Below are 111169 nucleotides of genomic sequence, written 5' to 3' on the forward strand. Positions count from 1 at the left end.
GTGATGGCGCTCGCGCGGCGTAACCTACATCGGCTCAGGCCGCGCCTTAACGTGTCAGCTCCCATGTATTGGCCTCCCTGACCGTGCGTATTTGGGCGTCGTTCACGCTAGTGCTCCGGCGGTGCTCCTGCTGTGTAACGGCGACACCAGATATCGACGAATGCGTCAATATGTGTCCGCGGCTGGGATTCTGCTGGCGTTACGGTGCCACGTGGGTCACCCTGGACCGGCAGGACCACCAGGAGGAGTGCCATGAGTGTCCGAGTGATCGTCGCGGTCGCCGCCGCTGTGCTGGCTGCGTCGGCGCCACTGTCCACCGCCGGCGCCACCCCGCCCGAGGGCGACACCACCCGAACCGATCTGGCCACGGGCACCACCGACGCTCCGGTGGCGATCAACACCGACGGCCCGGCCACCCTGGTGGTCCAGGAACTGGCCATCAGTCCCGGCGCCAGCAGCGGATGGCACACCCACCCCGGACCGGAGTACTCGGTCATCACCGACGGTGCGGTGGCACTGCAGACCGCCACCGCGTGCTCGGCGGTGACTTACGGTGCGGGACAGGCGGTTCTGATCCCGGCCGGTGTCCCGCACCGGGTGGCCAACGAGACCGGGGAGGTGGCCGAGGTGGTGATCACCTACACGCTGCCGGTCGACGCCCCGGTGCGCGGTGACGCCCCCGACGCCTGCGCGAAATAGGCCATGACGGGGAAGGCTGACTACCAGCGACTGCGAGCCGCCCACCTGAATGCGGTGGCGGCCGCCCTCGATGACCATGTGGGCCGGCTGGACTGGCCGCGGGAGCGTATCGAACACCATCGGGACCGGCGGCTGCGGCTGCTCCTCGGCTACGCCCGGGAGCGTTCACCGTTCCACGCCCGCCGGCTGCGCGATATCGACCCCGACACGGCCACCGTCGCCGATCTGGCCGCGGTGCCCGCGATGACCAAACAGCAGGCCCAGGAGCACTGGGACCAGGTCATCACCGTCGGCGACCTGGACCGTGCCGGTGCCGAACGGATCCTGGCCGAACAGTCCTGGTTCTCCTACACCGCCCACGATCAGCAGGTGTTCAGCTCCGGCGGGTCCACCGGTGTGCGCGGTGTATACGTCTGGGACTGGCCGTTTTTCGCCAGCGCGGCCGCGCTGGCCTGGCGGATGCAGGCCCGCGACGAGCGCCGGGCCGCGCAGCCGGGTCCCACCCGGCTGGCGGTCATCAGCGCCGCCCTCCCACCGCATGCCAGCACGCCGCTGTTCGACGTGCCGACTGTCGACGGGATGCAGACGGTGGTGATCGAGGCGGGCGCGCCGTTCGACGAGGTGCTGGCCAATGTGGCCGCCGCGGCACCCACCCATCTGGTCGGCTACGCCAGCGTGATCGGGCGGCTGGCCCGTGCTGCACTGGCCGGCGACCTGTCGATCGCCCCCCGGCGGGTGAGCACCAACTCCGAGCCGCTGCTGCCCGAGGACCGCGATGCCATCAGCCGGGCCTGGGACCCGGTGATCCACAACCTTTGGGGCTCAACGGAAATCGGTGTCCAGGCCGTGGGCTGCGGATACGGCGAGGGCCTGCACATCTGTGAGGATGAGGTGATCCTGGAGCGGGTGGACGGCCGGACCCTGGCCACCGGACTGGCCAACCGGACCTTTCCGTTCATCCGCTATGACCTCGGTGACGAGATCACCCTGCTGTCCGAACCGTGTCCGTGCGGCAGCGCCTTCGCCCGGGTGGCCGAGGTCGCGGGCCGCCGCGACGACGATTTCGTCTACGGCTCGGTCACCGTGCCCGCCAGTGCTTTTCGGCACGTCCTGGGCACCGACCCGCGCATCACCGAGTACCAGGTGACCCAGACCGCCACCGGTGCCGATATCGCCGTCGTCGGCTCCCCGGACGAGTCGGTGGCGCACACACTGGTGGCTGCGGTGGGGCGCTACGGGCTGGCGTCTGCCGAGATCACCGTACGGACGGTGCCGCGACTGGATCGCAACCCGAACACCGGCAAGCTCAGCCGATTCGTGCCGCTGCGCTGAGTTATCCGCCCTGCTCGACGATGTTGTCGAAGCCGGACTTGTCGATCGTCGGTGAACCCGAGCGGTAGGTCACCTTGTTCTCGATCCCGGATGCGCTGATCACGTCAACGGAGTCGACGGTGACGGTGTTGTTCATGCCGGAGACTTCCAGCCGGGTGCAGTGTCCGGTGATGACGACCGTGTTTTCCACCCCGCTGACGGTGACCGGGTTGTCGTTGCACGCGATCGTCTTGCGCTCCTCGATCCCCGAGACGCTGACGCTCTGCCCGGGGGCCGAGGTCTCCACGGTGGCCGCTGTCGTCGGCGGCTCCTCGGGTGCGGCGGTGGGTATCGGGCTCTCCGGCTCGGCGGTCGGGCTGAACGGTCCGCCGCCCCCGGAGATCTTCGGGGTGGTGGGCGTCGAGGTGACCGTCTTGGTGGCGAACAGGGTGGTGAAGGCAATCGCACCGCCACCGATGAGTAGGCCGACGACCAACAGCGCCAACACAATCCAGCCGACCTTCATGCCGGGTGAGGACGGCGGCTGCCCACCCGGTGGCATGGGCGGGCCGTAGTACCCCGGTGGCGGGGGTGACGCTTCATTCTGAGCCATCAGCGGATGATTCGGCGGCAAAGCCGCGAGCCGGATGTCACCGCCGTAGTGCGCGATCACCCGGTGGTCCATCACCCGGCGCCACAGTGGCGGGATCAGCGTCAGCGGGAGCAGCGCCGCGTATCCGGCGGGCAACTCCGGTGCCTCGTCGAAATGCCGCAGTGCCTGATAGGGCCGAAGCGGGTTGGCGTGGTGGTCGGAGTGCCGCGGCAGGTGGAACAGGAAGATGTTGGACAGCACGCTGTTGCTGTTCCAACTGTGTGCCGGGCGCACCCGCTCGTAGCGCCCGTTGGGGAGCTTCTGGCGGCGCAACCCGTAGTGCTCCATGTAGTTGACCATCTCGAGCAGGCAGATCCCCACCACTGCCTGGCCGGCCAACCACGGCAACACCACCGGGCCGAACCAGACCGCCAGGCCGGCATAGAGCGCCAGGCTCATCGGCCACGCGGTCAGTACCTCGTTCTGCAGCGACCACGGCGAGCGGCCGCGGCGGGCCAGCCGGCGAGCCTCCAGCCGCCACGCGGTCGTCACCCGGCCGGCCACCGAGCGGGGCAGGAACGCGTAGAAGCTCTCGCCCAGCCACGAACTCGTCGGATCCTCGGGGGTGGCCACCCGCACGTGATGGCCGTGGTTGTGCTCCACCGGGAAGTGGCCGTACCAGCATTGCGCCAGAGCGATCTTGCTCAGCCGCTTCTCGGTGCGCTGACTGGTGTGGCCGATCTCGTGGGCGACGTTGATGGCGCAGCCGCCGACGATGCCGACGGCGACCATCAGCCCCAGCTTGTCGACGACGCTCATCGAAACCCAGCCGCCACCGGCCCACAGCCAGCAGGCGAACATCAGCGACAGGTATTGGCAGGGCAGGTACAGGTAGGTCGCCCAGCGATAGAACGGATCCTTCTCCAGCGACAGCAGCGCCCCGTCCGAGGGACCTGCGCTGTCGGCGCCGGCGAGGTAGTCGAGCACCGGGCCGATCGCGAATACCAGGACGAGCCCCAGCCACCAGAACGCCCGGTCCCCGAGGAAGAACACGCACAGCCAGGACAGGCCGACCATCCCGGGCATGATCGTGCTCAACAACCAGAAGTATCGCTTGCGGTCGCGCCATCCAGGAGACACGGAGGCGGCGGCGGACGCCGGTGAGGGCATGCTCAGTGTTTACCGTTTCGAGACCAAGACCGCAAACGTTATCCCCATTGCCACGCCGACGTGTCGGGGTACCGGAAGCCACGCCCTGCGCCTGTAGAAGGCTGCTCACAGGTTTTGCCTTGTTTGCTCGGAGCAACCGCCCAGTATTTGCCAATGAGGGTCAGTGTTCACCTCGCCCGGTGCGGGTATGCGGCCATCATGTGGCGCACACCGGTCCGGCTCTACGACCACGGCCTCGGCTGGCTGCTGGGCCGGCGGTTCCTCTGCCTGACACATCGGGGCCGGACCTCGGGCAAGCAGTACCGCGCGGTGCTCGAGGTCCTCGCCATCGACGGCGACGAGATCGTGGTGATCGCCGGACTCGGACCCACCACGGACTGGTTCCGCAACCTGCACGCCGGTTCGCCCGCCCGCATCGAGATCGGGCGAGCGGCGTTCGCCGCCGAGCATCGGGTGCTGGGCCCGGACGAGGCCGCCGCCGTCATCGCCGACTACGAGCGGCGGCACCGATGGGTGCGGCCGGTGGTACGCCGGGTGCTGACGGCATTGGTCGGCTGGCACTACGACGGGAGCCCGGCCGCCCGTGACCGGCTGGTGCGCCAGCTTCCCCTGGTGGCGTTTCGGCCCACGATTTCCGACGTTTGGCGGGGTTCGCGGCGCGGGTAGGCTGCGAAGATGTTGACACCTGTGCGCGCCGGCGTCGCCGCGCTGATCCTCCCCGTTGCCTTCGTCACCGCCTGCTCCAACAGTTCCACGCAGAGCCAGTCCTCGTCGGCGAGCTCCTCGACCGCGGCATCCGGCGCGGAAAGCATTGTGACGCAACTGAAGACACCGGATGGCAAGCCGGTGGCCAATGCCACGTTCGACTTCTCGGGCGGCTACGCCACCATCACGGTGGAGACCGTCGAGGGTGGCATCCTCACACCCGGCTTCCACGGTCTGCACATCCACTCGGTGGGCAAGTGCGAGGCCGACTCGGTGGCCCCCAGTGGCGGTGCGCCGGGCAACTTCAACTCCGCGGGCGGGCACTTCCAGGTCAGCGGGCACACCAGCCACCCGGCCAGTGGGGACCTGACCTCACTTCAGGTCCGGCCCGACGGGTCGGCCAAGCTGGTCACCACCACTGAGGCGTTCACCAAGGCCGATCTCACCGGGCCGCAGGGCACCGCGCTGATCATCCACGAGGGCGCCGATAACTTCGCCAACATTCCGCAGCGCTACACCGTCGACGGCAAGCCCGGTCCGGACGAACAGACCATGGCCACCGGTGATGCCGGCAAGCGGGTGGCGTGCGCGGTGATCAGCCCGCCCAGCTGACGTCAACAGGCACTGTGATCTGGGCCACTGGCGAAGTGTTGAGACGCCCTCACTAACCATCGCGAGCAGCGAACTTCGCGTTGCGCACCGGGAGGGGCCGACGGAATTGTGGCCTGGCCCACGTTCGCTGGAGGCCCTTTACTAAGGACTTTCCTTAATAATTTAGACACCACTGGGGCATTGTGATGTTGGCAACTTTCGGCCGCGGACCGGTGAGAATTTCTTAGCCACGGGCATTGTCAACGTCCGGTCACGATCAATTTTCGGCCGATGATTCTGCAGCTCAAGGTGTATTTTTGAAAATCCTCCGCGAATTACAACAAATCGATAACGGTCCCTGTCTTAACGTCACCTGAGACGCCCGCGACGCGTGTGAATTGGTCCCGAAAGAATGGAAATTCTGGGTTAACTGTCTCGGTACACTGAATGTCACGCGACGCCACCTGGCGTCACATGAACGCTCAACACGAAACTCGGCCTGATGAAGGCTGTCGGAGGAACGAGATCATGGCAAACACGTCAGCGGTGGCCGAACGGGTTGCTGCAGCACACTCCCTGTGGCTGTCGACGCTGCCCACGATCAAGCGCGCACCGACCGGTGATCTGCTTCCGGCGCTGCTCGACGAGGTCGGGCTCGAGCCCATGACCGCCCCCATCGTCAGCGCCGCGGGCACTGTCGCCGCCACGCACGGCCCGATCAGCGATATGGCGGTCAGCCCGGATGGCCGGCGCCTGGTCGTCGCGCACTACGGTGCCGACGCCGTGTCGATCATCGACACCGCCACGATGACGGTGACCGCGACGGTCGCCGGTATCGCCGAGCCCTACTCGGTGGTGGTCGCCGACCGTGCCTACGTCACCTCGGCCTCGACCGAAGAGGTGCCTACGTCACCTCGGCCTCGACCGAAGAGGACGCGATCGTCGCGGTCGACACCGCCACCGCCGTTCCCTTCGCCGCCAAGAACATGGAACTGGCCGCTCGCGGCCTGGCCGTGAGCCCTGCCGGTGACACCCTCTACGTCGCGCGCATCGGTGACGACCGCGCCGACGTCGCCGTCGTCGACGTCGAATCCGGTGCCCTTCGCGCCGTCGCGGTCTCGGCGGTGTCCGGTGCCTCGGTCGAAGCGCTGCGCCTCAGCGCCGACGGCACCCGGCTGTTCGTCGCGCTGACCACCGCCTCGGGCGGCAGCCTCGTCGTCATCGACACCACCCGCTGCGTGGTGCTGCGCACCGTCGCCCTGGCCGGGTCGATCGGCGAGATCGCCGCACATCCCAACGGCCGCAAGGTGTTCGCCACCGGCTGGGACGTGGAGCTGGGCAGCGTCATCACGGTGATCGACGTGGCCAGTGCCCGGGTGATCGACACCATCGGCGTGCGGGGGATCCCGACCTCGCTGGTGCTCGGCCATGACGGCGACCTGGCGTACTTCGTCGACCGCGACGAGATCGCCGTGATGTGCACCGCCACCCACGAGATCGTCGACCACATCACCGTCGGCGGTGCGCTGGCCTGCCTGGCTGCCGGACCGCGCGGCCGGCTCTACGCCGCCGACTACAGCGGCGCGATCACCGCGCTGCAGGTCGGCGCCGCCAGCGATCTGGCGCTGCTGGCTTCCTAGCCCCGGCCGCTGCAGTCCAGCGAGACCGAGATGGTCTGGCTGGTCACGACCGGCACGAGCACATTGCCGTTGTTTCGGCCAAGGGTCGGCCCGACGTACGGCACCCACTGGGTGACCGTTTGCGGGTTGCGGACGCTGGTCACGACGCACTGCGACAACGGAGCGGTACCGATCCGGTCGATGTTGACGGTGTAGCCCTGCTGCTGCAACTGATTGATCGTCTGCTGTGCCGAGGTGTCGTCCGCCCATGCGGTGGCGGCGGGTCCGGCGACGATTGCGCCCGCTGCCGCGGCCGCGGCGAGCATCCATGTAGTGCGCATTCGCGCATCCTCCTTCTGACGACCCCCAATGATCCTCTTCTTGTATCGCCGCTGCCGACCGAAATGTTGCAGCGCGTTTAGCGGCCTCGAGGCGGGGAAGCCAGGCGATGGTGGCCGCGGTCGACGAGGACCGCGGCAACCGCCACAGCAAGCAGAGGACCGCGGCAACCGCCACAGCAAGCACATCCGTCACAACGGGAGGGCCCCATGGCAGACAACAACAGTGGACCGCAAGAGGGCATCAAGGGTGTCGTCGAAGACGTCAAAGGCAAGGCCAAGGAAGCCGTGGGAACGGTGACCGGCCGCGACGACCTCACCGAGGAGGGCAAGGCCCAGCAGGACAAGGCCGAGGCCCAGCGTGACGCCGCAGCCAAGGAAGCCGAGGCCGAGAAGGCCCGTGGTGAGGCGAAAGCTGAAGAACAGCGCCAGAAGTCTCACCAGTAGAAACGCGATGACGGGCCCGGCCGTGTTCGGCCGGGCCCGTCGTCATCCGCTCATCATCGCCGTGGGGCGTACATGATCAGCCCGACACCGACCAGACACACCGCCGAACCGATCACGTCCCAGCGGTCCGGCCGGAAGCCGTCGGCAGCCATCCCCCACAGCAGCGAGCCCGCGACGAACACGCCGCCGTAGGCGGCCAGGATCCGGCCGAAGTTCGCCTCCGGCTGCAACGTGGCCACGAAGCCGTAGGCACCCAGGGCGATGACGCCGAAGCCAGCCCACAACCAGCCGCGGTGCTCCCGCACGCCCTGCCAGACCAGCCACGCCCCGCCGATCTCGAGCAGTGCCGCGGCGACGAACAGGACGATCGACTTGGTGACGGTCATGACTCAGGATCGCACCGTCGGCGGCCGACATCTCGGGGGAACCGAGGATGGTCAGGTCTGCGCGACGATAGGTTAGGCGTCATGCACAGCACCATGCAGCAGTTCTCATTGACCGTCGGCGCCATCCTCCGCTACGCCGTCACCGTGCACGGCGATCGGACCGTGACGACCGCGACCGGTGACGGCGGCTACCGGCACGCGACCTACCGGGAAGTCGGTGCCCAGGCCGCCCGGCTGGCCAATGCGCTGCGCCGTCTCGGTGTCGAGGGTGACGACCGGGTGGCCACTTTCATGTGGAACAACCAGGAGCATCTGGAGGCCTACGTCGCGGTGCCCTCGATGGGTGCGGTGTTGCACACGCTGAACATCCGGTTGTTCCCCGAGCAGATCGAGTTCGTGGCCTACGAGGCCGAGGACAAGGTCGTGATCGCCGACCTGTCCCTGGCGCCCATCCTGGCCCCGGTGCTGCCGAGGATGGAGACCGTGCACACCGTGATCGCGGTCGGGGAGGGCGATCTGGAACCCTTCGAGCGGTCCGGCAAGAAGGTGGTGCGCTACGAAGACGTGACAGCCGCCGAATCCGACGAGTTCGACTGGCCTGATGTCGACGAGAACTCAGCTGCTGCAATGTGTTACACCAGCGGCACCACCGGCCATCCCAAGGGTGTGGTCTACGGCCACCGGTCGAGCTACCTGCATTCGATGGCGGTGTGCAGCGGCAACGGAATGGGACTGAGCTTCTCGGACAAGGCATTCCCGATCGTGCCGATGTTCCACGCCAACGCCTGGGGCCTGCCGTACGCGGCGCTGATGGCCGGCGCCGACATCGTGCTGCCGGACCGGTTCATGGACGCCAAGTCCTTGGTGAACCTCATCGAGACGCAGCGGCCCACCGTCGCCGGCGCGGTGCCCACGATCTGGAATGACGTGATGAACTACCTGGATCGCGAAGCCGGGCATGACATTTCGTCGCTGCGACTGGTCGCCTGCGGCGGTTCAGCGGTGCCGGTTTCGCTGATGAAGACCTTCGAGAGTAACTACGGTGTGCAGATCCGCCAGCTGTGGGGGATGACCGAGACTTCGCCGATGGCCACCCTGGCCTGGCCGGCGCCCAACACCCCGGCCGACAAGCACTGGGAGGTCCGCGGAACCCAGGGCCGGCCGATGTGCGGTGTCGAGGCCCGCATCGTCGACGACGAAGGTAACGCCCTGCCCCACGACGGCGAGGCCGTCGGCGAACTCGAGGTCCGAGGGCCGTGGATTACCGGCTCGTACTACCGCAACACCGACGAGTCGAAGTTCCAGTCCGGCTGGCTGCGCACTGGTGACGTCGGCCGCATCGACGAGCAGGGCTACATCACGCTGACCGACCGCGCCAAGGACGTCATCAAGTCCGGCGGTGAATGGATCTCCTCAGTGGAATTGGAGAACCATCTGATCGGCCACCCCGCGGTGCGCGAAGCCGCGGTGGTCGGCGTGCCCGACGACCGCTGGCAGGAACGCCCACTGGCCGCCGTGGTGCTCCAAGAGGACGCCGAGGCCACCCCGGAGGAACTGCGGGAATACCTGGCGGACAAGGTGGTTCGGTGGTGGCTGCCCGAGCGGTGGACCTTCGTCGACGAGATCCCGCGCACCAGCGTGGGCAAGTACGACAAGAAGACCATCCGCTCCCGGCACGCTGACGGTGCCTACAAGGTCGTCACGCTCTAACGCGGGCCATAGCGCTTGCGGAACTTCTCCACCTGGCCCGCGGCGTCCATGATGCGTTGCTTGCCGGTCCAGAACGGGTGCGAGGCGGCGCTGACCTCAACCGGCACCAAGGGGTAGGTGCGCACCCCGTCGGGGGTCTCGATATCGATGGTTCGGGTGCTGGTGACCGTCGAGCGGGTCAGGAACGTCGCACCGGTGGTGGTGTCCTGGAAGACCACCGGGTGGTAGTCGGGATGGATATCAGGCTTCATGATTCGCTTCCGTGTTGGGTACCGGGGGTGGACAGTTCGCTGTGTTCGGCGGGCTCGCCGCACGGGTCTTCATGCCAGTCGCCGAACGGATCCGCAAGGCCGGCCCAGCTGCCGGGGTCAGCCAGCTCCGCGTCGGTGAGCAGTGCACCCTGCAGTGCCGCGGTGATCTCCGCCGGGTCGGCTCCGCAGGCCAGGATCGCCAGGCTTGAGTGGCGATCGCCGTGCTGGTGATCCCAGATCATTCCGGCTAACGCCCGGCGCTCCTTCTCGACGTAGGCGAGCTCTGAGTCATCCATCGCTGCAAGCCATTTCCCGCCCGAGCTGACCCGAAGGCCGCCGCCCGCGGATTCCAGATACATCATCTGCTCAGGCTGGCCGGCCAACCACAGCCGACCCCGGGTGCGTACGACGCCGCCGAGCACCACGTCGAGCGCGTCGTGCAGGCGGCCCGGGTGGAATGGCCGGGCCGCGCTGAACTCGATGATGCGGACCTCGTCGTCGGCCTCCAGCGGTGGTTGTCCGGCCAGCAGCGGGCCCCAGGGGTCGTCGCTGCGTCCGCGGCGTGCGGTCGGTTCGAGATTGGCCACCGCGTCTTCGAGGTGGTCCTCGCAGCGGACGATCCAGGCGCGCGGTGCCAGCCGGCGCAGCACCGCGAGGCCGGTCGGGTCAAGTTCGGGGGCCACCACGATGTCGGCGAACTCGGCCTGGCCGACCACCACCTGGGCGACCGTGCGGCCGTCGTCCAGTTCGTCGTCCCCCAACGCGTGCTGCAGCCACTCGGGACCGTCGAGACCTGTGATGACACCGCCGATCTCGACATCGCGAGCGGCAGGTCCGTCGGTGTAGCCGGGACCGACGTGCACCCGGACGTGGTGGATGGCCCAGCAGATCGGTTCGGGCTCCAGCCAGGGCGCGAGGTGGACGACAATCCGGTCGACGTCATCGCGGCGATGCAGCCGGCGCAGTAGGACCAGCAGGTCGTCGCGGATGGTGCAGGAGACGCAGCCGTGGGACAACTCCAGGGCAGAGTCCGAGGTGGTCAGGATCTCGTGGTGGCGCACGGTGAGCAGCCGGTGCACGACGTGGCCGTCGAATCGGTGCCGTACCACCAGGGTTCGCTCGTGTCTCAACAGGATTCTGGCGATGGCATCGGTGTCTCCCTGCCCGGCGACCAGCAGTACCGGTGTCCGCACTACACCCTCCCTGTTGAAAACAGTTTTCATTAAGGTTGTTCTCACGGTACAGTGCGGACAGGCGCTTGTCGAAAATGATTTCCACTAGCAGGAGGGCTCGGCATGCCGGTTGGCCACGCATTCACTCTTGTCGTGTGTTCCGAATGCGGAGCAGAGCAACGAAATTCGGTGATCGACCGGCTCAGCGAAGTTGTTCGGAGGTGTCCGCACGGCATGCTTGTGGCGGCCGACTGTCTCCTGCGCTCGGGCTGGTGCGCGAACCGGCAGGGCGATGGCGTCATGCTGCTGCTGCAGCCGTGCGCCCTCGACCGGTCCGCGATCGGCCCGGGCCGATGGGTGGGCCCGGTCGTCGACGACGTCGACCTGGACCGGGTATGTGACTGGATCGCCGAGGGCCGGTGGGAGGCCGGCCCCTTGCTAGCCGATCAGCGGTCGGCGCGCTGGTAGGCGGTGACCACGGCGGCCCCGCCCAGGCCGATGTTGTGCTGCAGGGCGGCGGTGACGTTGTCCACCTGTCGCTTGTCGGCGGTGCCGCGCAGCTGCCAGGTGAGCTCGCTGCACTGGGCTAGGCCAGTGGCACCCAGCGGATGGCCCTTGGAGATCAGGCCGCCGGACGGGTTGACCACCCAGCGACCGCCGTAGGTGGTGTCGTTGTCGTCGATCAGCTTGGGTGCCTCACCGGTGCCGCACAGCCCCAAGGCTTCATACAGCAGCAGTTCGTTGGCCGAGAAGCAGTCATGCAATTCGATGACCTGGAAGTCCTCCGGGCCCAGCCCGCTCTGCTCGTAGACCTGCCGCGCCGCTTGGACATTCATGTCGTAGCCGATGATGTTCTTGGCCGAGCCGTCGAAAGTCGAGGCGAAGTCGGTGGTCATGGCCTGGCCAACGATCTCCACGGCCTGGCCGGCCAGGTTGTGGTCGTCGACGAACTGCTCCGAGGCCAGCACCACCGCACCCGAGCCGTCCGAGGTCGGCGAGCACTGCAGCTTGGTCAGCGGATCGGAGATCATCTTCGCCGCCAGGATGTCGTCCAGGCTGTACTCGTCCTGGAACTGGGCGTACGGGTTGTTCACCGAATGCTTGTGGTTCTTGTAGCCGATCTTGGCGAAATGCTCTGCGGTGGCGCCGTATTCACGTATGTACTCGCGGCCGGCCGCGCCGAACATCCACGGCGCGACGGGGAAGGCGAACTCGTCGATCTCGGCCAGTGCCTTGACGTGGCGGCCCAGTGGGGTCTCGCGGTCGGTGGCGCCGCCGCCCAGTGAACCCGGCTGCATCTTCTCGAACCCGAGGGCGAGCACGCAGTCCGAGAGCCCGCCGCGGATCGCCTGCGCGCCGAGGAACAGTGCAGTGGATCCCGTCGAGCAGTTGTTGTTGACGTTGACGATCGGGATGCCCGTCATACCCAGTTCGTAGAGGGCGCGCTGGCCGGAGGTGGAGTCACCCGAGCAGTAGCCGACGAAGCCCTGCTCGATCAGGCTGTAGTCCACGCCGGCGTCCTCGAGTGCCTTGGTTCCCGACTCGCGCGCCATGTCCGGGTAGTCCCAGCCTTCACGACTTCCGGGCTTCTCGAACTTCGTCATCCCGACTCCGACGACGAACACCTTGTTTCCGGCTTTGCCCATGGTGTCAAACCTTTCCGTCCACGCTGACTTACCTGCAACCTACTCCCCGGCGAGCAGACGCGAATTCGCACTCCGGGACGCGGAGTTGTGCGAGTTTGCGTCTGCTCGCGGGCAGGTCGTGTAGATGTAGTTGTAACACGTTCTAGTTTTCGGAGGTGGCGCTCATGGCGTTGCGAGTCGTCCAATGGGCAACCGGGTCGGTCGGGGTCGCGGCGATCAAGGGTGTGCTCGAACACCCCGAACTGGAACTCGTCGGCTGCTGGGTGCACTCGGCGGACAAGGCAGGCAAGGACGTCGGGGAGATCATCGGCACCGACCCCCTCGGGGTGACCGCCACCGGCAGCATCGACGACATCCTGGCGCTGGACGCCGACGCGGTGATCTACGCACCGCTGCTGCCCAATGTCGACGAGGTGACCGCGCTGCTGCGCTCGGGCAAGAACGTCGTCAGCCCGCTGGGCTGGTTCTATCCCACCGAGTCCGAGGCCGCGCCGCTGGAGGCCGCCGCGCGCGAGGGCAACGTCACCTTGCACGGCGCCGGGATCGGGCCGGGTGCGGCCACCGAACTGTTTCCGCTGCTGCTGTCGGTGATGTCCACCGGCGTGACGTTCGTGCGTGCCGAGGAGTACTCCGATCTGCGCACCTACGGCGCCCCCGACGTGCTGCGACACGTGATGGGATTCGGCGGCACTCCCGAGAGCGCGTTGAGCGGGCCGATGCAGAAGCTGCTCAACGGCGGGTTCTTCCAGTCGGTCCGGTTGATCGTCGACCGGCTGGGATTCGCCGCCGAACCGATGATCCGTACCCAGCAGGAGATCGCCGTGGCGACCGCACCGATCGACAGCCCGCTGGGCGTCATCGAACCGGGGCAGGTAGCGGGCCGCCGGTTCCACTGGGACGCGGTGGTGACCAACACCGTCGTCGTGCGGATCACCGTCAACTGGCTCATGGGAGAGGAAAACCTCGATCCGGCATGGTCTTTCGGCCCGGCCGGTGAGCGCTACGAGATGGAGGTGCGGGGCAACCCCAACACCTTCGTCACCGTGAAGGGCTGGCAGCCCGAGTCGGTCGAGGAAGGCCTGCAGAGCAACCCGGGTGTGGTGGCCACGGCGGCGCACTGCGTCAACTCCATCCCGGCGACCTGCGCGGCCGAACCGGGCATCGCCGGGTTCTTCGACCTGCCGCCGATCACCGGCCGGGCGGCCCCGTACCTGAGCCGCTGAGTCGGCCTACCATCGGGCTCATGGCCCAACCTGTCGTCGTCGAACAATCCCGGGCGATCCCCGTCGCGCCGGCCGACGCCTTCGCCAAAACCCTGCCGATCCCGCTGCCGGTGCTGTTCTCGCACTGGTACGGGCCCATTCCGCCGATCAAGGCCGTGTACGGCCAGGACGGCGACTGGGCCACCGTCGGCCAGACCCGCGACGTCGCCCTGGTGGGCGGGGGCGGGATGCGGGAAACCCTGACCAGCGTCGACCCGCCGCAGTCATTCGGCTACACGCTCGCCGATGTTCGCGGCGCGATGGCGCCGTTGATCGACCACGTCGAGGGCGTATGGATCTTCACCCCGCACGGCACCGGCACCAACGTGACGTGGCGCTGGACGTTGCATCCGCGCTCGGCCCTGAGCGCGCGGGCACTGCCGGTGTTCGCCCGGATCTGGCGCGGGTACGCCAAGCAGGCGCTGGAGACCCTGTCCGATCAGCTGCTGCGCTGAGCGTCCGCGGTCAGTGCGGTTCGAGCACCGCCTGCGGCCCACGCAGCATCAGTTGCCGGCCGATGATGATGCGCTGGATCTCGCTGGCGCCTTCCCAGATCCGCTCCACGCGTAGCTCCCGGAACATCCGCTCGGCGACGTTCTCGCGCATGTAGCCGCGACCGCCGAAGATCTGCACCGCGCGGTCGGCGACCCGCCCGGCCATCTCCGAGCAGTACAGCTTGGCCATCGAGGCCTGACCGTGCAGGGCCTTGCGGTCCAGGCCGGCGTCGATACCGCGGGCCACCTCGTAGAGCAGGCTGCGCGCGGCGAACAATTCGGTGGCGCTGTCGGCCAGCATGCCGGCCACCAGCTGATGCTCACCGAGCGGTTTGCCGTCGACGATCCGGTCCTTCGCGAACGCGGTGACCTCGTCGACCAGCCGCTGGGCCGCACCCACGCAGCGCGACGCCACCATGATCCGCTCGAAGCGGAACCAGTCCTGGGTGAACAGCATGCCCTCGCCCTCGGCGCCGACCAGATGGCTGACCGGCACCCGCACGTCGGTGAACGACACGATGGGGTGCTCGTCCGGGATGTTGTGCGAATAGTGCGGTGTGCGAACGACTTCCACGCCGGGCCAGGGTATGTCCACCACCAGCAGCACATGGTCGCCCTGGTGCGGGCCGTCGGTGAGCACGGCCTGCACGAAGCAGTAGTCGGCCAGGTTGTAGGACGTGACGTGCCACTTGACGCCGTTGATCACGTACTCGTCGCCCTCGCGCCGGGCTGTGGTCTCCAGCGCGGAGACGTCCGAGCCGGCGAACTCCTCGGTGATGGCGTAGGCCTCGTGCTTCTCGCCGCGCACCGCCGGATACAGCCAGCGCTCCTTCTGATAGTCGGTGGCCACCTCGGCCCACCACTGCGGGGGAGTGTGCGCCACCCAGGCGATCGCATTGGTCACCTTGCCCACCTGCTCCTGCACCAGAACCTGTTGCAGCGCGGTGAATCCCGGGCCGCCGACCGATGTCGGCATGTTGGTGGCGTAGAGCCCGAGCTCGATCGCGCGGGCGTGGTGGGCGGCGGTGATCTCCTTGGGCAACTGGCCGCCGGCCGCCTCGGCTTCGGCCTCGTAGGGGATCAGGGATTCGACGAACTCGCGGGCGGTATCCCGGATCCGTAGGTCTTCGGCTGACAACCCGTACATTCGGTCTGCTCTCCGCTCGTTCCACCTATTGACTGAGCGTTCAGTCTATGTCACGGTCTTGAGGTATGACCAGCAGTCAAAGTGCGGACGTCGTTGTGGTCGGTGGCGGCACCGTCGGCGCGTGGACGGCGGTTCAGCTCGCCGAACGCGGCGCCGGCCGGGTCGTCCTGCTCGAGATGCAGACCCTCGGTGACGGCGCGAGCAGCCGTGCCTCCGGCATGGTGCGCGCCCAGGGCGGTACCGAAACCGCCATCAAACTGGGGCTTCGCAGCCAGTCGTTCTACGCCACCAGCGGTGAGCGGTTCCCGCTGGACTGCGGGTTCGTCCGGCAGGGCTACCTGATGCCGTGCTTCACCGAAGCTGAAGTGGCCCAGGCCCACGAGCGGATCGCCCTGCAGCGTCAGCTCGGTCTGGACGTCGAATGGCTCTCGTCGGCCGACATCGACAGCCGGGATACCGGGATGGCGCCGGGATCGAGCCTGGGTGGCTCGTATGCACCGGGCGACGGGTACATCAACGCACCCCGCAACGTGCTGGCCTACACCGCAGCGCTGACCGCCCACAACGTCGTCGTGCGAGAACACACCACCTTCACCGGGTTGCGCGTGAGCGGCGGACGGGTGACCGGTGTCGACACCTCGGCCGGTCTGATCGACACGCCGCGGGTGGTGCTGACCGGCGGGCCGCACCTCGGCGAGGTCGGGGTGCGCGCGGGCGGCCGGATCCCGGCCGGTGGTACCCGCCACCAGGTGGTGGTCACCGAACCGCTGCGTGACGCCAACATCGACGACCTCCCGATGGTGTTCGACGTCAGCGAGGGAATCTATTGGCGGCCGGGCGAATTCGGTGGCGTGCTGTGGGGGATGAGCAACCCCGAGGAGGCGCCGGGTGTGGCCCTCGAGTTCGACTGGGCCTACTACGAGAAGGCCAAGGCCCGCATCGAGGAATTGTTCCCGCCGGTGCGCGGGCTGGGTCTGCGCCGCACCTGGGCCGCGACCATCGACTACACCAATGACCACCTGCCGATCGTCGGTCCGCTGCTCACCGACGACGGCCCGGTGGACGGCACCGTGGTGGCCAGCCCGGCCGGCCACGGAATGATGTGGGGCCCAGCGGTTGCCGAGGTGGCAGCTGATCTGACGCTCACCGGTGAATGCACGTGGCTCGACCTCACCGACCTGGGCCTGGACCGGTTCGACGCCGACGGGAACAGCCGGGTGGCGCCCGAACCGATCTCCCTGCCCTTCCCCGAACACGCCTGACAACGAAAGGTTTTCCTTCTCATGACCGCTGCTGTGCTCACCGCTGTCCTCGCCAACGCCGCCGACGCCGAACTGGAGGACTGGGGTCCGCTGGACGAGGCCACCGACCATCCGATGGCCACCCACGGCCTGGAGGTCTGGGCCGACGGCGACAAGTCCGGTGGCATCTGGCAGTGCGAGCCGGGTCCGTCGCACTGGACGCTGGAGACCAACGAGGTGATCTACGTGGTGTCGGGCCGGATGACCGTGACCCCGGACGGCGGCGAGCCCAGCGAGGTCAACGCCGGTGATCTGGCCGTCTTCCCGCTGGGCTGGACCGGCACCTGGGTGATCCACGAGACCCTGCGCAAGGCCTACGCGATCTTCTGATCAGGCTCCTCGGCCGCCGAGCGTCACGTCAGCGTGACGGTCGGCGGCCTTTGTCACTCTGGGGTGACGCTCGGCGAGGGGATGACGAGCGCGTCGACGGCGACCGCGCCGGACGGTGAGGCGATCACCGGGTTGGCCTCCACGGCGTCGAGATGATCACCCAATTCGATTGCCAATTGCGAGAATCCGACCACCGCGTCGGCCAGCGCGTCGATGTCGACCGGCGGGGCACCCCGCCAGCCGGCCAGCAGCGGCGCGGTGCGCAGCGAGCGCAGCAGGGCGGTGGCCGACTCCCGGGTAACCGGCGGCAGGGCCACCGCCCGGTCGGCCAGTAGTTCGACCAGCGTGCCGCCGGCCGCCACGATCACCAGCGGACCGAAATTGGCATCGCGGACGACACCCACCGAGATCTCCACCCCGGCCGGCGCCATCGCGTCGACGCTGACGGCCGGGGTGGAGATCTCGGTGGGTGTCGTCCGCGATGCCAATTTCCGCCTGATGCAGGGCCTCCGGGGTGCCCAGATTCAGCACCACGCCGCCGACATCGCTCTTGTGCGCGGCGCCAAGGGTTTTCAGCGCCACCGGGTAGCCGACGGCCTCGGCGGCAGCCAGCACGGAGTCCACGTCGTCGGCCGCGCGGGACCGGGCCACCGGGATGCCGTAGTCGGCGAGCAGGTCGAAGGCCGTCGGCGCGTCCCAGCCGGGTTGTGCCAGCCGCGCCAGCCACCGGTCGCGCCGCTGCGCGTCGACGGGAGCCTCGGCCGGCAGCAGGGTGGGCGGCCAGGACGCCAGGTGACCGAGTGCGGCGATGCCGCTGCGGGCGTTCTCCAGCACCGGAATACGGTTGCTGCGCAACCGCTCCGCGGTGGGTCGGTCGATCGCCGAGCCGACCGAGGCCAGCACTGCCAGCGGTGCATCGTTGGTCGTGGCAATGTCGAGCATCGCATCGGCGTAGGCGGTGTCGCCGTCGTACTCGGTGACCAGGTCGATGGCCAACGCGGTGACCGCGACACCCGGATCGTCGACCATGGCCCTCAAACAGCCGCCGAACAGTTCGAAGGTGTCGGCACCGGTGCCCCACACGTCGAGCGGGTTGGTGGCCTCCAGGCCCTCGTCGAGCAGGCCTTCGATGGCGGCCAGCGTCGGTGCGGCCAGGTCGGTGAACTCCACGCCGACGTCGTGGGCCACGTCCACGCACAGCGCCCGCTCGGCACCCGAATCGTGCACCGTCGCGATCCCGCGGGCCCCGGCGCGGGGCCGGCGGCCAGCCTCGAAAAGTTCGATGGTGTCGGTGAATTCGGCGATATCGTTGACCCGGATCGCGCCGGTATCGTCGCAGAACGCCTGCCAGCCCGCGGCATCCCCGGCCAGCGCCCCGGAATGCGCGGCCACCATGGCGCGGCCGCGCGGCGAGTGCCCGACCGGCAGGATGACCACCGGGATGTTGCGTTCGGCGGCGCGGCGAAGATTCGTCCGCAGCCGGCCCACCGCGCGCGGCGTCTCCAGCAGCAGGGCGATCAGCGAGGTCTGCGGATCATCGAGGATGTACTCGACATAGTCGGCGGTGGTGGTCACCAGCTCCTGACCGGAGGACACCGCCAGCCGGAAGCCGAACCCGCGCCGGGCCCGCAGGATGGTCGAGAAGGCCGACCCGGAATGGGTGACCAGGGAAACCCCACCCGCCGGAAGCGGATCGGGCTCCAGATAACCCAGCGCCCGCAGCCCGGTCGCGTTGTTCACGAATCCCATGCACCCGCCGCCGCAGACCGCCATCCCGGCCTCGGTGGCCGTGGCGGCGACCTCCCGGCGCAGCTGCGCGCCATGGGCGGAGCCGAAGATAACCGCCGAGCGCGCGCCGGCGGCCGCAGCCGCTTTCACCTGATCGAGCAGCGCCGCATCCGGCACCCCCAGAAGCACCAGGTCCACCGGCTCGTCGAGCGCGGCCAGCGAAGGGACACAGGGGATCCCGTCGATACTGTCGTAACGCGGGTTGACCAGATGCATGCGCGCCGAACTACGCCGCGCCTCGATGATCATCCGTTCGCCGAAGCTGCCCGGGCGGGGACTGGCACCCACCAGCGCCACCGACCGGGCATCGAGCATGGCGGCAACGGACATGGTCTGACTCAGGAGGCCCGGCCGATCTTCGGGAAGACCCGGCGCTCGGCGCGCTTCTTGTCAGCCAGCGCCGCCCGCACCGCCTGCCAGCCCGGGATACCGCATACGCCGCCACCGGCGTGGGTGGCCGAGCTGCCGTTGTACAGACCGGCGATCGGGGTGCGGTAGTCGGCGAAGCCAGGGGAGGGGCGCATGTGGAACAGCTGCTCCAGCGACAGCTCGCCGTGGAAGATGTTGCCGCCGATCAACCCGTACTCGACCTCCATCTCGTGCGGGCCGACGATGTCGCGGTACATGATCGAACCCTTGAAGCCGGGGGCCACCTGGTCGTAGAGGTCGATCAGCCGGTCGGTGTAGGCCTCGAGTTCCTCGGTGTGCGGCTCGTTAGCCCACTCCGCGGGCACCCACTGGGTGAACAGCGACATGATGTGCGTGCCATCGGGATTCAGGGTCTTGTCCAGCGTCGTCGGGATGACGCCGTCGCTGAACGGGGCCAGCGCCGGGCGGCCCGCGCGGGCATCCTGGAAGGCCGCCTCGATGTAGTCGATGGTCGGGGCCATCTCCACCGAACCGGTGTGGTGCTCGGCCAGACCGCTGCTCGGGTCGGCGGTGAAGTTCGGCAACTCGGCCAGCGCCAGGTTGATCTTCACCACGCCGCTGCGGGTCTTCCAGTGCTCGATGTCGTGGACGAAGTCGGTGGGCAGTTCGCCGCGCGGGGTCTGGTCCAGGAACGCCGTCTTGGGATGCAGGGTGGTGACCACCAGCGGGGCACGCAGCTCCTCACCGTTCTCCAGCGCCACACCTTCGATACGGCCGTTGCGCACCAGCATCTTCGACACGCGCGCGTTGGTGCGGATCTCGGCGCCGAAGCTGCGCGCCGAGCGGGCGATGGCCTCCGAGACGCCACCCATGCCGCCTTCGGGGTAGCCCCAGCTGCCCAGCTGGCCGTCGCCGACGTCACCGATCGAGTGGTGCGCCATCACGTAGGCGGTGCCCGGCTCACACGGGCCGGCCCACGTTCCGATCACACCGTTGACCGCCAACGCGCCTTTGATTTGGGGAGATTCAAACCAGTCGTCGAGCAGATCGGAGATGCTCATCGTCAGCAGGCGGGTGATGTCACCGGTCTTGCGGACGGTCAGCCCGCGCTGGCTCCACGCCAGCTTGGCCAGCTCCAGCAGATCCGACGGCTTGCGCGACCCGATGCTCGGCGGCACCTGGGTCAGCAGCGGGCCCATCACGTCGGCGATGCCCTCGAGCCAGGCGTTCCACTTCGGCCAGGCGTCGGCGTCCTTCTTCGACCACTTGGCGATCTGCTCGTAGGTGCGGGCCGGGTCGTCCTCGTAGATGGTCAGCGAGCCGCCCTCGGGAAATGCCTGGTAGTAGGGCCCCATCGGGTGCACCTTGTAGCCGTGGCGCTCCAGCGAGAGGTCCCGCACGATCGTCGGCGGCATCAGGCTCATGACGTAGGACAGCCGGGTCACCCGCAGGTGCGGGGCGTCCTCCCACGGCGCCTCGGTGGTGGCCGCGCCGCCCAGGGCGCTGCGGGCCTCCAGCACGACGGTCTTGGCGCCCGAGCGCGCAAGGTAGGCGGCCGAAACCAGCCCGTTGTGTCCGCCGCCGATGACGATGGCGTCGTAGGTGTTCGACATGGCGCCCCACTTTCATTCGCCCGATGGGCATCTTTGACTGACTGTTCAATCTAACCAAGTGTTAAGCTTTGGACAAGTGCCAATGCCGGTACTGCCGATGGGAGTTGATAGATGGCCGAACCCGCGCCCGCGACCGAGAACAACGAGGGTCGCCGGATCCAGATGCTGCGCGCCGCAGCGGAGCTCATTTGTGAACGCGGGTTCGCCGAAACCCGGATCTCCGACGTCGCCAAGCGCGCCGGGGTGAGTTCGGCATTGGTGATCTACTACTTCGGCACCCGCGACCGGCTCCTGGTGGATGCGCTGCGCTACTCGGAGGAGTCGTTCTACGAGGCGGCCGAGCAGATGCTCGCCGAGATTCCGTCGCTGCGTGAGCGGTTGTCGCTGCTGACCCAGTGGACGTGTGTCCCCAACGCCGACAACGAGATTCCGGGCGCCTGGGGCCTGTGGTTCGACCTGTGGGCGCAGGCCTTCCGGCACGACGAGGTCAAAGCCGGCCGGGTGGAACTCGATGCCCGGTGGCGCCGGATGATCGTCGACGCCGTGGAATCCGACGAACTGGGCGCCGAGGTCGACGCGCGGATGTTCGCCCTGGAGTTCTCGGCCCTGCTCGACGGGCTGTCCATCCAGGTGGCCCTGGAGGATCCCGAAGTGGACTCGAAGGTGGCCTACGACATCGCCATGCGCTTCGCCGAGCGCGAGCTGAACCTGCCCGCCGAGACCAAGCGTCCGGTGGCGGCGGGCAAGCGCCGCCGCTGAGCTACACGCTCAGCGACTCCACCGGATCGGACACCAGCTCCGCTGCCGGGTCCACCACCAGGGTGGCCGCGCTACGGGTCAGCACCCGCACCGCATCGGACGTGCACACGCAGCTCACCGGCATACCCGGCGCATAGCCCACCGACTGCGGCCCGAACTGGTTGGGCACATCGACGATCAGCGCCGAGGGCGCCCCGACATGGACATGCACCTGAGTGGTGGCGCCGTGGTAGACCACCTCGGCGACGGTGCCGCTGATGGCATTGTGCCCGGTGGGTACCGGCGCGCCCGGATCGGCCAGCGTGATGCGCTCGGGGCGGATGACGATGGCCGCCGGCCCCGGCGAACAGGCATCGTCGACGGCCGCACCCAGGCGGGTGCCCAGCGCTGAGCACACCGCGGTGCCGCCGCCGCACTCCAGCACGTCGGCGTCGAAAATGTTTGCCGCACCGAGGAATCCGGCCACATAGGTGGTGGCGGGGGCAGAATAGATCTCCTGCGGCGGACCGACCTGTTCGACCCGGCCCTCGGCCAGCACGGCGATCTGATCGCTCATCGTCAGCGCCTCGTCCTGGTCGTGCGTGACGTAGACGAAGGTGATCTCGACCTCGCGCTGTACCGAGCGCAGCTCGAGCTGAAGTTGCTTGCGCAACTTGGCATCCAGGGCGCCCAGCGGTTCGTCGAGCAAGAGCACCCGCGGCTGCAGCACCAGCGCCCTGGCCAGTGCGACGCGCTGCTGCTGGCCACCGGAGAGTTGGGTGGGCTTGCGCTTGGCGAACTGGTTCATCCGGACCATCTCCAGCGCCTCACCCACCCGGCGCCGCGTCTCGTCCTTGGACACCTTCTGGTAGCGCAGCCCGAACGCCACGTTCTCGGCGACCGTCATGAACGGGAACAACGCGTAGGTCTGGAACACGGTGTTGACCGGTCGTTTGTGCGGGGGATCGGCCACCACGTCACGGCCGTCGAGTTCGATGCGCCCCGAATCGGGTTTCTCGAAGCCGGCGATCATCCGCAGCGTGGTGGTCTTGCCGCAGCCGGATGCGCCCAGCAGCGAATAGAACTGGCCGGCCGGGATGTCCAGGTCGATACCGGTGACGGCGGGCACGCCGTCGAAAGCCTTGGCCAGCTGGTGCAGCCGGATCGCGCCGCCGGTCATCGGTGGCCGCCCGGACAGCAGCCGCTCAGCCCGCCACCGCCTTGGCCAGCCGGGCGAAGTTTGCGGCGAAGCGGTCGACATCGGCCTCGTCGTGCTGGACAGACAGCAACCATTGCTCCACCTTGCCCCAGGGCGGCAGGAAGACGCCGCCGTTGTGTTGCATGAGCCAGTGCAGATGGCCCAGGCGGTCGTCGATCTGCAGGAAATCCCGGAACTCGCGCACCGGTTCGCGCTTGAACGTCACACAGCCCTTGGCCCCGACGCTGACCACATGCCAACCGTAGCCGTAATCGGCGATCGTCGCGTCCAAAGCGTCGCGCAATCGGGTCGCCAGGCCGTTCATCCGCCGGTAGGCGTCGGCCGTGAGGACCTCCGAGAGGGTGGCCCGGGTGGCCGCCATCGACAGCGGGTTGCCGTTGAAGGTGCCGACCTGCTCGTAGCGTCCTTCGGCGATCGCCGACATCACTCCGGTGGTGCCGCCGATCGCGGCGACCGAGATGCCACCGCCCAAAGCCTTTGCCAGACAGACCATGTCAGGCACCACGCCGGAGATCGCGGTGACTCCGCCGGGTCCGGTGGTGAAGCCGGTCTTGACCTCGTCGTAGATCAGCAGCGCGCCCTCGGCATGGAGCAGGTCGCGGATGGCGGCCAGATAGCCCTCGGCGGGCGGAATGATGCCGGCATTCATCATCACCGGCTCGACGATCATCGCCGCGATCTGACCGCGGTGCTCGGCCAGTGCGCGGGCCACCGCTTCGGGATCGTTGAACGGCACCACGACCACCAGGTCGCGGATCGCCGCGGGGATACCGCTGTTGCCCGGCACCCCGGTCGGGTGATCGCGCGGGCCGACCTCGTCGGCCTCGGGCAGCACCGACACCTCGACCGAGTCGTGGTGGCCGTGATAGCAGCCCTCGACCTTGATGATCAGGTCGCGCCCGGTCACCGACCGTGCCAGGTGCACCGCGTCCATGGTGGCCTCGGTGCCGGAGTTGGCGAAGCGCCACAGCGGCAGGTCGAACCGGCGCGCCAGCTCACCGGCGATCCAGATGGCGTCCTCGGTGGGCTGGGCGAAGTGTGTGCCGCGCCGGACCTGCCTGCTCACCGCCTCGACGATGGCGGGATGGGCGTGACCGGCGATCGACGCGCCGTAGCCGCCATGCATATCGACGTACTCGGTGCCGTCGACGTCGTAGACCTTGGAGCCCGCGCCGTGGCTCATCCACACCGCCTGCGGCTGGGCGATCTGCCAGTTGGATGTGGCGCCCCCAGCGAGATGTTCGCGCGCTCTTGCGATCATCTCGGTGCTGCGCGGCTGGCGCGCCAGGAACACCCTCTCCTCATCGGCGATCAGATGGTCCACCGAGTCTGCCACCGGGCTCTCGATGATCGACGAAGCCACGGGATAACCTCCGCTCGATTGCTGCGCGGACCTGCGAAAAAGCGCCGCGCCAGCTATTGACTGAGCGTTCAGTCTATGTCAGAGTCCAAGGTGCGACAAGACTCAAAAACTCACGGAGGTGCGGATGACTGTTCCCAATCGACCCGGTCCGAACCGCCGTCAATTCTTGACCAGGGCCGCGCTACTGGCCGCGGGCACTCCAGCGCTGGTGGCTTTCCTTGACGCGTGTTCCAAAGGCGGACAAACGAGTTCGGCTCCGAGCCTGAAGATCGCCTCACCGTCCAACCCGGTCACCTGGGACATCCCCGCCGACAACAAGGCCATCGCCGATGGGCTGGGCCCGGAGAAGGGTGGCACCCTCCAGCTCTACAGCTACGCCGACTACATGGCGCCCGAAGCGGTGAAATCCTTCGAGGATAAGTACGGCGTCAAAGTGCAGATCTCGACGTTCAACGACACCGACGAGGCGCTGACCAAGATCCGTGGCGGCAACGTCGACTACGACATCTTCTTCCCGAGCTACGACCAGATCGGCCGGCTGGTCACCGGTGGGCTGGTGCGCCCGCTCAACCACAGCTACATCCCGAACATCAAGAACGTCTGGCCGTTCTTCGCCAACCCCTGGTACGACGGGGAGTGGCGCTACAGCGTGCCCTACACCGTGTACACCACCGGCCTGGGCTGGCGCACCGACCAGGTGCCCGCCGATATCGGCGCGCTGAAGAATCCCTATGAGTCGCTGTGGGATCCGGCCTACAAGAACAAGACCGCCGTGATCGACGACTGGCATACCGCGATGGCGATGGTGCTGCTCAAACTCGGCATCACCGACGTCAACACGTCCTCGGCCGACGACCTCAAGAAGGTCGGCGACGCGCTGACCGAACTCGTGTCGGCCACCTCGCCCAAGGTCACCATCACCATGTACAACGATCTGCCCGCCGGGCAGATCAGCCTGTCCCAGATGTGGTCCGGCGACATCATCAACGCCCAGAGCTACCTGCCCGAGGGCGTCAGCGCCGACATCCTGCGCTACTGGTTCCCTGCGGACGGCAAGGGTCTGGTGGACAATGACCTCATGGTGTCGCTGCGCGCGGGAAAGAACCCTGTGCTGGCGCACCTGTTCATCAACCACATGCTCGAGCCCGACGTGGCCAAGCAGAACTTCTCGGCGATCGGTTATCAGCCGCCGCAGGTGTCGATCAACCCCGACAGCCTGGTGGCCGACGGCTTCATCCCGGAGAATCTGCGCAGCGCCATCGTCAAGCCCGAGTACTTCGACGTCGGCTACCGGATCCTCGAGCTCGATCCGGCCAATGACGCTGCGTGGCACAATGTTTGGCGCACCTTCAAGGCCGGGGGATCCTGACCCCGGTGACGGTGACCGAGGCGCCGCCGCAGCCGGCGAAGACCTCTGGGCGCACCCGGACCAACCCGCTGTGGCCTGCCCTGGCCATGCCGGGCGTGCTGTGGCTGCTGCTGTTCTTCCTGGCACCGATGTACGTGGTGCTGGCGATCGTCTTCGGCCAGGTCGATCCGATCTTCCGCACGCCGGTTCCGGTGTGGAACCCGCTGCAGTGGGACCCGACGCAGTTCACCTACGTCCTGTCCCGGATCGGACCGAGCGGGGCGTACGGTCCCGCTCTGATCCGCACCGCGATCTACGTCGTCATCGCCAGCGTGCTGTGCCTGCTGATCGCCTTCCCGGTGGCCTACTACGTGGCCCGGCTGTCCGGGCGGTGGGCCGGCATCCTGCTGGCCGCGCTGATCGCACCGTTCTGGATCAGTTACATGATGCGAATGTTGGCCTGGGTCAACCTGCTTCAGGATGACGGCCTGGTGAACCGGATCGCCAGTATGGGCGGTTTGTTCGACGTACACGTGCACTGGCTGACCGGCCAGCCGGTAGTGGTGGTGCTGGGATTGGTGTACGGCTATGTGCCGTACATGATCCTGCCGCTGTACGCCGGGCTGGACCGGCTGCCGCAGGCCACGCTGGAGGCCGCCCGCGATCTGGGGGCCAACCGGGTGGGATCGTTCTGGCGGGTGACGCTGCCGATGTGCCGGACCACCATCGTGGCTGCCGTGCTGCTGACCTGCCTGCCGATGCTGGGTGATTACTTCACCTCCGACATGCTGTCGGCATCGCCGAAAACCGCGATGGTGGGCAACCTGATCAACGACAGTGTGCAATCGCCGGGGCAGACCGGGCAGGCCGGTGCGTTCGTGATGCTGGTGCTGCTGGCCACCGTGCTGCCGATGTTCTACTACGTGCGGGTCACCGCGCGCGGAGACGAGGTGTCCACATGAGAGGCCCGGTGGCGTGGTGGAACGACCCGTGGCGCCCGCCGCGGATCCTGGTGGCCGTCACCGTCGGCTATCTGCTGTGGTCGCTGCTACCCGTGCTGATCGCGGTGATCTTCTCGTTCAACGACGGCAAGTCGCGAACGAACTGGCAGGGCTTCTCTTTTCGGTGGTACTGGGGTGACCAGACGCGGTCGGTCTGGCATGACGCCACGCTACACCAGGCGCTGCTGCAGACGCTGAAACTGGGCGTGATCGCCACGCTGATCACCGTGCCGCTCGGGGTGCTGTTCGCGATCGGGATCGACCGCTGGCGGGGCCGGCTGCCTGCCGGCGCCAACATGCTGATGCTGGTGTCGTTCGTGATCCCCGAGGTGCTGCTGGCGGTGGCGCTGCTGTTCGCCATCACCTCGCTGGCGCTACCGATCACGCTGGGCACCTCGGCGCAGGTGGTCGGTCTGATCACCTTCCAGATCGCCTACCCGGCGGTGCTGGTGCGCGCGCGGCTGGCCACTATCGGCAACCAATATGAGGAAGCCGCAATGGATTTGGGGGCATCGCCGATGCAGGCGCTGCGCCGGGTCACCGTACCCATGCTGTTCCCGGCGATCTTCGCCAGCACAGTGCTGGTGTTCGCCGACGTGATCGACAACTTCGTCCTGGTGCGTTACCTGTCCGGGAACTCCTCGACCGAGCCGGTATCGGTGAAGATCTACAACACCGCCCGCGCCGCCCCGACGCCCGCGCTGAACGCCCTGGCCACCCTGCTGCTGGTGTTCGCGCTGCTGGCCGTCACCGTCGGATACCTGCTGTACCGGAGGATGACTCGCGGCGATGCCACCACCGGCAAGGGCATTGCGGCCTTCGCCGGCGAGGCCTGAGTCTTCGCGCATCTCTGGACCGGAACCGCTCGACCGACTAGTCTGACTGTATGTTCAAACAGTTCCAGCCCGCCCCGGTTCCCGCCGATGATCTGGCCGCCGCCCTCGCCCCGTTCGGGCAGTCGCGGATGCTGCCGCGGGAGGCCTACGTGGATCCGGCCGTCTTCGAGTGGGAGAAGGAGCACATCTTCTCGGGCTGGCACTGTGTGGGCCACGCCAGCGACCTCGAGGGCGTCGGCGCGCAGAAGGCCGTGGGCTCCGGCAAGAACAGCATCCTGCTGGTGCGCGGCGAGGACGGCGCCGTGCGCGCGTTCGCCAATGTGTGCCGGCATCGCGGCCACGAGATGCTGGCTTGCGGGACCACCGCCAAGCGGCGCGGCATCGTCTGCCCGTACCACTCGTGGTCCTACAAGCTCTCCGGTGAACTGCGCAATGCGCCCGGCTTCGACGATGCCGACGGATTCGCTTTCGACGCAAACCAATTCGGGCTCACCGAACTGCGGCTGGTGAACTGGCACGGCTACCTGTTCGTCGACCCCAGCGGGCAGGACATCGCCTTCGAGGAGCATGTCGCCGGCCTGGAGGACATCATCGGCCCCTACCGGCCCGAGGACCTGACCGTGGTGGACCGGCACTCCTACGTGCTGGAGACCAACTGGAAGGTGATCGTCGAGAACTACCAGGAGTGCTACCACTGCTCGACGATCCACCCGGAACTGTCCCGGATCTCACCGCCCACCAGTGGGGAGAACATCGACTTGCCCGGTGACTGGATGGGTGGCTGGATGTCGATCATCGACGGCGCCCAAACCATGTCGCTGAGCGGGGCCAGCGGTGGGGTGGCGATCAAGGGTCTGTCCGAGCAGGAACTGCGCAGCGTCATGTACCTGGTGGGCTTTCCGAACCTGCTCGTCAGCCTGCACCCCGACTACGTCATGACCCACGTGATGACGCCGCTGGGCGTGGACCGCACCCACGTCGAGTGCGCCTGGGCGTTTCCGAGGGAGGCGCTGGAGGCGCCGGACTTCGACCCGTCCTACGCCGTGGACTTCTGGGACCTGACCAACCGTCAGGACTGGGGCGCCTGCGAATCGGTGCAGCGCGGCCTGAGCTCGCCGCACTCCCGGCCCGGCCCGCTGGCCCCCGACGAGGACGGCGTCTACCAGTTCGTCACCCGCGTCGCGCGGGCCTACTCGGGCCAGCGCTGACAGCGGCCTGGCACACTGCCAGGCTGTGACCAGAAGAGCCCTGATCCTGGCCGGCGGCGGCCTGGCCGGTATTGCCTGGGAAACCGGGATCCTGCGCGGTATCGCCGACGAGTCGCCCGAGACCGCCCGCGCCCTGCTGGACTCCGATGTGCTCGTCGGCACTTCCGCCGGGTCCACCGTGGCCGCCCAGATCAGCAGTCCGATGCCGTTGGACGAACTCTACGAGCGTCAAATCGCCTCGACCTCAAGCGAATTGGACCCCGGCGTCGATATCGACAGCATCGCCGCGTTATTCCTGACCGCGATGGCCGAACCCGGTCCGCTGCAGGACAAACTGCGTCGCATCGGGGCCGTGGCGGCCGACACCCCGACCGTCGCCGAACCCGTGCGGCGGCAGGTGATCGAGGCACGACTGCCCAGCCACGACTGGCCGGCACGCGACCTGCGCATCACCGCGATCGACATCGCCACGGGCGAGCTGGAGGTGTTCGACCGCTCATCGGGGGTGTCGCTGGTCGACGCCGTCGCCGCCAGCTGCGCCGTCCCGGGGACCTGGCCACCGGTCACGATCGGCGAGCGTCGCTATATGGACGGCGGGGTCAGCAGCTCGGTGCACACCGCGGTGGCCGCCGACTGCGAGACCGCGATCGTGCTGGTGCCGTCGGGACAGTTCGCGCCGTCACCGTTCGGGGACGGCACCGCCGCCGAGATCGCCGCGTTCGGCGCCCGGACCTTCGCGGTGTTCGCCGACGAGGCCGCGCTGGCTGCGTTCGGACCCAACCCGCTGGACCCGGTATGCCGGGTGCCGTCGGCCAAGGCCGGTCGGGAACAGGGCCGCCGGGTGGCGGCCGCCGTCACGGAGTTCCTTGGTCCAGCGCCCGGGCGGTGAGGTCGCGGCCGAGGTCGATCAGCTCGGCGGCGCGGTGGAAGTCCAGGCTGCGGCACGCCGTGCGGGGCACCTCGATCAACAGGTCGGGCGGGTAGGTGGCCAGCTGATGGCGGGCCAGGGCGGACTGGGCGATGTCGATGGTGCGGTTCATCACCGAGAAACTGCCGAGTTTGGGCAGCTCCGGGTCGGGCTCGGCGGATTCGGCCGGCTCCTCGCCGGTCTCCTCGGTGCTGGCGAATCGGTTGCGCACCGATTTGGCCGGCGCAGTGTCCAGCAGCGCCGACGTGCTGCGCAGCAGCTTGTTCAGCCACTCCGGGGTGCGGGTCTCCGGGCTCTCGCTGGACTCGGTCGGCGCGTCGGACTCGCCGCCGCCGAGGCTGACGGCGATGGTCAGGTCGGCGTTGACCGCGGCGATCGGTGCCATCGGCAGCGGGTCGAGGATGCCGCCGTCGGCCAGCAACCGGCCGTCGAGCACATGCGGGGCGATCACGCCCGGAATGGCGATCGACGCCCGGATCGCGGCGTCGACCGGGCCGCGCTGCAGCCAGACCGACTTGCCGGTGATCAGGTCGGTGGCCACCGCGGTGTAGGGGATCGGCAGGTTCTCGATGCAGGCCTCGCCGAGGATGTCGCGCACCGCGTCGAGGATCTTCTCCGCGCGCAGCACGCCGGCGGCGGTGATGGACGGGTCGAGCAGGCGCAGTACCGCACGCTGGGTCAAAGTCTTTGCCCAGTCGGCGAATTCGTCCAGCGAGCCGGCGGCGTGTAAGCCGCCGACCAGGGCACCCATCGACGAACCCGCGACACCGACGACCTCATAGCCGCGGTCCTGTAGTTCGTCGATCACCCCGATGTGCGCGTACCCCCGCGCACCTCCGCTGCCCAGCGCCAGCGCAACCCGTCCAGTCGCCATCACACCATTCTGCTTGCCGCGATCAGTCGCGCTGGACCGCGTCGATGGTTCCGCTCTCGCTACCCACGGTGTAACCCAGCGAGTCGACCGTCACGGTGTGCTGGTCGCCGCTCGGTGCGGCGACCGCCGGGGCGGCCAGACCGATCATCGCAGCGCCGAGAGCGCTGCCGACCAGTGCCGCCAATCCGAACTTCCTCATCTTTCCTGCCCTCCTTGTACGAAGGGCTAAACCGCCAGGTCAGACGAATAATTCCGATGGCAGGAACTGATCGGCGGTTGGCAGGAATCAGGTGCCCACAGCGACTTTTGCTACCCGTGAATCTATTCGGGGTGTGACGGTCAGCACCCACCCTGGGTGGCCGCTCGCACCGCGATGATCACCGCGGCCTGCTGAGGCGCGGACAGTTCGGCCCACGTCTTGTTGAACGTCTGCGGGCTGGGCTGGTCACTGGACTGCAGCTCCTTGAGCATCGTCTCCACCAGCGTGGTCGGATCGCCGCCGCGGGATTCCATCCACGTCTTGGTGGCCATGCAGGCCTGCGCGTACTGCTCCTCGGTGGATTCGGCGGGCACGTCGACCCGGGTGGTCACGCCGTCCGGGGACACCCCGATCGGATCGGCGGAGGCACCTTCGGAGGCGGTCTGCTCGGCCGGGCTGGCCGGTGCCGGGGCCTTCGAGGTGGCGTTGCCGCCGCCGCCCGAGGAGCAGGCCATCAGGGCCGCGGTGAGGCCCGTCACGACCATCGTGGCAGCGGTCAGCGAACGACATCGGTCACGGCGCATGCCATCAATCTATGCAACACTGGCGGCCATGTCGGAGCGTGCCGGTTCTCGGGAGTGTTGTCGGGTCTAGACCCGCCCCCAATCCGTCCCTGCCATTCCGGAGTTTCACCTCATGCCGTTCTCGAGCAACGCTCGTGCCGTCACCAACTTCCCGCCCGTTCTGCCCGCCGTGTCCGCCCCCACCCGGCTGCGGCTACCCGATCTGCTGCACACCACCGACCTGTTCGCCGACGGCGTGCTGCGCGGCGAGTTCGACACCCTGCTGCCGGCCGGTGGGCCGCCGTCGGACCGGCGCTGGTACACCCGGCTGCACGCCGACGACGAACTCGACGTCTGGCTGATCAGCTGGGTGCCCGGGCACACCACCGAACTGCACGACCACGGCGGCTCGCTGGGGGCGCTGACGGTGATCTCCGGTGCGCTGCACGAATACCGTTGGGACGGGCAGGATCTGCGCCGCCGCCGGCTCGATGCGGGGGACCAGGCGGCCTTCCCGCTGGGCTGGGTGCACGACGTGGTCGGGGCGCCCGCTCTGGCCGACCCGGATTCAGCCACGTTGAGCGTGCACGCCTACTCGCCGCCGCTGACCGCGATGTCGTATTACGAAGTGACCGAACGCAATACGCTGCGCCGCACCCGCACCGAGCTGACCGACGGGCCGGAAGGGACGTGAGCCGGATCGATGACCTGCTGGCCGCGGCCAGGGCCCGGCTGCGCCGGCTCGAGGCGGACGAGGTGCCCGCCGCGCTGGACCGCGGGGCGATCCTCGTCGACATCCGGCCGGCCGCCCAGCGCGCGGCTGAAGGCGAGTTCCCCGGCGCCCTGGTAATCGAACGCAACGTGCTGGAGTGGCGGCTGGACCCGACCAGCGACGCCCGGCTGCCCGAGGCCGTCGACGACGACGTCGAATGGGTGGTGTTGTGCCAGCAGGGTTATACGTCCAGCCTTGCCGCGGCGGCACTGCAGGATCTCGGACTGCACCGGGCCACCGACGTCGTCGGCGGATACGAGGCGCTGGCCGATCTGGGGCTGGTTACTCCGGCGCGTTGACGATCCCGCGCAACTTCTCGGTTTTCTCCGGTGACCAGCCCGGCGGCTGCAGGATCGCCGCCCAGGCGTTGACCACGTCGCGCACATAGCGGTGACCGTGCCCGTCGGGCACGTCGATGGCCACCGCCATGTCGGCGGACACCTGCAGGAACGTCACCACCGGAATCCAGTTCATATCGGGGGAGACGTCGTAGCCGCGCGGCTCGCGCAGCCAATCCGGTTCGGCGAACAGCAGATCCGGGTTCCACCAGGTGATCGGATCCGAGGCGTGCTGCAGATAGACGATGCGTGGATTACCCCACGGCTTGTCCGGGCGGCCCAGGTTCTCCGGGCGCGCGGCGAACCGGATGTTGGCGCCGTCGTCGAAGGTCGGCAGCCACATCGGGGTGCCCTCGTCACGGTTCTCGGTGACGAACTCCCACATCGTGTTGTTGAAGGTAGGACCGCTGAACAGGGCGCCGTCGGTCCGGGCAATGATGTTGTTGGGGCTCAGGAACGGCGCCTCACCGCCGAAGGAGCCCAGGCTCTCGCCGAACACCACGATCTTGGGTCGCTGCGCTTCGGGGATGGCGCGCAGCCGCTCGTCGACCGCCTCGAACAGGGCTTGGCCGGCCTGGCGGGCGTTCTCCTTGTCCACCAGGAAGGACAGCCAGCTCGGCAGGAACGAGTACTGCATCGACACGATCGCGGTGTCGCCGTTGTACATGTATTCCAGTGCCGAGGCCTCGGCCTCGTTGATCCAGCCGGTGCCCGTCGTCGTCGCGACCGCGATGACCTTGCGCTTGAACCCGCCGGCCCGCTCCAGTTCCCGGGCCGCCAGGTCGGCGGTGGCGCGGATGTCGGGGGCGGAGTTCTTGCCGGCATAGGCCCGGATCGGCTCGACGGCGGGCTTGCCGTTGAACTCGGTGAGGTCCTCGACGGTGGGGCCGCCGGCGACGAAGATGCGGCCCTGATGCCCCAGGGTGTCCCAGGTGACCAGCGAGCCGGGCCCGCCCGAGCGCAGCGGGGTGTCCGGTGCCGGGTTGTCCGGATCCATCTCGTCGTTGACCGACGCGAAGGTCCTGTTGAGGAAGGCCATGCCTTGCTTGATCACCACGCCGTTGAGCAGCGAGATGCTCAGGCTGAGCAGCAGGGCCACCACGACGACGAACGAAACCCGCGGCGGGGCAAAGCGATTGAGTCGGCCGACCAGGAAGCGGATGAGTCTGCCGATGAGCTGGCCGATTTCGACGAAGGCGAACAGCACGATCACCGCGATGATCGCGGCCTGCGGGTAGTTGTACCACTTCAGCCGTGGCACACCCATCAGGTCGCGGACCTCGTCCTGCCACACGTGGAACCAGTACACCGCGAACACCAGGCCGATCACGGCGGCCACCACCAGGATCGGCCAGGCCCAGCGGGGTGCCCGCGGGCTCGATGGCCGCGACAGCATGAACCGCCCCAGCCAGACCGCGAACACGCCCAGCGCGTAGCCGATGGCGCCGGCGGCGCCGCTGACCAATCCCTGGAACAGCGGACCGCGCGGCAGCAGCGACGGGGTCAGCGACAGCCACAGGAACACCATGCCGACGGCGGTACCGGTGAAGGTGTAGCGGCGCTGCCACCAGTCGGGCTTGGGTTCTTCTCGGGTGGGCGGGGCAGGTTCTTCGACGGCCACCTCGGCTTCGCTCACCCGGAGAACTTTATCGGTGCGTGAAGTTCGCAGGGCGCTTCTCGGTGAACGCGGCCATGCCCTCGGTCTGGTCCTCGGTGGCGAAAGCGGAGTGGAACAGCCGGCGCTCGTAGAGCAGACCCTCGGTGAGGGTGGACTCGAAGGAGCGGTTCACCGCCTCCTTGGCCATCCGGGCGGCCGAGCGCGACATCTGCGAGATCGTCGTCGCCACCGCCTTGGCCTCGGTGAGCAGGTCAGCGGCCGGGACCACCCGCGACACCAGCCCGCTGCGCTCGGCCTCGGCGGCGTCGATGGTGCGGCCGGTCAGGATCAGGTCCATGGCCTTGGCCTTGCCGATCGCGCGGGTCAGCCGCTGCGAACCGCCCATCCCGGGCAGCACACCCAGCTTGATCTCGGGCTGGCCGAACTTGGCGGAGTCGGCGGCGATCAGCAGGTCGCACATCATGGCCAGCTCGCAGCCACCGCCGAGCGCGTAACCGGCGACCGCGGCGATGGTGGGGGTGCGGACGGCGGCCAGCTTGCCCCAGGCGGCGAAGAAGTCGGCGTCGAACACCTCGGAGAACGACAGCGTGGCCATCTCCTTGATGTCGGCACCGGCGGCGAAGGCCTTCTCGTTGCCGGTGATGATGATGGCGCCGATACCCTGGTCGGCGTCGAATTCAGCTGCCGCCGTGGTCACTTCGTTCATGACCTGGGTGTTGAGGGCGTTGAGCGCTTGCGGGCGGTTCAGGGTGATGGTGCCGACGCGCTCGTCGCGGTCCACCAGGATGGTCTCGTAGTTCACTGCGGGGCTCACTTGTCCTCCTCGAAGGTCAGATCCGGATCGGCCGGCGCGAAGTAGCCCTGCACATCCTCCTCGGTCACCTTGGCGAGTGATGAGGGGGACCACGTCGGGTTGCGATCCTTGTCGATGATCTGAGCGCGGATGCCCTCGACCAGGTCGTGCGAGCGGCTGGCCGCACACGACACCCGGTACTCCTGCACCAGCACGTCCTCCAAAGTCGGCAGGTGCGCGGCGCGGCGGATGGCCTCCAGGGCGACCGACGCGGCGATGGGGGAGCGGCCCGCGATCAGGTCGGCCGCCTCGTGGGCGGCGGGGTCGGCGTGGTCGCGCAGGGCGGCGAGGATCTCGGTGAGGGTGGGTGCCGCGTAGCATTCGTCGACCCAATGTTGTTGGGCCAGAAGCTGACTCGGCGGCGGTTCGATGGCGAACGCCTCGATGGCGGCCTCCACGCCCTCGCCGACGACAGCGGCGGTGAACGCCTCGAGCTTCTCGTGCGGGACGTAGTGGTCGGCGAAGCCCAGGGCAATCGCGTCGGCTCCGGTGAACGGGGCACCGCTGAGCTCGGCGTGCAGGCCGAGCAGGCCCGGCGCGCGGGACAGGATGTAGGTGCCGCCGACGTCGGGGATCAGGCCGATGCCCACCTCGGGCATCCCGATCTTGGAGCGGTCGGTGACCACGCGGACGTTGCCGTGCGCCGAGATGCCCACGCCGCCGCCCATCACGATGCCGTCCATGATCGCGACATAGGGCTTGGGGTAGCGGCCGATCTTCGCGTTGAGCCGGTACTCGTCCCACCAGAAGCGGCGGACGTCCTCGCCGCCGGCCTTGGCGCTCTCGTAGACGGCGACGACGTCACCGCCGGCGCACAGCCCCCGTTCGCCGGCGCCGTCGAGGATCACGGCGGTGATCGCGGGGTCGTCGGCCCACTCGGTGATCACCTGGTCCAGCACAGTGGCCATGTGATGGGTCAGCGAGTTGATGGCCTTTGGCCGATTGAGCGTCACGCGGCCGACGTGGCCGTCGACCCGGGTGAGGATGTCCTCGGAATCAGCCGTCACGGCGGGGAGTTCCTTCGTCGTCGAAAAGGTTGGACGTCCTAGTTTTACCACCCGGCGGTTCCGGATCGAGACCCCACCACAGCGGTCTCACAGGTAAGGTCGGGCTTTGTAGGTCGGGGACACGCGAAAATGTGTGACTTTTCTGGGAACCCGGCCGGAGCGCCGTTCGTTAGCGGTGTGTCGATTGACTTCCACGAGAGGATTCAACGGTGCGGGAGACCAGCAACCCGATTTTCCGTTCGCTGCCGAACCAGCAGGGCGGATATGCACAGTTCGGTACCGGCGTAGGCGGTGCCCAGCAGGTGGCATACCAGGCCGACCCCTACACCGCGCAGTACCAGCCGCAGGCCGGCGTCTCGCGGCCGATGACCATCGACGATGTCGTCACTAAGACCGGCATCACCCTCGGTGTGCTGTCGATCGTCGCGATCATCTCCTACTTCCTGGTCTCCTCGAACCTGGCGCTGGCGATGCCGTTCACCCTGGTGGGTGCGCTCGGCGGCCTCGCGCTCGTGCTGGTGGCGACCTTCGGCCGTAAGCAGGACAACCCCGCCATCGTGCTGAGCTACGCCGCACTCGAGGGCCTGTTCCTCGGTGCGTTCTCGTTCGTGCTCGCCAATGTCGTGGTCTCCGGTGCCAACGCCGGTGCGCTGATCGGCCAGGCGGTGCTCGGCACCATCGGCGTCTTCTTCGGCATGCTGGTGGTCTACAAGACCGGCGCCATCCGCGTGACCCCGAAGTTCACCCGCATGCTGGTGGCCGGCATGTTCGGTGTGCTCGCGCTGATGCTGGGCAACCTTGTGCTCTCGATGTTCGGTGTCAACGACGGCGCGGGCATGGGCCTGCGTTCCGGCGGCACGCTGGCGATCGTCTTCTCGCTGGTCTGCATCGCGCTCGCGGCGTTCAGCTTCCTGCTGGACTTCGACGCCGCTGACCAGATGATCCGCGCCGGTGCGCCGGAGAAGGCCGCCTGGGGCGTTGCCCTCGGCCTGACCGTCACGCTGGTCTGGCTCTACATCGAGATCCTGCGCCTGCTCAGCTACTTCCAGCAGCGCTAGCTTCTTCACGCAAAGCCCCGGCCCCTCCTCGAGAGGCCGGGGCTTTGTTTTGTCCACAGGGTGAAGTGCCGCGGGTCGCCGCCGATGCGAGCCTTCCGGCGTGCACGGTCCCTTCATCGGCAGCGAGGCGCTGGCAAGCGGAGTCGTCAACCGTCACCAACTGCGGACGAAGTTCTCCGCGCTATTCCCCGGGGTCTACTTCTCGATCGAGCGGCAGCCGACGCTGTTCGACCGTAGCCACGCTGCATGGCTCTGGTCGGGACGAACCGGGGTGCTCGCGGGACTCGCAGCAGCGGCGCTGCACGGATCGAAGTGGATTGGCGCCGATATCCCGATCGACGTGGTGTGTCAGAGACAACGGGCACCCGACGGTGTCCGTGTGCGGCGAGACGGTCTTCACGACAACGAAGTTCAGGTGCTGCGTGGGCTGCCGCTGACGACTCCGGCCAGAACGGCGTTCGATATCGCGCGTCGCGGTCGGGTGCGATCCGCGGTCGCCGGTGTGGACGCTCTTCTCAACGCCACCGACGTTCCGGTGGCTGAGGTGTCCGCAATCGCTGCCGCCCACCCGCATACGCGGGGTTTGCGTCAGCTCGAAGCGGTTCTAGGCCTGGCCGATCCGGGGGCGCAGTCGCCGAAAGAATCGTGGCTGCGTCTCGTCATCGTCGAGGCGGGATTGCCGAAACCACGCACCCAAGTTCCGGTGCGCAGCGGTGATGGATGGTCCACCTATTACCTCGACATGGGGTGGGAGGACCTCAAGATCGCTGTCGAATACGACGGCGACCATCACCGCACGGACCGTCTGCAGTACGGCCGCGACATCCGGAGGATGGAGGCCTTGAGCGCGCTCGGCTGGATCGTCATCCGGGTGGTGGCGGGCGACACCCCGGACGATGTCGTGCGACGTGTCCGAGCGGCGTTCAATCAGCGATTGAGTGTGCGCTGAGGGCGGGAATTCCGCTCAAATCCCGCCCTGGGCGCACACTCAACGCGCGTTAGGACAGGCGCTCGACGACCATGGCCATACCCTGGCCGCCGCCGACGCACATCGTCTCGATGCCGAACGTCTTGTCGTAGGTCTGCAGGTTGTTCAGCAGGGTCGCGGTGATCCGCGCGCCCGTCATACCGAACGGATGCCCCAGCGCGATCGCGCCGCCGGAGACGTTCAGCTTCTCCTCGTCCATCCCCAGCGCCCGTGCCGAGCCCAGCACCTGGACCGCGAAGGCCTCGTTGATCTCATACAGGTCGATGTCGGAGATCGACAGGTTCGCGTTCGCCAGCGCCTTCTTGACGGCCTCGATCGGGCCCAGGCCCATGATCTCCGGCGACAGGCCCGACACCCCGGTCGAGACGATCCGTGCCAGTGGGGTCAGCCCCAGCTCCTTGGCCTTGGTGTCGGACATGATGACCACCGCGGCCGCGCCGTCGTTCAGCGGGCAGGCATTACCCGCGGTGACCGTGCCGTTGGGACGGAACACCGGCTTGAGCTGGCTGAGCGCCTCGTAGGTGGTGCCGGCGCGGGGGCCGTCGTCCTTCGAGACAACGGTGCCGTCGGGCAGGGTGACCGGCACGATCTCGCGCTCGAAGAACCCGCTCTTGATGGCCTCCTCGGCCCGGTTCTGTGACCGCACACCCCAGTGGTCCTGGTCCTCGCGGCTCACCCCGGTGTGCAGCGCCACGTTCTCGGCGGTCTGACCCATCGCGATGTATACGTCGGGAAGCAGGCCGTCCTCGCGCGGGTCGTGCCACTCGTCGGCGCCCGCGGCAGCTGCGGCACTGCGCTCGCCGGCCTCGTTGTACAGCGGGTTCTTGGTGTCCGGCCAGCCGTCGGCGCTGCCCTTGCCGAACTGCGACACCGTCTCCACCCCGGCGGAGATGAACGCGTGGCCCTCACCGGCCTTGATCGCGTGGAACGCCATCCGGGTGGTCTGCAGCGACGACGAGCAGTACCGGTTCACCGTGGTGCCGGGCAGGAAGTCGTAGCCCAGCTGCACCGCGACCGTGCGGCCGATGTTGAAACCGGACTCACCACCGGGCTGGCCGCAGCCCATGATCAAGTCGTCGATCTCGCGCGGGTCCAGCCCGGGCGCCTTGTCGAGGGCGGCGCGCACCATCTGCGCGGCCAGGTCGTCGGGGCGGATACCGACCAGCGACCCCTTGTAGGCGCGGCCGATCGGGGAGCGGGCAGTGGAGACGATGACAGCTTCGGGCATGAGAGGGCTCCTGGAGAAGATGTGCGGCAACTGCACACGAACCTAGCCCGCGGTCACCACGATCGGTGCGGGCACCCCGGTGGTTCTGCGGCGCAACAGCCTGGTGATCGGCGCGAGCCGGGCCGAGACGTTCCAGCTCTGCGAGGGCGTCAGCCACGGCAGGTCGGGCACGGTGGCCCCGGTCCACTCGCCGAGCGCATGGCATAGCGCAGGCAGCAACTGGTTGGCGGCCAGGGCATAACCCGCCGCCGACGGGTGGAACTTGTCCTCGGAGAACATCAGCTCCGGCGTCTGCAGGAAGTTCGGTGTCAGCAGATCGGCCAGCGGCACCGGCACTCCGCCGGCGGCCCGCACCGCCGCGGCCTGTACGCGGGCCAGATGCAATCCGCGCGACCGCGCCGCATAGCGCAGCGGCTGGGGGATGGCGGTGATGACGCCGAAGTCCGGGCAGGTGCCGACCACCACCACCGCACCGCTGGCCCGCAGCCGCTGCACCGCCGCGCCCAGCCGGTTGGCCGACGGACCGATGCCGTTGAGTGCGGTGATGTCGTTGGCGCCGATCATGATCACCGCGGCATCCGGCGGGGGGCCGGCGACGAACATCGCGTCGACCTGACCGGAGAGCCCCTTGGACGTCGCGCCCACGATGGCCTTCGTCGACAGGCGGATCAGCTTGCCGGACTCCTCAGCCAGCCCGCGGGCGATCAGCACCCCGGGAACCTCGTCGGCGTCGCGGCAGCCGTACCCGGTGGCCGTCGAGTCGCCGAAGATCATCAGGTGCAGGTCATAGGGGACGTCGCGCTCCCAGCGCTGCACCGGCCCGCCACCGGGGGCGTAGACGCCGTCGGCGCGGGGTGGCACATCCCAGGACTTCGGAATGACGGTACGGGCCTGGGCGGCCTGTTCGGAGAGCAGGCTGCGCGCACCGAGTACGGCCGTGCCGGTGGAGGCGAGTACACCCGCAACCCCCAGCACCACCGTCGAACGACGCGACGCGCGCTTGTCCACCTGGCCAGTTTAGGTCGCCGAACCCCGTGAAACGGGTCGCGACAGTGGCCCCGCGATTACGGACAGGTATCACTTCCGGTAAGAAATCAGATCGTTAGTTGTTGTATCTATTGCAGCTGTCAAGCTAAGTTACCGGGGTTCGCTGGCGGGTCCCGGGGACACGTATCTACATCGGCGTAGGGAGTGTTTGACGATGACCGCACCCAGTAAGGTCCGGGCTTCTTCGCCCCATCGACATCACGCAGGCAGCGGTCAGCACCCGCGCCGGTATCCGGTTTCCGACGGCGCTCCCGTCGAGGTCGTCGAGGACGGCCCGAGCCTGGCCGCCCGGCTGGTCTCCGTCGGCACCCGCGTCACCATGTGGCCCACCCTGGCCGTGCTGAGCCACGTGCCGCACTGGCCGTGGCCGTTCGGCCTCGTCGACTTCGTCGCCCGCGCGATCCTGCCCACCCCGGGCACTGTGCGCGCCACCGTCGGCCTGCCGAATGCCTCGGCGCAACTGGTCCGCGCCCCCGGCGTGCTGCCCGCCGACGGCCGGCGCCGCATCGTGCTCTACATGCACGGCGGGGCGTTCCTGACATGCGGCGTCAATTCGCACAGCCGGATTTCAACTGCGCTGTCGAAGTTCGCTGATTCGCCGGTGCTGGTGGTCGACTACCGGCTGATCCCCAAGCACTCCATCGGCCAGGCCCTCGACGACTGCTACGACGCCTACAAGTGGCTGCGGCTGCGCGGCTACGAGCCCGACCAGATCGTGCTGGCCGGTGACTCGGCCGGCGGCTACCTGTCGCTGGCGCTGGCGCAGCGACTGCAGGCTGAAGGTGAGGAGCCCGCCGCGCTGGTGGCCATCTCGCCGCTGCTGCAACTCGACCACGGGCCCAAGCTCAACCACCCGAACATCCACACCGATGCGATGTTCCCGCCCAAGGCATTTGACGCTCTCGTCGCCCTGGTGGCCCGGGCGGCGGCCAAGAACATCGTCGACGGCGAACCCGAGGGTGCCTACGAGCCGCTGGACCACATCGAGCCGGGCCTGCCGCGCACGCTGATCCACGTCTCCGGCTCGGAGGTGCTGCTGCACGACGCCCGGCTGGCCGCGCGCCGGCTGGCCGCCGCGGGGGTGCCCACCGAGGTGCGGGTGTGGCCGGGTCAGATCCACGACTTCCAGCTCGCCGCGCCGCTGATCCCGGAGGCGACGCGCTCGCTGCGCCAGATCGGCGAGTACATCCGCGAGGCCACCGGCTGAGCAGACCTCGGCGGCGGCCTGAGAGCATGTAGGCATGCGAATCGCGCCGCACATCAGCGAGCTGATCGGGAACACTCCGCTGGTTCGACTCAACTCCGTGGTGCCGGAGGGGTCGGGATTGGTGGCGGCCAAGATCGAGTACCTCAACCCGGGGGCCAGTTCGAAGGACCGCATCGCGGTCAAGATGATCGACGCCGCCGAAGCCAGCGGTCAGCTCAAGCCCGGCGGCACGATCGTCGAACCCACCTCCGGCAACACCGGTGTGGGTCTGGCCCTGGTGGCCCAGCGCCGCGGATACAAGTGTGTGTTTGTTTGCCCGGACAAGGTCAGCGAGGACAAGCGCAACGTGTTGCGGGCCTACGGCGCCGAGGTGGTGGTCTGCCCGACCGCGGTGCCGCCGGAGCATCCGGACAGCTACTACAGCGTCTCCGACCGGCTGGTCCGCGAGATCGACGGCGCCTGGAAGCCCGACCAGTACTCCAACCCCAACGGGCCGGCCAGCCACTACGAGACCACCGGCCCGGAGATCTGGGCCGACACCGAGGGCAAGATCACCCACTTCGTCGCGGGGGTGGGCACCGGCGGCACCATCACCGGGACTGGCCGCTACCTCAAGGAGGTCTCCGGCGGGAAGGTGAAGGTGATCGGCGCCGACCCCGAGGGCTCGGTGTACTCCGGTGGCACCGGACGGCCGTACCTGGTCGAGGGCGTGGGTGAGGATTTCTGGCCGTCGGCCTACGACCCGACGGTGCCCGACGAGATCATCGCCGTCTCCGACGCCGACTCGTTCGACATGACCCGGCGGCTGGCCCGCGAGGAGGCGCTGCTGGTCGGCGGCTCGTGCGGGATGGCGGCGGTGGCCGCACTCAAGGTGGCCAAGGAGGCCGGGCCGGACGCGGTGGTGGTGGTGTTGCTGCCCGACGGCGGTCGCGGCTACCTGTCAAAGATCTTCAACGACGCCTGGATGTCGTCCTACGGGTTCCTGCGCACGCCGCTGGACGAGACGGTGCCCGAGCCCGTCGTCGCTGACGTGCTGCGCGGAAAGTCCGGTGAACTGCCGGACCTGGTGCACACCCATCCGTCCGAGACCGTGCGCGACGCCATCGGCATCCTGCGCGAATACGGGGTGTCGCAGATGCCCGTCGTCGGCGCCGAACCGCCGGTGATGGCCGGCGAGGTGGCCGGCAGTGTGTCCGAACGTGACCTGCTGTCCGCGGTGTTCGAGGGCCGGGCCAAGCTGGCCGACGCGGTGGCCCTGCACATGGGTCCGCCGCTGCCGCTGATCGGCGGTGGTGAGCTGGTCAGCTCTGCCGCCGAGTCGCTGCGCGAGTGGGATGCGCTGATGGTCGTCGAAGAGGGCAAGCCCGTCGGCGTCATCACCCGCCACGACCTTCTCGGCTTCCTCTCGGAGGGCCCGCGCCGCCGCTGACACGGCCCGTGTATCGGGCAGGTGAACATTGCACTTTGACCCGATATCCAGCAGGTTCTCAGGTAAGTTATGTGCCGCTTTACCTCAGCTAACTTCTCTGCTGGAAGGCGCCATGACCGAACAACCGCCTGGGCCCCCGCCCGGCAACTACCCCCCGCCGCCGCCCGGCGCCGGATTCGGTGAGCCGCCCGCACCGGGACAGCCGATCCCGCAGCTGGCGCAGGCCGCCTACACGTCGTGGTTCACCCGCGTGGTCGCGTGGATCATCGACTACATCCCGTACTTCATCATCGTGGGCATCGGGTACGGCATCGAGGCTGCCACCCAGGAGACCGCCTGCGTGACCGACACCTCCGAGTACAACCTCGGCGAGTTCTGCGCCACCGGTAACTCCACCCTCGGGGTGGCCGCCGTGAGCTTGAGCGTACTCATCGGCTTGGCCTACCTGGTGTGGAACTACGGCTACAAGCAGGGCACCACGGGCTCGAGCATCGGCAAGTCGATCATGAAGTTCAAGGTGGTCAGCGAGAAGACCGGACAGCCGATCGGGTTCGGTCTGTCGATCGTGCGGCAGCTGGCGCACATCGTCGACGGCATCATCTGCTACATCGGGTACCTGTTCCCGTTGTGGGATGCCAAGCGGCAGACGCTCGCCGACAAGATCATGACCACGGTCTGCCTACCCCTGTAAGCAAAGGATTCAATCGATGACGGTTCCACCTCCGGGCGACTACCCCCCGCCCCCGCCGGGTAACTACCCACCAACTACCCGCCGCCGGGCAGCTATCCGCCGCCGGGTGCGGGTCCGCTGGGTGCACTGCCCAAGGAGGCCTACACCTCGTGGTTCACCCGCGTGCTGGCCTACATCATCGACGCACTGCCGGTGGCGATCCTGTCCGGTGTCGGGCAGGGCCTGATGTATGCGACGGGCGAGAACAACTGTGTGTCCACCAGCGGTGACAACAGCTACGGCGTGGCGTGCACGTCGGAGCCGTCGGCGCTGGGGCTCATCCTGTCGTTCGTGTTCGCTCTGGCCGCGCTGGCGTTCGTGATCTGGAACTACGGCTACCGCCAGGGCACCACGGGCTCGAGCATTGGCAAGTCGGTGCTGAAGTTCAAGGTGGTCAGCGAGAAGACCGGGCAGCCGATCGGGTTCGGTCTGTCGATCGTGCGGCAGCTGGCGCACATCGTCGACGCGATCATCTGCTACATCGGCTACCTTTTCCCGCTCTGGGATGCAAAACGGCAGACACTGGCCGACAAGATCATGACCACGGTCTGCTTGCCGATCTGAGGTACGTCTAGGAAGAGGCGCTCACTGCCCGCAGTGAGCGCCTCTTTTCGTGCCGATAGGCTCGACGTCGATGAGTGAGCAGCGCAGTCAAGCCGACCGCCACCGGGCGCAGGGGTTTGCAACCAAGGCCATCCACGCCGGCTACCGGCCCGACCCCGCCACTGGTGCCGTCAACGCACCGATCTACGCCAGCAGCACCTTCGCCCAGGACGGCGTGGGCGGACTGCGCGGCGGGTTCGAGTACGCGCGCACCGGTAATCCCACCCGCGCCGCCCTGGAGGCGGTGCTTGCCGCCGTCGAGGACGGCACCTTCGGGCGGGCGTTCAGCTCCGGAATGGCCGCCAGCGACTGTGCGCTGCGCGCGGTGCTGCGTCCCGGCGATCACCTGGTGATTCCCGACGACGCCTACGGCGGCACCTTCCGCCTGATCGACAAGGTGTTCAGCCAGTGGGGTGTGGAGCACACCCCGGTCGCACTGTCGGACCTCGACGCGGTGCGCGCGGCGATCACCAGCCGGACCAAGCTGATCTGGGTGGAGACCCCGACCAACCCGCTGCTGTCGATCGCCGATATCGCCGGCATCGTCGAGATCGCGTCGGTGGCTGGGACGAAAGTGTTGGTGGACAACACCTTTGCCTCACCGGCATTGCAGCAGCCGCTGACCCTGGGTGCCGACGTGGTGCTGCATTCGACCACGAAGTACATCGGCGGCCACTCCGATGTGGTCGGTGGTGCGCTGGTGACCAACGACGAGGAACTCGACGCCAAGTTCGCGTTCCTGCAGAACGGGGCCGGCGGCGTACCCGGCCCGTTCGACGCTTACCTGACGATGCGCGGCCTGAAGACGTTGGAACTGCGGATGCAGCGGCACAGTTCGAACGCCGCGCAGGTGGCCGAGTTCCTGGATGGCCACGACGCCGTCAGTCAGGTGCTCTACCCGGGGCTGCCGAGCCATCCCGGCCACGAGGTGGCCGCCCGCCAGATGCGCGGCTTCGGTGGCATGGTGTCGGTGCGGATGCGCGGCGGTATCGAGGCGGCACGCCGGTTGTGCTCGCGTACAGAGGTTTTCATTCTTGCCGAGTCGCTCGGCGGGGTGGAGTCGCTGATCGAGCACCCGGGTGCGATGACGCACGCGTCGACGGCCGGCTCGCAACTGGAGGTGCCTGACGACCTGGTGCGCCTGTCCGTCGGTATCGAGGACCCGTCCGACCTGCTCGGGGACCTCGAGCAGGCCCTAGGCTAGCGCGGACCGGATCGCCGCCGTCGTCACCGCGAGGTTGACGTCGGCCATCTGCGCGTCATCCACCCAGGTTCCGCTGGCGATCTCACTGGCCCGGCCCGAAACCCATTGCCAGCCGCGCTCATTGAGTGACAACAGCACACCGAGCGCGTTCACGGTGTGCAACAGCGACACGATGGTGGCGGTCTGGGGGTCCGGCCGCTGACCGTCGAACAGCGCGGCCAGCAGAGCCGCCCGGGCCCGGTCCACCCGGGCGCGGTTGGCCATCGGCCACGCATACTCATTGCGGCGGAACCGATGTGAGGACAGCTGAATCTGGTGCAGCTGACCGGTCCGCAGCAGCTGATCGAGCACATCGTCCTCGGCGTGCTTGCGCAGCTTCGCGATCGCCGCGGCCGGCGTGATGGGCGCCTGCAACAGCAGAGCCAGCGCCGGGCGCAGCACCGGGTCCAGTGGGGGCGGCCCGGCCAGCGCGACCAGCCGGTCCGGGGGCACCGGTTCCTGCGGCAGCGCGGGCCGAACCCGGCACTCGTAGGCCAGGTCCAGAAGAACGGCGGCGGCCATCAGGCGCGCCACGGTGCCGCGTTCGACGGCAGGCTGGGCCGCTGCGTTGTCCAGCAGCAGGAGCAGGAGATCTTCGGCGATGCGGGCCACGCGTCGGCGGGCTAGCCCTGGTAGGGCTCCGCGCTGACCAGCGACACCTTGACGGTGTTGCCGTTGGGCACGGTGTAGGTCCGCGTCTCGCCGACCTTGGCGTTGAGCAGGGCGGCGCCCAGCGGAGAGTTGGGGGAGTAGACCTCGAGCTTGTCGTGGTCGATGCCCTCCTGGCGGGTGGCGATCAGGAAGCTCTCGGTATCCGACTCGTCGCCGTCGTAGTAGACGGTGACGACCGAGCCGGGCAGCGCCACGCCGGAGACCTTGGGGGCCTCACCGACCTTGGCGGTGGTCAGCAGTTCCTGCAGCTGACGGATCCGCGCCTCTTCCTGGCCCTGCTGCTCGCGGGCGGCGTGGTAACCGCCGTTCTCCCGCAGGTCGCCTTCCTCGCGCCGGTCGTTGATCTCGGCGGCGATGACCGGACGATTGGCGATCAGCTGATCGAGCTCGCCCTTGAGCCGGTCATAAGACTCCTGGGTCAGCCAGGTCACCTGGGTATCGGTCATCTCGTCGTGCTCCTCATTCGTTGGTTCCGCGGCGTCCGCGGTGCAGTCTGTCTGTCGCTGCCGGGAACATGCGGACGTTTCCGCGTGTATTGCCATCGAAGAGCTGCGTATAAACGCGCTAATGAAGCAATACACGGCTCCCAGCAGGAACCGTGTATCCGCCGAGTCTACCACCGACGCCGCTTCCGACTTTCATGATTTGGCAGTTCGGCGTTCGTTCGCAGGCCACCGCAGCGACGCCCGCGCCGTAGGTGAACTTACGGCGTGACCAGGTACGACGGCACATCCATGCCGCAGCCGTAGATGTCTCCGACGTAGGGCTGCTTGTAGGACTTGACGGTGGCGGTGATCTGCACGGTCTTCTGGGTCGACGGCGGCACCAGGATTTCCCGCCGGCCCGTCTCGGCGCCGTCGCGCGACCGGACCCGCACGATGCAGTGCGCGGGCCGCGACGGGTCCTTTCGCGTCACGCTGATCGTGACCGATACCGTCTGGCTGTCCAGGACCTCGTAGGCGGCCATCGAGCCCTCGACGTCATTGCCCTCGAAGCGCTGGTAGCCCAGGATTGCGACCACAACGCCCAGCACCAGGGCCAGCGCACCCAGGGCGATGGCCAGCCGGCGCCGGGTCACCGGCGACATGCCCTGCCGGCCGTACCTGGACTCGAGCTGGGTCGGGCTCTCGGTCATCGTGTGGAGTGCATCTCTCGTCAGCGGGCTTGATTACGGGTATGCAAGCCGCGGATGGAACTATTGGACTATAGGACGTGCTGTGAGCGTTGCAGCACTACGCAGGGTGCAGCACGAACAAGAGCAGATCGAGGGAGACGTGACCGAACTGCGGTTGATGGCCGTTCACGCCCACCCGGACGACGAGTCCAGCAAGGGTGCGGCTACCTTGGCGCGCTATGCCGCCGAAGGACACCGGGTCCTGGTCGTCACGCTGACCGGAGGTGAGCGCGGGGACATCCTGAACCCGGCGATGGACCTGCCCGAGGTGCGCGGCCGCATCGCCGACGTCCGGCGTGACGAGATGGCCAGGGCAGCGGAGATCCTCGGCGTCGAACATCGCTGGCTGGGATTCGTCGACTCCGGGCTGCCCGAGGGTGACCCGCTGCCGCCGCTGCCGGAGGGCTGCTTCGCCGAGGTGCCACTGGAGCAGCCGGTGGCCGAACTGGTCAAGGTGATCCGCGACTTCCGTCCGCACGTGATGACCACCTACGACGAGAACGGTGGCTATCCGCACCCCGATCACATTCGCTGCCACCAGGTTTCGGTCGCGGCCTACGAAGCGGCTGCCGACGCCGGTCTGCATCCCGACGCCGGGGATCCGTGGAGCGTCAGCAAGCTCTACTACAACCATGGCTTCCTGCGGGCCCGACTGCAGATGCTGCAGGACGAGTTCGCCAAGAACGGCCAGGAGGGTCCGTTCGCCAAGTGGCTGGAGAACTGGGACCCGGAGATCGACGTGCATGCGGGCCGGGTGACCACCCGGGTGCCGTGCTCGGAGTACTTCGCCGTCCGCGACGAGGCGCTCAAGGCACATGCCACCCAGATCGACCCCACCGGTTTCTTCTTCGCGACACCCATAGAGTGGCAGCAGCGGTTGTGGCCCACCGAGGAGTTCGAACTGGCTCGCTCGCGGGTTCCCGCCGACCTGCCCGAAGATGACCTGTTCGCCGGAATCGAGATATTCGAGTGATTGACCTGTTGACCACCGCGGTGTCGGTGCTCGCCGACCCCCCGAAGAACTCTGGGCCGGACTTCGGCAAGGCCAGCCCGGTCGGTCTGCTGGTGATCGTGCTGCTGCTCATCGGCGTGTTCATCCTCGGCTGGTCGATGAACCGGCACCTCAAGAAGCTGCCGAAGAGTTTCGACGCCGAACCCGAGACGGTGACCGAGATCGAGGACGCCGCCGGGGAGAGCCAGGCTGACGCCGAGAGCGGGAAGCCGACCCGTGAGTCCAGCGGGTAACGCCCTGGCCGGGGCCACCAGCCCCTACCTGCGCCAGCACGCCGACAACCCGGTGCACTGGCAACAGTGGACCCAGGCCGCCCTGGACGAAGCCGCCCGCCGCGACGTCCCGATCCTGCTGTCCATCGGCTACGCCGCCTGTCACTGGTGCCATGTGATGGCCCATGAGTCCTTCGAGGATGAGCAGGTGGCGGCGGCGATGAATGCCGACTTCGTCTGCATCAAGGTCGACCGCGAAGAGCGTCCCGATATCGACGCGATCTACATGAACGCCACCGTCGCCATGACCGGTCAGGGCGGCTGGCCGATGACCTGTTTCCTGACCCCGGACGGCCGGCCGTTCTTCTGCGGCACCTACTACCCGAAGCCGCAGTTCCTGCAGCTGCTGGCCGCGGTCGCCGAAACCTGGCGCCTTCAGCGTGACGACGTCGAGCAGGCCTCCGACCAGGTGGCAGGGGAGCTGCGCCGGATGGCCTCGGGCCTGCCCGGCGGTGGTCCGGAGATTCAGCCCGCGCTGTGCGATCACGCCGTCGAGGCCATCCTGCGCGACGAGGACGTTGAGCGGGGCGGCTTTGGTCAAGCGCCGAAGTTCCCGCCGTCGGCCCTGCTGGAGGCGCTGCTGCGCAGTCACGAACGCACCGGCTCGCCGGTGCCGCTGGCCGCGGTGGCCCGCACGGCGGTGGCCATGGCGCGCGGCGGGATCTACGACCAGCTGGCCGGTGGGTTCGCGCGCTACAGCGTGGACACGGACTGGGTGGTGCCGCATTTCGAGAAGATGCTCTACGACAACGCGCTACTGCTGCGGGCATACGCGCACCTGGCGCGGCGAACCGGCGATCCGCTGGCTCGCCGGGTGGCGGCTGAGACCGCCGCGTTCCTGATCAACGACCTCGCCGAGGGTGGCATGTTCACCTCGTCGCTGGACGCCGACGCCGCCGGCTCGGAGGGCTCGACGTACGTGTGGACGCCCGCGCAGCTGCGCGAGGTGCTCGGCGATGACGACGGAGCTTGGGCGGCAACGGTTTTCACTGTCACCGCGGACGGCACCTTCGAGCACGGCAGCTCGGTCCTGCAGCTGCTGTCCGACCCTGACGATGCCGACCGCTTCGAGCGGGTGCGCGCCGCGTTGCTGGCGGCCCGGGCGCAGCGGGTGCAGCCCCCGCGGGACGACAAGGTCGTGACGGCGTGGAACGGGCTGGCGATCACCGCGCTGGCCGAAGCGTCTGTGGCCCTTGATGATTCGACCTTGCTCGATGCGGCGGTGCAGTGCGCGGAGCTGATCGTGGACCTGCATATCGTCGACGGGCGGCTGCGCCGGGCCAGCCTGGGCGGTGTGGTCGGCGACAGCGCCGCCATTCTGGAGGACCATGCCGCGCTGGCCACCGGTCTGCTCAGTCTGTACCAGCTCACGGGCGACCGGTCCTGGCTGTCGACGGCTGCCGAGCTGATCAGCGTGGCGCTGCAGCACTTCGCCGATCCGGACCGGCCCGGCCGCTGGTTCGACAGTGCCGATGACGCCGAGGCTCTGATGGTGCGGCCCGCCGATCCACTTGACGGTGCCACCCCGTCGGGGGCGTCGCTGATCGCCGAGGCGCTGCTGACCATCGGGCACATCGTCGACGGCGACTGGGCGGCCCGCTACGGCGAAGCCGCCGCCGAAACCCTGCTGGCGCATTCGCCGCTGCTGGCTCGGGCGCCACGCTCGGCGGGGCACTGGCTGGCCGTGGCCGAGGCCGCGGTGCGCGGTCCGCTGCAGGTGGCCGTCTCCTCGCCGGACGCTGGTTCGGACCTGCTGGCCGTGGCGCGCCGGATCGCGCCGGGCGGCACGATCGTCGTCGGCGGACCGGTGGATTCCTCGCCCCTGCTGGCCGGGCGGGACCGGGTACGCGGTCTGGATGCGGCCTACGTGTGCCGTGGCCGAACCTGCGATCTTCCGGTGACCACTGAGAGGGATCTCGCCGACGCGCTCGGTGTGTCCGTGTAGCGTTCCGGCCATGCCGAGTGCCGAGCAGATCACCCAGACCGTCACCCAGTATCTCGACTTCGTCGCCAAGGGCGACGCCGACAGCATTGCGACGCTGTATGCCGCCGACGCGACCGTCGAGGATCCGGTCGGTGGCGAGGTCCACATCGGCCGGCAGGCCATCCGCGCCTTCTACACCGCGGTCGAAAACGCCAATGGCCAAGCGGATGTCGAGACGTTGCGGGTGCTCGGCCACGAGGCGGCGTTCTACTGGACGCTGGCCATCCACGGCATGAAGATCAGCATCATCAGCGTGATGACGTTCGACGACGAGGCCAAGATCGCCTCGATGAAGGCCTACTGGGGCCCGGAGAACATCAGCACGGGCTAGCTCAGAAGACCGCGAACCACATCGCGATGTAGTGGCAGATCGCCGCGACCGCGGTGCAGGCGTGGAAGAACTCGTGATGGCCGAACGTCGTCGGCCACGGGTTGGGCCACTTCAGTCCGTAGAGCACGCCGCCGATGCTGTACAGCGCGCCGCCGACGATCAGCAGCACCATGGCCGCGACGCCGGCGCCGTTCATGATCGGCACGATGAACCAGACGGCCACCCAGCCGAGCAGCAGGTAGAGCGGAACGCCGACCCAGCGCGGCGCGGACGGCCAGAAGCACTTCAACAGCACTCCGGCCGCCGCGCCACTCCAGACGATGGTGAGCAGAATGGCGCCGCTGCGTTCGGGCAACGCCAGCATGGCGAACGGGGTGTAGCTGCCGGCGATGAAGATGAAGATCATCGAATGATCGAGGCGCTTCATCCACTTGCGCGCCGACGGCGAGGTCCAGTTGACCCGGTGGTAGGTGCCGCTGACAGTGAACATCGCCACGATCGTCAGCGTGTAGATCAGGGTGGAGATACCGGCCCGGGTGCCCTGCAAGGACCACGACACCGAGACCAGCGCGGCGCCGGCGATGGCCGCGATCACGGCGGCGTAGACGTGAATCCAGCCCCGCAGGCGCGGTTTTCCGAGGAATTCGACGGCGGCGTCGACGACGGCTTCGGGGAAGTCCTCGGCGTCTGACGACTGGGAGCGACGGGGGTCGGCGGTGTCGACTCCTGAGGTCATGTCACCTCCATTGCGCACGGGGGTACGTGATGCTCACAGTAGTCTTACTTGTCGTGGAGATCATTCCGCCTCGCCTCAAAGAACCGGCTTACCGGCTCTACGAGATGCGGCTGCGCCAGGAGCTCGCGCGCTCGAAGTCCGAGCTACCGCGGCACATCGCAGTTCTGTGCGACGGCAACCGGCGCTGGGCTCGTGACGCTGGTCACGACGATGTCAGCTACGGCTACCGGATGGGCGCCAAGAAGATCGCCGAGATGCTGCGCTGGTGCGCCGACGCCGGCATCGAGATGGCCACCGTGTATCTGCTGTCCACCGAGAATTTGCAGCGCGACCCCGACGAGCTGGCCGCCCTGATTGAGATCATCACCGACGTCGTCGAGGAGATCTGCGCGCCGACGAACCGGTGGAGCGCACGCACGGTCGGTGATCTGGAGCTCCTGGGGGAGGAGCCGGCCCGCCGCGTCCGCGAGGCCGTCGACAGCACCGCCGGGCTGCCGCCGGCGTCCTTTCACGTCAACGTCGCCGTCGGATACGGCGGACGCCAGGAGATCGTCGACGCGGTGCGGGCGCTGCTGAGCAAGGAACTGGCCAACGGCGCCACCGCCGAACAGCTCGTCGAAGCCGTGACCATCGACGGCATCTCGGAGAACCTGTACACCTCCGGCCAGCCTGACCCCGACCTGGTGATCCGCACCTCCGGCGAGCAGCGGCTCTCCGGATTCCTGTTGTGGCAGAGCGCCTATTCGGAGATGTGGTTCACCGAGGCGCACTGGCCGGCCTTCCGCCGGGTCGACTTCCTGCGCGCGTTGCGCGACTACAGCCGCCGTCACCGCCGCTTCGGTCAGTAGCGCGTGACACACTGAGATCATGGCTGCGCTCTCGGCAGTGGTCTTCACGCTGAGCTGGTGGCTGGGCCTGTATCTGCTGGCACGCGACCCGCGTAAGCCGGTCCTGGCTCTCGCCGCCATCGGGCTGTGCGGTTTCGCCGCCGTGGTGGCGCTGGACGCCGTGCGGCTGGTCAGCGTCGCGCACGCCGACCTGCTGGGCCAGATCGAGATCTATCTGGTGGCCGTGCCCGGAGTGGCGTGGTTCGCCGTGGTGCTGGAGCTGGCGCGTCCCTCGGACACCTGGCGCAGCCGGGCCACCGAGCTGACCCTGATCGCGGTGGTGGCCACGCTGGCCATCGTCGGTGCCGCGATGGCCGGCAGTGTGGAGGGTCCGTTGCGAGCCGGGCACTGGGTGATGTTCGCGGTGATCTCGGCCTCGACGCTCGGGGCGATGGTGGCCGCGGTGCGCCGGCCGTCGCAGCCGGCGCGGGTCGCAGGCGTGGTGGTCATTGCGACCTTGTTCTTCGCGCTGGGCAACGCGATCCTGGTGATTCCGCTGGGCTTGCTGCCGAGCTGGCTTGCCTTGGCCTCCACCGGTTTTGACGTCCTGCTGCTGGGTGTGGCCGTCGCGTTGTGGGATGCCTTCGATGAAGGTCAGGCCTTGCGGGCCGACATGCTGCGGTCTTTCGCCGGGACCGTGGTGGTGGCCGTGCTGTTCGGCGGGCAGGCGCTGATCGGGATGGCCGTGGTCGACGGTGGGGGACCGGGCCGCACCGCGCTGACGGTTCTGCTGTTCACCAGCCTGGCGATCTCGATCGCCATCACGGTGCTGGCCGATCCGTTGGCCGGTCTGCTGGACCGGCTGGCCTTCTCTCGCTCGCCCCGGCTGTCCGCCGAGCGCGCGGCACTGCGCAGCACCGAGGCGGCGCTGCCGTTGGTGGCGCCGAATCCGTTGGACGGGGTGGACGAGGAGACGTTCGTTCGGCTGACCCGCCGGGCTCTCGGGCATTACAGCGATCTGTCCAAACTCGTGGCCAGCCCGCTAACGCAACTTCCGCTGATCGGCGAGCGGCTGGCCGCCCGCGGCGCTCCCGACCAGCCGCTGGAACGGGCCAACGAACTGCGGGCCCTGCTGGCCGATCACATCGTGCGGCTCAAGCCGCGTGACGGCGGTGAGTTCGGCACCACCGAACACTGGCGCTACTACAACTCGCTGTACTTCCCGTATGTGGTCGGCGTCCGGGCCTACGCCCAGAACGCGACGGCAGCCGGCCTCGATCCGGTGGCCCGGCAGGCCTGGCAGTGGTTCGTCACCGAGGTACCGCAGCGCTCGCTTCACAATTGGCAGAACGCGGCCGCCCGATTGATCGCCGCGGACCTGCGGGCTCAGGTGGCAGTCGCCGGCTCCTGAAGGTCGCTGACCTGCAGTTGGCAGTAGCTGGCAGTGCCGGGCGTCGATCTGGCAGTGACTTACGAGCAGCCTCGAAGGTGTCCGAACCACCGCTCAACGAGGAGCAGTTGTCATGACCGCCATCGCCACCCGACCCTTGTCGGATTCCACGGATTCACTGCTGCGGTTCGCGCTGCGGCTCGACGCCACCCTGACCGGCTTCCTCGGGTTGGGCATCGCGATGATGGCTGACCCGATGGCCCGGCTCACCGGGCTTACTCCGCTTCAGGAGTACGTCATCGGTGCGGCCTTCGTGCTCTACGGCGTCGGCGTCTACGCGCTGGCCGCGATGCCCGACATCCGTAGGGTCGGCATCGCTCTGGTGGCGGCCAACACGGTCGGCACGGCCGGCTTCATCGCGGTCGCCGCAGCGGTGCCGCTGGCCACCGGGGGCGTGGCCGTGGCCCTCGCGTGCTCGGCATACACCGCTTCGTTCGCCGTTCTGCAGTACCTCGGAGTGCGCCGTCTGGCGTGACTCCCGCCCCGCCGGTGTGGGGCACCGCCGTAGAGGTTTCGGCGCGGGCCCCGCACCGGCTTTCCCTGACCCACCGAGAAAGGACCATTCATGACCACTCTGACCACTGGAACTGACTCGCTGCTGCGGCTGGCGTTGCGCATCGACGCGGTGTTCTCCGGATTGTGCGGCCTCGCCCTGATCGTCGCGGCCGACCCGCTCTCCGAGCTAACTGGGCTGCCGACGGCGGCCGAGTACGCCATCGGCGCCACCTTCCTGATCTACGCCACGGCCATCTTTCTGGCATCCCGGCTCGAGCGGGTCCGCACGGCCGGTATCGCGTTCGCCATCGCCAACGTGTTGTTCACCGTGACGACGGTCGCCGTGGTGCTGGCCCGGCCGCTGGAGTTGACCACTGCGGGTGTGGTGGCCGTGCTCGCAGCGGGCGTGGCCACCCTGGTGTTCGCCGACCTGCAGTACCTGGGCGTGCGACGGATCAAGGCCTAGGGCGAGCCGTTCGCCCCGGTGGATCCTGTTGTCCCCGGGAACGATCCACTGCCGCCCGGTCCGCCGGTGCCACCGAAGGCCGCGCCGCCGGCGGACGTCGCGTTGCCTCCTGGCCCGCCGTCGCCGCCATTGGCACCACCGGAGGTGCCGGCGCCCCCCTGGCCGCCGTCTCCGCCGTTCGCGTCTCCCGATCCCGAGGTGTTGGCCACACCGCCCCCGCCGCCGGTACCGCCTTGGGTGCTCCCTGCGCCGCCAGTACCGCCATCGCCGCCGTAGACGTTTCCGGTCGACGAGGGATTGAAGTTGAACGCGCTGCCGCCCAATCCGCCGTTGGCGCCAGTGGCGTTGTTGGAGTCACCGCCCCGGCCGCCAACGCCGCCCAAGGTGTCACCGTTACCGGCGCCGACCGCCGACCCGCCCGAGCCGCCGATGCCGCCGGTGCTTCCGTAGCCGCCCTGGCCGCCGTTGCCGCCGACGCTGTTGCTGGAACCCGCTCATCACTCTTCCCCCTGATCTACGTGGTTGTGCCCGGCGCGCCATCGGCGCCGTTGGTGCCTGGGAAGGTTCCCGTGCCACCTGTTCCTGGTTCACCGCCGGTCGGTTCGCCGCCGGTGGCATTGCCGCCATTGCCGCCGTTACCGCCGTTGCCGCCAGTCTCGGTGCCGTCGCCGCCATCGCCGCCCTGGCCGCCGGTCGATTCGCCGATACCCGCGGTGTTCGACGTTCCGCCCGTGCCACCGGCGCCGCCGAACGAAGGCCCGCTACCGCCGTCGCCCCCGGCGCCGCCGGTCACGCTGGCCTCCGAAGTGATCGAATAGATGACGCCACTTCCGCCATCACCGCCGTTGCCGCCCTTGAGCGTTTCGCTTTCGCCGCCATTCCCGCCGGCACCTCCGGTGACAACACCGGTGCCATTGGTTGAGGCTGCGCCGCCGGTCCCGCCTTTCCCGCCCGTGACGCCGGTCCCACCGATACCGCCTGCGCCGCCGATCGCCGCGCCCGAGCCGAGGTTGGTGACGAACGACGAACCACCGGCGCCGCCGACACCGCCCTTGGTGGTGGCGCCAGAGCCGCCTGCGCCGCCGGCGCCACCTTGGCCGCCGGTCGACGTGCCGCTGCCTTCGCCATAGGCCTTTCCGCCTGCGCCGCCTTGGCCGCCGTTGTTGCCTCCGGCGCCGCCGATGCCGCCCTGACCGCCGTTGGCGTCTCCAGAGCCGAGGGCATTGGCATTGCCGCCAGCGCCCGCGTTGCCGCCGTTACCGGCGCTGTTGCTCGTGGCGTCGCCGGCATTGCCACCCGCCCCGCCGGTGGCGTCACCGCTGCCGTTGGTGGTCGCATCGCCACCGTTACCGCCGGAACCACCACTGGTGAAGCCGGTGGCTCCGGTGCCGCCCACGCCGCCGACGACGTTCTGTGTCGAGGATGCGTTGTCGACGGTCGCGCTGCCGCCGGTGCCGCCGCTACCCCCCTGGTTGATCGTGCCGACACCGCCGTCGCCACCATCGCCGGCATTGACAACACCGGTGCCGAGGGTGCTCGCAGCGCCCCCGAAGCCGCCACTTCCACCGGCCGTGCCAACGCCGCCCTTGCCGCCGGTGCCACCGGTCGCGGTGGCGGTTGACGCTGCGTTGTTGGTGAACCCAGCGCCGGCGGATCCGCCATTCCCGCCCACCCCGGTGGGTCCGCCGTTGCCACCGTTGCCGCCATTACCGCCGGTGGCCGCGCCGAGCCCGCTGTTGTACGCCGTTCCGCCCTGGCCGCCTTGGCCGCCGAGAATCGCGCCGTCACCGCCGGTTCCGCCGGCCCCGCCGGTCGAGTCACCGCTCGACGAGCTGTTCTGGGCCGTGGCGACGCCACCTTCGCCGGCGGCGCCACCATTTCCGCTGAGCCCGAGGCCGCCGTCGCCGCCCGCACCGCCGATCGCGTCCCCGGTCCCGTTGGCGAATGCCAGACCTCCGCTGCCGCCCCGTCCGCCGTTGGTGCCGCCCTGACCGCCGTCACCGCCGGCGCCGCCGACGGCGTCGACCGAACCGCCGCCATTGCCCCAGCCGCCGTTGCCGCCCTTGCCGCCGTTGGTTCCCGCCGCGACGGCCCCGCCGTTGCCACCCGCCCCGCCGTTGCCGCCCTTGCCACCCGTTCCGCCGTTGCCGCCGTTGCCGCCGCGCTCACCCGGATCGGTTCCGTCGGCACCGTTTGTGCCCGCACCTCCGTCGCCGCCGTTGCCGCCCTCGCCGCCCCTGCCACCGGCACCGCCGTTGCCGACGACCGAGCCGCCGGTTCCACCGCTACCGCCGGCGCCGCCCTTGCCGCCGGCCTGACCGGTCTGACCCGAGTCGCCCGGGTTGGTCCCGGGGGCGCCGGTGTCGCCGTCGGATCCGTTGCCGCCGTTACCGCCCTTGCCGCCGTTGCCGTTGGTGCCGCCGTTACCGCCGTTGCCGCCCTTACCGCCATCGGTTCCGGATGTGGTGGGGCTGAAGCCGTCGCCGCCGTCGCCGCCGGAGCCGAACAGTCCGCTGATGCCGGTGCCTGCCGCGCCCGCGGTTCCTGCTGTGCCGCCGTTTCCGACACTGCTGCCGGCCGCGCCGCCCGTACCCGCGAGACCCAGTGCGCCCGCGTTGCCGCCGGCGCCGCCGCTACCGCCGTCGAGTGATGCCGCCGTGCCGTCGCCGCCGTCGCCGCCATCACCCGGGGTTCCGGCGTTGCCGCCATCGCCACCGTTGCCACCACTACCGTTGGAACCGGTGCGGCCCAACAGAAGTGCGCCGCGACCGGCGGTGCCGCCGATGCCACCGGACCCGCCGACGCCACCGGCTCCGCCGTCGCCACCGTCCTGGCCGGATTGCCCGGGGCCGCCGTCCGTGCCGTTGGTGCCGGAGCTGCCGTTGCCGCCCTTGGCGCCATTGCCTCCGGTGCCGCCATTGCCCCCGATGCTGAAGAACGCCAGAAGTCCTGCTGCGCCGCCGTTTCCGCCTGCGCCGCCGGCTCCGCCGTCGTTGCCGTCGTTGCCATCGGTCCCGGGTGCGGTGACCGCGGCCCCGGCTGTTCCGATCGCACCGTCGCCGCCCTTGCCGCCGTTACCTGCGGTGCTGGCGATCGCGAAAAACCCTGTGCCGCCACCATTTCCGCCAGCTGCACCGGCGCCGTTGTTGACCCCGGTCACACCGTCGATCCCGTCGCCACCATCCCCTCCGGTACCGGAGAGGGTTCCGCCCGACCCGCCGTCGCCGCCGCGGCCGTTGTTGACGCCGCTGACGCCATCGCCACCGTCACCGCCGTCGCCGATCAACCCCGCCGAGCCACCCTTGCCGCCGTTGGCCCCGTTGCCGCCGTTGCCGTAGAGCAGGCCGCCGCGCCCGCCGGCGCAGGACAGGCTGGTGCACGTGGTCGAGGTGAAGCTGTAGCCGTCGCCGACCAGCAACCCGGCGTCGGGATGGTCTGCGGTGCCGTCACTGATGAAGACGGCCACGAAGTCGGCGATCGGGTTGCCGGTCGCGGAGGCTCGTACCGAGGCCGACGTGACGGTCGGGCTGTGGCTCACCGTGGCAACCGGGGCACTCAGGGCCACGGATGGACGCACCGTTCGCTTGCCGGCCTTCGACGATGACGCCGAAGCCGAGGAGTCATGGCGCGCCGACGATCCCGTCGACCCGGTATCGGCTTGTGCGCTACCCGCAGCCCACGCGATTCCGACGCCGACGCCCAGCGCGACGGCCAGACCTCCGACACGACCCACCCAGCATCCAGCCGACGACGTCATCACTCTTCCCCCTGATCTACGTGGTTGTGCCCGGCGCGCCATCGGCGCCGTTGGTGCCTGGGAAGGTTCCCGTGCCACCTGTTCCTGGTCGTTCTGCCCGTTGACGCCGGGCGTGGTGGACGACGCGCCGTTGACACCGCTACCACCGGCACCGCCGTCGGCGCCCTTGCCGCCCTTGCCGCCGGCCCCGCCGTTGCCCGAGATCGATCCGCCGGCCCCGCCGTTACCGCCCTTACCGCCGTCACCGCCCTTGGTGCCGTTGCCGCCGTTGGCGCCCGGAGTCGAGCCGGCGGTTCCGCCGCTACCGGCGACCCCGTCTGCGCCGTTACCGCCTGCGCCGCCGTTGCCGACCGATCCGCCGTTTCCGCCGTCACCACCTGCTCCGCCTGCACCGCCGGGAGTTGTTGCCGCCGAGCCGTTTCCGCCCTTACCGCCGTTGCCGCCGCTGGTGACGGCCGCGCCCGTCAGACCGTTGTCGCCGGGGCCGCCGCCGCTCCCGCCGGTGCCACTGGCTCCGCCGGTTCCGCCGGCGCCCGCCTGCCCGGGATTGCCGCCGTCGCCGCCCCTGCCACCGTTGTAGCCGGGGCTTCCGGCGGAGAAGGAGATGCCGACACCGCCGTCGCCGCCATTCCCGCCTTGCCCGGCGGCCCCGCCGTTGCCGCCCGTGCCTCCGATGCCGTTACCGCCTGCGCTGCCGAACAGGATCGAACCTCGGCCCGCGTTCCCGCCCGCGCCGCCGTCGCCGCCCTTACCGCCGTTTCCGCCGTCGCCGCCATCCTGGCCGGGTCCCGCGGGTTCGCCGTCGAAGCCGAGGGCGCCGCTACGGCCGTCACCGGCCCGGGTCCCGTTTCCGCCGTCGCCGCCGGCACCACCGGTTCCGCCGGATCCGCCGCGGCTGAACAGGGAGAGCAACCCTGCGCTGCCGCCGGCGCCACCGGCGCCACCAGCGCCGCCGGCTTCCCCGGGGTTGCCATTCGCCCCGTAGTCGCTGGCGGACGAACCGTCGTGGCCGTCGCCGCCCTTGCCGCCTGCGCCACCGTCGCCGCCCCGGGCGCCGATCGCGAATAGTCCAGTGCCGCCGCCGTTTCCGCCGGCCGCACCCGCGCCGTTGTTGATTCCGGCGAGACCGTCGATGCCTGTGCCACCAGCCCCGCCGTTACCCGAGAACAGTCCGCCGGAGCCGCCGTCGCCGCCGCGGCCGTCGTTGACCCCATCGACGCCGTCGCCGCCGTTGCCGCCGTTGCCGAACAGGCCGGCCGAGCCGCCGTCCCCGCCACCGCTGCCGTTGCCGCCGTTGCCGGAGATCAGTCCGGCGCGGCCACCGGCGCAGGACAGCTGGGCGCAGGTCGCGACCGTGTAGCTGTAGCCGTTGCCGACGAGCAGTCCGGCGTCGGGGTGATCGGCGGTGCCGTCGCTGACGAAGATCGCCACGAAGTCGGCGATCGGGTTCCCGCTGGCCGAGGCGCTGACCGAGGCGACTGGACCACTCGGGGTGGTGACCGCAGTTCTTGCCGTCGAGGCCGCCGCCCGGGAGGTGACGGTGGGGGTGTGGGTGACCGTGACAGCCGGGGTGCTCAGCGCCGTGGCGGGACGCACGGCCGTGGTGCGCTTGCCGGCCTTGGACGTCGATGCCGAGGCCGAGGATTCGTGCCGCGCCGACGATCCCGTCGACCCGGTATCGGCCAGTGCGCTGCCGGCCGCCCACGCGATTCCGATTCCGACGCCCAGTGCGACGGCCAGACCGCCGACCCGGCCCACCCACAGGGCGGCAGACGGCGACACAACGGGTGCTGAAGCCATGGCGGGTTCCTCGGAGTCGTGCGGCCCTGACGGGTGGACACACGGAGGAAAGAGCCCGCGGACTGACCCGACCTCAGCGCAGTTGAACCATATCTATGTGTGCGCTGTGAAATAGTCTTTTGCGCTCAGAAAGACCTGAAAGTTCACCCGCGTAACCCGCCCCGGCTAGGGTGTGCCGTCATGCAGGTCGACGTATTCGCGGCGTCTCGTCGGGCAGTCCTGGAAGAGGCGGGCGGCGTGACCGCCGAGGGCTTCCCGATGACCAGCTGTCTGGTCGAGAGCTTCCCCACCCAGATCACCATCCCGCTGGTGCTGGCAGTGCACACCTCAGGCGGTGCCGATTACGAGATGCGGCGGTTCATCATCGCCAAGTCGCCTGAGGGAGAGCGGATGGGCCTGCTCGACTTCGCCTGGCAGTGGCCCGACAATCCGGGCAGCCCGGTGAAGTTCCGGGTGTTCGCGCATTACCTGTCGATCTCGGTGTACTTCGCCGGGGTATACACCATCGGCCTGTACGAGGATCCCGACGGTGAGCCCGAGGTGGCCTTCCCGCTGCCCGTGCTGCGGCTCAACCCGTTGACCGGCGCCGCCAACTAGAGCTGATTGTCGGACTCCTCAACGCGGCTCGTGCCTCGCCGCTTGATCGTCGTCCGACTAGAGCTGATTGTCGGACTCCTCAACGCGGCTCGTGCCTCGCCGCTTGATCGTCGTCCGACTAGAGCTTGCGCAGTCGCAGCCGGTTGATCGAATGGTCGGCGTCCTTGCGCAGCACCAGCGTTGCGCGCGGGCGGGTCGGCAGGATGTTCTCGATCAGGTTGGGCCGGTTGATCGAACTCCAGATGTCGCGCGCGGCCGCCACGGCCTGGCTGTCCGACAGTCCGGCGTAGTGGTGGAAGTGCGACGCCGGGTTGGCGAACGCACCGCTGCGCAGCGCCAGGAACCGCTCGATGTACCACTGCTCGATGTCCTCGATCCGGGCATCGACGTAGACGGAGAAGTCGAACAGGTCCGAGACCATCAGGGTCGGGCCGGTCTGCAGGACGTTGAGGCCCTCCAGGATGAGGATGTCCGGGTGGGTGACGACGTGTTTCTCGCCGGGCACGATGTCGTAGATCAGGTGCGAGTACACCGGCGCGCACACCTGGTCGGCGCCCGACTTCACCGACGTCACGAACCGCATCAGTGACCGGCGGTTGTAGCTTTCCGGAAAACCCTTGCGATGCATCAGGTTTCGCCGGGTCAGCTCGGCGTTGGGGTAAAGGAACCCGTCGGTGGTGACCAGGTCCACCCGCGAGTGGTCCTCCCAGCGGGCCAGCAGGGCCTGCAGCACACGCGCGGTGGTCGACTTGCCGACCGCGACGCTGCCGGCCACGCCGATGACGAACGGCACCGGCCGGTCGGGATTCTGCTGCGGCTCGCCGAGGAACTCCGCGGTCGCGGCGAACAGCCGCTGGCGGGCGGCCACCTGCAGATGGATCAACCGGGCCAGCGGCAGGTAGACCTCTTCGACCTCGAGCAGGTCGATCTGCTCGCCCATACCGCGCAGCCCGACCAGCTCGTCCTCGGTGAGCTTCAACGGAGTGGACATGCGCAGACCGCGCCACTCACTCCGGTTGAACTCCACGTAGGGGCTGGGTTCACTCAGCCGCGCCATGGGCACAGTCTTGCAGCTAGCGTTGTCCGCATGCAGCCCGGCACCCTCATCCGCGACTACCTCATGCTCGGCTTGCGCTTCGATCGCATCGAGGACGGCTACGTCGACTCCTTCACCGGCGACCCGGCGCTGCGCCGGGCGGTGGCCGACGAGCCCGCCCCCGAGCCCGCCGAACTGGCCCGCCAGGCCGACCGTCTGCTGGCCGATCTGCCGCAGGTTCCACGCATTGACGGCTTCACCGATCAGCGCGCCGACTTCATCGGCGCGCACCTGAGAGCGCTGGCCTGCTCGGCCCGCAAGTTCGCCGGTGAACCGGTCGGCTTCGTCGATGAGGTGCAGGCCTACTTCGACGTCCGCATCAGCCGCGGCGATGAGGACCGCTACCGCGAAGCGCACGCCCGCATCGACGAGGTGCTCGGCGGCAGCGGCCCGCTGGTCGAACGGATGGCCGCCCACCGCAGCGCCGAGGAGATCCCGCCGCACCGCCTCGAGGAGTGCATCCACGCCTTCTCCAGTGCGCTGCGCGACACCGTGCGGGCCACCTATCCGCTGCCCGACGCCGAGACCATCGTCTACGAGGTGGTCACCGACAAACCGTGGTCGGGCTTCAACTACTACGAGGGCAACTTCCGTTCGACGGTCGCGGTCAACGCCGATGTCAAGCAGCAGATGGCCAACCTGCCGCGACTGGTCGCCCACGAGTCCTATCCCGGCCATCACACCGAGCACTGCCGCAAGGAGGCCGGTCTGGTCGCCGGCCAGGATCAGCAGGAGCAGACGATCTTCCTGGTCAACACCCCGCAGTGCCTGATGGCCGAGGGGCTGGCCGACCTGGCGCTGTACGCCGCGGTCGGGGCCGGGGCGAGCGGAGCGACGGGGGGAACCGGAGGCTGGGGGAGTTGGGCCGCCGATATCTACGCGGGAGTTGGGCCGCCGATATCTACGCCGATCTGGGGCTGCGGTTCGACGGTGAACGCGCCGAGGCGCTCGCCGAGGCGTCGGCGGCGCTGGCCGAGGTGCGCCAGGACGCGGCGCTGATGCTGCACGACGAGCATCGCGACGTTGACGATGTGGCCGCCTTCCTGCAGCGCTGGATGTTGATCGACGATGCCCGGGCCCGGCAGTCGCTGCGGTTCCTGTCCGATCCGCTGTGGCGGGCCTATACGAGCACCTATGTCGAGGGCTACCGGCTGCTGCGGTCCTGGCTCGACGACCGCCCCGCGGAGGTGGGTCTGACGCAGCGGTTCGGCCGGCTTCTGGACGAGCCGCTGATCCCGTCGTCGCTGCGGGCCGAGGTGGCGTAACACACGGCGCGCGGGCCGATAGGCTTGGGCCATGACCGCAGACTCGACGCTTTCCGCCTCGGCCGCCGCCCCCGGCGCCGATTACGCCGCCACCGCCAGCGAGGCCTACCGCGCCGCCCTGTCGGTGATCGAGTCCGTCGAGCCGCGGATCGCCGCTGCGACCCGCAAAGAGCTTGCGGACCAACGTGATTCGCTCAAGCTGATCGCCAGCGAGAACTACGCCTCGCCGGCGGTGCTGCTGACCATGGGCACCTGGTTGTCCGACAAGTACGCCGAGGGCACGGTCGGGCACCGGTTCTACGCCGGCTGCCAGAACGTCGACGACGTGGAGACCATCGCCGCCGAGCACGCCCGCGAGCTGTTCGGCGCGCCGTACGCCTATGTGCAGCCGCACTCCGGTATCGATGCCAACCTGGTGGCGTTCTGGGCGATCCTGGCCACCAAGGTCGAGGCGCCCGCGCTGGCCGACCTCGGCGTCAAGGGAGTCAACGACCTCTCCGAGGCCGAGTGGGAGCGGCTGCGCGCCAAGCTCGGCAGCCAGCGCCTGCTGGGCATGTCGCTGGATGCCGGCGGTCACCTCACCCACGGCTTCCGGCCCAACATCTCCGGCAAGATGTTCCACCAGCGCAGCTACGGCACCAACCCGGAGACGGGCCTGATCGACTACGACGCCGTCGCCGCCACCGCCCGCGAGTTCAAGCCGCTGATCCTGGTGGCCGGCTACTCGGCCTACCCGCGGCGGGTCAACTTCGCCAAGATGCGTGAGATCGCCGACGAGGTCGGTGCCACCCTGATGGTCGACATGGCGCATTTCGCCGGCCTGGTCGCGGGCAAGGTGTTCACCGGTGACGAGGATCCGGTGCCGCATGCCCACGTCGTCACCACCACCACGCACAAGTCGCTGCGCGGTCCGCGCGGCGGCCTGGTGCTGGCCACCAAGGAGTACTCCGACGCCGTCGACAAGGGTTGCCCGATGGTGCTCGGCGGTCCGCTGTCGCACGTGATGGCCGCCAAGGCCGTCGCGCTGGCCGAGGCGCGCCAGCCGTCGTTCCAGGCCTACGCCCAGCGGGTGGCCGACAACGCACAGGCCTTCGCCGAGGGTCTGCTCAAGCGTGGTGCGCGCCTGGTGACCGGCGGCACCGACAACCATCTGGTGCTGCTGGACGTGCAGAACTTCGGCCTCACCGGGCGGCAGGCCGAGTCGGCGCTGCTGGATTCCGGTGTGGTGACCAACCGCAACGCGATCCCGGCGGACCCGAACGGCGCCTGGTACACCTCGGGCATCCGGTTCGGCACCCCTGCGCTGACCACGCGCGGATTCGGCCCGGCCGAGTTCGACCGGGTGGCCGAGCTGGTGGTCGACGTGCTGTCCAACACCCAGCCCGCGGCGGCCAGCTCCGGTCCGTCGAAGGCCAAGTATGTGCTGGCCGACGGCACCGCCGACCGGGTGCATGCGGCGTCCGCGGAGATGCTGGCCGCCAACCCGCTGTACCCCGGCCTGACCCTCTGAGAAGGCGAAACGCCGTCGCGGGCGGATTTTTCGACAGACGTGTCTTTGAGTTACAGTAACTGCATGGCACAGAAACCTGTCGCGAATGCGTTGACCCTCGAACTTGAGCCGGTTGTCGCCGACAATCTGGCCCGCTTCCTGGAGACGGCCGAGGAGTGGTACGCCCACGACTACGTCCCGTTCGACCAGGGCGAGAACTTCGCCTTCCTGGGCGGTAAGGATTGGGATCCGTCCCAGGTCACGCTGCCGCAGGACGTGGTCGACGCCTGCGAGATCATGCTGATCACCAAGGACAACCTCGCCGGCTACCACCGCGAGCTCGTCGAGCACTTCATCCTCGAGGACAAGTGGGGCCGCTGGCTGGGCCGGTGGACCGCCGAGGAGAACCTGCACGCCATCGCGCTGCGGGAGTACTTCGTGGTGACCCGCAACTTCGACCCGTCGGCTGATGAGAGGGTGCGCGTCGCCCACGTCATGCGCGGCTACCGCGGTGACAAGTTCACCCAGATCGAGACCTTGGTCGTGATGGCCTTCCTGGAGGCCGCCTACGCGGTGTACCTGCGCAACCTGGAAGCCAAGATCGAGGAGCCGGTGCTGCAGGGTCTGATCGGCCGGATCGCCAAGGACGAGGAACGCCACACCGAGTTCTTCCGCAACCTGGTGAACTTCTGCCTCAACGAGGTCGACCGCGACTCCACCATCAACTCGATCGCCCGCCGGGCCGGTGCTTTCGGCCTCGTCGGCGGCGACATCATCGAGTACCAGGACAAGCTCGCCAACGTCGCCAAGGCCGGGATCTTCGACCTCGACGCGGCGCGCACCGTGGTCTCCGACAGCATCAAGCACTGGGGTCTGGGCGACGAAGCGGTGCTGCGCAAATTCGTCCTCGCGTAACAGCCAGATGACGCGGCGCGCCTGATCGGCGCGTTGGCTCACACCGGAGTAGCGTCGCTGGTGATGGCTAGCGACATGCTCTGCTGTCCGGGCGGTACCTATCGTTTCGACGATGAAGGGACCGGCTCCGGTCCTGGTGCCGCAGCGTCCGCCGGAAGGTTCGTGCGGAGCCGCGCGAACCGGCTGCTTGCTCAAAGGAGCGCCCAGTGACCCAATCGCCGTCGCCCGAACGCCGGACATATGTGCTCGACACCTCCGTCTTGCTGTCCGATCCGTGGGCGTGCAACCGGTTCGCCGAACACGAGGTGGTGGTACCCCTCGTGGTCATCAGTGAGCTGGAAGCCAAGCGCCACCACCATGAACTTGGCTGGTTCGCCAGGCAGGCGCTTCGATTGTTCGACGACCTGCGCCTTGAGCACGGTCGCCTCGATCAACCGATTCCCGTTGGGACACAAGGCGGTACGCTGCAGGTCGAGCTGAACCACAGCGATCCGACCGTGCTGCCGCTGGGCTTCCGCACCGACACCAACGACGCCCGCATTCTCACCTGTGCGGCCAACCTCGCCGCCGAGGGCAAGCGAGTCACCCTGGTGTCCAAGGACATTCCGCTGCGCGTGAAGGCCGGCGCGGTGGGTCTGCCCGCCGACGAGTACCACGCCCAGGACGTCATCACCTCCGGCTGGACGGGGATGACCGAGCTCGACGTGGCCACCGAAGATATCGACGCCCTTTTCGCCGAGGGCGAGATCGATCTGGTCGACGCGCGAAACCTGCCCTGCCACACCGGTGTTCGGCTGCTCGGTGGCAGCTCGCACGCGCTGGGCCGGGTGAACGCCGACAAGAAGGTCCAGCTGGTCCGTGGTGATCGCGAAGTGTTCGGCCTCCGGGGAAGGTCAGCCGAACAGCGCGTCGCCCTCGATCTGCTGCTCGACGAGTCGGTGGGCATCGTGTCCCTCGGTGGTAAGGCCGGCACCGGTAAGTCCGCGCTCGCACTGTGCGCGGGGCTGGAAGCCGTGCTCGAGCGGCGCACCCAGCGCAAGGTCGTGGTGTTCCGTCCGCTCTACGCCGTGGGCGGCCAGGAGCTCGGCTACCTGCCGGGCAGTGAGAGCGACAAGATGGGGCCCTGGGCGCAGGCGGTGTTCGACACCCTCGAAGGTCTGGCCAGCCCGGCCGTCCTCGAAGAGGTGCTCTCGCGCGGCATGCTCGAAGTGCTTCCGCTGACCCATATCCGCGGCCGCTCGCTGCACGACTCGTTCGTCATCGTCGACGAGGCGCAGTCGCTGGAGCGCAACGTGCTGCTGACCGTGCTGTCCCGCCTCGGTGCGGGCTCGCGGGTGGTGCTCACCCACGACGTCGCCCAGCGCGACAATCTGCGGGTCGGCCGCCACGACGGTGTCGCCGCGGTCATCGAGAAGCTCAAGGGTCATCCGCTGTTCGCGCACATCACGTTGATGCGCAGCGAGCGGTCGCCGATCGCCGCCCTGGTCACCGAGATGCTCGAGGAGATCAGCCCGAACGCCCTGCCGTGACGGTCCGGCACTGATTCCGTACTGATTCCGCGGCGAGGGTTGCCCGTCCTACGGGTGGCCCTCGCCGTGGCATAGGGAGTGGGCTTGACAAACGAACTAGTTCGTACGCTAATGGAATCAGCGCCCATTGCAGCGGAGGAGCCCCATCATGGTTCAGACCACAGCACCACATGACGCACTGGAGACGATGCCGCGGGGTGGGCCGAACGCGTCCTGGTTGGACCGTCACCTGCAGACGACGCGGCTGGAATACACCGATCGCTATGACGTGCCTGACGAGGTCAAGCAGACCGTCGTCGCTGCACTGGACTGGCTGGGCACCAGGACACGCCAACATGAGGCCAACGCCCGCTTGGCCCTGGCCGCGGTCGCCGACATCCCCAACCCGCGGATCCTGGAACTGGGCTCCGGGCACGGCAAGCTCAGCGAGGAGATCCTCCGGCAGCATCCGAGCGCCACCGTCACCGCCAGCGACCTCGACCCCAAGTCCGTCGCCAACATCGCCGCCGGGCCACTCGGGACGAATCCCCGCGCTCGGATCGAGGTCGTCGATGCCACCGCCATCGACGCCGCCGACGACAGCTACGACCTCGTGGTGTTCGCCCAGGCGTTCCACCACCTGCCGCCGGCCACCGGGGCGCGCGCGATCGCCGAGGCCACCCGGGTCGGCAGCCGGTTCCTGGTCATCGACCTGCCCCGCACCCGACCCCTCTCGATGCTGGCCAGCCTGCTCGCTGTCGTCCCGGTCGCCGCGGTGCTCGCGGTGGTCCGCCCGGCGTTGAACCGGGGCATCCACGACGGCGTCATCAGCATGCTGCGGGCCTACAGTGCGGAGGCATTCACCGCACTCGCCGCAGCGGCCGACCCGAGCCTGCGGGTCGACTTCCTGCCGCCGCCGTCGTACCGGTTCGGCACCAAGAACGTCGCCGTCGTCTTCTGGCGACCCGACCGATAAGGTTCCCCCGGTGAGGACCGCGGCCGAGCTACGCCAGGAGATCTTGGCCGCCGCTCGCCAGGAGTTCGCCCAGTACGGGCTGGCCGGCGCCCGCATCGATCGGGTCGCCAAGGCGGCCAACGCCAGCAAGGAGCGGCTCTACGCCTACTTCGGTGACAAGGAGACGCTGTTCCGCGAGGTCGTCGAGGCCGGTAACGCCGAGTTCTTCCGGGCTGTCGTGGCACGCCCGGAGGCGCTTGCCGAGTTCGTCGGGGACATCTTCGATCTCGCCCAGGCCCAACCTGAGCATCACCGCATGATTCGGTGGGCATTGCTGGAGGGCGTCGCCCTCGATGAGCCGGTGGCCGACGGCGAGCCCGTCCTCGCCCAGCACGTCAGCGCCATCGAGGCCGCGCAGGCCGCCGGGTACGCCGATCCGTCCTGGCAGCCCCTGGACCTGCTGATACTGCTCTTCGGGCTGGCGATGGCCTGGGTCAACGGGCCGCGTCCCGACGCCGCCAGCGAGGACGCGGCCGGGGTGCAGCGGCGCCGCGCGGCCGCTGTGGAGGCGGCCCGGCGGGTCATCGCCGCACCGAAGTAGCCAGCTCGGCCCGGTAAACTCCGGCAGGTGCGACGCCGACCCGACAGCCTGTCCTGGTCCTATCTGAGGACCGTGATCGGTGTCTGCGCGGGCGTGGCGGTGGTGGTCATCGGCGGGTTCACCGGACATGTGAAAGTGGCGAAAGCCGACGCGGTGGACTGTTCGGTGGTCAAGTGCGTGGCCCTGACCTTCGACGACGGGCCGACGCCCTACACCGACCGGCTGCTGGGCATCCTCAACGACGCCGACGCCAAGGCCACCTTCTTCATGATCGGCAACAAGGTCGCCGCCAATCCGGACGGCGCCAAGCGGGTCGCTGACGCCGGGATGGAGATCGGCTCGCACACCTGGGAGCACCCGAACATGACGGCCATCCCGGCCGAGGACGTTCCCGCCCAGTTCAGCAAGGCCAATGACGCGATCAAGGCGGCCACTGGTCAGACTCCGACGCTGTGGCGCCCGGCCGGCGGGCTGACCAACGACGCGGTGAACAAGGTCGCCGCCCAGTACGGCCTGGCCGCCATCCTGTGGGACGTGATCCCGTTCGACTGGATCAACGACTCCAACACCGCGGCCACCCGCTATATGCTGATGAGCCAGATCAAGCCGGGCTCCGTCGTGCTGTTCCACGACACCTACTCCTCAACCGTGGACCTGGTGTACCAGTTCATCCCGGTGCTCAAGGCCAACGGCTATCACCTGGTGACCGTCAGCCAGCTGCTGGGCCCGCGCGCCCCGGGCAGCGTGTACGGCAGCCGCGACAACGGCCCGCCGGTCAACTTGTTGCAGGACATTCCGGCCGCCGACATCCCGACGCTGCCGGCCACCCCGTCGCCCAAGCCGATGCCGAACATCCCGATCACCGACATCCCCGGAGCCAACTCCGGCGGGGCGAACAACGGCGCCTAGCCGCACGTGCACAGCAACACCGCGCTCGTCCTGACCCTGCTCGTTCTCGGCTATGCCGTGGTCTCGGCACTGGTGAGCCGCTGGTATGTCGCTCCGGCGCTGATCTTCATCGCCCTGGGCATGCTGCTGGGCCCGTCCGGGCTGCACGTCATCGACGCCAATCCGGAGGCCAGCAGCTTCACCGTGCTGGCCCAGCTGGCGCTGACGGTGATTCTGTTCAACCAGGCCGCCCGGCTCGACGTGCGCACCGTTGTGCGCCGCGGCCACGTCACGTTCCGGCTGCTGGTCGTCGGTATCCCGCTGACGCTGGGGCTCGGCGCGCTGACCGCGGTGCTGCTGCTGCCGGTGCTGCCGTGGTGGGAGGCGGTGTGCCTGGCGGCGATCGTCGCCCCTACCGAGGTGGCGTTGATCGACGCGCTGCTCGACGACGAACGCATCCCGGAGCGGGTGCGCCACGCGCTGTCGGTGGAGAGCGGGTTCTACGACGGGTTCGCTCTGGCCGCGCTGCTGGCGGCGGTGGCGCTGGCCTCGGCGAGCAACGACGCGCACCCGGGACGCTGGGCGTGGTTCGCGTTCCGCACCGAGGTGGTGTCGCTGGTGGCCGGTGCGGCCATCGGGCTGGCCGGTGGCTGGGCGATCGCGGCCTCGTGGAAGCGCGGCTGGATGAGTGATACCTGGGCCCAGCTGGCCACCGTCGCGGTGGCATTGCTGTGCTTCGAGGCCGGGGAGGGGCTGCACGGCAGTGGCTTCGTTGCCGCGTTCGCCGGCGGTCTGGTGTCGGCGATGGTGGCGCGCCGCTTCTCCGAGCAGGTGCCCACCCAGGTGTCCGACGCGGCCGGTCAGCTCCTGGAACTGTTGGTATTCGCCATGTTTGGCGCGTTCGCGGTGAGCGAGGGCTGGCAGAACGCCAGCTGGCGGGTGATCGTCTTCGCCGTGCTGGCGGTGTTCGGGGTGCGGATGGTCGCGGTGCTCAGCGCGCTGCTGGGCAGTGACCTGCCGTCCTACAGCCGGGTGTTCATCGGCTGGTTCGGCCCGCGCGGTATCGGCACCGTGGTGCTCGGCCTGATCGTGCTCGAGCGCGGTCAGATCGAGGAGTCGGCCGTGATCATTCAGGTCGTGGTGGTGGCCGTGACGGTCAGCCTGCTATTGCACAGCCTGACCGCCCCGCTCGGGATTCGCCGGTTCGCGGCATCCTGACAAACGCCGAACGTGCGCCCACTGCGAAAAATCGGCACGTTCTTCGCAGTGGACGCACGCTCGGGATGTCTAGCTAGTCGCCGTCCTTGACCTTGGCCATCGCCAGCACGTCGAGGCGGCGGTCCAGCTCGGCCTCCGACAGCTTGTCGCCGATCAGGCCGCGGTCGATCACCGTCTGCCGGATGGTCTTCTTCTCCTTGAGCGCCTGCTTGGCCACCTTGGCGGCCTCCTCGTAACCGATCGCCGAGTTCAGCGGCGTGACGATCGACGGGGAGCTCTCGGCCAGCTCGCGCAGGTGCGCCTCGTTGGCCACCAGGCCGTCAATGCACTTGTCGGCGAACAACTTCGACACGTTGGCCAGCAGCGTGAAGGACTCGAGCAGGTTGCGCGCCATCATCGGGATGTAGACGTTCAGCTCGAACGCACCCGACAGTCCGCCGACGGTGATGGCGGCGTCGTTGCCGATGACCTGGGCGGCCACCTGGGTCACGGCCTCGGGGATGACGGGGTTGACCTTGCCCGGCATGATCGAGCTACCCGGCTGCAGGTCGGGCAGCGCCAGTTCGCCCAGGCCGGTCAGCGGGCCCGAGCCCATCCAGCGGATGTCGTTGGCGATCTTGGTCAGCGAGGCGGCGATCGTCTTGAGTGCGCCGGATGCCTCGACCAGCCCGTCGCGGGCGGCCTGAGCCTCGAAAGAGTTCTTCGCGGTGCGCAATTCGGCCAGACCGGTCTGCGCCACCAGCACCTCGACCACCTTGGGGCCGAATCCCTCGGGGGCATTGAGGCCGGTGCCGACGGCGGTGCCGCCGATGGCCAGCTCACCGAGACGGGGCAGGGTGGCCTTGACCCGTTCGATTCCGGCCTCGATCTGGCGGGCGTAGCCGCCGAACTCCTGGCCCAGCGTCACCGGGACGGCGTCCATCAGGTGGGTGCGGCCGCTCTTGACGACGGTGCGCCACTGCCGGGCCTTGTTGGCCAGCGACTCGTGCAGCACCTCGAGGGCCGGAATCAGCTGGCGCACAGCGGCTTCGGTGGCCGCGATGTGGGTGGAGGTGGGGAAGGTGTCATTGGACGACTGCGACATGTTCACGTCGTCGTTGGGGTGTACCGTCACCCCGTTCAGTGCGCAGATCGAGGCGATCACCTCGTTGGCGTTCATGTTGGAGCTGGTGCCCGACCCGGTCTGGAACACGTCGATCGGGAAGTGCTCGTCGTGCAGACCCTCGGCGATCTCACCGGCGGCGGCGATGATGGCGTCGGCCTTCTCCGCCGGCAGCAGCCCGAGGTCCTTGTTGACCTGGGCGCAGGCGCCCTTGAGCAGTGCCATGGCGCGGATCTGGTTGCGATCCAGGCCGCGGAACGAGATCGGGAAGTTCTCGACGGCCCGCTGGGTCTGGGCCCGCCACAGGGCCTTGGCCGGAACCCGGACCTCACCCATGGTGTCGTGCTCGATCCGGTATTCGCCCTCGACAACACTGTCGGTCATGTAACGCCTTTCTTAGGGAAGCGGGTAGGCCGCGGACGTGTCCCCGGTGAAGTCCACCGCGGAGTATTCATTGAGCTTGGACAGCCGGTGGTAGGCGTCGATCATCCGGACCGTGCCGGACTTCGACCGCATCACGATCGACTGGGTGGTACAGCCGCCGCCGAAGTAGCGGACACCCTTGAGCAGGTCGCCGTCGGTGACGCCGGTGGCGCAGAAGAAGACGTTCTCGCCGGACACCAGATCCTTGGTGGTCAGCACCCGGTCCAGGTCGTGGCCGCGGTCGATGGCCTTCTGGCGTTCCTCGTCGTCCTTGGGCGCCAGGGTGGCCTGGATCTCGCCGCCCATGCAGCGGATGGCGGCCGCGGTGATGATGCCCTCGGGGGTGCCGCCGATACCGGCGAGCATGTCGGTGCCCGAGTCCGGCCGGCAGGCCGAGATCGCACCGGCGACGTCGCCGTCGGAGATCAGCCGGATCCGGGCACCGGCGTCCCGCACCTCGGCCATCAGCTTGGTGTGCCGGGGGCGGTCCAGGATGCAGACCGTGATGTCGGAGACCGAGGCTTTCCGGACCTTGGCGATGCGCTGGATGTTGGCCGCGATGGGGGAGGTGATGTCGATGAAGTCGGCGACGTCGGGACCGGCGGCGATCTTGTTCATGTAGAACACCGCCGACGGGTCGAACATCGCGCCGCGCTCGGCCACCGCCAGCACCGAGATGGCGTTCGGCATGCCCTTGCTCATCAGCGTGGTGCCGTCCACCGGGTCGACGGCGAAGTCGCAGTCCGGGCCGTCGCCGTTACCCACTTCCTCGCCGTTGTAGAGCATCGGGGCGTTGTCCTTCTCGCCCTCGCCGATCACCACGATGCCGCGCATGGAGACCGAGTTGCACAGCTCGCGCATCGCGTCGACGGCGGCTCCGTCGCCGCCCTCCTTGTCGCCCCTGCCGACCCACCGGCCGGCCGCCATGGCGCCCGCCTCGGTGACTCGGACCAGCTCCAGGGCGAGGTTGCGGTCAGGTGCTTCGCGGCGGCGGGCTTCAGGCATGGCTGAGATTGTCCCAGAAGCGGGTGAGCGGTTGGGACCTGGGATACTGGCAGGCGTGACAGAACCCGATGTCGCCGGCGCTGCGGCTCCGCCGCCGCCGAAGGAAGCAAAGCCGCGCCTGCTTCAGGACGGCCGCGACATGTTCTGGTCGCTGGCCCCGCTGGTGGTCGCCTGCATCATTCTGGCCGGCCTGGTGGGTATGTGTTCGTTCCGCCCGAACGGGCCCGAGGACGGCATGGTGCCGACCTATGACGCCGCCGCGGCGTTGCAGGCCGACGCCGATACGCTGGGGATTCCGATCCGGCTGCCCAAGTTGCCGGAGGGCTGGCAGGCCAACTCCGGCGCCCGCGCCGGCATCGACGCGGGCCGCACCGATCCGAAGACCGGCCAGACCGGCCGGGCCGTCACCTCGAAGGTGGGCTACATCGCCCCGTCGAAGATGTTCGTCAGCCTGACCCAGAGCAACGCCGACGAGGCCGCCCTGGTGTCCTCGATCCACCGGTCGATGGTGCCCACCGGTATCCAGGACGTCGACGGCGTCAAGTGGGTGGTCTACGACGGCGGGGAGGGCACCGAGCCGGTGTGGACGGCGCGGCTGGAGAGCTCGCGTGGTCCGGCCCAACTTGCGATTACCGGCGCCGGAAGTAGTGAGGACTTCCGTACGCTTGCGCTGGCGACGCAGACCCAGCAGCCCATCGTTCCCAAGAACTAGAGGGAGAGGCCCATGCCCGGACCCGAAGCAGACCTGACCGGCTGGGCGTGCGCGCCCTTCAGTGCTGCGGGCTTCACCCATGACGTCTACACCAAGGGCCAAGGCCCCGGCGTGGTGCTCATCCCCGAGATGCCCGGTGTCCACCCCGGTGTGCTGGCACTCGGAAACTACTTGGTGGACAACGGCTTCACTGTGGCGATTCCGTCGCTGTACGGCACTCCGGGTGCACCCTCGATGCGGCCGGGCATGGTGCCGGTCCTGGCCCGTGGATGTGTCACCAAGGAGTTTGCGGCCTTCGCGACCAATGCGGAGCGCCCGGTGTCGCACTACCTGCGGGCGTTGGCGCGCGATCTCAAGGAGAAGACCGGCAGCAAGGGTGTCGGGGTGATCGGGCAGTGCTTCTCGGGTGGTTTCGCACTGGCGGCGGCGGTGGACGACAGCGTGCTCGCCCCGGTGCTGAGCCAGCCGTCGGTGCCGATCGCGTTGACTGCCAAGCAGAAGCGCGACCCCGGGCTCTCCGAGAGCGAGCTGAAGGTGATCGAGAAGCGCGCCGCCGAGGAGGGTCTGTGCGCGCTCGGGCTGCGGTTCAGCGGTGACCCAATGGCGCCGCGGGAGCGGTTCCAGACGCTCAAGGACCGACTCGGTGATGCGTTTGAGGTCATCGAACTGGACTCGTCGCCCGGTAATGCCGGCGGCTTCGGACGGATGGCGCATTCGGTGCTGACGCTGGAGGTCCGCGAGCAGGAGGGTCAGCAGGCTTATGAGGCCCGCAAGCGGGTGGTGGAGTTTCTCAAGGAGCGCCTGACCTGATGGCCCGGATGCCGGGTTTCGTTGCCGTCGCTGCGGTATGTGCGGCGCTGGTGTCTCCGGCAGTGGCGTCGGCCGACCCGAGTGATACCCCCGCCGGTCCGGAGGATCCGCGGTGCATCACGATGCCGGATGTCCCGCAATGCATGGGCAGCCCGTACGTACCGTCGGCGCCGACCGGGCCGCTGGATCCGCAGTGCATGCAGATGCCCACCGACGCCGCCTGTATGGACAGCCCGTACGTTCCGAAGCCGCCCGCACCGATTGCGCCGGTCACCCCGATGATGCCGATGACGCCGATGGCTCCAATGTCGCCGATGGAGCCCGGCCACATCTGAGCTAGATGCGGACCACCATGTTGCGGCGAGCTTGCTTGGCCTGATACATCGCCTCGTCGGCGCGGGCGGTCACCGAGTTCGCCGATTCGCCGGGAGTCGACACGGTCGCACCGATACTGAGCGTGGTGTAGATCGTCTGGCCGGCATGCTCGATGGGTTCGGCTGCGCGGCAACGGATCTTCTCGGCGATCTGGGCGGCCTCATCGAGGCTGTGGACGCCTGGCAACAGGACCACCATCTCGTCACCGCCGACCCGGCCGACGGTGTCGCCGCTGCGGACGCTCTCGCTGATCCGTGCGGCCAGCGTGGAGAGCACCACATCACCGGCGGCGTGGCCGAGCGTGTCGTTGATGGTCTTGAAATGGTCGACGTCACAGAAGAGGATGCCCAATTGCGAACCGGGGGAGCGGGTTTGGGTCAGCTCCGATTCCAGTCGGGTGATGAATTCGGCGCGGTTCGGCAGCCCTGTGAGAACGTCGAACCGAGCTAGCCGGTCCAGGCGGCGTTCGGACTCCACCTGGTCGTCGACGATCCGTAGCGCCGCGATCATGCCGTCGGTATTGCCATCTTCGTCGATGTAGGGCTTGGCGTTGCCGTCGACCCAGTGGTATCCGCCCTCTGAGGTGAGGACCCGGAACCGTGCCGAACCGATTGTGCCGCGGCGCATCTCGGTCACCGCGGCGGTGACGGCAGGCAGGTCCTCAGGGTCGATACGCGCACTGAAGTCCGAGCCGATCCAGTCGGCGGGCGGGTTGCCGAACGCTGGCTCCACCGACGGCGACACCCATGTCACCTGGCCGCCGTGCAGATGGAACACCACGTCGACGGCATTGTCGGCCAGGATCCGGTAGCGGCGTTCGGAGTTGGCGCGTTCGATGAGAAGTTTCTGTTCGCGCTGGCTGAAGTAGAACGCCACCACACCGACAATGCTGGTGGAGATCGTCGTCGCCAGGATCCAGGCCGCCTCGCTGCCCAGACCCAGCGCCAGGAACGGGAGTCTGGCCAGGCTGACCACCAGCGGCAGGCCGGCGAGCACCCCGATCAGCCGCAGCAGCGCCCAGCGGTCGCGGCGGGCCAGCAGCCAGGCGAGCGGATTGCGGTCCGGGCGCGACAGCACGGTAGCGGCGACCAGGAGCAGCACACCGACGGCCGTGGCGATGCCCTGACCGGTCGACTCCGTCATGTGCACCTGGGAGATGGCGCGGAACAGGTGCCCCATGACGGTGGCGACGGGTGCGGCCATCGCTCCCAGCAGGAAGATGCTCCACACCACCCGTGCCATGCGATGCTCAACCCGCATCAGCGCGACGGCCACCGAGAGATACAGGATCGATGCTGCGGTGCGGGGGCTCGGGCCGAACGGCTCGCCATTGAAGTGCTGCACCAGGACCACCCCTGCGTGCGTGCCCACCCCGAGCGCCAGCGCACGTCCGGCCCACACCCGCCACGGGGCGTGCTGGCCGATCTGTAGTGCCACGGCCGTCGCGAGCCCGCCCAGCCAGAGCGGAGTCCACGACTTGAGGTCCTCGATGCGGCCGACCCAGCCCGACAGGTCGAGCAGCACGACCACCAGCACCGCGGCCACCGCGGTGGGCGCCCACCACTTCAGCCGGGCGTCCGTGACCGCAACGGCCCTGTTCATCCACCACTCCTTGAGGGATTGTCAGCAGTGCGAAGTTAGCAACGACTCGTGCGTGAGCGCGCGGTATCCGGCGAGGTCGCTCGCGGTGTGGATTCGCGTCGCCCGAGGAGGGCTGAAACTTGTCGGTGGTCGAATGTATGTTCGAATCATGACCCAGGGGTGCGCTGTCGATGCGGGTGCGCCGGGTGTGTTTGGCGACCTGGTGGAGGCGTTGGCCCGGCTGTCGGCATGTGATGTGGCGGCTCTGCCTGCGCGTGAGATTGTGCCGGCCCTGCAGGCCCTGCAGCTGGTGCGCAACGTGCTGCCCGCTGTCGAGCACCGGCTGTTGGCGGCGCTGCAGTCCCAGACCACGCCTGCCGAGCTCGGCGATGCACCGACCTGGGCGGTGTGGTTGCGCGACCAGCTGCTGCTGTCCTCGGCCGAGGCGCGCCGTCGGGTCGAGCACGCCAAAGCACTCGGACCACGGGCCTCTGTGACGGGCCAACCCCTGGGACCCCACCTGCCGGCCACCGCCGCCGCCCAGGCGCACGGGCGGATCACCGAAGCCCACGCCGCGGTGATGGCTGACTTCGCCGCCCGGATTCCGCACGGTGTCGACCCGAAGGAGGTCGCCGAGGCTGAGGCCAACCTCGCCGAGCTGGCCGCCGCGTTCACCCCGGAAGAACTCCGCACTCTGGTCACTAAACAGCTGTACTGCTGGAACCAAGATGGTCAGTTCACCGACGTCGAGCGTGCCAAGAAACGCGGCATTGTCCTGGGCAAGCAAGGCCCCGACGGGATGAGCCGCATCACGGGCTGGCTGACCCCGGCGATGCGGGCCACCTGGGAGGCGGCGTTGAAGAAAGAGGCGGCCCCGGGGCACTGCATGCCCGAGGATCCCACCGTCGTGGGTTCAGAACCCACCGAAGACCAGATCAAGGCCGACACCCGCAGCCCCGCTCAGCGCAACCACGACGGCATGCAAGCCCTGCTCACCGCGTTGCTGGCCGCTGACGTGCTCGGCACCCACCGCGGGCTACCGGTCAAACTCATCATCCGCGCCGAGTTGGCTGACCTCGAAGCCCGCACCGGCCACGCGTTGACCTCCAGCGGGTCGATGATGCCCATCTCCGATGTCATCGCACTGCTCGACGACAAGCAGGCGCATCACTATCTGGCCATCTTCCACGGAGCAAAGTCGTTGCAGCTCAACGAAGGCCGGTCCAAGCGGCTGGCCACCGCGGCCCAGCGTCTGATGCTCTTCGCCCGTGACGGCGGCAGCACGCGGCCGGGATCGACCACCCCGTTCGACCACTGCGAGGTCAACCACAACATCAAATGGGCCGCTCCACACAACGGGTGCACGGATATCGACGAACTGTCACTGATGTCCGGACCCGACAACCGCATCCTCGAAAAGGGCGGATACACGGTCACGCTCGGCAACAGAGGTATCGAATGGCGGCCCAGCCGCCGATCCACCCGCCGCCGACCACCCCGCAACTACTACTTCAACCCCCACCAGATCCTCAAACGAGGAGACGGCGCAGACGACACAGATCCGCCATGACCGGCCAACCACACCGAACAACACGGCCGAGACGCTGTGATCTACGCCTCACGACCGCCCGACACGGACGCTGATCCGCCGCCCTTCTAGCTCTGGCGACGAAAAACCCTGTCGCGCAATCCACTCAGCGTGAGCGTAAGGGTGATACGAAGTGTCGGCCGTTTGGCACTGTTGCCTCCCTATGATCGAACTTACTGAGCTGACCAAGGTTTACGGCCACGGCTCTCATCGGGCTGTCGTGCTGGACGGGATCAGCTTCCAGGTAGCGGCGGGGGAGATCCTCGCCGTCGTCGGCCCCAGTGGGGCGGGTAAGAGCACGCTCGCCGAATGTATCAACCTGCTGACCCCGCCGACTTCGGGTTCCGTCGTGGTCAACGGTGAGGACCTGACCACGCTGTCGTCGAGCAAGCTGCGGGTCGCGCGCCGGCGGATCGGTACCATCTTCCAGTCCGCCGGTCTGCTGGAGCGTCGGACCGCAGCCGAAAATGTCGCTCTCCCATTGGAATACCTCGGAGTCACCGCCGAGGAGTCCCGTAAGCGGGTCGCCGAACTGCTCGACCGGGTTGGGCTGTCGGCGCGCGCGAACCACTACCCCTTCCAGCTCTCCGGAGGTCAGAAGCAGCGTGTCGGCATCGCCCGCGCACTGGCTCTGCGGCCCTCGGTGCTGCTGTCCGACGAGGCCACCGCCGGGCTCGACCCCACCACCACCGGCTCCGTCGTCCAACTCCTGCGTGAGCTGCGTGACGACCTCGACCTGTCCATCGTGTTCATCACCCACGAGATGGACACCGTGCTCGAGATCGCCGACTCGGTGGCCCGTCTGGATCACGGCACCATCGTCGAATCCGGCCGTCTGGTCGACCTTTTGACCGATCCCGACTCCGAACTCGGTGCCGCACTGCGGCCTCAGGGGCAGGCCACCGGCGCCGGCTCCGACCAACAGGTCTGGCAGGTGGTCTACGAATCCGACGTGCCCGCCGACTGGATTGCCCGCGCCTCCGAGGAACTCGGCGCACCGATCGCCGTCCTTGGCGCTTTCGTCCAGGAAGTGCACGGCGTCACCGTCGGCTCAGCCACCCTCGGTATCCCGGCCGAATATTCGGGCCGTGCCGCCGATGTCCTCGCCCGCTACGGCCTGGCCACCGGCGAGCAGTGCCTGCGGGGTGCGGCGTGACCGAAACCCTGCTCGCCAACGCCAAAGTGCCGGTCAGCGAGCTTCCCGGCCTGCTGATCCCGGCCCTGCTCGACACGCTGATCATGGTCGGCATCGTCATGACGATCGTGGTGCTGGTGGGCGTGCCACTCGGTGCGCTCATCCACAACCTCGCACCCGGCGGCCTGTTCGAAAACCCGACGCTGCATACGATTCTGAGCTGGATCATCAGCATCGGCCGGTCTCTGCCGTTCCTGATCCTGATGGCCGCGATCATGCCGTTCACGCGTTTCATCACCGGAACCAATATCGGTATCGCCGCCGCAGTGGTCCCAATGTCGTTGGCCGGTATCGCTTTCTTCACCCGCATCGTCGAGAACGCACTGCGCTCGGTGCCGCCCTCGGTGGTCAAGGTGGCCAGGGCGTCCGGGGCGTCGAACCTGCAGATCATCCGCACCGCGCAGCTTGACGAGGCCATCCCGTCGATCCTCGGCGGACTCACCATCAACATCATCGCGATGATCGAATACTCCGCGATCGCCGGCACCATCGGTGCGGGCGGAATCGGTTACGTCGCAGTGACCTACGGCTATCAGCGATTCGATCAGGGCGTCATGCTCGCCACCATCATCATCCTCGTCGCGACCGTGGCCGCCGTTCAGTTCATCGGCGACGTCCTCGTCCGCTTCACCACCCCGCACGCACGTACCCGCCTGAAAGGAACCATCACCGCATGACCACCACCGGAGTCGAGGTCGAGAGCCCCGACAATCACGGATTCGAGATCAAGAAACGCCGCCGCTGGGTGTGGATCGCCGCCGGTCTGGTGGTGGCGGTGGTGGCCATCGTCGCGGGGCGGCTGCTGTTCTTCGGAGACACCAAGTCCGCCAACGAGATTCCGGGTGCCACCCTGGTGGTGGCCACCAATGAGGGCAACGCGGCCGAGCAGGCGCTCATCGAGTACATCAGCCGCGAGGTCGCCCCGAAGCACGGCATCAAGGTGGCGTTCCGCGGCCTGTCCGACAGCAACACCATCAACCGCGCGGTCAGCGACGGTGAGGTCGCCGGCACCATTTACCAGCACAGGCTGTGGCTCGGTCAGGTGCTGGAAGCCAACCCGGACTTCCGCGAGGAGGCCGCCACCCCGGTGTTCCGGTGGGGCTTCGGCATCTGGTCGGACAAGTACACCGACGTCTCACAGCTGCCTGACGGTGCCAACGTCTCGCTGTACTCCGATCCTGCCAACGAGGCCCAGGGCCTGTGGCTGCTGGAGCGGGCCGGCCTGATCAAGCTCAACCCGACCGTCGACAAGTGGACCGCCACTCGCAAGGACATCGTCGAGAACCCGAAGAACCTGCAGTTCACCCTGCTCGACTTCGCCGCCCAGTCCCGCTCACTGCCCGACCTGGACGCGGCGGTCGGCTACACCGAGTACTACCTGGCCGCCAAGATCCCGCTCGACAAGCAGATCTTCGCCCCGCCGGCTCCCGACGAGTTCGCCGGACAGCTCACCATCGGCAGCAAGTGGGCCGACACCGACAACATCAAGAAGCTCGTCGAGACGTTCAAGGACCCGGCGGTTCAGCAGTTCCTGGCCACCGACCCGAGCGTCAAGGGCATCCTGTTGCCGCTCTAGGCTGCAGGACGCTTCGACCCGCCGTGCGTGGTGGCGGCCTTGGCAGGAGCAGACGCGGCCGCAGCCTTGTGTGCTGAGGACGACGCCGAGGCCGCCGCCGCCCGGGCGCCGCGCGGCGCCGGAGCCGCCTGGGCGGCGCGGGCTGAGGCGCCCGTGGGCTTGGTCGTCGCGCGCACGCTCGCCGCCACCGACGGCTGCTCGACTGCAGCCGACTTGGCCGCCGCCGGCAGGCCGAGCTGGGCCTTGACGTAGTTGACGACGCCGGTGGCCCCGGTCTCCCCGCCGTAGCCGTTGAACCAGGCATCGGCCAGCAGACCTCCGCCGACCTGCACGGGCCCGATGTAGAACTTCGGGATCTGGCTCGTCACCGTCAGCACGAAGCCCTTGATGAGGTTGTTCAGCGACAGGCCCTGTTGGATCTGGTCGATCACGTAGGCCTGGACACCGGCACCACCGGTAGGTGAGCCGTTGTAGCCGAAGTAGTAGGCGGTGGCCAGCTTGGCGTTACCGATCAACACCGGGCCGATCCGCAACACCGGCAGCTTCGAGGTGAACGCGAGCACACCGGCCTGATTGTTGTCCAGGTAATTGGTGCCCAATTGGGTCAGGCCGCCGAGGATTTCACCGAACCCGGCGAACAGTCCCTCCCAGTCACCGTATTCGATCTCGCGGCTGGCACTGTCGGCCTGCGACTCCGAATCGGCAAGCAGCGCAACGCTGCTCGTCAGAGGTGCTGCGCTGACAAACTCATGCTGACTCTGGGTGACGGTCGGTGTCGTCATCGCCAGCGTCACGGCAGTGGCCAACGATGCCGCGGACAGCATCATCGGACGCGAATAAGCCGTCATGGATCCCCCCGATCTCCCCGTCAGGCGCCCCCGCGCCTGAACTCATGACAGTTCGTACGATCCTCGCACCGACGCTGTTTGTCTAGGAAAAGGCGAAAGAAACTAAGGGACTTTTGTCCCGACGTTTTGGCGGTTTTTGAAGCGTCCAAACAGGCTTCGGCGCTTGTCGTCCGGCTCGTGCACCGTCATTTCCACGCCTTTGAACACCGCCAGATACACCGAGATGGTGGTGACGATGATGATCATCAGCACCGGGCCCAGCACGATGCCCCAGAATCCGAACATCGCGATCCCCGAGAACACCGCCAGCAGCATCAGCGCCGGGTCCAGGCGGGCCTCTCGGGGGACCAGGATGGGCCGCAGGAAGTTGTCGATGTTGGTGATGGCCAGCACGTGGAACAGCACCACGAACAGGCCGCCGACGACGTTGCCGAACAGCATCATCCCGATACCGAAGGGAATGGTCACGATTCCGCTGCCCAGCGGGATCACCGACAGGGCGGTCAGGAAGATCGCGAAGATGAAGAACCCGTTGTGGAAGCCGCCGATGTAGATCGACGCCGCCCCCAGCACACCCTGCACCGAGGCAATGATGAATTGGCCTTTGACGGTTCCCTTCACCATCGCGCCCATCTTCGCCAGATACAGGTCGGTGGCCTCTTCGCCGAGCGGGTTGAGCCGGCGGATCAGGGTGATCAGCTCCTGCTGATTGGTCAGCAGCGAAATGAGCACGTACAGAAAGATGATGGCCGAGGTGACCATCCCGATCACCCCGCCGGCCGCGCCGCTGAGCGAATGCAGCAACCACTGGCCGACGTTCTGGGAGACCCTGATCATGGTGTCGCGCAGCGACTCCGCGCTGACCGAGAAGTGCCCGAACGGCAGCTTGGCTAGCAGGTTGTTGACGAACTCGATGGCGCGGTCGCCCAGGGTGGACAGATCTGCGGTCTCGACCCATTCGGCGACATGCACCACCATGTGCGAAACCTGCAACACCGCAAGCGTTATCAGCGCACCCACCGGGATGATCACGGTGGCCAGTGCGGCCAGCACGGTCAGCGTCGCCGACAACCCGGTGCTGAAACGCCTGCGGCACCGGTTGTACAGCGGCGTGAAGAGGTAGGCCACGATCGCGGCGATGACCACCAGGATGAAGTAGTGCCGCAGAAAGTACGCACCGAACAGCAGCGCGACCACGGTGACGACCGCCAGCGCGCGCTTCTGGGTCAGCGTGAATTCAGTGTTCACCGAGGTGAACACTAGCCCGTCGAAGCGCTACTGATTCATCAGACGCAGCAAGTGCGCATTGATGTCCGGATAGCGCTTGAGGTGGGCGCCGCCGTTGAGGTCCAGGACCTCACCGGTCATCCACGCCGACTGCGGGGAGCACAGGAACGCCACCGCCTCGGCGATGTCCTCCGGAGTTCCCGGACGGCCCAGCGCGGTGTTCTCCACGTACTCCTCGACCACCCCGGGCACCGCCGCCGCGCCCTCGGTGAGCGGGGTGTGCACGAAGCCCGGGGCCACGGCGTTGACCCGGATGCCGCGCGGTCCCAGTTCCAGGGCCGCCACCTGGGTCAGCATCGACAGCCCGGCCTTCGCCGAGCAGTATGCGCTCATCCCGATCGCGGGCTGCCGGGCGTTCAGCGAGGTCAGCGACACCAGCGTGCCGCCTTCGCCGAGGTGGCGGCCGGCGTGCTTGATCACCAGGAAGGCGCCGTTGAGGCAGACGTCGATGACCGAGCGGAAGTCGGCGGCGTCCAGTTCGGTGATCACCCCGAAGGTGCTGAACCCGGCGCAGTTGACCACCACATGCAGGCCGCCTTCGCGCGCCACCACGTCGTCGAACAGGGTGGCTACCGTCGCCTCGTCGGTGACCTCCACCGAGGTCCACGTGTGCGGCGCACCGAGTTCCTCGGCCCGCTCGGCGGCCAGCTCGGCGTTGCGGTCGGCGATGGTCACCACCGCACCCTCACCGGCCAGCTTCTTGGCCGTCGCCCAGCCGATCCCGGATGCGCCGCCGATGATGACTGCTACTCGTTGTGAACTCATACTGTGTCCGCCTCGAATCGACCCCATTTGTTTTTCACGGTCCCCCACGGATCGGCATAGCCGCCGGGTGCTCGGTAGTACGGCGACTGGCGCTTGAGGTACTCGTGCGCCAGCGGTGCGGCCAACCGGAACAGCGGCCGTTTCCAGCCAACCTTGTCGGCGGTCTCCTTCAGGATGTCCGGCCACGAATGGTGCTGAAAGCCCAGCAGCTGTTGGGCTTTCGACGAGTCCATCCAGTCGGTGGCGAACCAGCCGTCATCGTCCTCGGGATTTCCCTTGCGGCCCTTGGCTGTTGCGCCCACCAGCCCCATGGCGGCGGTGATCGCCGAGGACACCTCGCCCTGCTGCAGACGATGCGTATCGTCACCACCGATCAGCAGGGTCTGCCCGATCGCGTCGGCAGTGGTGGCGGCGACGAACGCGTGCGCCACATCGCGGACATCGACGGTCTGCAGTCGGCCGTCGATCGGCAGCAGTCCCTCGAAATACAGCATGTCGGGGTCCATTCCGAGGTCGAACTCGGTGGTCATCACGCCACCGAGGCGCAGGATCACCCAGTCCAGCGCCGACCCCCGGACCAGTTGCTCGGCCTCGATCTTGTGGCCGCCGTAGACGTCGAACGGCCGTACCGGGGTGTCCGGAGTAAGCACTTCGCTCAGATGGTGCGGGTTGCGTGGGCCATACACGGCGATGGACGACGCCTGCACGAATCGCGGCGGCTTGGGCTCGGCCGCAGCGGCATTGACGAGAGTTCCGGTGGCCTCGACGTTGACCCTGCGGGCCAGCGCGGGGTTGGCGTAGCAGACCGGCGGGATGATGGCGGCCAGGTGGATCACCGACGCCGGGGCGACGCTGCTCATCAGCTCGCCAACGGCTTTGGGATCGGTCAGGTCGGCCCAGCGCACCGTGACGCCGGCGGGCAGTGCGGCCGCGGCTTTCCGGTTGGCGGGGGTATCGAGGTCGGTGGCCACGACGTGGCGGCCGGCGGCGGCCAGGTGCTTGACGGTGGCGCTTCCGACCAGCCCGAAGGCACCGGTTACCAGCACAGCGTCGGACATCGATGTCCCTCCCGACTAGAACGAGTTCCAGTGGACGGTACCCCAACTACGCTGATCGGATGCGGGGTGGACGGGCCTGTGGCGGGGTGATGGCGGCCGTGCTCGTGGCCGCTCTCGCGGCCGGCTGCGGTGACCGCAATCAGGCACCCGCGCGCCCTGCCCAGCCCGGCTACGCGCCGGGGGTGCTGAACTCCGTCTCGGTGACCGAGGTGTTGACTGCCATCGACGAGGGTGGCCGCTCTCGCGGCCGGCTGCGGTGACCGCAATCAGGCACCCGCGCGCCCTGCCCAGCCCGGCTACGCGCCGGGGGTGCTGAACTCCGTCTCGGTGACCGAGGTGTTGACTGCCATCGACGAGGCACACCTTCCTGCGCTCAATCCGCACGACGCGACGGCAGCGATGTGCCCGGCGGCCGGCTGCACCGAGGCGCGGGCCACCGACACCGTGTCGATCCTGAAGTTCCCCAGCACCGGGCGCGCCGAACTGTATGCCGCCACGATTCCCGACATGGTTCAGGTCGAGGACATCGTGCTGGTTTTCCCTGCGGCAGTGGGGGATCCGCAGAAGCAGGCCTACAGCCGAGTGGTCAAACGGGCGATCGCCCACGGCTGAGTCAGGCGTGCACCGGCTGCTTGTCCGCGTTCTTCATCTGCTCGAACAGTTCGGTGTAGTAGGGCAGGCAGTGCTCCAGCGCCTGCTCCGTGGTGTACAGCGGCTGGTAGCCCAGATCACGGCGGGCCTTCTCGATGCTGAAGTAGTTATCGAGGTAAAGCCGTTCCACCGCAAGGGGTTCCAGCGGCGGCTGCGGGAAGTTGAACTTGAAGTGCAGCCACTGCCAGGCCGTCATCACCGCATGGACGAACCGGCCGGAGATCCGGAAGTTCGGGTACTTCTCGCCGCACGCCTCCACGACGGGGCGGGAGAACTCGAACATGTTGATCGGCTCACCGTCGTTGATGAAGTACGCCTGGCCGGGCGCGCTGCCACCGTCGACCAGATGCTCTGCGGCAAGGATGAATCCGTGCACCAGGTTGTGCACGTAGGAGTTGTCCAGCTTGATGTCCTTGCCGCCGACGAGCACCTTGACATGCCCGGCCAGCACGCGCTGGAACAGCATGCGGAACATCGTCTGGTCGCCCCGGCCCCAGATGCCGCTGGGCCGGATCGAACAGGTCAGCAGTCCGCCGACACCGTTCTGGCTGAGCACGAACTTCTCGGCCACCACTTTGGTCTCGGTGTACAGGTCATTGAACCGGCTGGTGTAGGGCAGCGTCTCGTCGCCGCCGGCGATCCGCTGACCGCCCATCACCACACTGTTGGACGCGGTGTAGACGAACCGCGTGACCCCGGCGGCCTGCGCGGCCTGCACCAGGTTCTTGGTGCCGCCGACGTTCACGTCGAAGCTGCGCTTGCGGTACGCCTCGGTGACCGAGCCGCCGCCCATCAGGTCGATGATGGCCGCGGTGTGGAAGATCGTGTTCACCCCGGCGACGGCGGCGGCCACCGTGTCGGTGTCGCAGATATCGCCCTGGAGCACGTCGAGCCGCTCGTGGGGCGGCAGCGGGGACGGGGACCGGTCGAAGGCCCGGACCTGGTAGCCGCGGTCCAGTAGCTCGCGCACCAGGTTGGCCCCGACGAAGCCGGCACCACCGGTCACCAGCACCCGGCCGAGCTCGGTTGTCAGCGTGGAATCACCCATGGCGGGGAGCTTAACTGAAACACGTTCTAGTTAGCTAGTACCCCAGGTCAGGCCGGTGGCCGAATCAGCCGTCGGTGACCTCGCGGGTACCCAGTGCATCTTCGATGCGCTGACGGGCCCCGGCTAAGTGCTCTTCACAGCGTCGTGCCAGCTGTTCGCCACGTTCCCACAGTTTCAGCGACGCATCGAGATCCAGTCCGCCCTGTTCCAGCGCCCTGACCACCTCGATCAGTTCGTCGCGGCACTCTTCATAGCCCAGCGAACTAATGGGATTCGTTTCGGGACCTTGTGCGCTCATGCGGCTCCATCCGTCGGGCCGGTACTGGTGGCGCCCACTGCGCCGTCGGACACCCGGATCCGCAGCCGCGCACCGGCCGGCGCGTCGGCCATGGTCCGCAGAATCTCGCCGTCGGCGGTCTGCACCACCGCATAGCCGCGGGCCAGCGTCGCCGCCGGGCCCAGCGTTGCCAGCCGGGCACTCAGGTGACCGATCCGGTCGGACTCCGCGGCCACCAGCCGGTTGATGTCGCGGCGCACCGCGGCGCGGGCCCGGTCGATCTCCTCGCCGCGCTGGGTCAGCCCGCGCAGCGGGTCGGCCAGCACCGGGCGGCTGCGCAACTGGGCCACCGTGCGCTGTTCCCGGCTCACCCAGCTGCGCAACGCCTGCGCACTGCGCTGCCGCAGGTCACCGACCAGGGCGAGCTCGGCGACGGCGTCGGGGACCACCTTCTTGGCGGCGTCGGTGGGGGTGGCGGCGCGCAGGTCGGCGACCAGATCGCACAGCGGGTTGTCGGGTTCGTGGCCGATGGCGCTGACCACCGGGGTGGTGCAGGCGGCGATGGCCCGGCACAGCGTTTCGTCGGAGAACGGCAGCAGTTCCTCGACGCCACCGCCGCCGCGGGCGATCACGATGACCTCGACCTCGGGGTCGGCGTCCAGCTCCGCCAGCGCTTCGACGATCTGGGCCACCGCGTTCGTGCCCTGCACCGCGGTGTTGCGGATCTCGAAGCGCACCGCAGGCCAGCGCTGGGCGGCCACCGTGGTGACGTCGCGCTCGGCGGCGCTGGCCCGTCCGGTGATCAGCCCGATGGTCGACGGCAGGAATGGCAGCGGCCGCTTGAGGCGCGGGTCGAACAGGCCCTCGGCCTCCAACAGGCGGCGTAACCGTTCGATGCGGGCCAGCAGCTCGCCGACGCCGACGGCGCGAATGGCGGTGACCCGCAAGGAGAATGAGCCGCGAACGGTGTAGAAACTGGGCTTGCCGCGCACCACCACCTGGGTGCCTTCGACGAGTTTGACCGGGGCCGCGGCCACCAGGTCACGCGGGCAGCTGATGTCCAGCGACATGTTGGCCGCCGGATCGCGCAACACCATGTAGGCCGTCGAGCTGCGCAGATTGATCTGGGTCAGCTGACCTTCCACCCACACCGTGCCGAGCTTGTCGATCCAGGCCGCGACCCGGGTGGCCACCGCCCGGACCGGGAACGGGTTCTCCGCCGAGCTGCCCTGCTCGCTGGTCACTTGGCGGTCGCGCGGGTGATCCTGTTGGCCAGCAGCGTCTGGAACGGGGCGCGGGACTTGGAGGCTTCCTCGTAGGCCAGCAGCGCCTCGAGGTCGGCCACGCTCAGCGACTGCAGCCGCGCCCGCAGCTGGGCCAGGGTCAGCGATTCGTAGTCGAGTTCCTCGGCGATGGCCGGGGCGGTCGCCGCGGCAGCCTTCTTCTTGCCGGCCGATTTGGTGACCGAATCCTGACCCTTGGCGGCAGCACCGTCGACGCCGTCGGCCACCGAGTACAGGGCGAACCGGCCCTCGGTGCGGCGCTCGCCGTCGGCCGGGGAGTCGTCGTCGGCGGCGGGCAGATCCTCGTCGAAGGTGGCCCACTCGGGCTGCTCGTCCTTGGGCGGAAAGATGGTCTCCAGCGCCGCATCACCCTTGATGACCAGGTCAGCGACGTCCTGCTGCACTTTCATGACCATCTGCGCGACGGTGCTCACCATCGTCATCGGGTACATCAGGATGGTCTGGGGCAGCTTGCGGGTCTCCTCGATGGCGGTCACGGCCGCCCCCACCAGCAGACGGACCCCATACGGTGCTGTTGCCATGTGCGACAGCCTACGGCTGGCCCGCTCAGTGCGCGGGAACGTACCCTGAAACCATGCCGCCAACTGTCAACATGGGGATTCCCGGTGCTTCCAGCACGGCTGGAGCACACAACGGCGGAGGCAAGCGTGTCCTGCTCGCCGAGCCCCGCGGCTACTGCGCGGGGGTGGACCGGGCCGTCGAGACCGTGGAGCGCGCGCTGGAGAAGCACGGCGCCCCGGTCTACGTGCGCCACGAGATCGTGCACAACAAGCATGTGGTGGAGACGCTGGCCAAGGCCGGCGCCATCTTCGTCGAGGACAACGACGAGGTGCCGGAGGGCGCCATCGTGGTGTTCTCGGCCCACGGCGTTGCCCCGACCGTCCACGAGACCGCCGCGGCGCGCAATCTTCAGGTCATTGACGCCACCTGCCCGCTGGTCACCAAGGTCCACAACGAGGCCAAGCGCTTCGCCCGCGACGACTACGACATCCTGCTCATCGGCCACGAGGGCCACGAGGAGGTCGTCGGCACCGCCGGGGAGGCACCCGACCACGTGCAGGTCGTGGACAACCCGGACGCCGTGGACAACGTGACCGTGCGTGACCCGAACAAGGTGATCTGGCTGTCGCAGACCACGCTGAGCGTCGACGAGACGATGGAGACCGTCCAGCGGCTGCGGGAGAAGTTCCCGACGCTGCAGGATCCGCCGAGCGACGACATCTGCTACGCCACCCAGAACCGCCAGGGCGCGGTCAAAGCGATGGCGCCCGAATGCGATCTGGTGATCGTGGTGGGCTCCCGGAACTCGTCGAACTCAGTGCGCCTGGTCGAGGTGGCTCTGGGCGCCGGGGCGGGCGCGTCCTACCTGGTGGACTACGCCGAGGACATCGACCCGGCCTGGCTCGACGGTGTCACCACCGTCGGCGTCACCTCCGGTGCGTCGGTGCCCGAGATCCTGGTGCGCGGCGTGCTGGACCGGCTGGCCGAATTCGGTTACGGCACAGTGCAATCGGTGACCACGGCCAATGAGACGCTGGTCTTCGCGCTGCCGCGGGAGATCCGCCCGGCCCGGTCCTAGCGCTCGTCGCCGGAATCGCGGTAACGCACCCGGGAAACCGGGTGATGCGTGCTGTCCCCGGTCGGAACACCTGACGGCGGTCGGCGCCGCGGCGGCTCATAGGGCTCATACGGCGGATAGGGCTCGTAGGCCCGGTACGGCTCATACGGCGGGTACGGGTCGCGGCGCGGCGGCGGGGCGTACGGGTCCCGACGCTCCCGCGGCTCCCGAACCTCCCGGCGTTCCCGCGGCTCCCGCGGCTCCCGAGGTTCGCGCGGCTCACGGCGTCCGGCTCATCCGGCGGGTACGGGTCGCGGCGCGGCGGCGGGGCGTACGGGTCCCGACGCTCCCGCGGCTCCCGAACCTCCCGGCGTTCCCGCGGCTCCCGCGGCTCCCGAGGTTCGCGCGGCTCACGGCGGCGGGGCGGGGGCATATGCGGATCGGCGTCGCGCGGCGGACGCGGGCGGCGCCGGGGCGCCTCGGCCGCCGGATCCAGATCAGCCGGACGACGCCGGCGCGGCCGGTCCTGCGGCAGGTCGGTGATGTCCTCCAGCGGGGGACGGGCATGGCGCGAGCGGGTCGGCGCGGGCCGCTTGGCCGGGCGGCCGGAGCGGGGCCGGCGTTCGGCCGTCGCGGGCCGGTCGATGCTGTGCTTGCGCTTGGGTTTGTCCTCGGCGAGTTCCTCGGCGGGCGCACCGAACAACGAACTGACCTTGGCCGCCAGCCCGGCGAACCTGCTCGGCGCCGCGACTGCATCGCCGTCGGGGGCGGCGGCCGCCACCGACTTGGACGCCATGCCGAAGTACCAGCGGGCCATTCCGATCAGGAGCACACCGGCCGAGGTGAACAACATCAGCGGGAAGCGTTCGATCAGCGGGTAGCCGCAGTTGATCAGGGTGTCTTTCAGCCCGGTGAACGAGCCGCCGTGGAACAGGAAGTAAGCGCCCGGCACGGCGACGAACAGCAGCAACGGCGGCTGGATGACGGCTGTGAAGAGGCCGGACTGGCGCACCGCCAGCACGGCGGCCACGCAGCCCAGCGCGTAGAGCGCGGCGAAGGAGCCGCCGAGTTCCTTGTTGCCCGAGCCGGCGTCGATCGCGAAGCCGATAGTGGTGGCGATCACAGCAATGAGGACGGCGCCCCACCACGGCACTCCGGGGAGATTCGGGTGCGCGGAGCGATTTTCGGCCGCAACTGACGACCTTGCCCGCTGTGCTGACACACGTAGACCGTACCGGTTTCCGATGAATGTGGGCTGTCGGCGGCACCGGTGTGGGTCGTACCTCTCGTAGACTGTGGACCCTGTGAGCCTCAGCCTGGGAATCGTCGGTCTGCCGAACGTCGGGAAATCGACGCTATTCAATGCGCTGACCCGCAACAACGTACTGGCGGCGAACTACCCGTTCGCGACCATCGAGCCCAATGAGGGCGTGGTTCCGCTTCCCGATCCACGGCTGACGAAGCTGGCGGAGATCTTCGGTTCGGAGCGGATCCTGCCCGCGCCGGTGACCTTCGTCGATATCGCCGGAATCGTGAAGGGCGCCTCCGAGGGCGCGGGTTTGGGCAACAAGTTCCTGGCCAACATCCGGGAGTGCGACGCGATCTGTCAGGTGGTCCGGGTGTTCGCCGACGACGACGTGGTGCACGTCGACGGCAAGGTGGACCCGAAGTCCGACATCGAGGTCATCGAGACCGAGCTGATCCTGGCCGACCTGCAGACGCTGGAGAAGGCGGTGCCGCGGCTGGAGAAAGAGGCGCGCAACAACAAGGAGCGCAAGCCGGTGCACGAGGCGGCGGTGGCCGCACAGGAGCTGCTGAACAACGGCACCACGCTGTTCGCCAGCGGCAAGGACTGGTCACTGCTGCGCGAGCTGAACCTGATGACCATCAAGCCGTTCCTGTACGTGTTCAACGCCGACGAGTCGGTGCTCACAGATGCCGCGCGGATCGCCGAGCTGCGTGAGCTGGTGGCGCCGGCCGACGCGGTGTTCCTGGACGCCAAGATCGAGGCCGAGCTGCAGGAGCTCGACGACGAGTCGGCGGCCGAGCTGCTGGAGTCGATCGGACAGACTGAGCGGGGCCTGGATGCGTTGGCGCGGGCCGGTTTTCACACCCTGAACCTGCAGACGTACCTGACGGCGGGGCCGAAAGAGGCGCGGGCGTGGACGATTCACCGCGGCGACACCGCGCCCAAGGCGGCCGGGGTGATCCACACCGACTTCGAAAAGGGCTTCATCAAGGCCGAGATCGTGTCGTTCGACGACCTGGTCGAAGCGGGCTCGATGGCCGCGGCCAAGGCCGCCGGCAAGGTGCGGATGGAAGGCAAGGACTACGTCATGGCCGACGGCGACGTGGTCGAGTTCCGGTTCAACGTGTAACGGTCGGGGTGCTCGATACCCGCGGCGCCGGCACGGTCACCGGCTGCCGATGAGTCGCAGCGGTATCCGCTCGTAGCGGCGAATGATGTTGTTGCGAACCCACTGCGGTGTTCCCGTCAACTCCAATCGCTCTACTCGCTGCGTGAGTGCAGTCAGGAAGGCGCCGGTTTCCAAGCGGGCCATCGCCTGTCCGGCGCACGCATGTGCACCCTTGCCGAAGCCGAGGTGGCGGCCAGCATCTCGGGTGATGTCGAATTCGTCGGGTCGGTCCCACTCGCGTTCGTCGCGATTGGCCGAGGCGTACATCACGAGAATCTGAGAACCCGCCCGCAGCGAGACGCCACCTATCTCGGTGTCCACGCCCACCCGTCGCCCGAACGCCCGCACCGCCGACTCGTATCGAACGATCTCGTTGATCGCGTTGGGAATCCGCTCAGGCTCGGACCTCAACAGTTCCCATTGCTCAGGGTGGGTAGCGAACATGACCAGCGCCGTGGAGATCCCGCTGATGGTGGTGTCCAGGGCAGGACCGAGATAATCCACCAGCAATGCCGGGCACTCACCGGCTTCCAACTCGCCCTTGTCGACAGCGGTCAACAACTCGTCCGCCATGCTCTCTGGCAGCACGCTGCGGTCCCGGACCATGCGGCGGGCGAATCGCAGCATCTGAAGCGACCCAGGAACTCCACGGGCGAATCGAGCATTGGCCGGACCCAGAACGTCGAATGTGGCTGCGGCCCAATCAAGCAGATGCTCGCGCTGATCCGTAGGCCAACCCACCATGTCGGGCATCACGGCCATTGGCAGTGCGGTCGAGAGATCGACGCCGTCCACGTCGCCACGGCGCACCGCCGTCTCCACTAACTCATCGGCCAGGGACTGGACGGAATCACTGATCGCGTTGAGGGCGCGCGGCAACATCCGGTGTGCCACCAGTTTGCGGCGGGCAGCGTGCTCGGTCCCGTCGCTGGCCAGCGTCGTGCCACGGGAAAGTCGATTACTCAGCGAGTTCAGTGCCACTCCGCCTGAAGACTTGAATGTCTCGTCATCGATGAGGGCCGCCTTGCATTCGGCATAACGCGGCAAGGCGTACACCTTGCGGCGGGGCATCCACACCACTGGTCCGAGGTCACGCAGACGTCTGTAGTGCGGATAGGGATCGAGAATCGCTTCGGCCGTGTAGATGTCGGGCCGGTATGTCGGACGAACCGCCGTTAGATGCGCCCCAGACGTGTCGCTGATGGTCGAATCCTTGGATCGAGACACAGCCCTCCACTCCCATTGATTATGACGAAATCGTCACATACGACCGCATCGTCAGTCAATAGGGGCGGTTCACCGTGTAGGGGTCGGGGTGGCGACGCGCACCGAGCCGTCGCAACCGGCAATCGATCCGGGGTTGGTAACCCGGACCGAGCCGTCGCCGGCCGAGCTGACGCTGGTGCTGGTGACGCGGACCGAGCCGTCGCCGGTGACTTGTGCCGGGGCCGCGTTCGCGGAACCGGCGGCCAGGCCCAGGCCGGCCAGCACGATGGTGCCTGCTGAGAGGCCTCCGATGATCGCCTTGGCAATGATGTGAGTGATGTTCATGTCGCCAGTACAGACCGCCGCCCGCCCTACCGATCCCAATAACCAAGTGCGAGGATGCCGTCCATGACCATCGTTCTGGTACATGGCAATCCGGAGACCGAGGCGTTGTGGGACCCGCTGGTCGACGCGCTCGGCCGTGACGATGTTGTGCGGCTGTCACCGCCGGGGTTCGGCGTTGCGCTGCCCGACGGGTTCCCGGCCACTTACCTGGCCTACCGGGACTGGCTCATCGAAGAGCTGGAGGGCATCGTGGGGCCGATCGACCTCGTCGGCCACGACTTCGGCGGCGTGCATGTGATGAATGCGGTGATGCATCGTCCCGAACTGGTGCGCAGCTGGGCCACCGACATCATCGGCATCTTCGATCCCGACTACGTCTGGCACGACCTCGCCCAGGTGTGGCAGACCCCCGAGGCCGGCGAGCAGATGATCGAGGCCTTCCTCGGCGGCACGCCGGAGGAGCGTGCGGCGCTCTACGCCGAGGCGGGCATGTCGACAGAGGTCGCCACGAAGATCGCCGAGGGCCAGGGCCCGGACATGGGGCGGGCGATTCTGCTGCTCTACCGCTCGGCGGCCCAGCCCGCGATGGCCGACGCCGGCCGCGATCTGGAGAAAGCGGCTGCGCGGCCGGGCCTTTCGATCCTGGCCGCCGAGGATACCTACGTCGGCACCGAGGAGATCCGCCGCCGGGCCGCCGACCGTGCCGGTGCGCGCACCGTCGTGCTCGACGGCCTCGGCCACTGGTGGATGGTCGAGGACCCGGCCCAAGGGGCTGCGGTCCTCACCGAGTTCTGGGCGGACCTCGGCGCGTAGTGGCGGTGGGCGCGGGCTGAGCAGGCCGTATGGCATCATTGATGGCATCAATGATGCGTCTGGAGGTGCGCGGTGAGGACTACAGTCACCATCGACGACGATCTGCTGGCCAAGGCTGCCGAACTCACCGGTGTGCATGAAAACGTCGCACTGCTCAAGAAGGGCTTGCAAACCCTCATACGTGTCGAAAGTGCTCGGCGCCTCGCCGCGCTTGGCGGAACTGACCCCAAGGCAACGGCCGCTCCTCGCCGCCGCGGTAAAGCCGAGTGATTCTGGTCGACACCGCCGTCTGGATCGACCATCTACACGCACGGGAGACCAGACTCGTCGAGTTGCTCGAGATTGACCGAGTCGGCTGCCACCCGCTAGTCATCGAAGAGATCGCACTCGGGTCGATAGCGCAGCGGGCCATCGTGCTCGACCTGCTGGAGAACCTGCGGCAATTCCCCACGGTCGACCATGCCGAGGTCCTGCATCTCACCAATCGGCGAACGCTGTGGGGGCGCGGTCTGAGCGCCGTGGACGTCCATCTGATGGCCTCGGTCGCGATGGTTGACGGCGCTCAACTCTGGACGCGCGACAAACGGCTGAGATCGGCCTGCCTGGACGTGGGAATTGCGGTCTTCGGATCTCGTTGACCTAGAACTCACGCACACAGCCACTCGCACTGTGGGTGCGTGCGTGAGTTCTTACTCAACGCCGCAGCGTGTCCACCGATTGGGGGACAGCGGATTCATCACCCTTCTCCGCCGCCCGGTGGACACCGCAATCGCCGCTGATCGACGAATCTGGATCACATCGGGAACAGCCCGAGCCACACACCGGCAGCACCGAAAGTAGGAACAGCAATGAAGCTGATCACCATCATGGTCGAGCGGGCCTCCGTCGAAGGCCTGTCCGCGGCCCTGCCCACCGCGGGAGTCTCGTCGGTGACGGTCAGCGAGGTCGAACGTTTCGGCCGCGACGCTGTCGCCATCGAGGTCTACCGCGGCGCGAAGATCGGCAGGCACACCGTCCGGCAGTTCCGGGTGGAGATCCTCGTCGACGACGACACCGTCGACCAGGTCGCCGCCGGAATCTCGTTCGCCGTGAGCGCCGGTCTGCTCGGCGAGTGCAAGGGCGCCTGGATTACCCCCGCTCAGCAGCTCATCGACCTGTCCCGAGCTGCGGGCCAACTCGTGAATGCCTAGACGTTTCTTCCCTCTCCCATGAAGAAACACACACCCCTGCGGGCCCTCCCTCCCGCAGGGGTGTGTGTTCGATGGCTACGATCCGCCCATGCGGGGAGTCATCGTGGTCGCGGCAGTACTGGTCTTCAGCACCGGGTGCGCCGGCCAGAACACCACCACGGCCAGTAGCCAGGAAGCCAGCGCCGAGACGTCGGCCACCCAGCCGGTGCGTCAGGCGGTGTTGTTCGGCGCCACCGAGACCGTCACCTCCGAGGGCGCCACCGCCCAGTACACCGTCGCCAACCTGCGCCAGGTTCCCGCCGACGCGCAGATCATCCCGGCCAAGGGCACCATGTACGCCGTCGACGTCACCATCGCCGCCCAGACGGGTACGACGATCTACAACGGTTTCTACTTCGTTGCCAAGGCCGCCGACGGCTCGACCATCGCCCCGGCGGTCGGGGCGGTGCGCCCCGGCATCACGTCCGGTCAGCTACCCGCGGGCCAGAAGGTCGACGGGCACGTCGCCTACGACGTCCCGCCGGGCAAGTCCATCACCGCGGTCATGCTGCGCGACCCGCACGGCACGATGCTCGCCGTCTGGGCGCAGTAATCAGCCCGGGAGAACCTCGATCTCGTCGCCCAGCCGGTAACCGTCGATCAGCGGCAGTGTGTCACCGCTCCAGAACCGGCCCGGGTCGAACCAGTTCTCGTTCTTCTCGGTGCGCAGCAACCCCATCTCCTCATAGGTGATGGCGACCGTTTCCGCGCAATAGGCCGTCTCCAAGCCGCTTTCCCGTTTGGCGGCCTTGCGCCGCTCGGCTGACTCCCGAACCTTCTTGTGCAGGAACGGGATTCCCCGGGTCCAGTCCGAGACCGTGGGCACCTGTCCGCGGATCCACCGGCCGGCCAGCCGGGCGGTGGACGGGAACGGTGTGCCGTCCATCCGGGCGATCACCTTCAGCAGCCGGTCCTCCTGCTCGCGGGTGGCGTGCGGGTGCAGCTGGCGCAGCCAGCAGCGCTGGTCGTAGTGGAAGAACCACTGCTCGACCGCTTCCCGCGCGTCGTTGAGTTGCACGCCGCGGTGGTTGGTCCCGGTCCACAGGTCGATGAGCTTGTGCCCGAGTTCGGCATGCCACATCAGCGGCGGCAGGTCGTCGATGGCCACCGTCATCCCGACGTGGTTGATCGGAGCGTTCGTCAGCGTCTGGATCGCCCGGTCGGGGCCGGACCCGCCACGGAACAGCCAGACATCGCCGGTGCGGGTTTCGTTGAGCGCCTGTGTCAGCGACACGGTGTGCACGGTCACCAGCGCAGCTTAATGTGAACGGCATGCGCAGCATCTGGAAGTGGATCGGGCTGGCCGGTGCGGCCGGGGTGGTGGCCGGCGGTGTTCTGGTCGCCCGGGATCAGCGCCGCCGCAAGGCCTATACCCCCGATGAGATCCGCAGCCGGTTGCACCAGCGGCTCGCCGACGCCGAGGCTGCCCAGCAGGCCGACCAGCGCGACTAGGTCACCACGGCGTAGAGCCGATGGGTTCCGGCGAAACCCTTGAGCTCGGCGTCGCGACCGCCGTCGAAGTCCTGATCCTCGACGGCCTGGCGCACCGGTGCGCTCACCAGCACCTCACCACCGTCGGCCTGGCTCGCCACCCGGGCGGCCATTGCCACGTTGCGGCCGAACAGATCATCTCCACGGCGCACCGACTTGCCCATATGGATACCGATGCGCACCCGAATGCTGTTGTGCCGCAATCGTTTGGCGTCCCGTTGCAGGGCGCGCTGCATGGCTACCCCGCACCGGACAGCTGCCGACGGCTCGGCGAAGGCGACCATGAACCCGTCGCCCTGGCTCTTGACCACGTGCCCGTCGTTCGCCCGCACCAGCCGGCGTACCTGGCGGTCGTGGGCCTCGATCATCTTCACGAAGGAGCGGTCCCCGATGCGCTCGTTGAGGGCGGTGGACTCCTCGATGTCGGAGAACATGATGACGACGTTGCCGTCGGGCGCCAGCCGGGCCAAGTCGGGACGCTCGACGTCAGCCCAGTCGGCGAGCTCCTCGATGGAGGTGCGCACCGCGCCGCCGAAACCCTGGGTGCGCACCAGATTGGCGGTCTGCCAGACGGTCTTGACCGCTTCGCGTCCGCCCGACCACAACAGGTTGCGGGTATCCAGGCGGGACCGCAGCTCCTCGGTCTCCTGACGGCTGGACTGCAGCCGCGACCACAGCACCGCCAGCGCTAGCGCCTCGGCGACCACCAGCACGGCCAGTACCGCCACCGCGATCGTCCAACCCACCCTTGCGTCGCCCTTCGGTCGGTAATCCTGAAGACATGATGCCCCCGTACTACGAGAGCAGATACATCCGCGCCAATCATCCCGACCGCGCGCAGGCGATCTGGCTGCGCTGGACGCTGCTGTATCCGCGCCCGGGCCGGCCGGTGGCCGACGTGTGGGTGATGGTTTTCGACCCCGAGGGCGCCGGCAACCGTGCGCTCAAGACGCCACACCCGATCACCGACGCCGACTACCGCACCGATCCGTGGTCGGCGCGGATCGGGACCACGTCGATCGACGACCACGCGGCCCGCGGCACGCTCGACGGCGCGCACTGGGACCTGGCGATCGCGCCGGGGGAGGAGCCGGCCGTGAAGCTCCTCACCGACCGCGCCTACCGGGCCAAGTTCCCGACCGCCAAGACTCAGGTGCGCCATCCGCTGGCCCGCTTCGACGGGTCGGTCACCCTCGGCGATGCGGTGGCCGTCGAGAACTGGACCGGCAGCGTCAACCACAACTGGGGCCGCAAGCACACCCCGGCGTGTGCCTTCGGGCAGGTGTGCGGCTTCGACGGACACCCCGACTCAAGCTTGGAGATCGTCACCGCGCACGCCGCCCTCGGGCCGGTGAAACTGCCTGCGGCGACCCTGTTCGTGCTGCGCCACGAGGGGCGGGAGATCGCGGTGCGCTCCGTGCTCGATGCCCGCCACACCCGCGGTGACTATCAGCCCTTCCGCTGGACATTCGGGGGCCGGGCCGACGGTGTCGAGATCCAGGGCGAGATCACCGCGCGGGACAGCGACGTGATCGGGCTGACCTACACCGACACTGACAGCACCACCAAGTACTGCTACAACTCCGCGCTGGCCGATTGCCGGGTCACGTTGAGCGGCAGGGGCTTCGGAGTCGAGTTGGTGGAGTCGCGGCGGGCGATGTTCGAGATCCTCACCGACGAGCGACATCCCTCGGTGCCGCTCATCGGGTAGGCCGGCTCGGCGGTGGGGTGAAGCCCTGCGGCCAGATCGTCTGCTGGTCGTAGAACACGTTGGTGAGGATCGCGTGATCGAGCATGGCCCCGGTCAGGTTGGCGCGGCCGAGGTCGGCACCGGAGAGGTCGGCGTAACGGAGGTCAGCACCGGTGAGATCAGCGCCCAGCTGGTCTGGTGCGTCGGGAATACGTTCGGGTCCCAGATAGGCCTCGCGTAGGTCGGCCCGGGTGAGGTTGGTGCCCTGCAGGGTGGCCCTGGCCAGGTTGGCCTTGCTCAGGTCGCTGCCGGACAGGTTCGCCTCGGTCAGATCCGCCCGGGCGAAGTCGGAACCGGCCAGTCGCAGCTCGACGAGATTCTGGCCGGCCAGATCGAACTCAGCGAACCGCCGGGCGTCATCGGGGGTGTCCCAGGAGCGGTCGCGCACGAACCTCAGGTTCTCCAGTTGCAGATCGTGCCGGTTGGCGGCCAGCGCGGCGTTGACCTCGCGCTCGGAGCGCGCATCGTCGACCATCTTCTGCCCGACGATGCTCGCCGCGGCGAGCAGACCACCGATGATCAGCGCGATCACCACCTCCTTGAACCACCAGTTCGGGTCGCTGAGGACCTCGGAGATGACCTTGCGTGCCGGACGCCGACCCTCACTCATGGATTCATGGTGAGCCAATCCGGCCTCCCGGCTACCGGGTTTGGCAGCCGCCGCCCGGAAATGAAGTAGCCGCCTACTCTAGGCCGGCCGATGGCGAGGCCCGACCCTGGAAATGACGGTGCCGAGAGGGGTCGGCACCGCAGGCTTCAGGGAGTCGCTCATGGTCGCCACCCGAGACGCCGCCGACGTGCAGACGCTGCCGTTGGCGCCGAGAAATCCGCTGCCGCTGCCATCCGCAGTGCGGGCGCTGCGGTCCTTCAACACCGGCTTCGAGCGGCTGCGCGACGCCGGCGGCCCGGTCACCCGGGTGGCGCTCGGGCCGGCCTGGCTGATGCCACCGGTGGTGGTGGTGACCTCACCGCAGGGCGGCCACGACATGCTGGGCCGCACCGACGCGTTCGTCGACAAGAACAGGGTCCACGAGGAGTTCCGGAACCTGTTGGGCGGCAACCTGTTCAGCTTCATGCACGACGAGTGGCTGCCGCGCCGCCGCAGCCTGCAGCACATCTTCACCAAGCAGCACGTCCGCGAGTTCGGCGGCCACATGGCCCAGGCGGCGGAATCGATCTGCGATTCCTGGACGGGCAAGAACCTGGTGAACCTCGACACCGAGTGCCGGCTGCTGACGCTGCGGGCGCTGGGCCGCTCGGTCCTCGGGGTGGACCTCGACGAGCGCAGTGCCGTCATCGCCGCCTCGCTGGCCACCGCCACCACCTACGTCACCGACCGGGGCATGCGGCCGTTCTGCGCGCCCCGGTGGCTGCCGACCCCGGCCCGGCGGCGGGCCAGGCAGGCGGCCAGAACACTGCACAGCCTCGCGATGGAGATGCTCACCGCGTGCCGCCGTGATCCCGGCCGGGACGCCCCGCTGATCAGGGCATTGATGGCCGCCACCGATCACGAGACGGGCGCGTCACTGACCGATGACGAGATCTGCCAGGAACTGATCCTGTTCATGCTGGCCGGTCACGACACCACCGCCACCACGCTGACCTACGCCCTGTGGCAGCTGGGCCGGCACCGCGACCTGCAGGACCGGGTCCGGGCCGAAGTCGACGGCCTCGGCCATTGCACGCCGACACCCGAGGACGTGCCGCACCTCGGTTACACCGTGCAGGTGCTGCACGAGGCGTTGCGGCTCTGCCCGCCCGCCGCGGCGATCGGGCGGGTGGCCATGCGCGATATCGACGTCGACGGCTATCGCATCGAGGCGGGCACCATGCTCGGGTTCGGGATCTGGGCTGTGCACCGCGACCCCGCCCTGTGGGTGGAGCCGAAACGGTTCGACCCGGACCGGTTCACCCCGGATCGGATGAAGAGGATCGACCGCTGGCAGTACCTGCCGTTCGGGGCCGGCCCGCGCTCGTGCATCGGTGACCATTTCGCCATGCTGGAAGCCACCGTGGCGCTGGCGACGATCATCGGGCGCTGCGAAATCGTCTCGCTCGTCGACGACTTCGCGGTCAAGGTTCCCTTCACCACCGTCGCCGCCGCCCCGGTGACCGCGCGGGTCTCCCCGCGGTAGCCGGATAACCCGCACGGTGGGGCAGCCAGCTGTTTACACTCCCGCTGTGGGGGCGCTGAGCTGGCCGTTCCTCGGACGGGAAAGTGAAGTAGCCCAGATCCAGTCCGCGGTTGCCGGACGTGGACAGGGCTGCGGTGTCCTGCTGCTCGGTGACGCGGGAGTCGGCAAGACCACGCTGGCCCGGTTCGTCACCCACACGCTACGCACCGAAACCCATTGGGTCGCCGGGACCGAAGCCGCCCGGGAGATCCCGCTGGGCGCCTTCGCCCATCTGCTCCCCAGCCCGATGCCCAAGGATCCGGTGGCGCTGTTGGCGGCGGCGTTCGACACCGTCCGCCGCGAGAAGTTCACCGTGATCGGGGTGGACGACGTCCATCTGGTCGACCACCTGTCGGCGACCCTGCTGCATCAGCTGGCCGTCGAGGGGTCGGTGCGCATCCTGGCCACCGCCCGCTCCGGTGAGCAGATCCCGGAGACCATCACGGCGCTGTGGAAGGACAGCTATCTGGCCCGCCTCGATGTCGCACCCTTTACCAGGGCGCAGGCGGTGGCACTCATCGAATCCGCGCTCGGTGGTCGGCTGGAACGACTTTCGGCCGATCTGATCTGGGAGGCCTCCGGCGGTAATGCGCTGTTCGTCCGCCATCTCGTCGAGGGGGCGCTGGAGGCCGACACGCTGCGGTCGGTCAACGGGGTGTGGCAGCTGCGTGGCCAGGCCGCGGTCAGTTCGACGCTGGGGCCGTTGCTGTCCGGCCGGCTCGACCGGTTGCCGGCCGACGAGAAACGCGCCCTGCAGCTGCTCGCCCTCGCCGAGCCGCTGTCGCTGACGGTGCTGTCCGACGTGGTCGACGACGACGTTCTGGAACGCCTGGAACGACGCGGCATGATTCGCGTCGACGACAGCACCGGCGAGGTCGACGTCTACTTCACACATGCCCTCATCGGCGAGGTGATCCGGACCGGCCTTGGCCGGGTGGCCAGCAGGCGCCTGCAGTCGGAGTTGCTGGCGGCCATGGCTTCTCACCCGGCGCGCACCGCGCCCGAACGCATTCGCCGCGCCGAACTCGCCCTGGACGCCGACGGCCCGATCGAGCTCGCCGACCTGATGCAGGCCGCCGAGGACGCCATCGCGCTGACCAATGCCCCGATCGCCGAACGGCTGTCCCGGGCCGCGGTCGATCGCGGTGGAGGGCTGCTGGCCAGTGAACTACTCGCCAGATCCCTGCTGTGGCAGGGCAAGGCCCATGATGCCGAGGACATTCTCAGAGCGTTCGACCCCGACACGCTGAGCGAATTCGAGGTCACCCGATGGGGGATCGCCCGGGTCGCCACGTTGCAGTGGTCCATCGGCGATGCCAAGGCAGCCGACGAGATCTTGACGATGCTGCAGCAGCGGGCCAGCTCGCCGGAAGCCCGGCTGGTGGTCGACGGTCTGGCCGCGGCCCTGGCGGTCCTGGACAACCGTCTCGACGAAGCCACCGAGCTGGCCGAGCGGGTGCTCGCCGACCCGCAGGCACCGCCGATCGCCGTCGGCTGGGCCGTGTTCGGCGGCACCATGGCCGCGGGTCTGGCCGGCCGGCGTGCCGACGCCGAGCGGCTGGCCGGCCGGGGCAGGCAGGTCGCCGACCAGATCGACGGGTTGCTGCGCTTCCTGCTGGCACTGGCCGAGGTGCGGGCGCTGACCCTCAACGGCAGTTTCGCTGCGGCACAAGACCGGTCCGGGGATATCGTGCGGATCACCTCGTCGGGTCAGTTCCGGGCCCGGGCGATGGCCAACGTGCTGGCCGCCACCGTCGAGTTCGGGCGCGGCGAGCTCGGCGCCGCGGCCGTCCGCCTGGAGGAGACGCTGGCCGCGCTGAGCAGCGAGACGGCGGCGTCGTGGAACATCCCGGCCCGGCTGCTGCTGGCCCAGTGCTACTGCGGGCTGGGCAGGGACGCCGCTGCCGCGCCGCTGCTGGCCGAGTTGCGTGAGCATGTCCGCAGTGGCGCAATGATGTTCGATCCTCCGGTGCTCATCGCCGAAGCGTGGTTCGCGGCCGCCGAGGGCTATCTCACCGGTGCGATCGACAAGGCGGTGCAGGCGGCCGATGCCGCCGCGGCCGCCGGCCAGCGGACGGTCGAGCTGCTGGCATTGCACGCCGTGGCCCGCTGGGGAGGCCGTGACCATCTGCGACGGCTCGTCGACGTGGCCACCGAGATCGGTGGCCCGCTGGCTGCCGCGGACGCCGCTCATGCGACCGGATTGCTGAATAATGATGCGGCGCAGGTGTATTCAGCTGCCCAGGATTTCGAACGCAACGGGGCGCTGCTGTCCGCCGCCGACGCCGCCGCACAGGCGGCGGCCATGTTCGATGCGGCGGGCAAGCGTAAGCAATCCCTGGAAGCGGCCGCCACGGCCGACCGGTTGGCCAAGGCTGGCGGCGGGCTCAAGACCCCGGCGCTGCGGGTCACCGCGCAACCGCTTCCGCTCAGCGCCCGGGAGTGGGAGATCGTCAACCTGGTCGCGCGGGGCATGACCAACCGTGACATCGCCGAGCGGCTGGTGGTGTCCACCCGGACCGTCGAAGGCCACGTCTACCGAATCTTCGCCAAACTCAACGTGACCAGCCGCGAGGAGTTGGCCGCGCTGATCCGTGGTAACGATTGATGCATGACCGTTCTGCTCGTCGGTAGACCCGAACCCTCGCTGGCTGCCGAACTGTCCCGGCGCGACCCGCTGGTGACCTATCCGCCGCAGGATCCGCAGTCGGTCACCGTGATCCTGGCCTGCGGACGCCCGGTGGATGCCGAGTTGATCGCCTCCCTGCCGAACCTCGAGGCCATCGTGAACTTCGGTGCCGGCGTCGACGCCATCGACCTGGCCGCCGCACGGGCCAGGGGGATTGCGGTGAGCAACACCCCCGACGTGCTCACCGATACCGTCGCCGACATTGCGGTCGGCCTGATCATCGACACCATGCGTGGGCTGTCAGCTGCCGACCGCTATGTGCGCGAAGGACACTGGCCGGCACAGGATCCCTTTCGCTACACCCGCGATGTCAGCGGCAGCCGGGTCGGCATCCTCGGACTGGGCCGCATCGGCGCGGCGATCGCCGCCCGGATGGTGGCGTTCGGCTGTGCGATCGCCTACCACAACCGCCGGCCGGTGCCGGGCAGTGCGTACCGCTACGCGGCCTCGGCGGTGGAACTGGCCGGTTCGGTGGACGTGCTGGTGGTGGCCACCGCGGGCGGCCCGGATACCGTCAGGCTGGTCGATCGTGCGGTCTTGGAAGCGCTGGGGCCGAACGGTTTTCTGGTCAACATCGCCCGCGGCAGCGTGGTGGACGAGGACGCCCTGGTGGAACTGCTGGCCGGCGGGGGACTGGCCGGGGCCGGGCTGGACGTCTTCGCCCACGAGCCGCACGTGCCGGCAGCGCTCCTCGAGATGGACAACGCGGTGTTGCTTCCGCATGTCGGAAGCAACACCGCGCATGCCCGAACAGCGATGGCGCGCTTGGCCTTACGCAATCTGGACGAGTGGCTGGCTCACCGGCGCCTTGTCACCCCGGTGACCTAAACCGGCGCCGGCCACCAGGTAGACGACGACCGCCAGGACCGCCGATCCCACGGTGCTCAGGTCCACACCGCCGGCGACATCGGCCAGCGGGCCGACGTACAGCGTGGTGTTGACCGCGAGCACGCCGAACAGCGACCCGGCCGCCCACGCCGCGACAGCGGGGATGTTCCAGCCGCCGGTGAACCAGTACCTGCCGCCGCAGCGACCGTGCGCGAAGGCCTGCAGATCCACCGGGTCGTACCCGGTCTTGCGGCTGCGCAGCGCACCGATGGCCAGCACCGCCACCCAGGGTGTGATGACCGCATTGAGTACCACCGTCATCGCGGTGACCGAGCCGACCGCGTCGAAGACGAACACCCCGACATAGAGCAGGACGATCGCCACGGCGGCGGTGATGATCGTGGTCTGCGTCCGCTTCAGTTGCGGTGCAAGACCTTCCAGGTCCAGGCCGCTGGCGTAGATGCACAGCACACCCTGGCTCAGGCCACCCAGCACCGAGATCACCACGATCGGCAGCACGTACCAGGCCGGCGCCGCGGTCACCAGATCGTCGAGGTAGGAGTCGGTCGGGTTGGCGAAGCTCATCGCCGTGTAGGCACCGAACATGCTGGGCAGCAGCACGCCGATGAACATGCCCGCACCCAGGGCCAAGCCGATCTGCTTGTCGCTGAACCGGACTGACGAGATCCGTCGGGTGTAGTCGCCGATGGTGGGGCCGTAGGAGATCGGCGCTGCGGCGAACAGCACCGCGCACAGCGTCCAGGTCGGCCAGAAGCCGCCGAGTGCGTACTCGCCCGAGGTGGCACTCGGGGTGAAGCCGCCGGCGAAGGCGAACACCCCGGCGATCATCAGCGCACCGACGACGGGCACCACGATCTTTTGCATCGCCACGATGGTGGCGTGGCCGTAGAGCGCGACGGTGACCATCAGGGCGGCCACGATCGCGTACCCGATCCCGCGCACCAGGTTCGTCTCCGGCAACCCGAACATCCGGTGGGCGGCGGCCACCAGGGCGTCGCCACTGGTCCACACCGTCACGGCGGCGAACCCGAGCGCGATGGCCAGCGCCAGGCCGGAGCCGATGAACCGGCCGCGGATGCCGAAGAACGCGCCGCTGGACACCGTCATGTTGGTGCCGGTGCGCGGCCCGATGATCGCGGTCGGCAGCACGGCCAGCGTGCCGACGGCGATACCCACCGCCATCGAGGTCAGCGTCTGCCAGAAGCTCAGCCCGAACAGGATGGCGAACGCCCCGAACACCACGTTGGTCCAGGTGAGGTTCGCACCGAGAAACACCGCGAACAGGTTGCGCGGGCCGGAGTCCCTGGCCTCCTCGGGCAGGTACTCGACGCCGGCGGCCTCGATGGCTCCGGGCCGGTCGGTGGTGTTGGTGGCCATCGCAGGCTCCTTGTTGATGGGTGTTTCAATAGTGTTGATGTAGTGTTCAATAAGAACGGTCCGCCGTCAAGAGGAAGGACGAAAGTGGTCGCGAAGGCGATGCGAGACGCCAAACGCAAGATGCCGGCCGAACGGCACGACGAGCTGCTGCGCCAGGCGGTGCAGATCAGCCGCACCGACGGCCTCGGCGCGGTCACGCTGCGCAAAGTCGCCACCGACCTGGGGGTGACACCCGGGCTGGTCAGCCACTATTTCTCGTCAGCTGAACAGCTGATCACCGCGGCGTTCCGGGCGGCGGCCACCGAGGATCTCGACACCGCACGCAAGCTGATGGCCGCCGAGCCCACCGCCGCCGACGGCATCAATGCGCTGATGGACTACACCCTCGACGAGTCCAGCATGGAGGCGAGCGCGCTGTGGCTGGAGGCGTGGAGTTTGGGCCGGACCAACCCTGCCCTGGCGGCCGAAGCCGCCACCCTGACCGATCAGTGGCTGGAGTGCATCGCCGAGGTGGTGCGCGCCGGCGACGCCAACGGCGAGTTCAGCGTGGCCGATTCCGATGTCGCCGCGCGCCGGCTGCTGACGATGATCGACGGGCTCGGCGCGCAGATGGTGGTGCGCGCGGTGGCTCCCGAGGAGCTCAAGCACATCGCCCGCTCGTACGTGGCCTCCGAGCTACACCTGCCGGTCAGCGGGTGACGAAGGCGACGACGGCGTCGGAGAAGGCGTCGTTGTCGTCACCGGCCGCGGTGTGCCCGGCCTCGGAGAGTTCGACGAACTCCGCGTGCGGCACCTTCGCCAGGAACGTCGTCACACCCTCCATGCTCACCACGTCGGAGAGCTTGCCGCGGATCAGCAGGATCGGGATGGTCAGTTCGGCGGCGGCCTGCTCGAGTTCCTCGACACGGACGAACTCCGCACCCTCGATGGGCTTGAGGAACGCCGGGTCCCAGTGCCAGAACCAGCGGCCGTCGCGGTGCCGCAGATTCTTCTTGAGGCCGTCCAGATTGCTCGGCCGTCTGCGGTGTGGCAGGTAGGCGGCGATCGCGTCGGCCGCCTGCTCCAGGTTCTCGAAGCCGTGCACGTGGCTGACCATGAAGTCGTGGATGCGGGAGGTGCCCTTCTCCTCGATCCGCGGCACCACATCGACGAGCACCAGTTTGGTGATCTTCTCCGGTCCGGCCAGCTTGGACACCAGGATTCCGGTGAGCCCGCCCATGCTGGCCCCGATCAGCACCACCGGCCTGCCGATCTGGTCGAGCACCGCGAGCACGTCATTGCACAGCGCGTCCACGGTGTAGACGCCGTTGGGGGCGCGGTCGCTGTCCCCGTGACCGCGGGCGTCGAGGGCGATCACGTGGAAGCCGCGGTCGGCGAGGATCTGGCCGGTGTTCTTCCAGGAGTACCGGTTCTGCCCGCCGCCGTGCAGCATCAGGATCGTGGGCCGATCGCCCGCCGCACCGCGATTCCACTCGTCACCGACCAGGGTCAAGTCCTGGTCACCGCGGAATTCCACGGTCTGCGCACCGCTGGTCATGCTGGTCACTCACGGACTCCTCTGAGCGTCGAACTGGAAAGCACGTTACCCAGGGCCCGTTCCGGCGGCCGACGGCAGCCCGCGGGTAGCACCCGCGATGGCCAACCGCTGGCCATCGCTCCAGGCAGTGCCGGTAGCCTGTCGCCCGAGTGGGGACGATGGATCCGACGTGCAAAGAGGAGTCAGCATGGCCGATGAGCCAGACGTGCCCGATGACCAGAAAGACGAGGTGAGCACCGAAGCGGCCGAGGAGGCCACCGAGGACGCCACCGAGGACACCGCCAAGCCGGCCAAGGCCAGGCAGCCGTGGTCGCACGTCAAGGTGGCGATGGCCGTGGGGCTGGCCATTGTGGTCGCGCTGGGCGGGCTGACCGGCTGGCTGGGCTATCAGGCCTACCAGGCACGCCAGGCCGAGCAGCTGCGTGACCTGCTCGTCAGCGTGGGCCGCCAGGGCGCGATCAACCTGACCACCATCGACTTCGAACATGCCGACGCCGACGTGCAGCGCATCCTCGACTCAGCCACCGACGCGTTCTACGACGACTTCGCGAAGCGGTCCCAGCCGTTTGTTGAGGTCGTCAAGCAGGCCAAGTCCAAGTCCGAGGGCACCGTCAACGAGGCCGGCCTGGAGTCGGTCACCGGCACCGAAGGCCAGGTGCTGGTGGCGGTCACCGTGAAGACCCAGAACGCCGGCGCGCAGAACCAGCCGCCGCGCAACTGGCGGATGCGGCTGACGGTCAAGAAGACCGGCGCCGATGAAGCGAAGGTGTCGAAAGTGGAGTTCGTACAGTGACGACGTCTGACGAGAAGCCCGACACCCCGGTCGACGAGATCGACGAGATCGACGACGCCATCGAGATCGACGAGCTCGACGACGCCGACGCGGTCGAGGAGACCGAAGCCGCGGAACCGAAGAAGGGCTTCAGCGCGACGCGGCTGGTGGCGTTCGTGATCCTGCCGGTGCTGGCCCTGCTGCTCGGTGCGGCGGCCGGTTACCTCAAGTGGGAGAACTCCTCGCGGCGCGACGCCGACCGGGCCGCCGTCGCGGCGGTGGCGGCCGCCAAGGATTCCACCGTGGCGCTGCTGAGCTACAAGCCCGACACCGTCGAGAAGGATCTGGGCGCTGCCCGCGACCGGCTGACGGGCACCTTCCTGGACGCCTACACCCAGCTGGTCAACACCGTGGTGATCCCGGGTGCCAAGGAGAAGAAGATCTCGGCGCTGGCAACCGTGCCCGCCGCGGCGTCGGTGTCGGCCAAGCCCGACCACGCCGTGGTGCTGCTGTTCGTCGACCAGACCGTGGTGGTGGGGACCGACGCGCCGACCGCCACCGCCTCCAGCGTCCGGGTCACCCTGGACAAGGTCGGCGACCGCTGGCTGATCTCCGGCTTCGACCCGATCTAGCCATGCCCACACCGCGCTGGATCGACGTCACCGCCCCGACCGTACAGTTGCGGGCGCTCACCTGGGGGCCCGACGAGGGTCCGATTGCGTTGTGCCTGCACGGTTTTCCCGACACTCCCTACGGGTTCCGTAAGCTGGCACCGCATCTGGTGGCGGCCGGTTACCGGGTGGTGGCGCCGTTCATGCGCGGCTATGTGCCGTCGTCGATTCCGTCGGACGGCAGCTATCACATCGGCGCGCTGATGGACGATGCGCTGCGGGTACGCGAGGCGTGCGGTCCGACCGACCGCGACGTGGTGATCGGCCACGACTGGGGCGCGATCACCGCGACGGGTCTGGCCGCGATGCCGGACAGCCCGTTCGTCAAGGCGGTGGTGATGTCGGTGCCGCCGTCGGCCGCGCTGAACCCGGACGGCAAGGTGGCCAACCGTGGAAAGTTGTTGCGGCTGTTGCCCGCCCAGGTGGTACGCAGCTGGTACATCAGCTACTTCCAGTTGCCGTTCGCCCCGGAGCGCTCCGGGTCGTGGATCGTGCCGCTGCTGTGGCGGCGCTGGTCGCCGGGCTACAACGCGGCCGAGGATCTGCGTCACGTGGACGCGGCGATCGGGGCGCCGGAATACTGGCGCGCTGCACTCGGGCCGTATCGCGCGACCATTCGCAACACCAAGCCGCCGGCCCGGTACGCCGAGTTGCACCGCTGGTGGACCAAGCCGCCGCGGCTGGCCACCCTGTATCTGCACGGTAACGACGACGGTTGTATGACAGCCGAATTCGCCCCGTGGGTGCGCGACGCGCTGCCCGCCGGCAGCGATGTGGCGATCGTCGAGAACGCCGGCCATTTCCTGCAGCTCGAGCAGCCGGACACCGTGGCCCGGCGGATCCTGGACTTCCTCAAGCCCTGAGGCCGGCATGTCCGCAAGCAGACCGATGGCCGCAGTGGACGCCCAGATGTTCTGGATGTCCGCGGTCAATCCGAGTGATCAGAACGTGGTGTACGCCTTCGACGGCTCACCCGCCGACCCGGATGCCGCTGTCGCGGAACTGATGCGCCGCGCCCAGGGCTGCGACGAGCTGCGGATGCGGGTGGTGGAGTCCGGCCGCTGGCGCTATCCGCGATGGCAGCGCGGCGACGTCGGTGCCGACCAATTCGTGCTGCACCGGGACGGGGGAGTGGACTGGCAGGACTGCCTGGATATCGCCGCCGGGCTGCGCGGCGACCAACTCGATCTGCACCGGATGACCTGGCGGGCGCGGATTTTCCCGCACGTGCTCGGAATTCCCGGCTGCCCCGGGCCCGGGTCGGTGGTGATGATGCAGCTGGGCCATTCCTTCGCGGACGGCACCCGCGGCACGGCGCTCGCCGGGGCACTGCTGGGCCGTCCGCAGCCGGTGGACGTCCCGGTGCCCACCCGGCCCGGGTTCCTGCCCGCTCGAGGGGTGGCCGCCGCGCTGGCGCACCGCGCGCTGGTGCGCGACACCGAGGCGGGCCTGGTGCCGCCCCCCGCTCCGGGATGCCCGCTGCTCAGCATCAACCGGCGTCCCGGCTCGACCTCGGTGGTGCGGACGCTCGTGTTGCGCCGCGAGGACCTGGCCCCCACCGTGACGGTCGGCGTGCTGGTGGCGATCTCCGAGGCGCTGTCGGGCTATCTGGCCGCCCGGGGTGAGGACACCTCGGCGCTGGGTGCCGAGATCACCATGGCAGGACAGCAGGAACCAGGCGCCCACAACAACTTTCGCAATGTCGGCATCAGGTTGCATCCCGATGCCGACCGCGCCGAGCGCGCCGAGCTCATCGCGGCCGAGCTGGCCGCCCAGCGTCGCCGGGGCGAGCATCCCGCGCTGCGGGCGTCGGCGGCGGCCTTCGCCGCGACACCGGCC

115 protein-coding genes and 4 pseudogenes (2 of these 119 cut by a window edge) are annotated in these 111169 nt (G+C 68.4%); 72 read left to right on the forward strand and 47 right to left on the reverse strand.

Going from position 1 to position 111169, the window contains the following annotated elements; translation table 11 throughout:
* Positions 1-65, reverse strand: the beginning of a protein-coding gene (locus BN3385_RS12725) for an amino acid ABC transporter substrate-binding protein/permease (protein ID WP_059017107.1). The gene continues 1414 nt to the left of window position 1, outside the view; only the first 65 of its 1479 coding nucleotides appear in the window; its start codon is at positions 63-65; the stop codon falls past the left edge of the window.
* Between the two features lie 187 nt (positions 66-252).
* On the opposite strand from BN3385_RS12725, the gene BN3385_RS12730 reads away from it, so the two are divergent.
* Together BN3385_RS12730 and BN3385_RS12735 are read left to right on the forward strand one after the other, a co-directional pair.
* A complete protein-coding gene (locus tag BN3385_RS12730) occupies positions 253-699 on the forward strand; it encodes a cupin domain-containing protein (protein WP_059017108.1) in 447 nt (148 codons plus the stop codon).
* Positions 700-702: 3 nt separating this feature from the next.
* Positions 703-2031, forward strand: a complete 1329-nt coding sequence (locus tag BN3385_RS12735) for a phenylacetate--CoA ligase family protein (RefSeq protein ID WP_059017109.1) — start codon at positions 703-705, stop codon at positions 2029-2031.
* Position 2032: 1 nt separating this feature from the next.
* Here the strand turns inward: BN3385_RS12735 and BN3385_RS29325 are convergent, their stop codons facing one another.
* A complete protein-coding gene (locus BN3385_RS29325; RefSeq protein ID WP_353612226.1) occupies positions 2033-3700 on the reverse strand; it encodes a fatty acid desaturase in 1668 nt (555 codons plus the stop codon).
* On the opposite strand from BN3385_RS29325, the gene BN3385_RS28600 reads away from it, so the two are divergent.
* From BN3385_RS28600 to BN3385_RS12760, 5 genes are all read left to right on the forward strand, one after another.
* Positions 3687-3869 carry a hypothetical protein gene (locus BN3385_RS28600; RefSeq protein ID WP_197415340.1) on the forward strand — a complete coding sequence of 61 codons (183 nt, stop codon included), beginning with the start codon at positions 3687-3689 and terminating at the stop codon, positions 3867-3869. The genes BN3385_RS29325 and BN3385_RS28600 overlap by 14 nt on opposite strands.
* Positions 3870-3925: 56 nt before the next feature.
* The gene (locus tag BN3385_RS12745; RefSeq protein ID WP_197415207.1) at positions 3926-4438 is read left to right on the forward strand and encodes a nitroreductase family deazaflavin-dependent oxidoreductase; all 513 of its coding nucleotides are present in this window, start codon (positions 3926-3928) and stop codon (positions 4436-4438) included.
* Positions 4439-4447: 9 nt separating this feature from the next.
* A complete protein-coding gene (gene sodC / locus BN3385_RS12750; RefSeq protein ID WP_059017110.1) occupies positions 4448-5089 on the forward strand; it encodes a superoxide dismutase[Cu-Zn] in 642 nt (213 codons plus the stop codon).
* Positions 5090-5596: 507 nt separating this feature from the next.
* Positions 5597-6085 (forward strand): YncE family protein, encoded by a 489-nt coding sequence (locus BN3385_RS29330; protein WP_197415208.1) that lies wholly within the window; start codon positions 5597-5599, stop codon positions 6083-6085.
* The gene (locus tag BN3385_RS12760; protein WP_059017112.1) at positions 6055-6708 is read left to right on the forward strand and encodes a YncE family protein; all 654 of its coding nucleotides are present in this window, start codon (positions 6055-6057) and stop codon (positions 6706-6708) included. The genes BN3385_RS29330 and BN3385_RS12760 overlap by 31 nt, the downstream gene beginning before the upstream one ends.
* Here BN3385_RS12760 and BN3385_RS12765 read toward each other — a convergent pair.
* A complete protein-coding gene (locus BN3385_RS12765; RefSeq protein ID WP_059017113.1) occupies positions 6705-7028 on the reverse strand; it encodes a hypothetical protein in 324 nt (107 codons plus the stop codon). The two genes, BN3385_RS12760 and BN3385_RS12765, sit on opposite strands and share 4 nt — an antisense overlap.
* Positions 7029-7235: 207 nt before the next feature.
* On the opposite strand from BN3385_RS12765, the gene mbp1 reads away from it, so the two are divergent.
* Positions 7236-7472, forward strand: coding sequence for a microaggregate-binding protein 1 (gene mbp1, locus BN3385_RS12770; RefSeq protein ID WP_059017114.1), 237 nt, complete (start codon positions 7236-7238; stop codon positions 7470-7472).
* A 53-nt stretch (positions 7473-7525) separates the two neighbouring features.
* Here the strand turns inward: mbp1 and BN3385_RS12775 are convergent, their stop codons facing one another.
* Positions 7526-7858, reverse strand: coding sequence for a YnfA family protein (locus BN3385_RS12775; RefSeq protein ID WP_059017115.1), 333 nt, complete (start codon positions 7856-7858; stop codon positions 7526-7528).
* A gap of 81 nt (positions 7859-7939) precedes the next feature.
* Between BN3385_RS12775 and BN3385_RS12780 the strand changes: the two genes are divergently transcribed.
* Positions 7940-9568 carry a long-chain fatty acid--CoA ligase gene (locus BN3385_RS12780; protein ID WP_059017116.1) on the forward strand — a complete coding sequence of 543 codons (1629 nt, stop codon included), beginning with the start codon at positions 7940-7942 and terminating at the stop codon, positions 9566-9568.
* Here the strand turns inward: BN3385_RS12780 and BN3385_RS12785 are convergent.
* Complete coding sequence (locus tag BN3385_RS12785; RefSeq protein ID WP_059017117.1) at positions 9565-9819, reverse strand: type B 50S ribosomal protein L31; 255 nt, start codon at positions 9817-9819, stop codon at positions 9565-9567. The genes BN3385_RS12780 and BN3385_RS12785 overlap by 4 nt on opposite strands.
* Positions 9816-11012 carry a ribosome hibernation factor-recruiting GTPase MRF gene (gene mrf, locus BN3385_RS12790; RefSeq protein WP_059017118.1) on the reverse strand — a complete coding sequence of 399 codons (1197 nt, stop codon included), beginning with the start codon at positions 11010-11012 and terminating at the stop codon, positions 9816-9818. The genes BN3385_RS12785 and mrf overlap by 4 nt, the downstream gene beginning before the upstream one ends.
* 213 nt (positions 11013-11225) lie before the next feature.
* Between mrf and BN3385_RS12795 the strand changes: the two genes are divergently transcribed.
* A complete protein-coding gene (locus BN3385_RS12795) occupies positions 11226-11459 on the forward strand; it encodes a hypothetical protein (RefSeq protein WP_059017119.1) in 234 nt (77 codons plus the stop codon).
* Here BN3385_RS12795 and BN3385_RS12800 read toward each other — a convergent pair.
* Positions 11438-12637: a lipid-transfer protein gene (locus BN3385_RS12800; RefSeq protein ID WP_059017120.1), complete on the reverse strand. Its 1200-nt coding sequence runs from the start codon at positions 12635-12637 to the stop codon at positions 11438-11440. The genes BN3385_RS12795 and BN3385_RS12800 overlap by 22 nt on opposite strands.
* A gap of 164 nt (positions 12638-12801) precedes the next feature.
* Here BN3385_RS12800 and BN3385_RS12805 point away from each other — a divergent pair, with 164 nt between their 5' ends.
* Together BN3385_RS12805 and BN3385_RS12810 are read left to right on the forward strand one after the other, a co-directional pair.
* Positions 12802-13860 carry an NAD(P)H-dependent amine dehydrogenase family protein gene (locus BN3385_RS12805; protein WP_059021893.1) on the forward strand — a complete coding sequence of 353 codons (1059 nt, stop codon included), beginning with the start codon at positions 12802-12804 and terminating at the stop codon, positions 13858-13860.
* Positions 13861-13880: 20 nt separating this feature from the next.
* A complete protein-coding gene (locus BN3385_RS12810) occupies positions 13881-14354 on the forward strand; it encodes an SRPBCC family protein (protein WP_059017121.1) in 474 nt (157 codons plus the stop codon).
* 10 nt (positions 14355-14364) lie between these two features.
* Here BN3385_RS12810 and BN3385_RS12815 read toward each other — a convergent pair whose 3' ends face one another.
* A complete protein-coding gene (locus BN3385_RS12815) occupies positions 14365-15540 on the reverse strand; it encodes an acyl-CoA dehydrogenase family protein (protein WP_059017122.1) in 1176 nt (391 codons plus the stop codon).
* 65 nt (positions 15541-15605) lie between these two features.
* On the opposite strand from BN3385_RS12815, the gene BN3385_RS12820 reads away from it, so the two are divergent.
* Both BN3385_RS12820 and BN3385_RS12825 read left to right on the forward strand, forming a co-directional pair.
* Positions 15606-16802, forward strand: coding sequence for an NAD(P)/FAD-dependent oxidoreductase (locus BN3385_RS12820; RefSeq protein WP_059017123.1), 1197 nt, complete (start codon positions 15606-15608; stop codon positions 16800-16802).
* Between the two features lie 21 nt (positions 16803-16823).
* Entirely contained in the window at positions 16824-17171 is a 348-nt protein-coding gene (locus BN3385_RS12825) for a cupin domain-containing protein (RefSeq protein ID WP_059017124.1), read from the forward strand.
* A 53-nt stretch (positions 17172-17224) separates the two neighbouring features.
* Here the strand turns inward: BN3385_RS12825 and BN3385_RS29195 are convergent, their stop codons facing one another.
* The 3 genes and pseudogenes from BN3385_RS29195 to BN3385_RS12835 form a co-directional block, all read right to left on the reverse strand.
* Entirely contained in the window at positions 17225-17602 is a 378-nt protein-coding gene (locus BN3385_RS29195; protein ID WP_286141764.1) for an acetate--CoA ligase family protein, read from the reverse strand.
* A gap of 91 nt (positions 17603-17693) precedes the next feature.
* Positions 17694-19289: pseudogene (locus tag BN3385_RS12830) on the reverse strand (CoA-binding protein); the annotation flags it as partial.
* Between the two features lie 8 nt (positions 19290-19297).
* Positions 19298-20941 (reverse strand): phytoene desaturase family protein, encoded by a 1644-nt coding sequence (locus BN3385_RS12835; RefSeq protein WP_059017125.1) that lies wholly within the window; start codon positions 20939-20941, stop codon positions 19298-19300.
* Positions 20942-21052: 111 nt separating this feature from the next.
* On the opposite strand from BN3385_RS12835, the gene BN3385_RS12840 reads away from it, so the two are divergent.
* Positions 21053-21700 carry a TetR/AcrR family transcriptional regulator gene (locus BN3385_RS12840; RefSeq protein WP_059017126.1) on the forward strand — a complete coding sequence of 216 codons (648 nt, stop codon included), beginning with the start codon at positions 21053-21055 and terminating at the stop codon, positions 21698-21700.
* A gap of 1 nt (position 21701) precedes the next feature.
* On the opposite strand, the gene BN3385_RS12845 is transcribed toward BN3385_RS12840, so the two are convergent.
* Positions 21702-22859, reverse strand: a complete 1158-nt coding sequence (locus BN3385_RS12845) for an ABC transporter ATP-binding protein (RefSeq protein ID WP_059017127.1) — start codon at positions 22857-22859, stop codon at positions 21702-21704.
* 25 nt (positions 22860-22884) lie between these two features.
* Positions 22885-24261, reverse strand: a complete 1377-nt coding sequence (locus BN3385_RS12850) for an aspartate aminotransferase family protein (protein WP_059017128.1) — start codon at positions 24259-24261, stop codon at positions 22885-22887.
* 166 nt (positions 24262-24427) lie between these two features.
* On the opposite strand from BN3385_RS12850, the gene BN3385_RS12855 reads away from it, so the two are divergent.
* Genes BN3385_RS12855 through BN3385_RS12875 form a run of 5 tightly spaced genes read left to right on the forward strand, consistent with a single transcriptional unit; the run spans position 24428 to position 29543 of the window.
* A complete protein-coding gene (locus BN3385_RS12855; RefSeq protein ID WP_231748724.1) occupies positions 24428-25630 on the forward strand; it encodes a polyamine ABC transporter substrate-binding protein in 1203 nt (400 codons plus the stop codon).
* A gap of 5 nt (positions 25631-25635) precedes the next feature.
* The gene (locus BN3385_RS12860; RefSeq protein ID WP_059017130.1) at positions 25636-26571 is read left to right on the forward strand and encodes an ABC transporter permease; all 936 of its coding nucleotides are present in this window, start codon (positions 25636-25638) and stop codon (positions 26569-26571) included.
* Positions 26568-27446, forward strand: coding sequence for an ABC transporter permease (locus BN3385_RS12865; protein WP_059017131.1), 879 nt, complete (start codon positions 26568-26570; stop codon positions 27444-27446). Before BN3385_RS12860 ends, BN3385_RS12865 begins: the two co-directional genes overlap by 4 nt.
* A 50-nt stretch (positions 27447-27496) precedes the next feature.
* On the forward strand, positions 27497-28654 hold the full coding sequence (locus BN3385_RS12870) for an aromatic ring-hydroxylating oxygenase subunit alpha (protein WP_059017132.1): 1158 nt from the start codon (positions 27497-27499) through the stop codon (positions 28652-28654).
* 25 nt (positions 28655-28679) lie between these two features.
* On the forward strand, positions 28680-29543 hold the full coding sequence (locus BN3385_RS12875; protein ID WP_231748725.1) for a patatin-like phospholipase family protein: 864 nt from the start codon (positions 28680-28682) through the stop codon (positions 29541-29543).
* Here the strand turns inward: BN3385_RS12875 and BN3385_RS12880 are convergent.
* The 3 genes from BN3385_RS12880 to lpqV all read right to left on the reverse strand — a co-directional run bounded on the left by BN3385_RS12880 (position 29509) and on the right by lpqV (position 31239).
* A complete protein-coding gene (locus BN3385_RS12880; RefSeq protein WP_059017134.1) occupies positions 29509-30456 on the reverse strand; it encodes a patatin-like phospholipase family protein in 948 nt (315 codons plus the stop codon). The genes BN3385_RS12875 and BN3385_RS12880 overlap by 35 nt on opposite strands.
* A 22-nt stretch (positions 30457-30478) precedes the next feature.
* The gene (locus tag BN3385_RS28150) at positions 30479-30655 is read right to left on the reverse strand and encodes a hypothetical protein (protein ID WP_156432740.1); all 177 of its coding nucleotides are present in this window, start codon (positions 30653-30655) and stop codon (positions 30479-30481) included.
* A 140-nt stretch (positions 30656-30795) separates the two neighbouring features.
* Positions 30796-31239: a lipoprotein LpqV gene (gene lpqV / locus BN3385_RS29200; protein WP_286141765.1), complete on the reverse strand. Its 444-nt coding sequence runs from the start codon at positions 31237-31239 to the stop codon at positions 30796-30798.
* 112 nt (positions 31240-31351) lie between these two features.
* Here lpqV and BN3385_RS12890 point away from each other — a divergent pair, with 112 nt between their 5' ends.
* Positions 31352-31912 (forward strand): cysteine dioxygenase, encoded by a 561-nt coding sequence (locus BN3385_RS12890; RefSeq protein WP_059017135.1) that lies wholly within the window; start codon positions 31352-31354, stop codon positions 31910-31912.
* Entirely contained in the window at positions 31909-32289 is a 381-nt protein-coding gene (locus tag BN3385_RS12895; protein WP_059017136.1) for a rhodanese-like domain-containing protein, read from the forward strand. Before BN3385_RS12890 ends, BN3385_RS12895 begins: the two co-directional genes overlap by 4 nt.
* On the opposite strand, the gene BN3385_RS12900 is transcribed toward BN3385_RS12895, so the two are convergent.
* The 3 genes from BN3385_RS12900 to BN3385_RS12910 are packed head-to-tail and all read right to left on the reverse strand — an operon-like array spanning position 32273 to position 35806.
* Complete coding sequence (locus tag BN3385_RS12900) at positions 32273-33964, reverse strand: alpha/beta hydrolase (RefSeq protein WP_502688064.1); 1692 nt, start codon at positions 33962-33964, stop codon at positions 32273-32275. The two genes, BN3385_RS12895 and BN3385_RS12900, sit on opposite strands and share 17 nt — an antisense overlap.
* Positions 33965-33974: 10 nt before the next feature.
* Complete coding sequence (locus tag BN3385_RS12905; RefSeq protein WP_059017137.1) at positions 33975-34748, reverse strand: enoyl-CoA hydratase; 774 nt, start codon at positions 34746-34748, stop codon at positions 33975-33977.
* An 8-nt stretch (positions 34749-34756) separates the two neighbouring features.
* Positions 34757-35806, reverse strand: coding sequence for an enoyl-CoA hydratase/isomerase family protein (locus BN3385_RS12910; protein ID WP_059017138.1), 1050 nt, complete (start codon positions 35804-35806; stop codon positions 34757-34759).
* Positions 35807-36015: 209 nt separating this feature from the next.
* On the opposite strand from BN3385_RS12910, the gene BN3385_RS12915 reads away from it, so the two are divergent.
* Both BN3385_RS12915 and BN3385_RS12920 read left to right on the forward strand, forming a co-directional pair.
* Complete coding sequence (locus BN3385_RS12915; RefSeq protein ID WP_059017139.1) at positions 36016-36864, forward strand: Bax inhibitor-1/YccA family protein; 849 nt, start codon at positions 36016-36018, stop codon at positions 36862-36864.
* Positions 36865-36964: 100 nt separating this feature from the next.
* A complete protein-coding gene (locus BN3385_RS12920) occupies positions 36965-37813 on the forward strand; it encodes an endonuclease domain-containing protein (RefSeq protein WP_059017140.1) in 849 nt (282 codons plus the stop codon).
* Between the two features lie 49 nt (positions 37814-37862).
* Here the strand turns inward: BN3385_RS12920 and BN3385_RS12925 are convergent, their stop codons facing one another.
* Positions 37863-39080: an acetyl-CoA C-acetyltransferase gene (locus BN3385_RS12925; RefSeq protein ID WP_059017141.1), complete on the reverse strand. Its 1218-nt coding sequence runs from the start codon at positions 39078-39080 to the stop codon at positions 37863-37865.
* Positions 39081-39122: 42 nt separating this feature from the next.
* Positions 39123-40088: an SGNH/GDSL hydrolase family protein gene (locus BN3385_RS12930; RefSeq protein ID WP_059017142.1), complete on the reverse strand. Its 966-nt coding sequence runs from the start codon at positions 40086-40088 to the stop codon at positions 39123-39125.
* A 193-nt stretch (positions 40089-40281) separates the two neighbouring features.
* On the opposite strand from BN3385_RS12930, the gene BN3385_RS12935 reads away from it, so the two are divergent.
* The 5 genes and pseudogenes from BN3385_RS12935 (at position 40282) to BN3385_RS12955 (ending at position 45300) form a co-directional block, all read left to right on the forward strand.
* Positions 40282-41334, forward strand: coding sequence for an alpha/beta hydrolase (locus BN3385_RS12935; RefSeq protein WP_059017143.1), 1053 nt, complete (start codon positions 40282-40284; stop codon positions 41332-41334).
* Between the two features lie 34 nt (positions 41335-41368).
* A complete protein-coding gene (locus BN3385_RS12940; protein WP_059017144.1) occupies positions 41369-42763 on the forward strand; it encodes a cystathionine beta-synthase in 1395 nt (464 codons plus the stop codon).
* Between the two features lie 112 nt (positions 42764-42875).
* Positions 42876-43454, forward strand: a complete 579-nt coding sequence (locus BN3385_RS12945; RefSeq protein WP_059017145.1) for an RDD family protein — start codon at positions 42876-42878, stop codon at positions 43452-43454.
* 16 nt (positions 43455-43470) lie between these two features.
* Positions 43471-44057 (forward strand): annotated as a pseudogene (locus BN3385_RS12950) (RDD family protein).
* Positions 44058-44127: 70 nt separating this feature from the next.
* Positions 44128-45300, forward strand: coding sequence for a cystathionine gamma-synthase (locus BN3385_RS12955; protein ID WP_059017147.1), 1173 nt, complete (start codon positions 44128-44130; stop codon positions 45298-45300).
* Here the strand turns inward: BN3385_RS12955 and BN3385_RS12960 are convergent.
* The 3 genes from BN3385_RS12960 to BN3385_RS12970 all read right to left on the reverse strand — a co-directional run bounded on the left by BN3385_RS12960 (position 45292) and on the right by BN3385_RS12970 (position 47146).
* Complete coding sequence (locus BN3385_RS12960; RefSeq protein WP_059017148.1) at positions 45292-45951, reverse strand: GPP34 family phosphoprotein; 660 nt, start codon at positions 45949-45951, stop codon at positions 45292-45294. The two genes, BN3385_RS12955 and BN3385_RS12960, sit on opposite strands and share 9 nt — an antisense overlap.
* A gap of 11 nt (positions 45952-45962) precedes the next feature.
* On the reverse strand, positions 45963-46457 hold the full coding sequence (gene greA, locus BN3385_RS12965) for a transcription elongation factor GreA (RefSeq protein ID WP_059017149.1): 495 nt from the start codon (positions 46455-46457) through the stop codon (positions 45963-45965).
* A 257-nt stretch (positions 46458-46714) separates the two neighbouring features.
* The gene (locus BN3385_RS12970; RefSeq protein WP_059017150.1) at positions 46715-47146 is read right to left on the reverse strand and encodes a DUF4307 domain-containing protein; all 432 of its coding nucleotides are present in this window, start codon (positions 47144-47146) and stop codon (positions 46715-46717) included.
* Positions 47147-47285: 139 nt separating this feature from the next.
* Between BN3385_RS12970 and mca the strand changes: the two genes are divergently transcribed.
* The 4 genes from mca to BN3385_RS12990 are packed head-to-tail and all read left to right on the forward strand — an operon-like array spanning position 47286 to position 50784.
* Complete coding sequence (mca, locus tag BN3385_RS12975) at positions 47286-48158, forward strand: mycothiol conjugate amidase Mca (RefSeq protein ID WP_059021899.1); 873 nt, start codon at positions 47286-47288, stop codon at positions 48156-48158.
* Positions 48155-48430 carry a hypothetical protein gene (locus BN3385_RS12980; RefSeq protein WP_059017151.1) on the forward strand — a complete coding sequence of 92 codons (276 nt, stop codon included), beginning with the start codon at positions 48155-48157 and terminating at the stop codon, positions 48428-48430. The genes mca and BN3385_RS12980 overlap by 4 nt, the downstream gene beginning before the upstream one ends.
* Complete coding sequence (locus tag BN3385_RS12985; protein ID WP_197415297.1) at positions 48387-50414, forward strand: thioredoxin domain-containing protein; 2028 nt, start codon at positions 48387-48389, stop codon at positions 50412-50414. The genes BN3385_RS12980 and BN3385_RS12985 overlap by 44 nt, the downstream gene beginning before the upstream one ends.
* Before the next feature lie 10 nt (positions 50415-50424).
* Positions 50425-50784, forward strand: a complete 360-nt coding sequence (locus tag BN3385_RS12990) for an SgcJ/EcaC family oxidoreductase (RefSeq protein WP_059017153.1) — start codon at positions 50425-50427, stop codon at positions 50782-50784.
* A gap of 1 nt (position 50785) precedes the next feature.
* Here the strand turns inward: BN3385_RS12990 and trhA are convergent, their stop codons facing one another.
* Positions 50786-51520 (reverse strand): PAQR family membrane homeostasis protein TrhA, encoded by a 735-nt coding sequence (gene trhA, locus BN3385_RS12995; protein WP_059017154.1) that lies wholly within the window; start codon positions 51518-51520, stop codon positions 50786-50788.
* Positions 51521-51573: 53 nt separating this feature from the next.
* Between trhA and BN3385_RS13000 the strand changes: the two genes are divergently transcribed.
* The 4 genes from BN3385_RS13000 to BN3385_RS13015 all read left to right on the forward strand — a co-directional run bounded on the left by BN3385_RS13000 (position 51574) and on the right by BN3385_RS13015 (position 54758).
* The gene (locus BN3385_RS13000; RefSeq protein ID WP_059017155.1) at positions 51574-52368 is read left to right on the forward strand and encodes a (2Z,6E)-farnesyl diphosphate synthase; all 795 of its coding nucleotides are present in this window, start codon (positions 51574-51576) and stop codon (positions 52366-52368) included.
* A gap of 19 nt (positions 52369-52387) precedes the next feature.
* Positions 52388-53758: a hypothetical protein gene (locus BN3385_RS13005; RefSeq protein ID WP_059017156.1), complete on the forward strand. Its 1371-nt coding sequence runs from the start codon at positions 52388-52390 to the stop codon at positions 53756-53758.
* A 112-nt stretch (positions 53759-53870) separates the two neighbouring features.
* Positions 53871-54272 (forward strand): hypothetical protein, encoded by a 402-nt coding sequence (locus BN3385_RS13010; protein ID WP_059017157.1) that lies wholly within the window; start codon positions 53871-53873, stop codon positions 54270-54272.
* A gap of 90 nt (positions 54273-54362) precedes the next feature.
* Positions 54363-54758 (forward strand): hypothetical protein, encoded by a 396-nt coding sequence (locus BN3385_RS13015; protein WP_059017158.1) that lies wholly within the window; start codon positions 54363-54365, stop codon positions 54756-54758.
* On the opposite strand, the gene BN3385_RS28940 is transcribed toward BN3385_RS13015, so the two are convergent.
* Complete coding sequence (locus BN3385_RS28940; RefSeq protein ID WP_059017159.1) at positions 54755-55141, reverse strand: hypothetical protein; 387 nt, start codon at positions 55139-55141, stop codon at positions 54755-54757. The genes BN3385_RS13015 and BN3385_RS28940 overlap by 4 nt on opposite strands.
* Positions 55142-55272: 131 nt before the next feature.
* On the reverse strand, positions 55273-60315 hold the full coding sequence (locus tag BN3385_RS29205; protein ID WP_286141770.1) for a PE family protein: 5043 nt from the start codon (positions 60313-60315) through the stop codon (positions 55273-55275).
* Positions 60316-60495: 180 nt separating this feature from the next.
* On the opposite strand from BN3385_RS29205, the gene BN3385_RS13030 reads away from it, so the two are divergent.
* On the forward strand, positions 60496-60912 hold the full coding sequence (locus tag BN3385_RS13030) for a hypothetical protein (RefSeq protein ID WP_059017161.1): 417 nt from the start codon (positions 60496-60498) through the stop codon (positions 60910-60912).
* 118 nt (positions 60913-61030) lie between these two features.
* Here BN3385_RS13030 and coaA read toward each other — a convergent pair whose 3' ends face one another.
* Positions 61031-61969: a type I pantothenate kinase gene (gene coaA / locus BN3385_RS13035; protein WP_059017162.1), complete on the reverse strand. Its 939-nt coding sequence runs from the start codon at positions 61967-61969 to the stop codon at positions 61031-61033.
* 30 nt (positions 61970-61999) lie between these two features.
* On the opposite strand from coaA, the pseudogene BN3385_RS13040 reads away from it, so the two are divergent.
* The 8 genes and pseudogenes from BN3385_RS13040 to BN3385_RS13075 all read left to right on the forward strand — a co-directional run bounded on the left by BN3385_RS13040 (position 62000) and on the right by BN3385_RS13075 (position 70847).
* Positions 62000-63273, forward strand: a pseudogene (locus tag BN3385_RS13040) (DUF885 domain-containing protein).
* Between the two features lie 31 nt (positions 63274-63304).
* Positions 63305-64783, forward strand: coding sequence for a glycine hydroxymethyltransferase (locus BN3385_RS13045; protein ID WP_059017163.1), 1479 nt, complete (start codon positions 63305-63307; stop codon positions 64781-64783).
* 63 nt (positions 64784-64846) lie between these two features.
* A complete protein-coding gene (locus BN3385_RS13050) occupies positions 64847-65677 on the forward strand; it encodes an acyl-ACP desaturase (RefSeq protein WP_059017164.1) in 831 nt (276 codons plus the stop codon).
* 206 nt (positions 65678-65883) lie between these two features.
* Complete coding sequence (gene phoH2 / locus BN3385_RS13055; RefSeq protein ID WP_059017165.1) at positions 65884-67206, forward strand: RNA 5'-3' helicase PhoH2; 1323 nt, start codon at positions 65884-65886, stop codon at positions 67204-67206.
* Between the two features lie 148 nt (positions 67207-67354).
* Positions 67355-68161 carry a class I SAM-dependent methyltransferase gene (locus BN3385_RS13060; RefSeq protein WP_059017166.1) on the forward strand — a complete coding sequence of 269 codons (807 nt, stop codon included), beginning with the start codon at positions 67355-67357 and terminating at the stop codon, positions 68159-68161.
* 10 nt (positions 68162-68171) lie between these two features.
* Positions 68172-68741, forward strand: coding sequence for a TetR/AcrR family transcriptional regulator (locus BN3385_RS13065; RefSeq protein ID WP_059017167.1), 570 nt, complete (start codon positions 68172-68174; stop codon positions 68739-68741).
* A gap of 27 nt (positions 68742-68768) precedes the next feature.
* The gene (locus BN3385_RS13070; RefSeq protein ID WP_059017168.1) at positions 68769-69650 is read left to right on the forward strand and encodes a polysaccharide deacetylase family protein; all 882 of its coding nucleotides are present in this window, start codon (positions 68769-68771) and stop codon (positions 69648-69650) included.
* Between the two features lie 6 nt (positions 69651-69656).
* Positions 69657-70847, forward strand: a complete 1191-nt coding sequence (locus tag BN3385_RS13075; protein WP_059017169.1) for a cation:proton antiporter domain-containing protein — start codon at positions 69657-69659, stop codon at positions 70845-70847.
* A 73-nt stretch (positions 70848-70920) separates the two neighbouring features.
* On the opposite strand, the gene BN3385_RS13080 is transcribed toward BN3385_RS13075, so the two are convergent.
* Together BN3385_RS13080 and glpX are read right to left on the reverse strand one after the other, a co-directional pair.
* Positions 70921-72333: a class II fumarate hydratase gene (locus tag BN3385_RS13080; RefSeq protein ID WP_059017170.1), complete on the reverse strand. Its 1413-nt coding sequence runs from the start codon at positions 72331-72333 to the stop codon at positions 70921-70923.
* A gap of 12 nt (positions 72334-72345) precedes the next feature.
* Positions 72346-73377, reverse strand: a complete 1032-nt coding sequence (glpX, locus tag BN3385_RS13085; RefSeq protein ID WP_059017171.1) for a class II fructose-bisphosphatase — start codon at positions 73375-73377, stop codon at positions 72346-72348.
* A 55-nt stretch (positions 73378-73432) separates the two neighbouring features.
* Between glpX and BN3385_RS13090 the strand changes: the two genes are divergently transcribed.
* The 3 genes from BN3385_RS13090 to BN3385_RS13100 are packed head-to-tail and all read left to right on the forward strand — an operon-like array spanning position 73433 to position 75234.
* Positions 73433-74089 carry a DUF4245 domain-containing protein gene (locus tag BN3385_RS13090; RefSeq protein WP_059017172.1) on the forward strand — a complete coding sequence of 219 codons (657 nt, stop codon included), beginning with the start codon at positions 73433-73435 and terminating at the stop codon, positions 74087-74089.
* 12 nt (positions 74090-74101) lie between these two features.
* Positions 74102-74899 carry a dienelactone hydrolase family protein gene (locus BN3385_RS13095; protein ID WP_059017173.1) on the forward strand — a complete coding sequence of 266 codons (798 nt, stop codon included), beginning with the start codon at positions 74102-74104 and terminating at the stop codon, positions 74897-74899.
* Positions 74899-75234 carry a hypothetical protein gene (locus BN3385_RS13100; RefSeq protein ID WP_059017174.1) on the forward strand — a complete coding sequence of 112 codons (336 nt, stop codon included), beginning with the start codon at positions 74899-74901 and terminating at the stop codon, positions 75232-75234. Before BN3385_RS13095 ends, BN3385_RS13100 begins: the two co-directional genes overlap by 1 nt.
* Position 75235: 1 nt before the next feature.
* Here the strand turns inward: BN3385_RS13100 and BN3385_RS13105 are convergent, their stop codons facing one another.
* Positions 75236-76876: a diguanylate cyclase domain-containing protein gene (locus tag BN3385_RS13105; protein WP_059017175.1), complete on the reverse strand. Its 1641-nt coding sequence runs from the start codon at positions 76874-76876 to the stop codon at positions 75236-75238.
* Positions 76877-77024: 148 nt separating this feature from the next.
* On the opposite strand from BN3385_RS13105, the gene BN3385_RS13110 reads away from it, so the two are divergent.
* From BN3385_RS13110 to BN3385_RS13125, 4 genes are all read left to right on the forward strand, one after another.
* Positions 77025-78425 carry a 13E12 repeat family protein gene (locus BN3385_RS13110; protein ID WP_059017176.1) on the forward strand — a complete coding sequence of 467 codons (1401 nt, stop codon included), beginning with the start codon at positions 77025-77027 and terminating at the stop codon, positions 78423-78425.
* Between the two features lie 181 nt (positions 78426-78606).
* Positions 78607-79599 (forward strand): methionine ABC transporter ATP-binding protein, encoded by a 993-nt coding sequence (locus tag BN3385_RS13115; protein ID WP_059017177.1) that lies wholly within the window; start codon positions 78607-78609, stop codon positions 79597-79599.
* Positions 79596-80315: a methionine ABC transporter permease gene (locus BN3385_RS13120; protein ID WP_059017178.1), complete on the forward strand. Its 720-nt coding sequence runs from the start codon at positions 79596-79598 to the stop codon at positions 80313-80315. Before BN3385_RS13115 ends, BN3385_RS13120 begins: the two co-directional genes overlap by 4 nt.
* Positions 80312-81214 carry a MetQ/NlpA family ABC transporter substrate-binding protein gene (locus tag BN3385_RS13125; protein ID WP_059017179.1) on the forward strand — a complete coding sequence of 301 codons (903 nt, stop codon included), beginning with the start codon at positions 80312-80314 and terminating at the stop codon, positions 81212-81214. Before BN3385_RS13120 ends, BN3385_RS13125 begins: the two co-directional genes overlap by 4 nt.
* On the opposite strand, the gene BN3385_RS13130 is transcribed toward BN3385_RS13125, so the two are convergent.
* The 4 genes from BN3385_RS13130 to BN3385_RS13145 form a co-directional block, all read right to left on the reverse strand.
* Positions 81211-82062, reverse strand: coding sequence for a hypothetical protein (locus BN3385_RS13130; protein WP_156432741.1), 852 nt, complete (start codon positions 82060-82062; stop codon positions 81211-81213). The genes BN3385_RS13125 and BN3385_RS13130 overlap by 4 nt on opposite strands.
* Positions 82063-82164: 102 nt before the next feature.
* A complete protein-coding gene (locus tag BN3385_RS13135) occupies positions 82165-83310 on the reverse strand; it encodes an AI-2E family transporter (RefSeq protein ID WP_059021901.1) in 1146 nt (381 codons plus the stop codon).
* A 27-nt stretch (positions 83311-83337) separates the two neighbouring features.
* Positions 83338-84114, reverse strand: a complete 777-nt coding sequence (locus BN3385_RS13140; protein WP_059017181.1) for an SDR family NAD(P)-dependent oxidoreductase — start codon at positions 84112-84114, stop codon at positions 83338-83340.
* Positions 84111-85172 carry an NAD-dependent epimerase/dehydratase family protein gene (locus BN3385_RS13145; protein WP_059017182.1) on the reverse strand — a complete coding sequence of 354 codons (1062 nt, stop codon included), beginning with the start codon at positions 85170-85172 and terminating at the stop codon, positions 84111-84113. The genes BN3385_RS13140 and BN3385_RS13145 overlap by 4 nt, the downstream gene beginning before the upstream one ends.
* 59 nt (positions 85173-85231) lie before the next feature.
* On the opposite strand from BN3385_RS13145, the gene BN3385_RS28160 reads away from it, so the two are divergent.
* A complete protein-coding gene (locus tag BN3385_RS28160) occupies positions 85232-85432 on the forward strand; it encodes a hypothetical protein (protein ID WP_156432742.1) in 201 nt (66 codons plus the stop codon).
* Complete coding sequence (locus BN3385_RS13150; RefSeq protein WP_059017183.1) at positions 85404-85784, forward strand: hypothetical protein; 381 nt, start codon at positions 85404-85406, stop codon at positions 85782-85784. The genes BN3385_RS28160 and BN3385_RS13150 overlap by 29 nt, the downstream gene beginning before the upstream one ends.
* Position 85785: 1 nt before the next feature.
* Here the strand turns inward: BN3385_RS13150 and BN3385_RS13155 are convergent, their stop codons facing one another.
* The 4 genes from BN3385_RS13155 to BN3385_RS13170 all read right to left on the reverse strand — a co-directional run bounded on the left by BN3385_RS13155 (position 85786) and on the right by BN3385_RS13170 (position 88973).
* Positions 85786-86871: a 3-beta-hydroxysteroid dehydrogenase gene (locus tag BN3385_RS13155; RefSeq protein ID WP_059017184.1), complete on the reverse strand. Its 1086-nt coding sequence runs from the start codon at positions 86869-86871 to the stop codon at positions 85786-85788.
* 64 nt (positions 86872-86935) lie between these two features.
* A complete protein-coding gene (locus tag BN3385_RS13160; RefSeq protein ID WP_059017185.1) occupies positions 86936-87169 on the reverse strand; it encodes an exodeoxyribonuclease VII small subunit in 234 nt (77 codons plus the stop codon).
* Positions 87166-88392 carry an exodeoxyribonuclease VII large subunit gene (xseA, locus tag BN3385_RS13165; protein ID WP_059017186.1) on the reverse strand — a complete coding sequence of 409 codons (1227 nt, stop codon included), beginning with the start codon at positions 88390-88392 and terminating at the stop codon, positions 87166-87168. Before xseA ends, BN3385_RS13160 begins: the two co-directional genes overlap by 4 nt.
* Positions 88389-88973 carry a lipid droplet-associated protein gene (locus BN3385_RS13170; protein ID WP_059017187.1) on the reverse strand — a complete coding sequence of 195 codons (585 nt, stop codon included), beginning with the start codon at positions 88971-88973 and terminating at the stop codon, positions 88389-88391. The genes xseA and BN3385_RS13170 overlap by 4 nt, the downstream gene beginning before the upstream one ends.
* Positions 88974-89026: 53 nt before the next feature.
* Here BN3385_RS13170 and BN3385_RS13175 point away from each other — a divergent pair, with 53 nt between their 5' ends.
* Complete coding sequence (locus BN3385_RS13175; protein WP_059017188.1) at positions 89027-90031, forward strand: 4-hydroxy-3-methylbut-2-enyl diphosphate reductase; 1005 nt, start codon at positions 89027-89029, stop codon at positions 90029-90031.
* Between the two features lie 544 nt (positions 90032-90575).
* Here the strand turns inward: BN3385_RS13175 and BN3385_RS29335 are convergent.
* A pseudogene (locus BN3385_RS29335) lies at positions 90576-91232 on the reverse strand (DUF6542 domain-containing protein); the annotation flags it as partial.
* Positions 91233-91314: 82 nt separating this feature from the next.
* Here BN3385_RS29335 and ychF point away from each other — a divergent pair.
* Positions 91315-92388 carry a redox-regulated ATPase YchF gene (gene ychF, locus BN3385_RS13190; protein ID WP_059017191.1) on the forward strand — a complete coding sequence of 358 codons (1074 nt, stop codon included), beginning with the start codon at positions 91315-91317 and terminating at the stop codon, positions 92386-92388.
* 36 nt (positions 92389-92424) lie between these two features.
* Here the strand turns inward: ychF and BN3385_RS13195 are convergent, their stop codons facing one another.
* Both BN3385_RS13195 and BN3385_RS13200 read right to left on the reverse strand, forming a co-directional pair.
* Positions 92425-93654, reverse strand: a complete 1230-nt coding sequence (locus tag BN3385_RS13195; protein ID WP_353612227.1) for a cytochrome P450 — start codon at positions 93652-93654, stop codon at positions 92425-92427.
* Positions 93655-93723: 69 nt separating this feature from the next.
* Complete coding sequence (locus BN3385_RS13200) at positions 93724-93978, reverse strand: hypothetical protein (protein WP_059017192.1); 255 nt, start codon at positions 93976-93978, stop codon at positions 93724-93726.
* A 63-nt stretch (positions 93979-94041) separates the two neighbouring features.
* On the opposite strand from BN3385_RS13200, the gene BN3385_RS13205 reads away from it, so the two are divergent.
* The 5 genes from BN3385_RS13205 (at position 94042) to BN3385_RS13225 (ending at position 96573) form a co-directional block, all read left to right on the forward strand.
* On the forward strand, positions 94042-94791 hold the full coding sequence (locus BN3385_RS13205) for an alpha/beta fold hydrolase (RefSeq protein ID WP_059017193.1): 750 nt from the start codon (positions 94042-94044) through the stop codon (positions 94789-94791).
* Positions 94792-94863: 72 nt separating this feature from the next.
* Positions 94864-95061: a type II toxin-antitoxin system VapB family antitoxin gene (locus tag BN3385_RS13210; protein ID WP_059017194.1), complete on the forward strand. Its 198-nt coding sequence runs from the start codon at positions 94864-94866 to the stop codon at positions 95059-95061.
* Positions 95058-95429 carry a type II toxin-antitoxin system VapC family toxin gene (locus BN3385_RS13215; RefSeq protein ID WP_059017195.1) on the forward strand — a complete coding sequence of 124 codons (372 nt, stop codon included), beginning with the start codon at positions 95058-95060 and terminating at the stop codon, positions 95427-95429. Before BN3385_RS13210 ends, BN3385_RS13215 begins: the two co-directional genes overlap by 4 nt.
* A gap of 210 nt (positions 95430-95639) precedes the next feature.
* The gene (locus BN3385_RS13220; protein ID WP_059017196.1) at positions 95640-95981 is read left to right on the forward strand and encodes a P-II family nitrogen regulator; all 342 of its coding nucleotides are present in this window, start codon (positions 95640-95642) and stop codon (positions 95979-95981) included.
* An 88-nt stretch (positions 95982-96069) separates the two neighbouring features.
* Positions 96070-96573, forward strand: a complete 504-nt coding sequence (locus BN3385_RS13225) for a DUF1942 domain-containing protein (protein WP_059017197.1) — start codon at positions 96070-96072, stop codon at positions 96571-96573.
* Here BN3385_RS13225 and BN3385_RS13230 read toward each other — a convergent pair whose 3' ends face one another.
* The gene (locus tag BN3385_RS13230) at positions 96574-97269 is read right to left on the reverse strand and encodes a guanylate cyclase (RefSeq protein ID WP_082690454.1); all 696 of its coding nucleotides are present in this window, start codon (positions 97267-97269) and stop codon (positions 96574-96576) included.
* A gap of 23 nt (positions 97270-97292) precedes the next feature.
* Here BN3385_RS13230 and BN3385_RS13235 point away from each other — a divergent pair, with 23 nt between their 5' ends.
* A complete protein-coding gene (locus BN3385_RS13235) occupies positions 97293-97472 on the forward strand; it encodes a hypothetical protein (protein ID WP_059021908.1) in 180 nt (59 codons plus the stop codon).
* Here the strand turns inward: BN3385_RS13235 and BN3385_RS13240 are convergent.
* Complete coding sequence (locus BN3385_RS13240) at positions 97469-98257, reverse strand: adenylate/guanylate cyclase domain-containing protein (protein WP_059017198.1); 789 nt, start codon at positions 98255-98257, stop codon at positions 97469-97471. The two genes, BN3385_RS13235 and BN3385_RS13240, sit on opposite strands and share 4 nt — an antisense overlap.
* A gap of 35 nt (positions 98258-98292) precedes the next feature.
* On the opposite strand from BN3385_RS13240, the gene BN3385_RS13245 reads away from it, so the two are divergent.
* Positions 98293-99222 (forward strand): hypothetical protein, encoded by a 930-nt coding sequence (locus BN3385_RS13245; protein WP_059017199.1) that lies wholly within the window; start codon positions 98293-98295, stop codon positions 99220-99222.
* On the opposite strand, the gene BN3385_RS13250 is transcribed toward BN3385_RS13245, so the two are convergent.
* Positions 99212-99871, reverse strand: a complete 660-nt coding sequence (locus BN3385_RS13250; protein ID WP_059017200.1) for a pentapeptide repeat-containing protein — start codon at positions 99869-99871, stop codon at positions 99212-99214. The genes BN3385_RS13245 and BN3385_RS13250 overlap by 11 nt on opposite strands.
* A gap of 160 nt (positions 99872-100031) precedes the next feature.
* On the opposite strand from BN3385_RS13250, the gene BN3385_RS13255 reads away from it, so the two are divergent.
* Genes BN3385_RS13255 through BN3385_RS13265 form a run of 3 tightly spaced genes read left to right on the forward strand, consistent with a single transcriptional unit; the run spans position 100032 to position 104952 of the window.
* Positions 100032-101396, forward strand: coding sequence for a cytochrome P450 (locus BN3385_RS13255; protein WP_059017201.1), 1365 nt, complete (start codon positions 100032-100034; stop codon positions 101394-101396).
* A gap of 46 nt (positions 101397-101442) precedes the next feature.
* The gene (locus BN3385_RS13260; protein WP_059017202.1) at positions 101443-104043 is read left to right on the forward strand and encodes a helix-turn-helix transcriptional regulator; all 2601 of its coding nucleotides are present in this window, start codon (positions 101443-101445) and stop codon (positions 104041-104043) included.
* A 3-nt stretch (positions 104044-104046) separates the two neighbouring features.
* Positions 104047-104952, forward strand: a complete 906-nt coding sequence (locus BN3385_RS13265) for a 2-hydroxyacid dehydrogenase (RefSeq protein ID WP_059017203.1) — start codon at positions 104047-104049, stop codon at positions 104950-104952.
* On the opposite strand, the gene BN3385_RS13270 is transcribed toward BN3385_RS13265, so the two are convergent.
* Positions 104896-106350: a purine-cytosine permease family protein gene (locus tag BN3385_RS13270; protein WP_082690455.1), complete on the reverse strand. Its 1455-nt coding sequence runs from the start codon at positions 106348-106350 to the stop codon at positions 104896-104898. The genes BN3385_RS13265 and BN3385_RS13270 overlap by 57 nt on opposite strands.
* A gap of 84 nt (positions 106351-106434) precedes the next feature.
* Here BN3385_RS13270 and BN3385_RS13275 point away from each other — a divergent pair, with 84 nt between their 5' ends.
* Positions 106435-107049: a TetR/AcrR family transcriptional regulator gene (locus BN3385_RS13275; RefSeq protein WP_059017204.1), complete on the forward strand. Its 615-nt coding sequence runs from the start codon at positions 106435-106437 to the stop codon at positions 107047-107049.
* On the opposite strand, the gene BN3385_RS13280 is transcribed toward BN3385_RS13275, so the two are convergent.
* Positions 107039-107887 carry an alpha/beta fold hydrolase gene (locus BN3385_RS13280; RefSeq protein WP_502688101.1) on the reverse strand — a complete coding sequence of 283 codons (849 nt, stop codon included), beginning with the start codon at positions 107885-107887 and terminating at the stop codon, positions 107039-107041. The two genes, BN3385_RS13275 and BN3385_RS13280, sit on opposite strands and share 11 nt — an antisense overlap.
* 187 nt (positions 107888-108074) lie before the next feature.
* Between BN3385_RS13280 and BN3385_RS13285 the strand changes: the two genes are divergently transcribed.
* The 4 genes in view from BN3385_RS13285 to BN3385_RS13300 are tightly spaced (at most 25 nt apart) and all read left to right on the forward strand, a layout consistent with a single transcriptional unit that may run on beyond the window.
* Positions 108075-108680, forward strand: a complete 606-nt coding sequence (locus BN3385_RS13285; protein ID WP_059017206.1) for an Rv1363c family protein — start codon at positions 108075-108077, stop codon at positions 108678-108680.
* A complete protein-coding gene (locus tag BN3385_RS13290) occupies positions 108677-109291 on the forward strand; it encodes an Rv1363c family protein (protein WP_059017207.1) in 615 nt (204 codons plus the stop codon). Before BN3385_RS13285 ends, BN3385_RS13290 begins: the two co-directional genes overlap by 4 nt.
* A gap of 2 nt (positions 109292-109293) precedes the next feature.
* Positions 109294-110193 carry an alpha/beta fold hydrolase gene (locus BN3385_RS13295; RefSeq protein WP_059017208.1) on the forward strand — a complete coding sequence of 300 codons (900 nt, stop codon included), beginning with the start codon at positions 109294-109296 and terminating at the stop codon, positions 110191-110193.
* 25 nt (positions 110194-110218) lie between these two features.
* Positions 110219-111169: the 5' portion of a WS/DGAT domain-containing protein gene (locus BN3385_RS13300; RefSeq protein WP_082690456.1), read on the forward strand. 285 nt of this gene lie beyond the right edge of the window; only the first 951 of its 1236 coding nucleotides appear in the window; the start codon lies at positions 110219-110221; its stop codon lies off the right edge, out of view.

The organism is Mycobacterium sp. M26, from assembly GCF_001494595.1.
In the GTDB taxonomy this organism is placed as follows: Bacteria; Actinomycetota; Actinomycetes; order Mycobacteriales; family Mycobacteriaceae; genus Mycobacterium.

Bases quoted from the DNA above. Each gene is read 5' to 3' on its own strand.
- BN3385_RS12730 (WP_059017108.1), top strand. From the start codon at position 253: ATGAGTGTCCGAGTGATCGTCGCGGTCGCCGCCGCTGTGCTGGCTGCG.
- BN3385_RS12735 (WP_059017109.1), top strand. From the start codon at position 703: ATGACGGGGAAGGCTGACTACCAGCGACTGCGAGCCGCCCACCTGAAT.
- BN3385_RS28600 (WP_197415340.1), top strand. From the start codon at position 3,687: ATGATCGTGCTCAACAACCAGAAGTATCGCTTGCGGTCGCGCCATCCA.
- BN3385_RS12745 (WP_197415207.1), top strand. From the start codon at position 3,926: ATGAGGGTCAGTGTTCACCTCGCCCGGTGCGGGTATGCGGCCATCATG.
- sodC (WP_059017110.1), top strand. From the start codon at position 4,448: ATGTTGACACCTGTGCGCGCCGGCGTCGCCGCGCTGATCCTCCCCGTT.
- BN3385_RS29330 (WP_197415208.1), top strand. From the start codon at position 5,597: ATGGCAAACACGTCAGCGGTGGCCGAACGGGTTGCTGCAGCACACTCC.
- BN3385_RS12760 (WP_059017112.1), top strand. From the start codon at position 6,055: ATGGAACTGGCCGCTCGCGGCCTGGCCGTGAGCCCTGCCGGTGACACC.
- BN3385_RS12765 (WP_059017113.1), bottom strand. From the start codon at position 7,028: ATGCGCACTACATGGATGCTCGCCGCGGCCGCGGCAGCGGGCGCAATC.
- mbp1 (WP_059017114.1), top strand. From the start codon at position 7,236: ATGGCAGACAACAACAGTGGACCGCAAGAGGGCATCAAGGGTGTCGTC.
- BN3385_RS12775 (WP_059017115.1), bottom strand. From the start codon at position 7,858: ATGACCGTCACCAAGTCGATCGTCCTGTTCGTCGCCGCGGCACTGCTC.
- BN3385_RS12780 (WP_059017116.1), top strand. From the start codon at position 7,940: ATGCACAGCACCATGCAGCAGTTCTCATTGACCGTCGGCGCCATCCTC.
- BN3385_RS12785 (WP_059017117.1), bottom strand. From the start codon at position 9,819: ATGAAGCCTGATATCCATCCCGACTACCACCCGGTGGTCTTCCAGGAC.
- BN3385_RS12795 (WP_059017119.1), top strand. From the start codon at position 11,226: ATGCTTGTGGCGGCCGACTGTCTCCTGCGCTCGGGCTGGTGCGCGAAC.
- BN3385_RS12800 (WP_059017120.1), bottom strand. From the start codon at position 12,637: ATGGGCAAAGCCGGAAACAAGGTGTTCGTCGTCGGAGTCGGGATGACG.
- BN3385_RS12805 (WP_059021893.1), top strand. From the start codon at position 12,802: ATGGCGTTGCGAGTCGTCCAATGGGCAACCGGGTCGGTCGGGGTCGCG.
- BN3385_RS12810 (WP_059017121.1), top strand. From the start codon at position 13,881: ATGGCCCAACCTGTCGTCGTCGAACAATCCCGGGCGATCCCCGTCGCG.
- BN3385_RS12815 (WP_059017122.1), bottom strand. From the start codon at position 15,540: ATGTACGGGTTGTCAGCCGAAGACCTACGGATCCGGGATACCGCCCGC.
- BN3385_RS12820 (WP_059017123.1), top strand. From the start codon at position 15,606: ATGACCAGCAGTCAAAGTGCGGACGTCGTTGTGGTCGGTGGCGGCACC.
- BN3385_RS12825 (WP_059017124.1), top strand. From the start codon at position 16,824: ATGACCGCTGCTGTGCTCACCGCTGTCCTCGCCAACGCCGCCGACGCC.
- BN3385_RS29195 (WP_286141764.1), bottom strand. From the start codon at position 17,602: ATGGCGCCGGCCGGGGTGGAGATCTCGGTGGGTGTCGTCCGCGATGCC.
- BN3385_RS12835 (WP_059017125.1), bottom strand. From the start codon at position 20,941: ATGTCGAACACCTACGACGCCATCGTCATCGGCGGCGGACACAACGGG.
- BN3385_RS12840 (WP_059017126.1), top strand. From the start codon at position 21,053: ATGGCCGAACCCGCGCCCGCGACCGAGAACAACGAGGGTCGCCGGATC.
- BN3385_RS12845 (WP_059017127.1), bottom strand. From the start codon at position 22,859: ATGACCGGCGGCGCGATCCGGCTGCACCAGCTGGCCAAGGCTTTCGAC.
- BN3385_RS12865 (WP_059017131.1), top strand. From the start codon at position 26,568: ATGAGAGGCCCGGTGGCGTGGTGGAACGACCCGTGGCGCCCGCCGCGG.
- BN3385_RS12870 (WP_059017132.1), top strand. From the start codon at position 27,497: ATGTTCAAACAGTTCCAGCCCGCCCCGGTTCCCGCCGATGATCTGGCC.
- BN3385_RS12880 (WP_059017134.1), bottom strand. From the start codon at position 30,456: ATGGCGACTGGACGGGTTGCGCTGGCGCTGGGCAGCGGAGGTGCGCGG.
- BN3385_RS28150 (WP_156432740.1), bottom strand. From the start codon at position 30,655: ATGAGGAAGTTCGGATTGGCGGCACTGGTCGGCAGCGCTCTCGGCGCT.
- lpqV (WP_286141765.1), bottom strand. From the start codon at position 31,239: ATGCGCCGTGACCGATGTCGTTCGCTGACCGCTGCCACGATGGTCGTG.
- BN3385_RS12890 (WP_059017135.1), top strand. From the start codon at position 31,352: ATGCCGTTCTCGAGCAACGCTCGTGCCGTCACCAACTTCCCGCCCGTT.
- BN3385_RS12925 (WP_059017141.1), bottom strand. From the start codon at position 39,080: ATGCCCGAAGCTGTCATCGTCTCCACTGCCCGCTCCCCGATCGGCCGC.
- BN3385_RS12935 (WP_059017143.1), top strand. From the start codon at position 40,282: ATGACCGCACCCAGTAAGGTCCGGGCTTCTTCGCCCCATCGACATCAC.
- BN3385_RS12940 (WP_059017144.1), top strand. From the start codon at position 41,369: ATGCGAATCGCGCCGCACATCAGCGAGCTGATCGGGAACACTCCGCTG.
- BN3385_RS12945 (WP_059017145.1), top strand. From the start codon at position 42,876: ATGACCGAACAACCGCCTGGGCCCCCGCCCGGCAACTACCCCCCGCCG.
- BN3385_RS12955 (WP_059017147.1), top strand. From the start codon at position 44,128: ATGAGTGAGCAGCGCAGTCAAGCCGACCGCCACCGGGCGCAGGGGTTT.
- greA (WP_059017149.1), bottom strand. From the start codon at position 46,457: ATGACCGATACCCAGGTGACCTGGCTGACCCAGGAGTCTTATGACCGG.
- BN3385_RS12970 (WP_059017150.1), bottom strand. From the start codon at position 47,146: ATGACCGAGAGCCCGACCCAGCTCGAGTCCAGGTACGGCCGGCAGGGC.
- BN3385_RS12990 (WP_059017153.1), top strand. From the start codon at position 50,425: ATGCCGAGTGCCGAGCAGATCACCCAGACCGTCACCCAGTATCTCGAC.
- trhA (WP_059017154.1), bottom strand. From the start codon at position 51,520: ATGACCTCAGGAGTCGACACCGCCGACCCCCGTCGCTCCCAGTCGTCA.
- BN3385_RS13005 (WP_059017156.1), top strand. From the start codon at position 52,388: ATGGCTGCGCTCTCGGCAGTGGTCTTCACGCTGAGCTGGTGGCTGGGC.
- BN3385_RS13010 (WP_059017157.1), top strand. From the start codon at position 53,871: ATGACCGCCATCGCCACCCGACCCTTGTCGGATTCCACGGATTCACTG.
- BN3385_RS13015 (WP_059017158.1), top strand. From the start codon at position 54,363: ATGACCACTCTGACCACTGGAACTGACTCGCTGCTGCGGCTGGCGTTG.
- BN3385_RS29205 (WP_286141770.1), bottom strand. From the start codon at position 60,315: ATGGCTTCAGCACCCGTTGTGTCGCCGTCTGCCGCCCTGTGGGTGGGC.
- BN3385_RS13030 (WP_059017161.1), top strand. From the start codon at position 60,496: ATGCAGGTCGACGTATTCGCGGCGTCTCGTCGGGCAGTCCTGGAAGAG.
- coaA (WP_059017162.1), bottom strand. From the start codon at position 61,969: ATGGCGCGGCTGAGTGAACCCAGCCCCTACGTGGAGTTCAACCGGAGT.
- BN3385_RS13045 (WP_059017163.1), top strand. From the start codon at position 63,305: ATGACCGCAGACTCGACGCTTTCCGCCTCGGCCGCCGCCCCCGGCGCC.
- BN3385_RS13050 (WP_059017164.1), top strand. From the start codon at position 64,847: ATGGCACAGAAACCTGTCGCGAATGCGTTGACCCTCGAACTTGAGCCG.
- BN3385_RS13060 (WP_059017166.1), top strand. From the start codon at position 67,355: ATGGTTCAGACCACAGCACCACATGACGCACTGGAGACGATGCCGCGG.
- BN3385_RS13080 (WP_059017170.1), bottom strand. From the start codon at position 72,333: ATGACCGACAGTGTTGTCGAGGGCGAATACCGGATCGAGCACGACACC.
- glpX (WP_059017171.1), bottom strand. From the start codon at position 73,377: ATGCCTGAAGCCCGCCGCCGCGAAGCACCTGACCGCAACCTCGCCCTG.
- BN3385_RS13095 (WP_059017173.1), top strand. From the start codon at position 74,102: ATGCCCGGACCCGAAGCAGACCTGACCGGCTGGGCGTGCGCGCCCTTC.
- BN3385_RS13100 (WP_059017174.1), top strand. From the start codon at position 74,899: ATGGCCCGGATGCCGGGTTTCGTTGCCGTCGCTGCGGTATGTGCGGCG.
- BN3385_RS13105 (WP_059017175.1), bottom strand. From the start codon at position 76,876: ATGAACAGGGCCGTTGCGGTCACGGACGCCCGGCTGAAGTGGTGGGCG.
- BN3385_RS13110 (WP_059017176.1), top strand. From the start codon at position 77,025: ATGACCCAGGGGTGCGCTGTCGATGCGGGTGCGCCGGGTGTGTTTGGC.
- BN3385_RS13115 (WP_059017177.1), top strand. From the start codon at position 78,607: ATGATCGAACTTACTGAGCTGACCAAGGTTTACGGCCACGGCTCTCAT.
- BN3385_RS13125 (WP_059017179.1), top strand. From the start codon at position 80,312: ATGACCACCACCGGAGTCGAGGTCGAGAGCCCCGACAATCACGGATTC.
- BN3385_RS13130 (WP_156432741.1), bottom strand. From the start codon at position 82,062: ATGACGGCTTATTCGCGTCCGATGATGCTGTCCGCGGCATCGTTGGCC.
- BN3385_RS13140 (WP_059017181.1), bottom strand. From the start codon at position 84,114: ATGAGTTCACAACGAGTAGCAGTCATCATCGGCGGCGCATCCGGGATC.
- BN3385_RS13145 (WP_059017182.1), bottom strand. From the start codon at position 85,172: ATGTCCGACGCTGTGCTGGTAACCGGTGCCTTCGGGCTGGTCGGAAGC.
- BN3385_RS28160 (WP_156432742.1), top strand. From the start codon at position 85,232: ATGCGGGGTGGACGGGCCTGTGGCGGGGTGATGGCGGCCGTGCTCGTG.
- BN3385_RS13155 (WP_059017184.1), bottom strand. From the start codon at position 86,871: ATGGGTGATTCCACGCTGACAACCGAGCTCGGCCGGGTGCTGGTGACC.
- BN3385_RS13160 (WP_059017185.1), bottom strand. From the start codon at position 87,169: ATGAGCGCACAAGGTCCCGAAACGAATCCCATTAGTTCGCTGGGCTAT.
- BN3385_RS13170 (WP_059017187.1), bottom strand. From the start codon at position 88,973: ATGGCAACAGCACCGTATGGGGTCCGTCTGCTGGTGGGGGCGGCCGTG.
- BN3385_RS13175 (WP_059017188.1), top strand. From the start codon at position 89,027: ATGCCGCCAACTGTCAACATGGGGATTCCCGGTGCTTCCAGCACGGCT.
- BN3385_RS13200 (WP_059017192.1), bottom strand. From the start codon at position 93,978: ATGAACATCACTCACATCATTGCCAAGGCGATCATCGGAGGCCTCTCA.
- BN3385_RS13205 (WP_059017193.1), top strand. From the start codon at position 94,042: ATGACCATCGTTCTGGTACATGGCAATCCGGAGACCGAGGCGTTGTGG.
- BN3385_RS13220 (WP_059017196.1), top strand. From the start codon at position 95,640: ATGAAGCTGATCACCATCATGGTCGAGCGGGCCTCCGTCGAAGGCCTG.
- BN3385_RS13225 (WP_059017197.1), top strand. From the start codon at position 96,070: ATGCGGGGAGTCATCGTGGTCGCGGCAGTACTGGTCTTCAGCACCGGG.
- BN3385_RS13235 (WP_059021908.1), top strand. From the start codon at position 97,293: ATGCGCAGCATCTGGAAGTGGATCGGGCTGGCCGGTGCGGCCGGGGTG.
- BN3385_RS13245 (WP_059017199.1), top strand. From the start codon at position 98,293: ATGATGCCCCCGTACTACGAGAGCAGATACATCCGCGCCAATCATCCC.
- BN3385_RS13250 (WP_059017200.1), bottom strand. From the start codon at position 99,871: ATGAGTGAGGGTCGGCGTCCGGCACGCAAGGTCATCTCCGAGGTCCTC.
- BN3385_RS13255 (WP_059017201.1), top strand. From the start codon at position 100,032: ATGGTCGCCACCCGAGACGCCGCCGACGTGCAGACGCTGCCGTTGGCG.
- BN3385_RS13265 (WP_059017203.1), top strand. From the start codon at position 104,047: ATGACCGTTCTGCTCGTCGGTAGACCCGAACCCTCGCTGGCTGCCGAA.
- BN3385_RS13270 (WP_082690455.1), bottom strand. From the start codon at position 106,350: ATGGCCACCAACACCACCGACCGGCCCGGAGCCATCGAGGCCGCCGGC.
- BN3385_RS13280 (WP_502688101.1), bottom strand. From the start codon at position 107,887: ATGACCAGCGGTGCGCAGACCGTGGAATTCCGCGGTGACCAGGACTTG.
- BN3385_RS13285 (WP_059017206.1), top strand. From the start codon at position 108,075: ATGGCCGATGAGCCAGACGTGCCCGATGACCAGAAAGACGAGGTGAGC.
- BN3385_RS13295 (WP_059017208.1), top strand. From the start codon at position 109,294: ATGCCCACACCGCGCTGGATCGACGTCACCGCCCCGACCGTACAGTTG.